Source organism: Burkholderia metallica (genome assembly GCF_001718555.1).
In the GTDB taxonomy this organism is placed as follows: Bacteria; Pseudomonadota; Gammaproteobacteria; order Burkholderiales; family Burkholderiaceae; genus Burkholderia; species Burkholderia metallica.
Genome location: NZ_CP013401.1, coordinates 3,013,865 through 3,127,306, shown reverse-complemented (window position 1 = coordinate 3,127,306; position 113,442 = coordinate 3,013,865). Strand labels below are relative to the sequence as shown.

Annotated in this window: 99 protein-coding genes, 1 tRNA gene and 1 riboswitch (2 of these 101 only partly in view); of the genes, 52 read left to right on the top strand and 48 right to left on the bottom strand. The window is 67.6% G+C overall.

Annotated elements, in window-relative coordinates; all coding sequences use genetic code 11:
• Positions 1–661, top strand: the 3' portion of a protein-coding gene (locus WJ16_RS14095) for an alpha/beta hydrolase (RefSeq protein ID WP_069257579.1). 302 nt of this gene lie to the left of the window's left edge; the window shows 661 of its 963 coding nt (coding positions 303–963); its start codon lies beyond the left edge, outside the window; the stop codon is at positions 659–661.
• Here WJ16_RS14095 and WJ16_RS14090 read toward each other — a convergent pair.
• Positions 631–1,473: an EcsC family protein gene (locus WJ16_RS14090; protein WP_069257578.1), complete on the bottom strand. Its 843-nt coding sequence runs from the start codon at positions 1,471–1,473 to the stop codon at positions 631–633. The two genes, WJ16_RS14095 and WJ16_RS14090, sit on opposite strands and share 31 nt — an antisense overlap.
• Positions 1,474–1,579: 106 nt before the next feature.
• Between WJ16_RS14090 and WJ16_RS14085 the strand changes: the two genes are divergently transcribed.
• Together WJ16_RS14085 and WJ16_RS14080 are read left to right on the top strand one after the other, a co-directional pair.
• Entirely contained in the window at positions 1,580–3,175 is a 1,596-nt protein-coding gene (locus WJ16_RS14085) for an MDR family MFS transporter (RefSeq protein ID WP_069257577.1), read from the top strand.
• A gap of 26 nt (positions 3,176–3,201) precedes the next feature.
• Complete coding sequence (locus WJ16_RS14080) at positions 3,202–3,648, top strand: MarR family winged helix-turn-helix transcriptional regulator (protein WP_069257576.1); 447 nt, start codon at positions 3,202–3,204, stop codon at positions 3,646–3,648.
• Between the two features lie 75 nt (positions 3,649–3,723).
• Here WJ16_RS14080 and WJ16_RS14075 read toward each other — a convergent pair whose 3' ends face one another.
• Together WJ16_RS14075 and WJ16_RS14070 are read right to left on the bottom strand one after the other, a co-directional pair.
• Positions 3,724–4,305, bottom strand: coding sequence for a DJ-1/PfpI family protein (locus tag WJ16_RS14075; protein ID WP_069257575.1), 582 nt, complete (start codon positions 4,303–4,305; stop codon positions 3,724–3,726).
• A 157-nt stretch (positions 4,306–4,462) separates the two neighbouring features.
• A complete protein-coding gene (locus tag WJ16_RS14070; RefSeq protein ID WP_069257574.1) occupies positions 4,463–5,743 on the bottom strand; it encodes an amino acid deaminase in 1,281 nt (426 codons plus the stop codon).
• Positions 5,744–5,865: 122 nt separating this feature from the next.
• Here WJ16_RS14070 and WJ16_RS14065 point away from each other — a divergent pair, with 122 nt between their 5' ends.
• From WJ16_RS14065 to WJ16_RS14055, 3 genes are all read left to right on the top strand, one after another.
• Positions 5,866–6,804: a MurR/RpiR family transcriptional regulator gene (locus WJ16_RS14065; RefSeq protein WP_069257573.1), complete on the top strand. Its 939-nt coding sequence runs from the start codon at positions 5,866–5,868 to the stop codon at positions 6,802–6,804.
• A 2-nt stretch (positions 6,805–6,806) separates the two neighbouring features.
• Positions 6,807–8,288, top strand: a complete 1,482-nt coding sequence (locus tag WJ16_RS14060; RefSeq protein ID WP_069257572.1) for an N-acyl-D-amino-acid deacylase family protein — start codon at positions 6,807–6,809, stop codon at positions 8,286–8,288.
• Positions 8,289–8,421: 133 nt separating this feature from the next.
• On the top strand, positions 8,422–8,808 hold the full coding sequence (locus tag WJ16_RS14055) for a RidA family protein (RefSeq protein WP_006751946.1): 387 nt from the start codon (positions 8,422–8,424) through the stop codon (positions 8,806–8,808).
• Positions 8,809–8,898: 90 nt separating this feature from the next.
• Here the strand turns inward: WJ16_RS14055 and queF are convergent, their stop codons facing one another.
• Entirely contained in the window at positions 8,899–9,723 is an 825-nt protein-coding gene (queF, locus tag WJ16_RS14050; protein ID WP_069257571.1) for an NADPH-dependent 7-cyano-7-deazaguanine reductase QueF, read from the bottom strand.
• 12 nt (positions 9,724–9,735) lie between these two features.
• Positions 9,736–11,259, bottom strand: a complete 1,524-nt coding sequence (ilvA, locus tag WJ16_RS14045; protein ID WP_069257570.1) for a threonine ammonia-lyase, biosynthetic — start codon at positions 11,257–11,259, stop codon at positions 9,736–9,738.
• A gap of 568 nt (positions 11,260–11,827) precedes the next feature.
• Here ilvA and WJ16_RS14040 point away from each other — a divergent pair.
• The 18 genes from WJ16_RS14040 (at position 11,828) to WJ16_RS13955 (ending at position 33,890) form a co-directional block, all read left to right on the top strand.
• Positions 11,828–15,847, top strand: coding sequence for a DUF3683 domain-containing protein (locus WJ16_RS14040; protein ID WP_069257569.1), 4,020 nt, complete (start codon positions 11,828–11,830; stop codon positions 15,845–15,847).
• An 84-nt stretch (positions 15,848–15,931) separates the two neighbouring features.
• Positions 15,932–16,375, top strand: a complete 444-nt coding sequence (locus WJ16_RS14035; RefSeq protein WP_069257568.1) for an HIT family protein — start codon at positions 15,932–15,934, stop codon at positions 16,373–16,375.
• The gene (locus WJ16_RS14030) at positions 16,372–16,785 is read left to right on the top strand and encodes a gamma-butyrobetaine hydroxylase family protein (protein WP_069257567.1); all 414 of its coding nucleotides are present in this window, start codon (positions 16,372–16,374) and stop codon (positions 16,783–16,785) included. Before WJ16_RS14035 ends, WJ16_RS14030 begins: the two co-directional genes overlap by 4 nt.
• A gap of 52 nt (positions 16,786–16,837) precedes the next feature.
• Entirely contained in the window at positions 16,838–17,569 is a 732-nt protein-coding gene (gene ubiE / locus WJ16_RS14025; protein WP_069257566.1) for a bifunctional demethylmenaquinone methyltransferase/2-methoxy-6-polyprenyl-1,4-benzoquinol methylase UbiE, read from the top strand.
• Positions 17,570–17,610: 41 nt separating this feature from the next.
• Positions 17,611–18,639, top strand: a complete 1,029-nt coding sequence (locus tag WJ16_RS14020) for a Tim44 domain-containing protein (protein WP_069257565.1) — start codon at positions 17,611–17,613, stop codon at positions 18,637–18,639.
• Between the two features lie 164 nt (positions 18,640–18,803).
• Positions 18,804–19,430 (top strand): ubiquinone biosynthesis accessory factor UbiJ, encoded by a 627-nt coding sequence (locus WJ16_RS14015; protein WP_069257564.1) that lies wholly within the window; start codon positions 18,804–18,806, stop codon positions 19,428–19,430.
• Between the two features lie 12 nt (positions 19,431–19,442).
• Positions 19,443–21,020, top strand: coding sequence for a ubiquinone biosynthesis regulatory protein kinase UbiB (gene ubiB, locus WJ16_RS14010; protein WP_069257563.1), 1,578 nt, complete (start codon positions 19,443–19,445; stop codon positions 21,018–21,020).
• Positions 21,021–21,037: 17 nt separating this feature from the next.
• Positions 21,038–21,664, top strand: coding sequence for a class I SAM-dependent methyltransferase (locus WJ16_RS14005; RefSeq protein ID WP_069258070.1), 627 nt, complete (start codon positions 21,038–21,040; stop codon positions 21,662–21,664).
• A 95-nt stretch (positions 21,665–21,759) separates the two neighbouring features.
• On the top strand, positions 21,760–22,101 hold the full coding sequence (locus tag WJ16_RS14000; RefSeq protein ID WP_069257562.1) for an FmdB family zinc ribbon protein: 342 nt from the start codon (positions 21,760–21,762) through the stop codon (positions 22,099–22,101).
• A 61-nt stretch (positions 22,102–22,162) separates the two neighbouring features.
• A complete protein-coding gene (locus tag WJ16_RS13995) occupies positions 22,163–22,813 on the top strand; it encodes a DUF502 domain-containing protein (RefSeq protein WP_069257561.1) in 651 nt (216 codons plus the stop codon).
• Between the two features lie 67 nt (positions 22,814–22,880).
• Positions 22,881–24,683 carry an aspartate--tRNA ligase gene (gene aspS, locus WJ16_RS13990; RefSeq protein WP_069257560.1) on the top strand — a complete coding sequence of 601 codons (1,803 nt, stop codon included), beginning with the start codon at positions 22,881–22,883 and terminating at the stop codon, positions 24,681–24,683.
• A 159-nt stretch (positions 24,684–24,842) separates the two neighbouring features.
• Complete coding sequence (gene nudB / locus WJ16_RS13985) at positions 24,843–25,337, top strand: dihydroneopterin triphosphate diphosphatase (protein WP_069258069.1); 495 nt, start codon at positions 24,843–24,845, stop codon at positions 25,335–25,337.
• Entirely contained in the window at positions 25,334–26,608 is a 1,275-nt protein-coding gene (gene clsB / locus WJ16_RS13980; protein ID WP_069257559.1) for a cardiolipin synthase ClsB, read from the top strand. The genes nudB and clsB overlap by 4 nt, the downstream gene beginning before the upstream one ends.
• Positions 26,609–26,808: 200 nt before the next feature.
• Positions 26,809–27,408 carry a TetR/AcrR family transcriptional regulator gene (locus WJ16_RS13975; RefSeq protein ID WP_069257558.1) on the top strand — a complete coding sequence of 200 codons (600 nt, stop codon included), beginning with the start codon at positions 26,809–26,811 and terminating at the stop codon, positions 27,406–27,408.
• A gap of 58 nt (positions 27,409–27,466) precedes the next feature.
• The gene (locus WJ16_RS13970) at positions 27,467–29,254 is read left to right on the top strand and encodes an acyl-CoA dehydrogenase C-terminal domain-containing protein (RefSeq protein WP_069257557.1); all 1,788 of its coding nucleotides are present in this window, start codon (positions 27,467–27,469) and stop codon (positions 29,252–29,254) included.
• A gap of 113 nt (positions 29,255–29,367) precedes the next feature.
• Positions 29,368–31,803: a 3-hydroxyacyl-CoA dehydrogenase/enoyl-CoA hydratase family protein gene (locus WJ16_RS13965; RefSeq protein ID WP_069257556.1), complete on the top strand. Its 2,436-nt coding sequence runs from the start codon at positions 29,368–29,370 to the stop codon at positions 31,801–31,803.
• A gap of 27 nt (positions 31,804–31,830) precedes the next feature.
• Positions 31,831–33,030, top strand: a complete 1,200-nt coding sequence (locus WJ16_RS13960) for an acetyl-CoA C-acyltransferase (RefSeq protein ID WP_069257555.1) — start codon at positions 31,831–31,833, stop codon at positions 33,028–33,030.
• Between the two features lie 92 nt (positions 33,031–33,122).
• Positions 33,123–33,890 carry an enoyl-CoA hydratase gene (locus tag WJ16_RS13955; protein ID WP_069257554.1) on the top strand — a complete coding sequence of 256 codons (768 nt, stop codon included), beginning with the start codon at positions 33,123–33,125 and terminating at the stop codon, positions 33,888–33,890.
• Between the two features lie 51 nt (positions 33,891–33,941).
• Here the strand turns inward: WJ16_RS13955 and fdhD are convergent, their stop codons facing one another.
• Positions 33,942–34,757 carry a formate dehydrogenase accessory sulfurtransferase FdhD gene (fdhD, locus tag WJ16_RS13950; RefSeq protein WP_069258068.1) on the bottom strand — a complete coding sequence of 272 codons (816 nt, stop codon included), beginning with the start codon at positions 34,755–34,757 and terminating at the stop codon, positions 33,942–33,944.
• Positions 34,758–34,902: 145 nt separating this feature from the next.
• On the opposite strand from fdhD, the gene WJ16_RS13945 reads away from it, so the two are divergent.
• The gene (locus WJ16_RS13945) at positions 34,903–35,385 is read left to right on the top strand and encodes a nitrate reductase associated protein (RefSeq protein WP_069257553.1); all 483 of its coding nucleotides are present in this window, start codon (positions 34,903–34,905) and stop codon (positions 35,383–35,385) included.
• A 46-nt stretch (positions 35,386–35,431) separates the two neighbouring features.
• Here WJ16_RS13945 and WJ16_RS13940 read toward each other — a convergent pair whose 3' ends face one another.
• Positions 35,432–35,827: an acyl-CoA thioesterase gene (locus tag WJ16_RS13940; RefSeq protein ID WP_059533053.1), complete on the bottom strand. Its 396-nt coding sequence runs from the start codon at positions 35,825–35,827 to the stop codon at positions 35,432–35,434.
• A gap of 174 nt (positions 35,828–36,001) precedes the next feature.
• Here WJ16_RS13940 and WJ16_RS13935 point away from each other — a divergent pair, with 174 nt between their 5' ends.
• Positions 36,002–37,885 (top strand): ABCB family ABC transporter ATP-binding protein/permease, encoded by a 1,884-nt coding sequence (locus WJ16_RS13935; protein WP_069257552.1) that lies wholly within the window; start codon positions 36,002–36,004, stop codon positions 37,883–37,885.
• A gap of 12 nt (positions 37,886–37,897) precedes the next feature.
• On the opposite strand, the gene WJ16_RS34815 is transcribed toward WJ16_RS13935, so the two are convergent.
• From WJ16_RS34815 to WJ16_RS13925, 4 genes are all read right to left on the bottom strand, one after another.
• Positions 37,898–38,482, bottom strand: a complete 585-nt coding sequence (locus tag WJ16_RS34815) for a DUF4276 family protein (protein WP_076605926.1) — start codon at positions 38,480–38,482, stop codon at positions 37,898–37,900.
• Entirely contained in the window at positions 38,479–39,639 is a 1,161-nt protein-coding gene (locus WJ16_RS33245) for an AAA family ATPase (protein ID WP_076605925.1), read from the bottom strand. The genes WJ16_RS34815 and WJ16_RS33245 overlap by 4 nt, the downstream gene beginning before the upstream one ends.
• Positions 39,640–39,718: 79 nt before the next feature.
• Entirely contained in the window at positions 39,719–40,447 is a 729-nt protein-coding gene (murU, locus tag WJ16_RS13930) for an N-acetylmuramate alpha-1-phosphate uridylyltransferase MurU (RefSeq protein WP_069257551.1), read from the bottom strand.
• A 31-nt stretch (positions 40,448–40,478) separates the two neighbouring features.
• On the bottom strand, positions 40,479–41,528 hold the full coding sequence (locus tag WJ16_RS13925; RefSeq protein WP_069257550.1) for an aminoglycoside phosphotransferase family protein: 1,050 nt from the start codon (positions 41,526–41,528) through the stop codon (positions 40,479–40,481).
• 223 nt (positions 41,529–41,751) lie between these two features.
• Between WJ16_RS13925 and WJ16_RS13920 the strand changes: the two genes are divergently transcribed.
• The 4 genes from WJ16_RS13920 to rsmA are packed head-to-tail and all read left to right on the top strand — an operon-like array spanning position 41,752 to position 47,400.
• Positions 41,752–44,112, top strand: a complete 2,361-nt coding sequence (locus WJ16_RS13920; RefSeq protein WP_069257549.1) for an LPS-assembly protein LptD — start codon at positions 41,752–41,754, stop codon at positions 44,110–44,112.
• Positions 44,113–44,163: 51 nt separating this feature from the next.
• Positions 44,164–45,522 (top strand): peptidylprolyl isomerase, encoded by a 1,359-nt coding sequence (locus WJ16_RS13915; RefSeq protein ID WP_069257548.1) that lies wholly within the window; start codon positions 44,164–44,166, stop codon positions 45,520–45,522.
• 11 nt (positions 45,523–45,533) lie between these two features.
• Positions 45,534–46,523 carry a 4-hydroxythreonine-4-phosphate dehydrogenase PdxA gene (gene pdxA, locus WJ16_RS13910; protein ID WP_069257547.1) on the top strand — a complete coding sequence of 330 codons (990 nt, stop codon included), beginning with the start codon at positions 45,534–45,536 and terminating at the stop codon, positions 46,521–46,523.
• Positions 46,524–46,572: 49 nt separating this feature from the next.
• A complete protein-coding gene (gene rsmA, locus WJ16_RS13905; protein WP_069257546.1) occupies positions 46,573–47,400 on the top strand; it encodes a 16S rRNA (adenine(1518)-N(6)/adenine(1519)-N(6))-dimethyltransferase RsmA in 828 nt (275 codons plus the stop codon).
• Between the two features lie 98 nt (positions 47,401–47,498).
• Here the strand turns inward: rsmA and WJ16_RS13900 are convergent, their stop codons facing one another.
• Positions 47,499–48,434 (bottom strand): DMT family transporter, encoded by a 936-nt coding sequence (locus tag WJ16_RS13900; protein WP_069257545.1) that lies wholly within the window; start codon positions 48,432–48,434, stop codon positions 47,499–47,501.
• A gap of 410 nt (positions 48,435–48,844) precedes the next feature.
• Between WJ16_RS13900 and gloA the strand changes: the two genes are divergently transcribed.
• Positions 48,845–49,234, top strand: a complete 390-nt coding sequence (gene gloA / locus WJ16_RS13895; protein WP_069257544.1) for a lactoylglutathione lyase — start codon at positions 48,845–48,847, stop codon at positions 49,232–49,234.
• 107 nt (positions 49,235–49,341) lie between these two features.
• Here the strand turns inward: gloA and WJ16_RS13890 are convergent, their stop codons facing one another.
• From WJ16_RS13890 to glyQ, 5 genes are read right to left on the bottom strand one after another with little or no spacing between them, the layout of a single operon-like run.
• The gene (locus WJ16_RS13890) at positions 49,342–50,229 is read right to left on the bottom strand and encodes a M48 family metallopeptidase (RefSeq protein ID WP_069258067.1); all 888 of its coding nucleotides are present in this window, start codon (positions 50,227–50,229) and stop codon (positions 49,342–49,344) included.
• Positions 50,230–50,275: 46 nt separating this feature from the next.
• Positions 50,276–51,040 carry a lysophospholipid acyltransferase family protein gene (locus tag WJ16_RS13885; protein WP_069257543.1) on the bottom strand — a complete coding sequence of 255 codons (765 nt, stop codon included), beginning with the start codon at positions 51,038–51,040 and terminating at the stop codon, positions 50,276–50,278.
• A 43-nt stretch (positions 51,041–51,083) separates the two neighbouring features.
• Complete coding sequence (gene gmhB, locus WJ16_RS13880) at positions 51,084–51,647, bottom strand: D-glycero-beta-D-manno-heptose 1,7-bisphosphate 7-phosphatase (protein WP_069257542.1); 564 nt, start codon at positions 51,645–51,647, stop codon at positions 51,084–51,086.
• A gap of 10 nt (positions 51,648–51,657) precedes the next feature.
• Entirely contained in the window at positions 51,658–53,757 is a 2,100-nt protein-coding gene (gene glyS / locus WJ16_RS13875; protein ID WP_069257541.1) for a glycine--tRNA ligase subunit beta, read from the bottom strand.
• Positions 53,758–53,779: 22 nt separating this feature from the next.
• Entirely contained in the window at positions 53,780–54,784 is a 1,005-nt protein-coding gene (gene glyQ / locus WJ16_RS13870) for a glycine--tRNA ligase subunit alpha (protein WP_076605924.1), read from the bottom strand.
• A gap of 332 nt (positions 54,785–55,116) precedes the next feature.
• Between glyQ and WJ16_RS13865 the strand changes: the two genes are divergently transcribed.
• Positions 55,117–56,790 carry a hypothetical protein gene (locus tag WJ16_RS13865; RefSeq protein WP_069258066.1) on the top strand — a complete coding sequence of 558 codons (1,674 nt, stop codon included), beginning with the start codon at positions 55,117–55,119 and terminating at the stop codon, positions 56,788–56,790.
• Between the two features lie 76 nt (positions 56,791–56,866).
• On the opposite strand, the gene lnt is transcribed toward WJ16_RS13865, so the two are convergent.
• The 8 genes from lnt to WJ16_RS13830 all read right to left on the bottom strand — a co-directional run bounded on the left by lnt (position 56,867) and on the right by WJ16_RS13830 (position 65,195).
• Positions 56,867–58,555, bottom strand: coding sequence for an apolipoprotein N-acyltransferase (gene lnt, locus WJ16_RS13860; RefSeq protein WP_069257540.1), 1,689 nt, complete (start codon positions 58,553–58,555; stop codon positions 56,867–56,869).
• Between the two features lie 52 nt (positions 58,556–58,607).
• The gene (locus WJ16_RS13855) at positions 58,608–59,495 is read right to left on the bottom strand and encodes an HlyC/CorC family transporter (RefSeq protein WP_069257539.1); all 888 of its coding nucleotides are present in this window, start codon (positions 59,493–59,495) and stop codon (positions 58,608–58,610) included.
• Between the two features lie 308 nt (positions 59,496–59,803).
• On the bottom strand, positions 59,804–59,953 hold the full coding sequence (locus tag WJ16_RS35285; RefSeq protein WP_167375372.1) for a hypothetical protein: 150 nt from the start codon (positions 59,951–59,953) through the stop codon (positions 59,804–59,806).
• A gap of 71 nt (positions 59,954–60,024) precedes the next feature.
• The gene (locus tag WJ16_RS13850) at positions 60,025–60,657 is read right to left on the bottom strand and encodes a gamma-glutamylcyclotransferase (protein ID WP_069257538.1); all 633 of its coding nucleotides are present in this window, start codon (positions 60,655–60,657) and stop codon (positions 60,025–60,027) included.
• Between the two features lie 12 nt (positions 60,658–60,669).
• Positions 60,670–61,452 carry an rRNA maturation RNase YbeY gene (gene ybeY, locus WJ16_RS13845; RefSeq protein WP_069257537.1) on the bottom strand — a complete coding sequence of 261 codons (783 nt, stop codon included), beginning with the start codon at positions 61,450–61,452 and terminating at the stop codon, positions 60,670–60,672.
• Between the two features lie 144 nt (positions 61,453–61,596).
• Positions 61,597–62,643 carry a PhoH family protein gene (locus WJ16_RS13840; RefSeq protein ID WP_069257536.1) on the bottom strand — a complete coding sequence of 349 codons (1,047 nt, stop codon included), beginning with the start codon at positions 62,641–62,643 and terminating at the stop codon, positions 61,597–61,599.
• A 29-nt stretch (positions 62,644–62,672) separates the two neighbouring features.
• A complete protein-coding gene (miaB, locus tag WJ16_RS13835; RefSeq protein WP_069257535.1) occupies positions 62,673–64,046 on the bottom strand; it encodes a tRNA (N6-isopentenyl adenosine(37)-C2)-methylthiotransferase MiaB in 1,374 nt (457 codons plus the stop codon).
• A gap of 216 nt (positions 64,047–64,262) precedes the next feature.
• Complete coding sequence (locus tag WJ16_RS13830; RefSeq protein WP_069257534.1) at positions 64,263–65,195, bottom strand: LysR family transcriptional regulator; 933 nt, start codon at positions 65,193–65,195, stop codon at positions 64,263–64,265.
• 147 nt (positions 65,196–65,342) lie between these two features.
• Here WJ16_RS13830 and WJ16_RS13825 point away from each other — a divergent pair, with 147 nt between their 5' ends.
• The 3 genes from WJ16_RS13825 to ribB all read left to right on the top strand — a co-directional run bounded on the left by WJ16_RS13825 (position 65,343) and on the right by ribB (position 68,642).
• Positions 65,343–66,518 (top strand): MFS transporter, encoded by a 1,176-nt coding sequence (locus WJ16_RS13825; RefSeq protein WP_069258065.1) that lies wholly within the window; start codon positions 65,343–65,345, stop codon positions 66,516–66,518.
• A 254-nt stretch (positions 66,519–66,772) separates the two neighbouring features.
• A complete protein-coding gene (locus WJ16_RS13820; RefSeq protein ID WP_069257533.1) occupies positions 66,773–67,474 on the top strand; it encodes a helix-turn-helix domain-containing protein in 702 nt (233 codons plus the stop codon).
• 189 nt (positions 67,475–67,663) lie between these two features.
• Positions 67,664–67,813, top strand: a riboswitch (FMN riboswitch).
• A 118-nt stretch (positions 67,814–67,931) separates the two neighbouring features.
• Positions 67,932–68,642 carry a 3,4-dihydroxy-2-butanone-4-phosphate synthase gene (gene ribB, locus WJ16_RS13815; RefSeq protein WP_006489272.1) on the top strand — a complete coding sequence of 237 codons (711 nt, stop codon included), beginning with the start codon at positions 67,932–67,934 and terminating at the stop codon, positions 68,640–68,642.
• Positions 68,643–68,769: 127 nt separating this feature from the next.
• Here the strand turns inward: ribB and WJ16_RS13810 are convergent, their stop codons facing one another.
• From WJ16_RS13810 to WJ16_RS13790, 5 genes are all read right to left on the bottom strand, one after another.
• Positions 68,770–69,456 (bottom strand): HAD family hydrolase, encoded by a 687-nt coding sequence (locus WJ16_RS13810; RefSeq protein WP_069257532.1) that lies wholly within the window; start codon positions 69,454–69,456, stop codon positions 68,770–68,772.
• A 182-nt stretch (positions 69,457–69,638) separates the two neighbouring features.
• A complete protein-coding gene (gene iolG / locus WJ16_RS13805) occupies positions 69,639–70,625 on the bottom strand; it encodes an inositol 2-dehydrogenase (RefSeq protein ID WP_069257531.1) in 987 nt (328 codons plus the stop codon).
• A gap of 70 nt (positions 70,626–70,695) precedes the next feature.
• Positions 70,696–71,523 carry a TIM barrel protein gene (locus tag WJ16_RS13800; protein WP_069257530.1) on the bottom strand — a complete coding sequence of 276 codons (828 nt, stop codon included), beginning with the start codon at positions 71,521–71,523 and terminating at the stop codon, positions 70,696–70,698.
• Between the two features lie 38 nt (positions 71,524–71,561).
• Positions 71,562–72,596, bottom strand: coding sequence for a xylose isomerase (locus tag WJ16_RS13795; RefSeq protein WP_069257529.1), 1,035 nt, complete (start codon positions 72,594–72,596; stop codon positions 71,562–71,564).
• Between the two features lie 168 nt (positions 72,597–72,764).
• Entirely contained in the window at positions 72,765–73,829 is a 1,065-nt protein-coding gene (locus WJ16_RS13790; protein ID WP_069257528.1) for a LacI family DNA-binding transcriptional regulator, read from the bottom strand.
• Positions 73,830–74,001: 172 nt separating this feature from the next.
• Between WJ16_RS13790 and WJ16_RS13785 the strand changes: the two genes are divergently transcribed.
• The 3 genes from WJ16_RS13785 to WJ16_RS13775 are packed head-to-tail and all read left to right on the top strand — an operon-like array spanning position 74,002 to position 76,684.
• A complete protein-coding gene (locus tag WJ16_RS13785) occupies positions 74,002–75,084 on the top strand; it encodes a fatty acid desaturase family protein (RefSeq protein WP_069257527.1) in 1,083 nt (360 codons plus the stop codon).
• Between the two features lie 36 nt (positions 75,085–75,120).
• Positions 75,121–75,429, top strand: a complete 309-nt coding sequence (locus tag WJ16_RS13780; RefSeq protein ID WP_069257526.1) for a non-heme iron oxygenase ferredoxin subunit — start codon at positions 75,121–75,123, stop codon at positions 75,427–75,429.
• Positions 75,430–75,433: 4 nt separating this feature from the next.
• Complete coding sequence (locus WJ16_RS13775) at positions 75,434–76,684, top strand: NAD(P)/FAD-dependent oxidoreductase (protein ID WP_069257525.1); 1,251 nt, start codon at positions 75,434–75,436, stop codon at positions 76,682–76,684.
• A gap of 81 nt (positions 76,685–76,765) precedes the next feature.
• Here WJ16_RS13775 and WJ16_RS13770 read toward each other — a convergent pair whose 3' ends face one another.
• The 3 genes from WJ16_RS13770 to glpD form a co-directional block, all read right to left on the bottom strand.
• On the bottom strand, positions 76,766–77,482 hold the full coding sequence (locus WJ16_RS13770) for an MIP/aquaporin family protein (RefSeq protein WP_027785355.1): 717 nt from the start codon (positions 77,480–77,482) through the stop codon (positions 76,766–76,768).
• 81 nt (positions 77,483–77,563) lie between these two features.
• Positions 77,564–79,066 carry a glycerol kinase GlpK gene (glpK, locus tag WJ16_RS13765; protein WP_069257524.1) on the bottom strand — a complete coding sequence of 501 codons (1,503 nt, stop codon included), beginning with the start codon at positions 79,064–79,066 and terminating at the stop codon, positions 77,564–77,566.
• Positions 79,067–79,171: 105 nt separating this feature from the next.
• Positions 79,172–80,695, bottom strand: a complete 1,524-nt coding sequence (gene glpD, locus WJ16_RS13760; protein WP_069257523.1) for a glycerol-3-phosphate dehydrogenase — start codon at positions 80,693–80,695, stop codon at positions 79,172–79,174.
• Between the two features lie 162 nt (positions 80,696–80,857).
• On the opposite strand from glpD, the gene WJ16_RS13755 reads away from it, so the two are divergent.
• A complete protein-coding gene (locus WJ16_RS13755; protein ID WP_069257522.1) occupies positions 80,858–81,226 on the top strand; it encodes a hypothetical protein in 369 nt (122 codons plus the stop codon).
• Between the two features lie 85 nt (positions 81,227–81,311).
• On the opposite strand, the gene WJ16_RS13750 is transcribed toward WJ16_RS13755, so the two are convergent.
• Both WJ16_RS13750 and WJ16_RS13745 read right to left on the bottom strand, forming a co-directional pair.
• Positions 81,312–81,509, bottom strand: coding sequence for a hypothetical protein (locus tag WJ16_RS13750; protein WP_034179421.1), 198 nt, complete (start codon positions 81,507–81,509; stop codon positions 81,312–81,314).
• A gap of 301 nt (positions 81,510–81,810) precedes the next feature.
• Positions 81,811–82,590 carry a DeoR/GlpR family DNA-binding transcription regulator gene (locus WJ16_RS13745; RefSeq protein WP_040141834.1) on the bottom strand — a complete coding sequence of 260 codons (780 nt, stop codon included), beginning with the start codon at positions 82,588–82,590 and terminating at the stop codon, positions 81,811–81,813.
• A 221-nt stretch (positions 82,591–82,811) separates the two neighbouring features.
• On the opposite strand from WJ16_RS13745, the gene WJ16_RS13740 reads away from it, so the two are divergent.
• The 3 genes from WJ16_RS13740 (at position 82,812) to WJ16_RS13730 (ending at position 86,208) form a co-directional block, all read left to right on the top strand.
• Positions 82,812–84,452 (top strand): gamma-glutamyltransferase family protein, encoded by a 1,641-nt coding sequence (locus tag WJ16_RS13740; RefSeq protein ID WP_069257521.1) that lies wholly within the window; start codon positions 82,812–82,814, stop codon positions 84,450–84,452.
• A 351-nt stretch (positions 84,453–84,803) separates the two neighbouring features.
• Positions 84,804–85,631 (top strand): ferritin-like domain-containing protein, encoded by an 828-nt coding sequence (locus WJ16_RS13735; RefSeq protein WP_069258064.1) that lies wholly within the window; start codon positions 84,804–84,806, stop codon positions 85,629–85,631.
• Between the two features lie 70 nt (positions 85,632–85,701).
• Complete coding sequence (locus WJ16_RS13730; RefSeq protein WP_069257520.1) at positions 85,702–86,208, top strand: hypothetical protein; 507 nt, start codon at positions 85,702–85,704, stop codon at positions 86,206–86,208.
• Here WJ16_RS13730 and WJ16_RS13725 read toward each other — a convergent pair.
• From WJ16_RS13725 to WJ16_RS13715, 3 genes are all read right to left on the bottom strand, one after another.
• A complete protein-coding gene (locus WJ16_RS13725; RefSeq protein WP_069257519.1) occupies positions 86,202–87,644 on the bottom strand; it encodes a DEAD/DEAH box helicase in 1,443 nt (480 codons plus the stop codon). The two genes, WJ16_RS13730 and WJ16_RS13725, sit on opposite strands and share 7 nt — an antisense overlap.
• Before the next feature lie 136 nt (positions 87,645–87,780).
• On the bottom strand, positions 87,781–89,079 hold the full coding sequence (locus WJ16_RS13720) for a c-type cytochrome (protein ID WP_069257518.1): 1,299 nt from the start codon (positions 89,077–89,079) through the stop codon (positions 87,781–87,783).
• A 19-nt stretch (positions 89,080–89,098) separates the two neighbouring features.
• Positions 89,099–89,863 (bottom strand): c-type cytochrome, encoded by a 765-nt coding sequence (locus WJ16_RS13715; protein ID WP_069257517.1) that lies wholly within the window; start codon positions 89,861–89,863, stop codon positions 89,099–89,101.
• Between the two features lie 377 nt (positions 89,864–90,240).
• Here WJ16_RS13715 and WJ16_RS13710 point away from each other — a divergent pair, with 377 nt between their 5' ends.
• A complete protein-coding gene (locus WJ16_RS13710) occupies positions 90,241–91,173 on the top strand; it encodes a CopD family protein (RefSeq protein ID WP_069258063.1) in 933 nt (310 codons plus the stop codon).
• 146 nt (positions 91,174–91,319) lie between these two features.
• Here WJ16_RS13710 and dgoD read toward each other — a convergent pair whose 3' ends face one another.
• The gene (gene dgoD, locus WJ16_RS13705) at positions 91,320–92,468 is read right to left on the bottom strand and encodes a galactonate dehydratase (protein WP_021160175.1); all 1,149 of its coding nucleotides are present in this window, start codon (positions 92,466–92,468) and stop codon (positions 91,320–91,322) included.
• Positions 92,469–92,682: 214 nt separating this feature from the next.
• Here dgoD and WJ16_RS13700 point away from each other — a divergent pair, with 214 nt between their 5' ends.
• A complete protein-coding gene (locus tag WJ16_RS13700; RefSeq protein ID WP_236858217.1) occupies positions 92,683–93,315 on the top strand; it encodes a FadR/GntR family transcriptional regulator in 633 nt (210 codons plus the stop codon).
• Between the two features lie 146 nt (positions 93,316–93,461).
• Positions 93,462–93,809 carry a GFA family protein gene (locus WJ16_RS13695; RefSeq protein WP_069257515.1) on the top strand — a complete coding sequence of 116 codons (348 nt, stop codon included), beginning with the start codon at positions 93,462–93,464 and terminating at the stop codon, positions 93,807–93,809.
• 34 nt (positions 93,810–93,843) lie between these two features.
• Here the strand turns inward: WJ16_RS13695 and WJ16_RS13690 are convergent, their stop codons facing one another.
• Positions 93,844–96,945 (bottom strand): transglycosylase domain-containing protein, encoded by a 3,102-nt coding sequence (locus tag WJ16_RS13690; protein ID WP_069257514.1) that lies wholly within the window; start codon positions 96,943–96,945, stop codon positions 93,844–93,846.
• Positions 96,946–97,366: 421 nt separating this feature from the next.
• Between WJ16_RS13690 and WJ16_RS13685 the strand changes: the two genes are divergently transcribed.
• Positions 97,367–97,759, top strand: a complete 393-nt coding sequence (locus WJ16_RS13685) for an MAPEG family protein (protein ID WP_069257513.1) — start codon at positions 97,367–97,369, stop codon at positions 97,757–97,759.
• Positions 97,760–97,798: 39 nt separating this feature from the next.
• Here WJ16_RS13685 and WJ16_RS13680 read toward each other — a convergent pair whose 3' ends face one another.
• Complete coding sequence (locus WJ16_RS13680; RefSeq protein ID WP_069257512.1) at positions 97,799–98,716, bottom strand: LysR substrate-binding domain-containing protein; 918 nt, start codon at positions 98,714–98,716, stop codon at positions 97,799–97,801.
• Positions 98,717–98,916: 200 nt separating this feature from the next.
• Between WJ16_RS13680 and WJ16_RS13675 the strand changes: the two genes are divergently transcribed.
• From WJ16_RS13675 to WJ16_RS13660, 4 genes are all read left to right on the top strand, one after another.
• Entirely contained in the window at positions 98,917–100,233 is a 1,317-nt protein-coding gene (locus WJ16_RS13675) for an MFS transporter (protein WP_069257511.1), read from the top strand.
• A gap of 52 nt (positions 100,234–100,285) precedes the next feature.
• Positions 100,286–101,758 (top strand): amidase, encoded by a 1,473-nt coding sequence (locus tag WJ16_RS13670; protein ID WP_084636027.1) that lies wholly within the window; start codon positions 100,286–100,288, stop codon positions 101,756–101,758.
• Positions 101,759–101,874: 116 nt separating this feature from the next.
• On the top strand, positions 101,875–103,077 hold the full coding sequence (locus WJ16_RS13665; protein WP_069257510.1) for a porin: 1,203 nt from the start codon (positions 101,875–101,877) through the stop codon (positions 103,075–103,077).
• 124 nt (positions 103,078–103,201) lie between these two features.
• Positions 103,202–103,486 (top strand): PAAR domain-containing protein, encoded by a 285-nt coding sequence (locus WJ16_RS13660; protein WP_069257509.1) that lies wholly within the window; start codon positions 103,202–103,204, stop codon positions 103,484–103,486.
• Positions 103,487–103,544: 58 nt separating this feature from the next.
• Here the strand turns inward: WJ16_RS13660 and WJ16_RS13655 are convergent, their stop codons facing one another.
• Both WJ16_RS13655 and WJ16_RS13650 read right to left on the bottom strand, forming a co-directional pair.
• Positions 103,545–103,856 carry a cupin gene (locus WJ16_RS13655; protein WP_069257508.1) on the bottom strand — a complete coding sequence of 104 codons (312 nt, stop codon included), beginning with the start codon at positions 103,854–103,856 and terminating at the stop codon, positions 103,545–103,547.
• A 59-nt stretch (positions 103,857–103,915) separates the two neighbouring features.
• The gene (locus WJ16_RS13650) at positions 103,916–104,599 is read right to left on the bottom strand and encodes a DJ-1/PfpI family protein (RefSeq protein ID WP_069257507.1); all 684 of its coding nucleotides are present in this window, start codon (positions 104,597–104,599) and stop codon (positions 103,916–103,918) included.
• A gap of 116 nt (positions 104,600–104,715) precedes the next feature.
• Between WJ16_RS13650 and WJ16_RS13645 the strand changes: the two genes are divergently transcribed.
• Positions 104,716–105,687, top strand: coding sequence for a GlxA family transcriptional regulator (locus tag WJ16_RS13645; protein ID WP_069257506.1), 972 nt, complete (start codon positions 104,716–104,718; stop codon positions 105,685–105,687).
• Between the two features lie 181 nt (positions 105,688–105,868).
• A complete protein-coding gene (locus WJ16_RS13640; RefSeq protein ID WP_069257505.1) occupies positions 105,869–106,843 on the top strand; it encodes a LysR family transcriptional regulator in 975 nt (324 codons plus the stop codon).
• Between the two features lie 84 nt (positions 106,844–106,927).
• Here the strand turns inward: WJ16_RS13640 and WJ16_RS13635 are convergent, their stop codons facing one another.
• The 5 genes from WJ16_RS13635 to WJ16_RS13615 form a co-directional block, all read right to left on the bottom strand.
• Positions 106,928–109,120: a WD40 repeat domain-containing protein gene (locus WJ16_RS13635; protein WP_069257504.1), complete on the bottom strand. Its 2,193-nt coding sequence runs from the start codon at positions 109,118–109,120 to the stop codon at positions 106,928–106,930.
• 562 nt (positions 109,121–109,682) lie between these two features.
• A tRNA-Met gene (locus WJ16_RS13630) sits at positions 109,683–109,759 on the bottom strand.
• A 136-nt stretch (positions 109,760–109,895) separates the two neighbouring features.
• Complete coding sequence (locus WJ16_RS13625; protein ID WP_069257503.1) at positions 109,896–111,554, bottom strand: MFS transporter; 1,659 nt, start codon at positions 111,552–111,554, stop codon at positions 109,896–109,898.
• 226 nt (positions 111,555–111,780) lie between these two features.
• Positions 111,781–113,328 carry a sensor histidine kinase gene (locus WJ16_RS13620; protein WP_069257502.1) on the bottom strand — a complete coding sequence of 516 codons (1,548 nt, stop codon included), beginning with the start codon at positions 113,326–113,328 and terminating at the stop codon, positions 111,781–111,783.
• A gap of 17 nt (positions 113,329–113,345) precedes the next feature.
• A protein-coding gene (locus tag WJ16_RS13615; protein ID WP_069257501.1) for a response regulator transcription factor crosses the window boundary here: on the bottom strand, positions 113,346–113,442 show its end. 632 nt of this gene lie beyond the right edge of the window; the window shows 97 of its 729 coding nt (coding positions 633–729); its start codon lies off the right edge, out of view — the gene reads right to left on this strand; it ends in the stop codon at positions 113,346–113,348.

Below are 113,442 nucleotides of genomic sequence, written 5' to 3'. Positions count from 1 at the left end.
GTTCGGCCTGACGAAGCGCGCGGGCGTGCGCGCGTTCTCGCTCGACTATCGGCTGGCGCCCGAAAACCGCTTTCCGGCCGCGCTCGACGACGCGCTGGCCGCGTACCGGCAACTGCTGGCGCTCGGCACGCCGCCCGAGTCGATCGTGCTCGGCGGCGATTCGGCGGGCGGCGGCCTCGCGCTCGCGACGCTCGTCGCTCTGCGCGACCGCGGCGAGCCGCTGCCGGCCGGCGCGATCCTGTTCTCGCCGTGGACCGACCTGGCCGCCACCGGCGCCACGCTGCGCACGAACGACGGCGCCGATCCGATGTTCGCGGGCGCGGCATTGCCGAAGGCCGCGAAGCTGTACCTGGGCGACGAACCGGGGACGAATCCGTACGCATCGCCGCTTTACGCGGATTTCGCGGGCCTGCCGCCGCTGTATATCCAGGTCGGCAGCACCGAGGTGCTGCTCGACGATTCGCGCCGCGTCGCGGAGAAGGCGAAGGCGGCCGGCGTGGCGGTGGAGATCGAGGTGTGGCCGGACATGCCGCACGTGTGGCAGCTGTACGCGCCGATGGTGCCGGAAGCACGCGACGCGCTCGACCGCGCGGCCGCGTTCCTGCGCCGGGTTGCGGTCGAGCGCGCGGTTCAGCGCGCCGGCGAGGCGTCGATCGCCTGATAGGCGGCCTTGACGGCCACCGAGCCGTACTTGCGCTCCAGCCGGCGCACGGTGAAGTGGCCGTGCGCCATCTGCTGGAAGTGATCGATGAACAGCGTATTGACCGTCGCGCCGAGCACCGCGCCGATCGCCGGAATCGACTTCGCGGCCATCTGTTCGGTCACTTGCACCGAGAAGCGCGATGCGACCGTCTGCACGAGCTTGAACACGGCCGCCGAGCTGTGCGCGGCGATCCCCTTCGTCGTGATGTCGGACGATGCCTTCGAAATCGCCTGCGCGAGCGCGCCGCGCAGCACGAAATAGCCGAGGTCGGCGTCCTCTTCCTGCTTGTCCGGGTTGCCGCCCATGCCGAGCACGGCCAGGCATTGCAGCTGCGTATCGACCGAGCCCAGGTCTTCGCCCTCGCTGCGCGCGATGTCGCACACCGAGCGGAAGATCAGCGTCGTCGTCACCGGCAGCTCGACCGGCAGCGCGAGAAAGCCGAATGCGCCGCCCGCCGCGCCGGTCGTCGCGACCGCGAGCTTGTGCAGCAGGTTGCTCGGCTTCTCGGGCTCGGCATCCGGCGTCTGCGGCTTGCCGAGCGTGCGCAGCGCGATGTTCAGGCACTTGCGCAGCGCGAGCTGCGTCGCATCGTTGATCTTGCCGGTCGCGAAGTCGGGCAGCCGCGCGATCATTTTCTCGACCGGCGCGCCGAGCACGCCCGTCAGCTTCATCGTCAGCGACGGGCTTTCCAGCACCTGCTTCGCGCGCCGCAGCGCGTCCCGGTCCTCCTGCGAAAGCGTCGTCGCAGGGGTGATTGAAATCGGTTCCATCATTCTCCTTGGCTCGAACAGGCTTTAGACCGTCGCCAGCCTAGATTACTCCGGCATGCTAGAATTTTAAGATTGTTTGACTCGTCAAAAGTTGCGCCAACAAAAAATGGCTGTCCATACTGCCGCCCACCATTCGAGCGGGCAAGTCCTGCCGTTCCGCGAATCGCTGATGGCGATGATCGGGATTTCGTTCGTCACCATGCTCGTCGCGCTCGACCAGACCGTCGTCGGCACCGCGCTGCCGACCATCGTCGCCGAGCTTCGCGGGTTCGACCTGTACGCGTGGGTCGCGACCTCGTACCTGCTCAGTTCCGTGATCACGGTGCCGATCTTCGGCCGGCTCGGCGACTATTACGGCCGCAAGCCGTTCGTCATCGCGTCGATCGTCGTGTTCACCGGCGCGTCCGTTCTGTGCGGGATGGCCAACGACATGCTGATGCTCGTGCTCGCGCGCGGGCTGCAGGGGATTGGCGGCGGGATGCTGGTCGGCACCGCGTTCGCATGCATTCCCGACCTGTTCCCCGATTCCGTCGTGCGGCTGCGCTGGCAGGTGCTGATGAGTTCCGCGTTCGGCATCGCGAACGCGGTCGGCCCGTCGCTGGGCGGCGTGCTGACCCAGTCGTTCGGCTGGCGCTCGGTGTTCTACGTGAACCTGCCGGTCGGGCTGCTGTCGCTGCTGTTCGTGTGGCGCTACCTGCCGCACCTGCGCCACGTCGAGCACGATCGCAAGATGCGGCTCGACTGGCCGGGCGCGCTGCTGATCGCGCTGTCGCTCGGCGCGCTGCAGCTGTTCGTCGAATGGCTGCCGAAGTACGGTGTCGCGAGCTGGGCGTCGTTGCTGCTCGTCGTCGCGGTCGCGGCCGGTTTCGGCCTGTGGCATTGGGAGAAGCGTTGCGCGCAGCCGATTCTGCCGTTCGACATGTTCGGCAACCGTGCGCTGTCCGCGCTCTTCGTGCTCGCGATCCTCGCCGGCTTCTCGATGTTCTCGCTGCTGTTCTACGCGCCGCTGCTGTTCCAGGGCGGGTTCGGGATGTCGCCGAAGGAGGCGGGGCTCGTGATCACGCCGCTCGTCGTGTTCATCACGATCGGCAGCATCATGAACGGCCGCGTCGTCACGCGCATCCGCAATCCGAACGCGATGCTGCACGTCGGCTTCGTGCTGTTCGCGATCGCATGCGCGGGCATCGTCGTGTCGACCCACACGACGCCGACCTGGGTGCTGATGGCGCTGATGGTCGCGGGCGGCATCGGGCTCGGCTTCGTGCTGCCGAACCTCACCGTATTCGCGCAGCAGACGGCCGGCCGCGAGCACCTCGGCATCGCAACGGCGCTGTTGCAGTCGCTGCGGATGGTCGGCGGGATGATCGGTACCGCGCTCACGGGCACGCTGGTCAACCAGATGTATTCGGGCGGCGTGCGCAACGCGCTGTCGGCCGACCATGCGATGCAGTTGCATGCGCAGCTCGCCGATCCGCAGATCCTGATCGATCGTGCCGCGCAGGGCGGCCTTGTCGCGGCGCTCACGCGCGCCGGGCATAATGGCGCGCTGCTGATGGAAGCGGCCCGCGAGTCGCTCGTCAGCGCGATTCACCTGGGCGTCGCGATGGCGGCCGTGGTCGCCGTGGTGTCGGTGTGGCAATGCCGCCGCGTGCCGCCGATCGCGCTGCGGCACAAGATCGAACCGCATGTCGCGGCCGACTGAACGATTGAACGGGTAGAACTGAGCGCATGGAAGAACAGGACCGCGTCGCGATCTTGCAGCAATTCGGACGCACGTATCGTGCGTTCATGATCGCGTTCGAGGCGCACGTCGGGCAACCGATGCCGCGCTGGCGCATCATGGTCGCATTGCACACGATGGGCGGGCATTCGTCGCAGAAGAGGCTCGTCGAAGTGCTGCGCGTCGATCCGGGCGCGCTCACGCGCCAGTTGAAGTCGCTCGACGCGCTCGGCTGGATCGAGCGTGAATCCGACGCCCGCGACAATCGCGTGACCAACGTGACGCTGACGGACGAAGGCCGCGCCGCGTTCGACGCATGCCTGCCGCGCCGCAAGGCGTTTCTGGATCGGACGATGGCGCAATTGCCGGACGACGTGCTGAATGCGCTGTCGGGCGCGCTGGCGATGCTGGAGTCGCGGATCGCCGACGTCGGTTCGACGCCGGCCGCGCACTGACGCGCGGAGCAGGGCGCGGCGTCGCGATGCGCCGCGCCGGCCCTTCATTTCGTTTCGACGCGATTCAACCCGGCTTCAAAGCTCGATGCGCGTGCCCAGCAGCGCGAGGAACTGCGCGAGCCAGGCCGGATGCGCGGGCCACGCGGGGGCGGTGACGAACGGCGCGTCGGTCACGGCCGCATCGACCGGAATATCCGCATATTCGCCACCCGCGAGCTTCACTTCGGGCGCGCAGGCCGGATAGGCCGAGATGCGCTTGCCGCGGATCACGTCGGCGGCCGCGAGCAGTTGCGCCGCGTGGCAGATCGCGGCGATCGGCTTGCCGGTCGCGGCGAACTCGCGCACGAGCGAGATCACCTTCGGGTCGAGTCGCAGGTATTCCGGGGCACGGCCGCCGGCGATCGCGAGCGCGTCGTAGCGCGATGCGTCGACGTCGTCGAAGGCCGCATTCAGCGTGAACTGGTGACCGGGCTTCTCGGTATAGGTCTGGTCGCCCTCGAAATCGTGGATCGCGGTCTTGATCTTGTCGCCCGCGCGCTTGCCCGGGCAGACTGCATCGACGTGGTGGCCGACGGCCTGCAGCGCCTGGAACGGCACCATCGTTTCGTAGTCTTCGGCGAAATCGCCGGTCAGGAACAGGATCTTCTTCGCGGCCATGGCTTTCTCCAGTGGAGCTGCGTTGAGGGCCCGCTGCGGCAGGCGAGTGCAACGCCCGCCTGGGGCCCCGAGGACGAAAGCGCAGTGTACTCCGGCCGCTTGAAGCGCGCGTGACGGCCGCCCCGCGCGAGCGGCGGGGCGGGGCGCGCGAGTTGCGTCAGAAGAAGGTTTCGACGACTTCCGTCACGCGGAACTGCGGATCGAGCACGAGCACCTGGCGCCACTTGTCGAACGTCAGGCACGGATGCGAGATGTCGAACGCGACCATGTCGCCGACCTTCACGTCCGCGCCCGGCGGGATCTGCAGGTACGCGTGCTGGTCCATCATCCCGGTGACGGCCCAGCCTTCGGCGGCGGCGACGTCGCGCGGCGCGGTGTCGCGGCCCGGGCGGAAATGGCGCGCCGGCTCCGGCAGCCCCGCGTCGAACGCCGCGTCGCGCTTGCCGAGCGCGACGATCGCGCGGTCGGCTTCCGGCACCGACTGCACGTACGCCCACAGCTGCAGCGCGGGCAGCAGCCCTTCGCCCATCGTGCGCGCGATCGGGTTGCGCGCGAACACGTCGGTCTGCGCCTTCTTGTAGATGCCGACGTCGTGCGTCAGGTAGCAGCCCGGACGCAGCACGACTTCCGCGAAGCCCGCGTCGGACGCCTTCGCGAATTCTTCCGCGACCACGTCGTACCACGCCGAACCGGCGCCGGACAGGATCGCCGGCGTGCGCGCGAAGCGGCCGGCTTCGGCCAGTTCGCGCGTGAGCGCGACCGCTTCCTGCAGGAACGTGCGGATCTCGCCTTCCTCCTTCAGCACGCCTTCGTAGAGTTCGATGCCGGCCAGCTTCAGCGTGTCCGGATAGCGCGCGATCGCGGCCAGCACGGCCTCGCGCTGCGCGGCATCGCGCACGCCCGCGCGGCCGCCCGGCACGCCGAGCTCGATCAGCACGTTCAGCGACTTCTTCGCGTCGCCGAAGAAGCGGCCGAGCTGGTCGACGCTCTCCGCGGAATCGACGAGACAGAAGAATTCGAAATCGGGATCGGACAGCAGCCCGGCGATGATCGTCATGTTCTGGCGACCCACCAGCTGGTTCGCGAGCAGCACGCGCCGCACGCCGCCGTGATACGCGGCCTGCGTCTGGTGCGCGGTCGCGAGGGTGATGCCCCACGCGCCGGCGTCGAGCTGACGGCGGAACAGTTGCGGCGCCATCGTCGTCTTGCCGTGCGGCGCGAACTTGACGCCGTATTTCCGGACGAATGCCTGCATCCAGTTCAGGTTGTGTTCGACGCGGTCCTCGTACAGCACGGCGGCCGGCAAGCTGACGTCTTCCGAGAGCAGGTTCCATTCGAGCCGGCCGGCGTCGCCGAGCGGCACGCTCGCGCTCGGCAGATTGCCCAGACCCTTGCCGAACGGATCGATCGTCGCTTCCTGATAGTTTGTAACTTTCATGTCATCCCGCTCCATCATCACTATGCATTGCACTGAAGTTGACACGCAGATGGTACCGAAAGTAGCATCGGCGCGGTGATGTTATTTAATAACATCAATCCAGCTTCATCCCTTATCCGCAGATGAATACGCCCGCTTCCCCGTCCGCTCCGCTCGCGGCCGAACCCCATCCGGTTCCGGCTGCCCCGCCGGTCCTCGACATCGTCGCGCGGATCGCCGAATGCGCGCCCGAGCTGCGCGAAGCCGAGCGCAAGGTCGCCGCGTTCATTCTCGCCGACCTGGCGCGCGCCGCCCACGCGAGCATCGGCGCGCTTGCGCGCGACGCGGAAGTCAGCGTCGCGACGGTCACGCGCTTCGCGAAGGCCGTCGGCTGCCGCGACGTGCGCGAGCTGAAGGTGCTCGTCGCGCAGGCGGTGGCCGTCGGCCAGCGCTTTCTGGTGCCGTCCGACGACGCGCTGGACGACGACGCGGGCCCCGCGTCGGTGGTCTACGACGAGATCCGCGTGGCGCTCGCGCATAACCATCAGCTGCTGCGCAATACGTCGTTCGACGAAGCGGCCGACCTGCTCGCCGGCGCGAAGATGACCTACGTGTACGGGCAGGGCGGCGGCTCGACCGCGCTCGCCGACGAGCTGCGCTTCCGGCTCGTGCGCTTCGGCCGGCCGGTCGCGAGCTACCAGGACAGCTTGCTGCAGCGGATGGTGGCGGCCACGCTGTCGCGCGACACCGTCGTCGTCGCGCTGTCGGTGAGCGGACGCGTGCCCGAGCTGCTCGAAAGCTGCCGGCTCGCGAAGCGCTACGGCGCGAAGCTGATCGCGATCACCGCGCCGGCGTCGCCGCTCGCGAAGCTCGCCGACCACCTGATCCCGGTCGTCGCGTTCGAAACCGATTTCATCTACAAACCCTCGACATCGCGCTACGCGATGATGATGGCGATCGACGTGCTCGTCACCGGAGTCGCGTTGCGGCTCGGCGATGCGGGCCGGGAATCGCTGCGCCGTATCAAGCACGCGCTCGATGCGCACCGCGGCGGCGGAGACCGTCAACCGGTAGGAGACTGACCATGCATTCGCATCCCGAAGCCGCCGATACGCTGATCGTCGGCGCGCAGCTGTATGACGGCACCGGTGCGCCGCCCGTCACGCGCGACGTCGCGATTCGCAACGGCCTGATCGCGGCGATCGGCAACCTGTCGAACTGGCTGGCCGAGAACGTCGTCGACGCGAACGGGCGCGCGCTCGCGCCGGGTTTCGTCGACGTGCACACGCACGACGACACGCACGTGATCCGCGCGCCTGAGATGATTCCGAAGATCTCGCAGGGCGTGACGACCGTGATCGTCGGCAACTGCGGGATCAGCGCGTCGCCGGTGACGCTCGCGGGCGATCCGCCCGACCCGATGAACCTGCTCGGCGAGCGGAGCGCATTCCGATACCCGAGCTTCGCCGACTACGTTGCGGCCGTGAACGACGCGCGCCCGGCCGTGAACGTCGCGGCGCTCGTCGGCCATACGGCGCTACGCAACAACCAGATGGATCGCCTCGACCGCGCGGCGACCGGCGGCGAAATCGCCGGCATGCGCGCGCAGCTCGAGGAGGCGCTCGCGAACGGCGCGCTCGGTCTGTCGTCGGGCCTCGCGTACGGTTCCGCGTTCGCCGCGCCGACCGAGGAAGTGATGGCGCTCGCCGAGCCGCTCGCGAATGCGGGCGCGCTGTACACGACACACATGCGCACCGAGTTCGACGCGATCCTCGATGCGATGGAGGAGGCGTACCAGGTCGGCCGGCATGCGCGCGTGCCGGTCGTGATCTCGCATCTGAAGTGCGCGGGCCCGTCTAACTGGGGGCGCAGCACCGAAGTGCTCGCATCGCTCGACGGCGCGCGCCGCTACCAGCCGGTCGGCTGCGACTGCTATCCGTACAGCCGCAGCTCGTCGACGCTCGACCTGAAGCAGGTGACGGGCGACATCGACATCACGATCACGTGGTCGGAGCCGCACCCGGAAGTGGCGGGCAAGCTGCTGAAGGCGATCGCGGCCGACTGGGGCGTGACCGAGCAGGAAGCCGCGCAGCGTATCCGCCCGGCGGGCGCCGTGTACCACAACATGTCCGAGGACGACGTGCGCCGGATCCTGTCGCACCCGGCGACGATGGTCGGCTCCGACGGCCTGCCGAACGATCCGCTGCCGCATCCGCGGCTGTGGGGCGCGTTCCCGCGCGTGCTCGGCCACTACGTGCGCGACACGAACCTGCTGCCGCTCGAGGAGGCGATCCGCAAGATGACGTCGCTGTCCGCGCGCCGCTACGGGATCGCGCGGCGCGGCGAGGTGCATGTCGGCTACCACGCGGATCTCGTGCTGTTCGATCCGGCGCGCGTGATCGACGCCGCGACGTTCGAGAAGCCGCAGCAGCCCGCGCACGGGATCGATGCCGTGTGGGTGAACGGCGTGCTGACTTACGAGAACGGCCAGCCGACCGGCGAGCGCGCCGGCGGTTTCGTCGCGCGCGGCGAGCGCGTGGCAGTGAGTGCCGAGGCTGCGTTCTGAGTCCGGACGCGGCTGTTGTTCCGATCTTCCCGTGCGCGCCGCTGCAGGCGCGCGCATCCGCAACCGTGCGTTGCATGGGCCTCGGGTCAGCGCTGAAGCGCGTGCCCGGGTCGACAAAACAAGGAGTGAAACGATGAAGCGATATGGCGTAGGCGAAGCGAAGGGCACGGGCGGCCAGGTGATGCCGTTCGCACGCGCGGTCGAGGCCGACGGCTGGCTGTACGTGTCGGGCCAGACGCCGATGGTGAACGGCGAGGTCGTCGAAGGCGGGATCGTCACGCAGTCGAAGCAGACGATCGAGAACGTGATCGCGATCCTGAAGGAAGCCGGCTACGGCCTCGAGCACGTCGTGCGCTGCGGCGTGTGGCTCGACGATGCGCGCGATTTCGCGTCGTTCAACAAGGTGTTCGTGTCGTACTTCGGCGAGCACCCGCCGGCACGCGCGTGCGTGCAGTCGAGCATGGTCATCGATTGCAAGGTCGAGGTCGATTGTATTGCGTACAAGGCGCCGGCGAAGTAACGCGGCCGCGCTTCCCCGCGTACAGTAAAGCGGCCCGGTCGGTTGAACCCGACCGGGCTGTTTCGTTTGGGCCTTACCCGCCCGCCGCCCTCACTGCCGCGCCGTCCGCGCGTTGTCCGGCATCGGCTGGTTGTAGTTCGTGCGGAACGGGTTGATGTCGAGCCCGCCGCGGCGCGTATAGCGCGCATACACCGCGAGCTTCACCGGTTTGCACGCATGCAGGATGTCGAGGAAGATCCGCTCGACGCATTGCTCGTGAAAGCCCGTGTGATTGCGGAACGAGATGATGTAGCGCAGCAGGCCCGCGTGATCGATCTGCGGCCCGACGTAGTGGATCTGCACGCTGCCCCAGTCGGGCTGGCCGGTGACCGGACAGTTCGAGCGCAGCAGGTCCGACACGAGCGTCTCTTCGACCGGCGCTTCGTCCTCGGCGGCCGACAGCAGCGACGGATCGGGTTCGTACACGTCGGTGTCGAGGTCGAGCCGGTCGAGCGACAGCCCGTCGAGTTCGTCCATCTCGAGCTTGCCGAAATCGTGCGGCGATACCAGCTGCACGGAAACGGTCGCGCCGCACGCGGCCGACACGTCGCGCTTGAGCGTGTCGCGCACCGCGTCGATCGAGTCGAACTTCGATTGCGCGAACGAGCCGAGATACAGCTTGAACGACTTCGATTCGACGATGTTCGGCGATTCGGCCGGCACGTAGAACGTCGCCACCGCGAGCTGCGGCTTGCCGCGCGTATTGAGCCACGACAGCTCGTACGCGTTCCAGATGTCGGTGCCGAAGAACGGCAGCGCCGATGTGATGCCGAGCTGTTCGCGCGCGCCGGCGCGCGGGATCGGGAACAGCAGCGACGCATCGTACTGGGCGGCGTAGACGGTGGCCTTGCCGAGCGGGGAATGTTCGGGGTTCATTGCACGAAGCCTTTACGACAGGAAGAGGCGGTAAGCCGGATTGGCGCTCTCTTCGACATACGGATAGCCGAGCGCCGAGAGGAAGCGTTCGAACTCGGCATGATCGGCCTGCGGCACCTGCAACCCGACGAGGATCGAGCTGTAGTCCGCGCCCTGGTTGCGGTAATGGAACAGGCTGATGTTCCAGTCGGGCGCCATCGACGACAGGAACTTCATCAGCGCGCCCGGCCGTTCCGGGAATTCGAAGCGGAACAGGCGCTCGTCGAGCGCGAGCGGCGAACGGCCGCCCACCATGTAGCGGATGTGTTCCTTCGACAGCTCGTCGTGCGTCAGGTCGACGCTGTTGAAGCCGTGCGACTCGAAGTTCGCGGCGATCTCCGCCGATTCGCCGCGGCGGCGGATCTGCACGCCGACGAAGATATGCGCGGATTGCGCATCGGCGATCCGGTAGTTGAACTCGGTGACGTTGCGGTCGCCGACGAGCGAGCAGAAGCGCTTGAAGCTGCCGCGCTCCTCGGGGATCGTGACCGCGAACACGGCTTCCCGCGCTTCACCCACTTCCGCGCGCTCTGCGACGAAGCGCATCCGGTCGAAGTTCATGTTCGCGCCGGACGTGACCGCGACGAGCGTCTGGTTTTCGATGCCTTCGCGCTCCGCATACAGCTTCGCGCCCGCGACCGCGAGCGCGCCCGACGGTTCGAGCACGCTGCGCGTGTCCTGGAACACGTCCTTGATCGCCGCGCACAGCGCGTCGGTATTGACCGTCACGACGCCATCGAGGAATTCGCGGCACAGCCGGAAGGTTTCCTCGCCGACGAGCTTCACCGCGGTGCCGTCCGCGAACAGGCCGACTTCGCTCAGCTCGATGCGCTCGCCCGCGTCCAGCGACTGCGCCATCGCGCACGAATCCTCGGCCTGCACGCCGATCACCTTGATCTCCGGGCGCACGGCCTTCACGTACGCGGCGACGCCGGACGCGAGACCGCCGCCGCCGATCGGCACGAAGATCGCGTGAATCGGGCCCTGGTGCTGGCGCAGGATCTCCATCGCGATCGTGCCCTGGCCGGCGATCACGTACGGATCGTCGAACGGGTGCACGAACGTCAGATCGCGCTCGGCCTGCACCTTGAGTGCATGCGCATAAGCATCGCTGTACGATTCGCCCGCCTGGATCACCTCGACGCTCGGGCCGCCGTGCGCGCGCACCGCGTCGACCTTCACCTGCGGCGTCGTGACCGGCACGACGATCACGGCCTTGATGCCCATCCGGGACGCCGAGAACGCGACGCCCTGCGCGTGGTTGCCGGCCGACGCCGTAATCACGCCGCGTGCGAGCGCTTCGGGCGGAATGTGCGCCATCTTGTTGTACGCGCCGCGCAGCTTGAACGAGAACACCGGCTGGTTGTCCTCGCGCTTCAGGTAAACGGCATTGCGCAGCCGGGCCGACAGGTTGCGGGCGGGTTCGAGTTCCGTCTCGATCGCGACGTCGTAGACGCGTGCGGTGAGGATTTTCTTCAGGTAATCGTGGGATGCCATGGGCGCTCGCGTGCAGTGCGGATGCAGACCGTAAAGGGTCAATGATAGCGCCAAGGGTCCGCCCGCATGCAAGCGGCATGCCGAGCGCACGCTCGCGCGGCCGGGCGTCGGCGAGCTCGCGCGGCGCTTTTTGCCGGTTTAACCGCGCGGTTACCGACCGGCCGGACGGCGAATGGTCGCGCGAAATCGCGCCGAGCCAGGCCTGGAGCGGCTCGCGGCGATAGCCCCACGACCTGTCCGACGTGTCACGCATGGCCCGATCATGGGTTAGAATTCCGTTTTGAATCAAGGATCGGAAGATGCAGAGGCACCCTCGGATCGCCCCGTTGAAGCCGACGCCGCGCGCAGCCACCCCCGCGGCGGAGCGGCATGCGCGCCGCGCGCGATCGTGCTGATGGTTCCGAGTGCCGCCAGGCCCTGTCGCTGGCCACGAGGGGCGAGTCAACGCCCGCTCCGGCCCCATGAAGGACAGTCGCGCGCCTGGTAACAGAACAGATTTCCCCAAGATTGCGCCCACGCGCTTGCCGACGCCCGTGCACGGGGTATCGGCCCTCCGAGTCGTCCGAACATGAACGCACCACAAGTTTTCGATCCGAATGGCGCGGCCGCTGCCGTCGCCGCCGACCCCGCGCCCCGGTTGCGCGAGATTCCCTACAACTACACGTCTTTCTCGGATCGCGAGATCGTGATCCGCCTGCTCGGCGAAGAGGCGTGGTCGGTGCTCGACGAACTGCGCGCCGAACGCCGGACGGGTCGCTCGGCGCGGATGCTGTATGAAGTGCTCGGCGACATCTGGGTCGTGCGCCGCAATCCGTACCTGCAGGACGACCTGCTCGACAACCCGAAGCGCCGCGCGCTGCTGATCGAGGCGCTGAACCACCGCCTGACCGAGATCGGCAAGCGCCGCAGCGCGGATCTCACCGAGCACCGCGACGACGCTGGCCGCGAACGCGCGTCGCGCGTCGAGATGCTCGAAACCGCCGCGCAGCGCGCGGTCAACGAGTTCGCGGACGAATTCGAGAAGATGGCCGACCTGCGCCGCCGCGCCACCAAGGCGCTCGGCCGCTGCACGCAGAAGGACAACATCCGTTTCGACGGGCTGTCGCGCGTGTCGCACGTGACCGACGCGACCGACTGGCGCGTCGAATACCCGTTCGTCGTGCTGACCCCCGATAGCGAAGCCGAGATCGCCGGCCTCATCAAGGCCTGCTTCGAACTCGGCCTGACCGTGATTCCGCGTGGCGGCGGCACCGGCTACACGGGTGGCGCGGTGCCGCTCACGCCATTCTCCGCGGTGATCAACACCGAGAAGCTCGAGCAACTCGGCGCGGTCGAGCTGACCGAACTGCCGGGCGTCGCGCACAAGGTGCCGACGATCTTCTCCGGCGCGGGCGTCGTCACACGCCGCGTGACCGAGGCGGCGGAAGCGGCCGGCTACGTGTTCGCGGTCGATCCGACCTCGCTCGACGCGTCGTGCATCGGCGGCAACGTCGCGATGAACGCGGGCGGCAAGAAAGCCGTGCTGTGGGGCACCGCGCTCGACAACCTGGCCTGGTGGCGGATGGTCGACCCGGACGGCAACTGGCTCGAAGTCACGCGCCACGAGCACAACCAGGGCAAGATCCACGACATCGCGGTCGCGCGTTTCGAGCTGAAGTGGTTCGACGGTGCGTATGCGCCGGGCGAGAAGCTGCTGAAGAGCGAGATGCTCGAGATCGAGGGGCGCCGGTTCCGCAAGGAAGGGCTCGGCAAGGACGTGACCGACAAATTCCTCGCCGGCCTGCCGGGCGTGCAGAAGGAAGGCTGCGACGGGCTCATCACGTCCGCGCGCTGGGTGCTGCACAAGATGCCCGCGCACACGCGCACCGTCTGCCTCGAATTCTTCGGCCAGGCGCGCGAGGCGATCCCGAGCATCGTCGAAATCAAGGACTACCTGTTCGAAACGTCGAAGCAGGGCGGCGCGATCCTCGCGGGCCTCGAGCACCTCGACGAGCGCTACCTGCGCGCGGTCGGCTACGCGACCAAGAGCAAGCGCAACGCATTTCCCAAGATGGTGCTGATCGGCGACATCGTCGGCGACGATGCCGACGCGGTCGCGCACGCCACTTCCGAAGTGATCCGGATGGCGAACGGCAAGAGCGGCGAAGGCTTCGTCGCGGTCAGCGCGGAGGCGCGCAAGCGCTTCTGGCTCGACCGCAGCCGCACGGCCGCGATCGCGAAGCACACGAACGCGTTCAAGATCAACGAAGACGTCGTGATCCCGCTGAACCGGATGGGCGAGTACACCGACGGCATCGAGCGCATCAACATCGAGCTGTCGCTGAAGAACAAGCTGCAACTGGTGGACGCGCTCGAAACGTTCTTCCGCGGCGGCAACCTGCCGCTCGGCAAGACCGACGACGCGAACGAGATCCCGAGCGCGGAACTGCTGGAAGACCGTGTCCAGCAGGCGCTGGAACTGCTCAAGCGCGTGCGTGCGCGCTGGGAATTCGTGCGCGACCGGCTCGACCAGCCGCTGCGCGAGGCGCAGCACTACCTCGTGCAGCTCGGCTACGAGGCGCTCGCCGAGAAATTCGCGGATCGCGCGGACGAGCAGCCGGGCGCGACCGTGTTCCACATCACACAGGACCGCACGGTCCGCATCTCGTGGAAGCAGGAGATCCGCGCGGAGCTGCGCGCGATCTTCAACGGCGGCGCGTTCAAGCAGATCCTCGACGAAGCGCAGGCGATCCACAAGCGCGTGCTGCGCGGCCGCGTGTTCGTCGCGCTGCACATGCATGCGGGCGACGGCAACGTCCACACCAACCTGCCGGTCAACTCCGACAACTACGAGATGCTGCAGGACGCCCACGCGGCGGTCGCACGCATCATGACGCTCGCGCGTTCGCTCGACGGCGTGATTTCCGGCGAGCACGGCATCGGCATCACGAAGCTCGAGTTCCTGACCGACGACGAGATTGCCGAATTCCGCGCGTACAAGCAGCGCGTCGATCCGAACGGCCGTTTCAACAAGGGCAAGCTGCTCGAAGGCGCCGACCTGCGCAACGCGTACACGCCGAGCTTCGGGCTGATGGGCTACGAGTCGCTGATCATGAAGCAGTCCGACATCGGCGCGATCGCCGATTCGGTGAAGGACTGCCTGCGCTGCGGCAAGTGCAAGCCGGTGTGCGCGACCCACGTGCCGCGCGCGAACCTGCTGTACAGCCCGCGCAACAAGATCCTCGCGACCTCGCTGCTGGTCGAGGCGTTCCTGTACGAAGAGCAGACGCGCCGCGGCGTGTCGATCAAGCACTGGGACGAGTTCAACGACGTGGCCGACCACTGCACGGTGTGCCACAAGTGCGCGACGCCGTGCCCGGTGAAGATCGACTTCGGCGACGTCACGATGAACATGCGCAACCTGCTGCGCAAGATGGGCAAGAAGAAATTCAATGCCGGCAATGCGGCGGGCATGTTCTTCCTGAACGCGACCAACCCGCAGACGATCAACATCGCGCGCAGCGTGATGATGGGCGCCGGCTACAAGGTCCAGCGCTTCGCGAACGACATGCTGAAGAAGGTCGTGACGAAGCAGACGCAGCACCCGCCCGCCACCACCGGCAAGCCGCCCGTGGTCGAGCAGGTGATCCACTTCGTCAACAAGAAGATGCCGGGCAACCTGCCGAAAAAGACGGCGCGCGCGCTGCTCGACATCGAGGACAACAAGATCGTGCCGATCATCCGCAACCCGAAATCGACGACCGTCGATTCGGAAGCGGTGTTCTACTTCCCGGGCTGCGGCTCAGAGCGCCTGTTCTCGCAGGTCGGCCTCGCGACGCAGGCGATGCTGTGGGAAGCCGGCGTGCAGACCGTGCTGCCGCCGGGCTACCTGTGTTGCGGCTATCCGCAGCGCGGCTCGGGCCAGTACGACAAGGCCGAGAAGATCGTCACCGACAACCGCGTGCTGTTCCACCGGGTCGCGAACACGCTGAACTACCTCGACATCAAGACGGTGGTCGTGTCGTGCGGCACCTGCTACGACCAGCTCGCCGGCTACGAATTCGACAAGATCTTCCCGGGCTGCCGGATCATCGACATCCACGAGTTCCTGCTCGAGAAGGGGATGAAGCTCGACGGCGTGTCGGGCACGCGCTACATGTATCACGACCCGTGCCACACGCCGATCAAGACAATGGACCCGGTGAAGCTCGTCAACGAGCTGATGGGCACGGAAAAGGACGGCTACCGGATCGAGAAGAACGACCGCTGCTGCGGCGAATCGGGCACGCTCGCGGTCACGCGCCCGGACGTGTCGACGCAGGTCCGCTTCCGCAAGGAAGAGGAAATCCGCAAGGGTGCCGCGAAGCTGCGCAGCATCCCGGTCGTGGCCGGCCGCGCGCCGGCGCCGGCGGCCGCGAACGGCCCGGACGTGAAGATCCTGACGAGCTGCCCGTCGTGCCTGCAGGGCCTGTCGCGCTACAGCGAGGATGCGAACCTCGAAGCCGACTACATCGTGGTCGAAATCGCGCGCCAGGTGCTCGGCGAGAACTGGATGGCCGATTATGTCGCACGTGCGAACAATGGCGGGATCGAGCGCGTACTGGTCTAATGCGGACATGACGACCGCCCGACCGGGCCGGGACGAGCGGGCGCCGGCGCGGCAATGCCGGCGCCCGTCCACATGGGAGCGACGATGGAATGCGTGTTTTGCCGTGAAGACGGCGGCGATGTGCTCTGGCGGGACGATGCGCTGCGTGTCGTCCTCGCGACGGGCGAGCACGAGTACCCGGGTTTCTGCCGGGTGATCTGGGGCGCGCACGTGGCCGAATTCTCCGATCTCGGCGAGCCCGAGCGGGCGCATCTGATGCGCGTGGTCTACGCGGTCGAGCGGGCCGTGCGCCGCGTGATGCAGCCGAACAAGGTGAATCTCGCGAGCCTCGGCAACATGGTGCCGCACGTGCACTGGCACGTGATTCCGCGCTTCTCGAACGACGCCCATTTCCCGCAGCCGGTGTGGGCGCCGCGCCAGCGCGGCGTGTCCGAGGCGCTCTTGCGCACGCGCGCCGCGCAGGCCTCGCTGCTGCACAATGCGGTTCGCGAGGAAATTCAACGCATGAACGATTCGAGGCAGCCATGAGCGGTTTGACTTCCACGACGCCGATTCCGTCCGGCGTCGTCGTGCACGCGGTATCGCGCGTGCTCGAATTGCAGTACCCGAACGGCGACAGCTACCGGATTCCGTTCGAGCTGATGCGCGTCTATTCGCCGTCGGCCGAGGTGCGCGGCCACGGGCCCGGCCAGGAGACGCTGCAGACGGGCAAGCGCGACGTGACGATCACCGCGCTCGAGGGCGTCGGCAACTACGCGCTGCAGCCGACGTTTTCCGACGGCCATTCGACCGGCATCTACTCGTGGGACCTGCTGTACGAGATGGCCACGCAGCAGGATGCGCTGTGGCGCGACTATTTCGACAAACTGAAGGCGGCGGGCGTCGAGCGCGACGCGCCGATGCCGGCGGCGAACGCGTCGCACGGCCACTGCCACTGAAATCGACGGCGCCCGCTCGGCGCCGTCTTGCCATTTACTGAGGATCAACGCGATGAGCAAAACCCACTTCGGCTTCGAAAGCGTCGAGGAAAACGAAAAAGCGAAGAAAGTGGCGGGTGTGTTCCATTCGGTCGCGAGCAACTACGATCTGATGAACGACCTGATGTCGGCGGGCATGCACCGCGCGTGGAAGGCGTTCACGATCGCGCAGGCGAACGTGCGCCCCGGCTTCAAGGTGCTCGATCTCGCGGCCGGCACCGGCGACCTGACGAAGTCGTTCGCGAAGGCGGCCGGGCCGACGGGCGAGGTCTGGCACACGGACATCAACGAATCGATGCTGCGCGTCGGCCGCGACCGGCTGCTCGACAAGGGCATCGTGACGCCGTCGCTGCTGTGCGACGCGGAGAAAATTCCCTTTCCGGACAACTACTTCGACGTGGTCACCGTCGCATTCGGGTTGCGCAACATGACGCACAAGGACGCCGCGCTGGCCGAGATGCGCCGCGTGACGAAGCCCGGCGGCCGCGTGATGGTGCTGGAATTCTCGAAAGTCTGGGATCCGCTGAAAAAAGCGTACGACCTGTATTCTTTCAAAGTATTACCGTGGCTTGGCAGCAAGTTCGCGAAAGATGCCGAAAGTTACCGGTATCTTGCGGAATCTATCCGGATGCATCCCGATCAGGACACGCTGAAGACGATGATGGAACAAGCGGGTCTCGATGCGGTGAAATATTACAATTTGTCAGGTGGCGTGGTAGCTTTACACATGGGAGCCAAGTATTGAGGGGCTCCTCCCCTACATTTGTCTTACATCCGGAGAAGCTGATGTCCGAATCGCGTTCGTTGTTCAACCGTAGCAAGCCGTCGAAGCCGTGGGCTCGACGGGTCGGCACGCTGCTGATGGTCGGCCTGCTCACGGCCGGCACGTTCGCATCGCTCGACGCCGAAGCCAAGCGCATGGGCGGCGGGCGCAGCATCGGCCGCCAGAATTCCAGCGTCACGCAGCGCCAGGCCACGCCGCCCGCGCAGCAGCCGATGCAGCAGGCCGCACCGTCGCAGGCGCAGCGTGCGAATCCGGCCGCGCCCGCACCGGCCGCGCAGCCCAACCGCTCGCGCTGGCTCGGGCCGATCGCCGGCCTGGCCGCCGGTCTCGGCATCGCGGCGCTGCTGTCGCATTTCGGCCTGGGCGGTGCATTCGCGAGCATGATGGCGAACGTCATCGTGATCGCGCTGCTCGCGATGGTCGGCATCTGGCTGATCCGCAAGTTCATGAACCGCCGTCGTCCGCAGGAGCCGGCATATTCGGTTGGCGGCTCCGCGTCGTCGTCGGGCGGCTACTCGCAAAGCCCGTCGTTCCAGCAGGGCAACACCGGCAGCAACTATGCGGGTAGCGGCAGCAGCTACGCGAACGAAGCGCAACGCGTATTCGACGGCGGCGCAACGGGCGCGGCAGCGACTGCGGCGGCAGCGCCGCTCCAGGTGCCGGCCGGTTTCGACACCGAAGCGTTCCTGCGCAGCTCGAAGGTCTATTTCGTGCGGCTGCAGGCCGCGTGGGACCAGGGCAACCTGGCCGACATCCGCGAGTTCACGACGCCTGAAATGTTCGCCGAGATCAAGATCGACCTCGATTCGCGCGGCAACGAGGCGAACCAGACCGACGTCGTGCAGCTCGACGCGGAGCTGGTCGCGATCGAGGATCGCGGCATCGAGCAGTCGGCGAGCGTGCGCTTCCACGGCCTGATCCGCGAATCGGCGAGCGCGTCGGCCGCGCCGTTCGACGAGGTGTGGAACCTGTCGAAGTCGGGCGGTCAGGGCTGGCTGCTCGCGGGCATCCAGCAGATCAACACGCACTGAGCGTGACCGGCGGCCCGCGCCGCCGGGCACCCGGGCGACGGCCGCCGCACTGCGACCGCTTGCCGCCCGGGTGTGCGGTGAGGCACGGTCTGCCGACGATCCGACGTTACAATAGAAACCCGCGTGGGCGCCCGGCCTGCGCGGGTTTTTTCTTTCCCAGCCCGATGACCTTTGCCGCCAAGCCTTTTGCTGCTGCCGTCAATCACTTGCTCGCCCGCGAATCGTGGGCGCGCGACCGCCTGATTCCGTATGCGGGCAAGACCGCCCGGATCGACGTGCCTCCCGTTTCGCTCACGCTGCTCGTGCAGCCCGACGGCTATCTGTCGGCCGTCGACGCGCACGACGCGCAACAGGTCGACGTGTCGATCGCGCTGGCTGGCGACACGGTCGCCGCGTTCCTGCAGGGCGGCCAGGCGGCCGTGATGAAGCACGTGAAGATCGAGGGCGACGCGGAGTTCGCGACGCAGATCGCGAAGCTGGCCGAGCACCTGCGCTGGGAGCCGGAGGAAGATCTCGCGAAGCTGGTCGGCGACGCGGCCGCATACCGGATCGCGACGGTCGTGCGCGACGCCGGCGCGCGCGCGCGCCGCACCGGCCGCAACGTGCTCGATGCCGTCGCCGAATACTGGCTCGACGAGAATCCGCAGGTCGTCCGGCGCGCGTCGCTCGGCGGCTTCGACGCCGAACTGGCGCGCGCACGCGATGCGCTCGCGCGGGTCGAAAAGCGGGTCGAGCGACTCGAACAAAAAATCGGCGCGCGCACGGGCTCCGGCCCGCGCGGCGCGCACTGAGGGCCGCAGGGCATGCGCATTTTCCGTTTCATCAAGATTGTCTACACCGTCATCCGCTTTGGTCTCGACGAAGTGATGCTGTCCCGGATCGACGACCGGCGCGTGAAGCTGTTGCTGCGGATCACGACGATCGGCCGCCGCTATTCCGATCCGCCCGCCGTCCGGCTGCGCCACGCGCTCGAAAGCCTCGGCCCGATCTTCGTGAAGTTCGGCCAGGTGCTGTCGACGCGCCGCGACCTGCTGTCGGTCGATTTCGCGAACGAGCTCGCGAAGCTGCAGGACCAGGTGCCGCCGTTCGATTCGGCGGTCGCGATCGGGATCATCGAGAAGTCGCTCGGTGCGCCGGTGGACGAGCTGTTCGACGAATTCGAGCGCGAGCCGGTCGCGAGCGCGTCGATCGCCCAGGTGCATTTCGCGAAGCTGAAGCAGGGCCAGCACGCGGGCAAGGCCGTCGCCGTCAAGGTGCTGCGCCCGAACATGCTGTCCGTGATCGATTCCGACCTCGCGCTGATGCGCGACATCGCGATCTGGACCGAGCGCATGTGGGCCGACGGCCGGCGCCTGAAGCCGCGCGAGGTCGTCGCCGAATTCGACAAGTACCTGCACGACGAGCTCGACCTGATGCGCGAGGCCGCGAACGGCAGCCAGCTGCGCCGTAATTTCGCGGGCCTCGACCTGCTGCTCGTGCCCGAGATGTTCTGGGATTTCTCGACGTCTCAGGTGCTGGTGATGGAGCGCATGACCGGCGTGCCGATCAGCCAGGTCGAGACGCTGCGTTCGGCCGGCGTCGACATCAAGAAGCTCGCACGCGAAGGGGTCGAGATCTTCTTCACGCAGGTGTTCCGCGACGGGTTCTTCCACGCGGACATGCACCCGGGCAACATTCAGGTGAGCCTCGACCCGAACACGTTCGGTCGCTACGTCGCGCTCGATTTCGGGATCGTCGGCGCGCTGTCTGATTTCGACAAGAACTACCTCGCGCAGAACTTCCTCGCGTTCTTCAAGCGCGACTACCACCGCGTTGCGACGCTCCATCTCGAATCGGGCTGGGTGCCGCCTGAAACGCGCGTCGAGGAGCTCGAAAGCGCGATCCGCGCGGTATGCGAGCCTTACTTCGACCGTGCGCTGAAAGACATCTCGCTCGGCCAGGTACTGATGCGCCTGTTTTCGACGTCGCGCCGCTTCAACGTCGAGATCCAGCCGCAGCTCGTGCTGCTGCAGAAGACGATGCTGAACGTCGAGGGGCTCGGCCGCTCGCTCGACCCCGAACTCGACCTGTGGAAGACCGCGAAGCCGTACCTCGAGCGCTGGATGACCGAACAGATCGGCCTGCGCGGCTGGTACGAGCGCTTCAAGGTCGAGGCGCCGCAGTGGAGCAAGACGCTGCCGCAACTGCCGCGCCTGATCCATCACGCGATGGCCGCGCGGCATGACGCGCCGCGCGCCGCGAGCGAGGAGCTGATGCGCCAGATTCTCGTCGAGCAGAAGCGGACGAACCGGCTGATGCAGGCGCTGCTGATCTTCGGCCTCGCGGTCGGCGTCGGGGCGCTCGTCGCGCGCGTGCTGCTCGCGCTCGCGTACGGCGCATGACCGAAAGGAGCAGCGCGATGTCCGATCCGAAGCAACCCGCCACGCCGGCCGCTGCCGATTTCGCGACACGCGATCCCGGCAACGCGTCGTTCTGGGACGAGCGTTTCGAGCGCGGCGTGACGCCGTGGGAATTCGGCGGCGTGCCCGACGGTTTTCGCGGGTTCGCGCATCGGCTCGAGCCGTGCGCGGCGCTGATTCCCGGCTGCGGCAGCGCCCGGGAGGCCGGGTGGCTGGCCGAAGCCGGCTGGCCCGTGCGCGCGATCGATTTCGCCGCGCAGGCGGTGGCTGCCGCGAAGGCGCAGCTCGGCGTGCATGCGGGCGTCGTCGAGCAGGCCGATTTCTTTACGTACCGGCCGCCGTTCGACGTGCGGTGGGTGTACGAACGCGCGTTTCTGTGCGCGCTGCCGCCTGCGATGCGTGCCGGCTACGCGGCCCGCATGGCCGAGCTGCTGCCCACGGACGGATTGCTCGCCGGCTATTTCTTCCTGACGTCGAAACCGAAGGGGCCGCCGTTCGGAATCGAGCGCGCCGAACTCGACGCGCTGCTCGCGCCGCACTTCGAGCTGATCGAGGATATGCCCGTGACCGATTCGCTGCCCGTTTTCGACGGACACGAGCGCTGGCTCACGTGGCGCCGCCGCTGATGCGCGGGCGTCTCGGCCATTGCCTGAGCGCGGCGGGGTTTCGGCTATAATTCAAGGTTTTGCAAGCCGTTTCCAGTTTTCGTGGGAAAAATATCATGCCGATCTACGCCTATCGATGCGAAGCGTGTGGCTTCGCGAAGGATGTGCTCCAGAAGATGAGCGACGCGCCGCTGTCGCAGTGTCCGGAATGCGGGAAGGATGCATTTCGCAAGCAGGTCACGGCCGCGGGCTTCCAGCTGAAGGGTTCGGGGTGGTATGTCACCGATTTCCGCGGCGGCTCGGGCGGCACCAGCGCGCCGGCGACGGGCGACGCAGCGCCGGCCGCACCGGCGGAAGCCGCGCCTGCCGCGGCCGCGCCGGCCGCAGAGAGCAGTTCCGCAAGCACGACGACGAGCGCCGCGCCGGCCCCGGCTGCCACGCCCGCGTCGAGCAGTTGACCGTCGCGGCCCGGCCGGGCTGCGACCAACCCGCGCCGCCGGCGCGGTTCATGGACGGCAGATGATGAAAAAGACGACCCTGAAATCGGTGTTTCTGACCGGCCTGCTGGTTCTCGTCCCGCTCGCGATCACGCTGTGGGTGCTCGGCCTCATCATCGGCACGATGGATCAGACGCTGCTGCTGCTGCCCGAATCGTGGCAGCCCGAGCGGATGCTCGGTTTCCATCTGCCCGGGATCGGCGCGGTGCTGACGCTCGCGTTCATCTTCGTCGTCGGGCTGGCCACGCAGAACTTCATCGGCCAGAAGCTCGTCACGTGGTGGAACGCCGTGGTGCGTCACATCCCGGTGGTCGGGCCGATCTACACGAGCGTCAAGCAGGTGTCGGACACGCTGCTGTCGAGCAGCGGCAACGCATTCCGCAAGGCGCTGCTGATCGAATACCCGCGCCGTGGCTCGTATACGATCGCGTTTCTGACCGGCACGCCGGGCGGCGACGTGCTCAATCATCTGACGGAAGAATACGTGAGCGTCTATATCCCGACGACGCCGAACCCGACGTCGGGCTTCTTCCTGATGCTGCCCAAGAGCGAAGTCATCGAACTCGACATGTCGGTCGATGCGGCGCTCAAGTACATCGTCTCGATGGGCGTGGTGGCGCCCCCGGCGCCGGTTCCGGCGCCCGCACGCCACCCCGTCGAGCCGCCGCTGTAAGTAAAGAATCATCGCCCGGGCCGCGCGTTGCGGCGCCCGTTGATCAAACCGAACGAAAGCAAACATCATGTCGATGCGTACTGAATACTGCGGTCTCGTGACCGAACACCTGCTGGGCCAAACCGTGTCGCTGTGCGGCTGGGTGCAGCGCCGCCGCGATCACGGCGGTGTGATCTTCATCGACCTGCGCGATCGTGAAGGCCTCGTGCAAGTGGTGTGCGACCCGGATCGCGCGGAAATGTTCGCGACCGCCGAAGGCGTGCGCAACGAGTTCTGCGTGCAGATCAAGGGCCTCGTGCGCAACCGTCCGGAAGGCACGGTCAACGCCGGCCTGAAGAGCGGCAAGATCGAAGTGCTGTGCCACGAACTGAACGTGCTGAACGCGTCGGTCACGCCGCCGTTCCAGCTCGACGACGACAACCTGTCGGAAACGACGCGCCTCACGCACCGCGTGCTCGACCTGCGCCGCCCGCAGATGCAGCACAATCTGCGCCTGCGCTACCGCGTCGCGATCGAAGCGCGCAAGTATCTCGACGAGCAGGGCTTCATCGACATCGAAACGCCGATGCTGACGAAGAGCACGCCGGAAGGCGCGCGCGACTACCTCGTGCCGTCGCGCGTGAACGCGGGCCAGTTCTTCGCGCTGCCGCAGTCGCCGCAGCTGTTCAAGCAGTTGCTGATGGTCGCGAACTTCGACCGTTACTACCAGATCACCAAGTGCTTCCGCGACGAAGACCTCCGCGCCGACCGTCAGCCGGAATTCACGCAGATCGACTGCGAAACGTCGTTCCTCGGCGAGCAGGAAATCCGTGACCTGTTCGAAGACATGATCCGTCACATCTTCAAGACGACGATCGACGTCGAACTCGACGCGAAATTCCCGGTGATGCCGTACTCGGAAGCGATGGCGCGTTTCGGTTCGGACAAGCCGGACCTGCGCGTGCAGCTCGAATTCACCGAGCTGACCGACGCGATGAAGGACGTCGACTTCAAGGTGTTCAGCACGCCGGCCAACGCGAAGGACGGCCGTGTCGCGGCGCTGCGCGTGCCGAAGGGCGGCGAGCTGTCGCGCGGCGACATCGACGGCTATACCGAATTCGTGCGCATCTACGGTGCGAAGGGCCTCGCATGGATCAAGGTCAACGAGAAGGCGAAGGGCCGTGACGGCCTGCAAAGCCCGATCGTCAAGAACCTGCACGACGCATCGATCGCGGCGATCCTCGAGCGCACCGGCGCCGAAGACGGCGACATCATCTTCTTCGCGGCCGATCGCGCGAAGGTCGTCAACGACAGCCTCGGCGCGCTGCGCCTCAAGATCGGTCATTCGGAATTCGGCAAGGCGAACGGTCTCGTCCAGGCCGGCTGGAAGCCGCTGTGGGTCGTCGACTTCCCGATGTTCGAATACGACGACGAAGATGCGCGCTACGTCGCGGCGCACCACCCGTTCACGAGCCCGAAGGACGAGCACCTCGAGTACCTCGAGACCGATCCGGGCCGCTGTCTCGCGAAGGCGTACGACATGGTGCTGAACGGCTGGGAAATCGGCGGCGGCTCGGTGCGTATCCACCGCGAGGACGTACAGAGCAAGGTGTTCCGCGCGCTGAAGATCGGTGCGGAAGAAGCGCAGCTGAAGTTCGGCTTCCTGCTGGACGCGCTGCAGTACGGCGCGCCGCCGCACGGCGGTATCGCATTCGGTCTCGACCGCATCGTCACGATGATGGCCGGCGCCGATTCGATCCGCGACGTGATCGCGTTCCCGAAGACCCAGCGCGCGCAGGACCTGCTCACGCAGGCGCCGAGCCCGGTCGACGAGCGCCAACTGCGCGAACTGCACATCCGTCTGCGTCAGCCGGAACAGCCGAAGGCGTAACGCGTTTCGTACCCGGTCGTGTGTGCGTTCATGCGCACACGACGCACTTGAAAAAGGCGCAGCGATGCGCCTTTTTCGTTTTTTGCGGTACAGTCGCAGCACTTGCCGCCCGTTCGGAGCATTTGCCCGGCGCGCGGCCCCGTGCTGCATGAAATGAAGATGACGAAGCCGCCGAAAATCCCCGAATCCGTTCTCGTCGTGATCTACACGCCGGACCTCGATGTGCTCGTGATCAAGCGTGCCGACCAGCCCGATTTCTGGCAATCGGTGACCGGCTCGAAGGACGCGCTCGACGAGCCGCTCGCGCTCACCGCCGCGCGCGAAGTGGTCGAGGAAACCGGCATCGCCGTCGGCACGCCGGACGTACCGGCCAGCGCGCTCGTCGACTGGCGCCACCGGATCGAATACACGATCTATCCGCAATACCTGCATCGCTATGCACCGGGCGTCACGCGCAACGTCGAGCACTGGTTCGGCCTGTGCGTGCCGCATCGCGTCGACGTGACGCTGTCGCCGCGCGAACACGTCGACTACGCATGGCTGCCGTTCCGCGAGGCGGCCGCGCGCTGCTTCTCGCCGTCGAACGCCGAGGCGATCCTGCAGCTGCCCGCGCGCGTCGCCCTGTCGCGCACGCCGCACGGCTCGTCCGCATGACGGCGGAAGCCCGCAAGCGTTTCGCGCAATTGCGGCAGATGTTCCTGCAGGAACGCGGTTCCGCGTCGCGGCTCGCGTTCACGTCGGGCAACACCGTGCGGCTGTGCGAGACCGGCGGCGAATTCTTCCAGGCGCTGATCGAGCGGATCGACGCAGCTAGCGAGCAGGTGATGCTCGAAACCTACATCTTCTGCGACGACGCGGCCGGCCGCCCGGTGTCGGACGCGCTGATCCGCGCGGCGCAGCGCGGTGTGCGCGTGCGCGTGATCACCGACGGCATCGGCACCGCGCGCCTGCCGCTGTTCGACACGTGGGCCGACGCCGGCGTCGAGCACTGCATCTACAACCGCTTCCTGTTCGGCCGCTTCGGCTTCTCGCGCACGCATCGCAAGCTCGCGGTGATCGATCGCGCGGTCGCGTTCTGCGGCGGCATCAACATCGTCGACGACTACGCGCAGAACGGCGCGACGCTGCCGTTTCCGCGCTGGGATTTCGCGGTCGAGATGGCGGGGCCCGCGGTGTCCGACGTGCGCGCCGCGTTCGAGCTGCAGTGGCACCGGATCATGTTCGGCCACAAGCCGTACGCGCAATACGCGGCCGGGCTGCAAGGCGGCGAAGCGTTTCCCGAGATGTTCCGGCGCTGGATGCGCAGCCACCGGTGGATCAAGGCCGGCGCGCTCAGGGTCGTGACGGAGCCGAGCGTCGCGTTCGTCGCGCGCGACAACGTCGTGAACCGTCGCGCGATCGAGAAGGCGTATCTCGCGGCGATCGGCCAGGCGCGCCAGCAGATCCTGCTCGCGAACCCCTACTTCATGCCGGGGCGCAAGCTGCGCCGCGCGTTGACGGGCGCCGCGCGGCGCGGCGTCGACGTGCGGATCCTGATCGGCCGCAACGAGTTCGCGTCGCTCGATACGGCCGTGCCGTTCCTCTATCACGCGCTGCTGCGCGCGGGCGTGCGCGTCGCCGAATACGACAAGACGATGCTGCACGGCAAGGTGGCCGTGATCGACGACAACTGGGCGACGGTCGGCTCGTCGAACCTGGACGCGCTGAGCCTGATGCTGAACAATGAGGCGAATGTCGTGCTGGTGCGCTACGATGCCGTAACGAACGAACTGCGCGATGCGATCACGGCCGCGTTCGCCGACGGTCGGGAAATCGATCCCGCACGATTCGCCGCGCGCCCGCGCATCGAGCGCATGCTGAACTGGCTCGCGTATACGGCGTATCGTGTCGTGATGAAGGCGCTGACGGTCGGCGGTTACGACTGACGAATACTTAAGCGCTCGCTTCAAAAATCTGCCCGCACGTTCGTGCGGAAAAGCCGCTCCGGTCCCGCCGGAATCGCGCAAAATAGCGGCTCGGTTAGACACCGGTTTCTAATAATTTCCTTGTTTCGCGAGCGGCCGCACTCAATAATAGTACGGCCGTTCGATTTTATTCGAACCCCCGAACGGTTACAGAAATTGCTATGCGAAAAGGCGAACAGACGCGTGCCGCGATACTTGAAGCTGCTTTGGACCTCGCCAGCCGTGACGGGCTGGAGGGGCTGACGATCGGCCTGCTGGCCGAGCGCATGCAGATGAGCAAGAGCGGTGTGTTCGCGCACTTCGGATCGCGTGAAGACCTGCAGGTGGAGGTCGTGCGCGAGTATCACCATCGTTTCGAAAACGAGGTGTTCTTTCCGAGCCTGCGCGAGCCGCGAGGCTTGCCGCGCCTTCGGGCGATGCTGGCCCGCTGGACGGAGAAGCGCATCCAGGAGGTGACGACCGGATGCATCTACATCAGCGGTGCCGTCGAGTACGACGACCGGCCCGACAGCCCGGTGCGCGAGCAGTTGATCGCGAGCGTGACAGCCTGGCGTGCCGCGATGCTGCGTGCCATTTCGCAGGCGAAGGAAGAAGGCCATCTGCGTGCGGATACCGATCCGGAGCTGATGCTCTTCGAGTTGTACAGCTTCACGCTCGGCCTGCATCACGACGCCCGCTTCCTGCATTCGCCGGACGCCGTGCGCCTCACGTGGGCCGCGCTGGAAAAGACGATTGTTTCGTATCAGAGCGAGAGCCGTTAGCGGCGCGTGACCCGCCCGCCAGGAGCTCGAGCCGTTTTGCCCACCTTTGGAGAGAGTCATGGGACAGTACGCCGCGCCGCTGCGCGACATGCAATTCGTGTTGCACGAGCTTCTGAACGTCGAAGCCGAAGTCAAGCAAATGCCCAAGCATGCGGACCTCGACGCCGACACGATCAACCAGGTCCTCGAGGAAGCGGGCAAGTTCTGCTCCGAGGTACTGTTCCCGCTGAACCAGGTCGGCGACCGCGAAGGCTGCACGTATGAAGGCGACGGCGTCGTGAAGACCCCGACCGGCTTCAAGGAAGCCTACCAGCAGTACGTCGAGGCCGGCTGGCCGGCGCTCGGCTGCGATCCGGAGTACGGCGGCCAGGGGCTGCCCGCGTTCGTGAACAACGCGCTCTACGAAATGCTGAACTCGGCGAACCAGGCGTGGACGATGTATCCGGGCCTGTCGCACGGCGCGTACGAATGCCTGCACGCGCACGGCGCGCCGGAACTGCAGCAGCGCTACCTGCCGAAGCTCGTGACGGGCGAATGGACGGGCACGATGTGCCTGACCGAGCCGCACTGCGGCACGGACCTCGGCATCCTGCGCACCAAGGCCGAACCCAACGGCGACGGCTCGTACTCGATCAGCGGCACGAAGATCTTCATCTCGAGCGGCGAGCACGACATGTCGAAGAACATCATCCACCTCGTGCTCGCGCGCCTGCCGGACGCGCCGCAAGGCACGAAGGGGATCTCGCTGTTCATCGTGCCGAAGTTCATCCCCGACGCGGCAGGCGAGCCGGGCGAGCGCAACGGCATCAAGTGCGGCTCGATCGAACACAAGATGGGCATCCACGGCAACTCGACGTGCGTGATGAACCTCGACGGCGCGAAGGGCTGGATGGTCGGCGAGCCGAACAAGGGCTTGAACGCGATGTTCGTGATGATGAATGCCGCGCGCCTCGGCGTCGGCATGCAGGGCCTCGGCCTCACGGAAGTCGCGTACCAGAACTCGCTCACGTATGCGAAGGAGCGCCTGCAGATGCGCTCGCTGACGGGCCCGAAGGCACCGGACAAGCCGGCCGACCCGATCATCGTGCACCCGGACGTGCGCCGCATGCTGCTCACGCAGAAGGCCTACGCGGAAGGCGCGCGCGCCTTCACGTACTGGTCGGCACTGCAGATCGACAAGGAACTGTCGCACGGCGATGAAGCGGTGCGCAAGGAAGCGGCCGACCTCGTCGCGCTGCTCACGCCGATCATCAAGGCGTTCCTGACCGACAACGCGTTCGAGTCGACCAACCACGCGATGCAGATCTACGGCGGCCACGGCTTCATCTCCGAGTGGGGCATGGAGCAGTACGTGCGCGACGCGCGGATCAACATGATCTACGAAGGCACGAACTCGATCCAGTCGCTCGACCTGCTGGGCCGCAAGGTGCTCGGCGACATGGGCGCGAAGCTGAAGAAGTTCGGCAAGCTCGTGACGGAATTCGCGGAAGCCGAAGGCGTGAAGCCGGAAATGGCCGAGTTCATCAACCCGCTCGCCGACATCGGCGACAAGGTGCAGAAGCTGACGATGGAAATCGGCATGAAGGCGATGCAGAACCCGGACGAAGTCGGCGCTGCCGCCGTGCCGTACCTGCGCACCGTCGGCCACCTGGTGTTCTCGTACTTCTGGGCGCGCATGGCGCGTCTCGCACTCGACAAGGAAGCGTCGGGCGATCCGTTCTACAAGTCGAAGCTCGCGACGGCCCGCTTCTACTTCGCGCGCCTGCTGCCCGAGACGGCGTCGACGATCCGCGCCGCGCGCGCCGGTTCGAAGACGCTGATGGAAGTCGACGAATCGCTGTTCTGACGCGAGTTCGGGCGGCGCGCCGCGCGCGCCGCCCGAACGCAACGGTTCCTGGTACTCACTTCGCCGTGCAGCCCTCACCCCCCGCGCTGCACGACACTATCCGGAGACATCCCGTGAGCAATTTCCTGATTCGCAAGGTCGCCGTGCTGGGCGCCGGCGTGATGGGCGCGCAGATCGCCGCGCACCTCATCAACGCGCGCGTGCCGGTGCTGCTGTTCGACCTGCCGGCCAAGGAAGGCCCGAAAAACGCGATCGCGCTGAAGGCGATCGAGAACCTGAAGAAGCTGTCGCCCGCGCCGTTCGGCGTGAAGGACGACGCGAAGTACCTCGAAGCAGCGAACTACGAGGACGACATCGCGAAGCTGGCCGAATGCGACGTCGTGATCGAGGCGATCGCCGAGCGCATGGACTGGAAGCACGACCTGTACAAGAAGGTCGCGCCGCACATCGCACCGAACGCGATCTTCGCGACCAACACGTCGGGCCTGTCGATCACGAAGCTGTCCGAAGGTTTCTCGGACGAGCTGAAGTCGCGCTTCTGCGGCGTGCACTTCTTCAACCCGCCGCGCTACATGCACCTCGTCGAACTGATCCCGACCGCGCATACGCGCCCGGAGATTCTCGACCAGCTCGAAACCTTCCTGACGAGCATCGTCGGCAAGGGCGTCGTGCGCGCGAAGGACACGCCGAACTTCATCGCGAACCGTGTCGGCATCTTCTCGATCCTCGCGGTGATCACCGAGGCCGCGAAGTTCGGCCTGCGCTTCGACGAAGTCGACGACCTGACGGGCAGCCGCCTCGGCCGCGCGAAGTCGGCGACGTTCCGCACCGCGGACGTGGTCGGCCTCGACACGATGGCGCACGTGATCAAGACGATGCAGGACAACCTCGCCGACGATCCGTTCTTCCCGGTCTACCATACGCCTGCCGTGCTCGCCGAACTGGTGAAGCAGGGCGCGCTCGGCCAGAAGACGGGTGGCGGCTTCTACAAGAAGGAAGGCAAGGCGATCAAGGTGCTCGACGCGAAGACGGGCACCTACGTCGATTCGGGCGCGAAGGCGGACGAAACTGTCGGCCGCATCCTGAAGCGCCCGCCGGCGGAACGCCTGAAGCTGCTGCGCGAGACGGACCATCCGCACGCGCAGTTCCTCTGGTCGATCTTCCGCGACGTGTTCCACTACATCGGCGTGCATCTCGAATCGATCGCCGACAACGCGCGCGACGTCGACCTCGCGATCCGCTGGGGCTTCGGCTGGAACGAAGGCCCGTTCGAAGGCTGGCAGGCCGCCGGCTGGAAGCAGGTCGCCGAGTGGGTGCAGGAAGACATCGCGGCCGGCAAGGCGCTCGCGAACGTGCCGCTGCCGACGTGGGTGCTCGAAGGCCCGGTCGCCGAAAAGGGCGGCGTGCACACGGCCGAAGGCTCGTGGGCGCCGGCAGCGAAGCGCTTCGTGCCGCGCTCGGACCTCGCGGTCTACGACAAGCAGGTGTTCCGCGCGCCGCTCCTCGGCGAAGCCGGTGCCGATCCGAAGACGTACGGCAAGACGCTGTTCGAGACCGATGCGGTGCGCGCATGGGTCGACGACCGTGCGGGCGAGGACGACGTCGTGATCGTGTCGTTCAAGTCGAAGATGAACACGATCGGACCGAGCGTGATCGACGGTCTCGTGCAGGCGATCGAGCTCGCGGAGAAAGACTACAAGGGCGTGGTGATCTGGCAGCCGACGTCGCTGAAGCTCGGCACGCCGGGCGGCCCGTTCTCGGCCGGTGCGAACCTCGAGGAAGCGATGCCCGCGTTCATGATGGGCGGCGCGAAGGGCATCGAGCCGTTCGTGAAGAAGTTCCAGGAAGGCATGCTGCGCGTGAAGTACGCGAACGTGCCGGTGGTGGCGGCCGTGTCGGGCATCGCGCTCGGCGGCGGGTGCGAGCTGATGCTGCACAGCGCGAAGCGCGTCGTGCACGTCGAGAGCTACATCGGTCTCGTCGAAGTGGGCGTCGGCCTCGTGCCGGCGGGCGGCGGCCTGAAGGAAGCGGCGCTGCGCGCAGCGGAGGCGGCAACGGCCGCGAACGCGACCACCGACATCCTGAAGTTCGTCACGAAGTCGTTCGAGAACGCGGCGATGGCGAAGGTATCGGCGTCCGCGCACGATGCCCGCGCGATGGGCTACGTGAAGCCGTCCGACACGATCGTCTTCAACGTGTTCGAACTGCTCGACACCGCGAAGAAGGAAGCGCGCGCGCTGGCCGCCACTGGCTACCGCGCACCGCTGCGCGCGAAGGACGTGCCGGTCGCAGGCCGCTCGGCCATCGCGACGATCAAGGCATCGCTCGTCAACATGCGTGACGGCCGCTTCATCAGCGACCACGACTACCTGATCGCGAGCCGCATCGCCGAAGCCGTGTGCGGCGGCGACGTCGAAGCCGGCAGCCTCGTCGACGAGCAGTGGCTGCTCGCGCTGGAGCGCCGTGCATTCGTCGAGCTGCTCGGTACGCAGAAGACGCAGGAACGGATCATGGGCATGTTGCAGACCGGCAAGCCGGTGCGTAACTGAGCGAGCGGATAAGGCAAGGAGTCTCAAATGAGCAAACAATTGCAAGACGCATACATCGTCGCCGCCAGCCGCACGCCGATCGGCAAGGCCCCGCGCGGTGTCTTCAAGAACACGCGCCCGGACGAGCTGCTGGTCCACGCGCTCAAGTCGGCGGTCGCGCAGGTGCCCGGCTTTGACACGAAGCTGATCGAGGACGCGATCATCGGCTGCGCGATTCCGGAAGCCGAACAGGGCCTGAACGTCGCGCGCATGGGCGCGCTGCTCGCCGGCCTGCCGCAGACGGTCGGCGGCGTGACGGTCAACCGCTTCTGCGCGTCGGGCATCACCGCGCTCGCGATGGCGGCCGACCGCATCCGCGTCGGCGAATCGGACGCGATCTTCGCGGGCGGTTGCGAATCGATGAGCATGGTGCCGATGATGGGCAACAAGCCGTCGATGTCGCCGCACATCTTCGATCGCAATGAAGACTTCGGCATCGCGTACGGGATGGGCCTGACCGCCGAACGCGTCGCCGAGCAGTGGAAGGTGAGCCGCGAAGACCAGGACGCGTTCTCGGTCGAGTCGCACCGCAAGGCGCTCGCCGCGCAGCAGGCCGGCGAATTCAACGACGAGATCGCCGCGTACACGATCACCGAGCGTTTCCCGAATCTCGCGACCGGCGAAGTCGACGTGAAGACGCGCGAGATCAAGCTCGACGAAGGCCCGCGCGCGGATACGTCGCTCGAAGGCCTCGCGAAGCTGCGCACGGTGTTCGCGAACAAGGGCTCGGTCACGGCCGGCAACAGCTCGCAGACGTCGGACGGCGCGGGCGCGCTGCTCGTCGTGTCGGAGAAGGTACTGAAGGAATTCAACCTGACGCCGCTCGCACGCTTCGTGAGCTTCGCGGTGCGCGGCGTGCCGCCGGAAATCATGGGCATCGGCCCGAAGGAAGCGATTCCGGCCGCGTTGAAGGCCGCCGGTCTCAAGCAGGACGATCTCGACTGGATCGAGCTGAACGAAGCGTTCGCCGCGCAATCGCTGGCGGTGATGCGCGACCTCGGCCTCGACCCGTCGAAGGTCAACCCGCTGGGCGGCGCGATCGCACTGGGCCACCCGCTCGGCGCGACCGGCGCGATCCGCGCGGCGACCGTCGTGCACGGCCTGCGCCGCCGCAACCTGAAGTACGGGATGGTCACGATGTGCGTCGGCACCGGCATGGGCGCCGCGGGCATCATCGAACGCCTGTAAGCGGAGCGGCACGAAAAGCGACGACGGTGCGCGGGCCACGAGCTCGCGCACCGTTTTTTCATTCCGATAGAGGAAAGTCAAAGGAGACGGTTGTGGCCGAAATTCAAGTGGAACGCGCCGACGGCGTGATGACGATCACGATCGCGCGCCCGGCGAAGAAGAACGCGCTGACGGCGGCGATGTACCAGACGATGGCGGACGCCCTCGCCGAAGCCCAGGAAGACAATGCGATTCGCGCGATCCTGCTGCGCGGTGGCGAAGGCAACTTCACGTCGGGGAACGATCTCGAGGATTTCCTGAAGTCGCCGCCGAAGGACGACACGGCGCCGGTGTTCCAGTTTCTGGCGCGGATCAGCAGCGCGAGCAAGCCGATCGTGGCCGCGGTGCCGGGCCTGGCGGTCGGCGTCGGCGTGACGATGCTGCTGCATTGCGATCTGGTCTACGCGGCCGATACCGCGTCGTTCTCGCTGCCGTTCACGCAGCTCGGGCTGTGCCCGGAAGCCGCATCGAGCGTGCTGCTGCCGCGCCTGGCCGGCCATCAGATCGCGGCCGAGAAGCTGTTGCTCGGCGAGGCGTTCGATGCGCTGGAAGCGCACCGGATCGGCATCGTCAACCGCGTGCTGCCGGCGGCCGAGCTCGATGCGTTCGCGGCGAAGCAGGCGGCGAAGCTCGCGGCGCTGCCGGCGGCATCGCTGCGCGTGACGAAGGCGCTGCTGAAGGATACCGGCGGCGTGGCTACCGCCGCGCGGATGGCCGAGGAGGCGGCGCACTTCTCGGCGATGCTGCGCGCGCCGGAAGCGCGCGAGGCGATGACGGCGTTCTTCGAGAAGCGCAAGCCGGATTTCCGTCAGTTCGACTGACGAAGTCGTGCGCGCGGGCAGCGCACCGCCGGCGCGCATCCGCGCGCGCGGTCAGGCCGTGCCGTAGTCGACGTGGCCGGTGGCGCGGCAGAAACTGACGAGCCGCAGGCCGGCCGCTTTCGCGATCTCGATCGCGAGCGACGACGGCGCGGAGATCGTCGCGACCAGCGGGATGCCGACCCGTGCCGCCTTGCGCACGAGCTCGTAGCTCGCGCGGCTCGACAGGAACACGAAGCCGTCGGTGGTATCGGCGCGCGACAGCACGAGCGAGCCGATCAGCTTGTCGAGTGCGTTGTGGCGGCCGACGTCCTCGAATGCCATCCGGATCGCCCCTGTTGCGTCGCACCACGCGGCGGCATGCAGGCCGCCGGTCAGTTGCGTGAGCGCCTGATGCGCGGGCAGCTCGTGCGCGGCGCGCGCGAGCGCGTCGGGCGCGAGGCGCGCGAGAAAGCCCGTATCGGGCACGCGTTCGGGCGCGAGGTCGAGCAGGTCGATGCTTTCGATCCCGCAGACGCCGCAGCCGGTGCGTCCGGCGAGCGCGCGGCGCCGCTCCTTCAGCGCGGCGAACGCCTGCTGGACGACCTCCAGGTGCACCTCGGCGTGCGGCAGCGGCGCGTCGGCGTGCAGGATCACGTCGATGTCCTTGATGTCGCTGCCGCGCGCGACGATCCCTTCCGAGATCGCGAAACCGACCGCGAACGCTTCGAGGTCGCACGGCGTACACATCATCACCGCATGCGAGATGCCGTTGAAGACGAGCGCGACGGGCCATTCCTGGCCCACGTAGTCGTGGGCGTTTTCGACGGCGCCTCCGCGCGTGCGGCGCACGGACAGTTCGATCGCGCCGCGCGGTTCGTCGTCGCGCATGGCGCCGGATTCGGTCGGATTCACGAGCACTCCCGTTGATTCGGCGCGCGGGCGGCGGCAATCGTATCCGCCGCCCGCGCGCAGAGGTTCTAAAATACCCCAGGCAAGCCGGCCGCGCCGGCACCCGCCACGTCAGGTAACGATCATGGGACTCAGCGACGCTCCACTGCTATTCGCCTTCGAACACGATTCGTCGGAAAACTTCACGTACATCCCGATGATCGTGCGCTTCAATCTGGACCGTTTCGGCCTGCGGATCTCGCTCGAGCAATGGCAGTTGCTGCCGCTCGAGGACCGCAAGCTGCTCGCGCGCTTTCCGGCCGACGACGACACCGCGATCGAACCCAACTTCGATCACGCGCTGTTCGAAATGCTGCGCACGCACGCGGATCTGGAACCCACGTGGTTCCAGCCGGACGACCAGCCGACCTGGCGCGCGACCGACGTCGTGCCGGAGTCGCTCGTGCAGCAGAGCGCGCTGGCCGGGCTGACGGCGCCCGCACTCGCGCAGTGGCAGCGGCTCGCGCCGTTCCAGCGCTACGTGCTGGTGAAGCTGTCGCGCAAGCCGACGCTGAACCACGATTTCGTGCCCGCGATGCGGGAGTTCGGGCTGACGGCCACGCACTGACGTGGTCGCGGGCAGGTAGCGGGCGCCGCTGCGCGGCGCGCGCCCGTTAGAGCGGCGGCAGTTGCCGCGGCTTGCGGTCCGGGCCGGTCGCGACGTAGGTGAGCGTCGCTTCGGTGACCTTCACGACTTCGCCCATCAGGCGCATGCGCTGTGCGTATACCTCGACGTCGACCGTGATCGACGTGTTGCCGGTGCGCGTGATGGTCGCATAGAAGCTCAGCAGATCGCCGACGAACACCGGCTGCTTGAACACGAACGAGTTGACCGCGACCGTCGCGACGCGGCCGTTCGCGCGCTGGCTCGCGGGGATCGAGCCGGCGATGTCGACCTGCGACATGATCCAGCCGCCGAACACGTCGCCGTGGACGTTCGCGTCGTGCGGTTGCGGGACGACGCGCAGCGCGGGCTGCTTTTGCGGAAGTTCGAGGGTCGAATCGGTCATGGCGGGGGCTTTCATCCTGTAATAAATGCGCCGCCGCGCGCAGGCGGCCGGCGAGGGCGCCGGCAGCGGCGCGAGGCGGCTTCTGCGACAATACAACGTTCGCAAATTGTACGAGAAAGTGAGCGAGCCGGCCGCCGATGCACGCGCCCGGCACCGCCGTCGATCCTTCCCCCCATGCGCCGATTTCCTGCTTCCGGCGAGCCCGCGCCGGCTCCCACCGGGCCCCGCAACGACTGGCAGACCATCCGGTCGCTGCTGCCGTACCTGACCACCTACAAATGGCGCGTCGGGCTCGCGCTCGCCTGCCTGATCGGCGCGAAGGTCGCGAACCTGGGCGTGCCGGTCGTGATGAAGCGCATCGTCGACCACCTGTCCTACGTCCAGCAGATCACCGCGCTGGGCCGCGCCGAACAGTCGGCCGGCATCGTGCTCGCGGGCGGCGTGGGGCTGCTGGTCGTCGCGTATGCGCTCGTGCGGCTGTCCACTTCCCTGTTCACCGAGCTGCGCGAGATCCTGTTTTCGAAGGTCACCGAGAGCGCGGTGCGCCAACTCGCGCTGCAGGTGTTCCGCCATCTGCACGGGCTGTCGCTGCGGTTCCATCTCGAACGCCAGACGGGCGGCATGTCGCGCGATATCGAGCGCGGCACGCGCGGCATCCAGCAGCTGATTTCGTATTCGCTGTACAGCATCCTGCCGACGCTCGTCGAGGTCGGGCTCGTGCTCGGCTTCTTCGTGGTCAAGTACGAGGCCTATTACGCGTACGTGACGTTCGCGGCGCTGGTCACGTACATCGTGTTCACGGTGAAGGTCACCAACTGGCGCACGCATTTCCGCCGCACGATGAACGAACTTGATTCGCGCGCCAATTCGCGGGCGATCGATTCGCTGATCAACTACGAGACGGTCAAGTATTTCGGCAACGAGGAGTGGGAGGCGCAGCGCTACGACGAGAACCTGAAGCGCTACCGGAAGGCCGCGATCCGTTCGCAGAATTCGCTGTCGGTGCTGAACTTCGGCCAGCAGGCGATCATCGGCACCGGGCTCGTGTTCATCCTGTGGCGCGCGACGCAGGGCGTGCTCGCGGGCAAGCTGACGCTCGGCGATCTGGTGCTGATCAACACGTTCATGCTGCAGCTGTACATTCCGCTGAACTTCCTCGGCGTGGTGTACCGCGAGCTGAAGCAGAGCCTCACCGACATGGACCGGATGTTCGGGCTGCTGTCGGCCGCGAAGGAAGTGGCCGACCTGCCCGATGCGCGGCCGCTCGCGGTCGCCGGTGCGCAGGTGCGTTTCGAGCACGTGAATTTCGCTTACGAACCGGCGCGGCCGATCCTGCACGACGTGTCGTTTACGATCGAAGCCGGCACGACGACCGCGGTGGTCGGCCACAGCGGCTCCGGGAAGTCGACGCTGTCGCGGCTGCTGTTCCGCTTCTACGACCTCGACCGGCCGGCGGGCGGCGCGATCCGGATCGACGGCCAGGACATCCGCGACGTCACGCAGGATTCACTGCGCGCATCGATCGGGATCGTGCCGCAGGACACCGTGCTGTTCAACGACTCGATCTACTACAACATCGCGTACGGCCGGCCGAGCGCGACCCGCGACGAGGTGATCGCGGCCGCGCGCGCCGCGCACATCCACGATTTCATCGAGAGCTTGCCGAAGGGGTACGACACGCCGGTCGGCGAGCGCGGGCTGAAGCTGTCGGGCGGCGAGAAGCAGCGCGTCGCGATCGCGCGCACGCTGCTGAAGGATCCGCCGGTGCTGCTGTTCGACGAGGCGACGTCGGCGCTCGATTCGCGCTCGGAGCGCGCGATCCAGCACGAACTCGACCAGATCGCGCGGCATCGCACGACGCTCGTGATCGCGCACCGGCTGTCGACGGTCGTGCACGCGCAGCAGATCCTGGTGATGGACCACGGGCGGATCGTCGAGCGCGGCACCCACGATGAACTCGTGCGCGCGGACGGCCTGTATGCGCAGATGTGGGCGCTGCAGCAACAGCGACAGGAACAAATTGAGCACCCGGCTGCCGAGTCGGACGTCGACTTTTAGCGCTATACCTGCTTAGGAGAGATTGCGCAAACTGGCACGAGCACGTGATAGGCTTGGTGAACGCCCTGCAGCCCTTTCAGGGCACCAGACTGTGCCAATTAGTTGACTTAAGCGAGCGTTGTAGCCAAATCCTTGCGAGGAGACGCTCCCTTGAGAAACAACCATATCCTCTCGCACATCGCGATTTGCTTTCTGTGCTAATGCTAAAAGCGTTTGCTTGGGATCAGCTAATTCGTCGGGCGATGGGGGGAGTTTCGACACCTTTGCGCCTAACAACGTTTGCATCGCTACATGATCAGCAAGTATCCATGATTCGATTTCACGTACGGCGACTCGGAAAATTAAATTTCTAGGCGGCTTCTTCGAGCCGAGCCATTCGGCTATCAGGGTTTTGGGGTGTGCAATTTGATCAAGGTCGGTGATTAATAATACCGGTTGCTGGTCGGCCATCTGGCAGAAATTCGGGATTCTTTTTCTGAGGTAGCCATTCCCTTGTTTCCCAACACAAAGACCGACCTCAAGGCCGGCCTCTTGTGCTAAGCGCTTTCCGATTTGCTCGCTTACTTCATCTTCGGTTGCTATAACAAGCCACGTCATTGCCAAAGTCCCAATTGTTCTGCTGCTTTGGGATGAGTTTTGGGTAGTACGACTTCTGCCACTGATAGGCCATTTTTAAGCGCAAATTCTTCCTTTGCATTGATAGGGCGGACTCGGGTTCCCTCCTGTGCAGGTTCAAGTAGGAGAACTCCGCGACCATCAATAGCTGGGTTGCTCAATAGCGCTTCGCTGTGTGTGCTGATTAATACCTGTCGAGGGCGCCGTTTTCTATCCCGTTGGATACGATGGAGTAGACGAGGAATTTCTCGGACGATCGCATCATTTAGAGATAGTTCCGGCTCTTCTAGCAGCAATAGCGAGTCACCTTCCAACAGCACCCAAAGAAGTGCTAGTAATCGGAGGGTCCCATCTGAAAATTGCTCTTCCCTTTGCCATCCTGCATTGGGGCGATAGTGTGAGTATTTTGCTTCTAGGTGAGGTCGGCCATTTACCTTGTCAGGTGCGAAGCGAAGTTCCTTGAATTGAGGGACTGCCAATTCAAGGGCGGCGCCAATTTTTTTTAAACGCGAATCACGTGTTTTTTCTGGGGTTTTCGCAATGCGTTCGAGAAACCCTTGGCCGAAGGGGTCTTCTTCAAGACGCTGGCCGCCGATTTTGTCGCCATATTTCAATAATTGAGGAACGAGATGGAGATACGTCGTCTCTGCAAAAAATGCTGCAAGATCGCGAAATTTCGCATTTCCCTGAATTTGCTCGAGAGCGGTCTGTGTTAGCCGAACTGCGTCCTTCTTGTCATTTTCATCCGGACGATTCAAAACACACTTTTCGCCTTGCCATACTTGCTCTACTGAAATCAGAGTGCGTTGTGCACCTTTCCCTTCCGGCTTGAATCCGAGTATATATCGCCACATCGGCTTTACATCGTCGACGTTTTCGGCGACGTGGACCTCAATGCTTACTTCGGGATCTCTACGCGCATGTAAGCAGCGGAGTTTTTGAATGCCTTCGCGATCGTGAATGGCTTTTTGTAGGCCTCCACCTTGTGGTTTGCTCACGTCTCGAAGGAATCGAAACGCATCGAGTAGATTCGATTTCCCCGATGCATTTGCTCCGAGAAGATAGGTCCGGTCGCGTAGGGGAACGTCAACCTCGCGAAAATTGCGCCAATTTTTTAATTTGAGATGGGTGACAATCATGAAGGCTTCCTCGGTGGAAGTGGCTAGTATACGCGCACTGTCATTTCTCCGTTGTCTGACTGTCTCAAATTGGCATGTATTAGGCTGAATGCCGAGAGCTCTTGAGTCTTCGATCCAGCTCGCCGAGCTGCGCGGGCGTACCGACGTTCTCCCAGATACCTTCGTACAGTTCCCCGCTCGCGCGGCCGGCTTCGATCGCCGTGCGATAGTACGGCGTCAGCGCGCGGCGCGTGCCGGGCGCAAGATCGCGGAACATCCGCGTGTCGTACAGGCCGATGTTGCCGAACGTGAAGCGCGCGGCGCCGTCGAGCGCGAGGCGACCGTCGTCGCCGAGCGCGAAGTCGCCGGCCGGGTGGAACGGCGGGTTCGGCACCATCACGAGGTGCATCGCCGGTGCTTCGAGCGCGGCCATCCGGCCGGCACGAGGTGCGAGCGTCCGGTAGTCGAACGCGCAGTACACGTCGCCGCTGACGGCCGCGAACACGGCCGGCTGCCCGTCGCGTTCGATGAGCGGCAACGCCTGCGCGATGCCGCCGGCCGTTTCCAGCGCGTCGCCCTCGGCCGAATACGCGAGCCGCACGCCCCAGCGCGAACCGTTGCCGAGCGCGGCCTCGATCTGCTCGCCGAGCCATGCATGGTTGATCACGATCGTCTCGATGCCCGCGCGCGCGAGCGCCTCGATCTGCCACACGATCAGCGGCTTGCCGCCCGCTTCGAGCAGCGGCTTTGGGCGGGTGTCGGTGAGCGGGCGCATCCGTTCGCCGCGCCCGGCGGCGAAGATCATCGCCGTGGTCAGGGTATTGCTCATGTTCGGCCGGGTGTCAGGAGAGTCGCAACGATCAGAACGTATAGCCGACGTCGGCCGGTGCGTTGCCCTCGAGTTCGTCGAGCAGCTTCGCGAACGGCACGAGCGGGCGGTAGCGCAGCGCGACCTTGCGTGCGTACGCAATGAAGCGCGGCAGGTCGTTCAGGTAATGCGGCTTGCCGTCGCGGTAGTTGATGCGCGGGAACAGGCCGAGCACCTTGATGTGGCGCTGCAGCCCCATCCATTCGAGCTGGCGGTAGAACTCGCCGAAATCCGGGTCGACCGGCAGGCCGGCCTTTTTCGCCTTTTCCCAGTAGTACGCGAAGCAGTCGAGCTCGAATTCTTCGTCCCAGCTGATGAACGCGTCGCGCAGCAGCGACACGACGTCGTACGTCAGCGGCCCGTAGACGGCGTCCTGGAAGTCGAGGATGCCCGGGTTCGGCTCGCACACCATCAGGTTGCGCGGCATGAAATCGCGCAGCATGAAACCCTGCGGCTGCGCGTGCGCGCTGGCGACCAGCAGCGCGAACGTGCGGTCGAGCGTGCCGCGCATCGCGTCGGTGACGGGTTTGCCGAGGTGGCGGCCGACGAACCATTCGGGCATCAGCTCCATCTCGCGGCGCAGGAATGCCTCGTCGAACGGCGGCAGCACGTCGGGCTTCGACGCGAGCTGAAAGCGGATCAGCGCGTCGAGCGCGGCGCGCATCAGCGGCCGCGCGGCGGCCGGGTCGGCCGGATCGAGCACCGAGATGTACGACGTGCGGCCCAGATCGGTCACGAGCATGAAGCCCGCGTCGAAATCGTGGGCCAGCACGTCCGGCACGTGGTCGCCGGCCGCGGCGAGCAACTGCGCGACCTGTACGAATTCACGGCACTTCTCGGGCGGCGGCGCGTCGACGGCGATCAGCGTGCCGCCGGCGCTCGTGGCCGATACGACTCGGAAGTAGCGGCGGAAGCTGGCGTCCGACGACGCGGGCGCGAGGGTCGACAGATCGAGCGCGAAGCGCTCGGCGAGCGGGTGCAGCCACGCGGTGAGCGCGTCGAGGCGGGCGTCGGGCTGGGATGCGGCGGATGGGAGCGTCATGAAACTCGGAGGAGGGGGGAACGTCTTGCCATATAATACCCCACGACTTTTTTGACGCGCCCCGCGTCAGCTTTGCGCCGAGCAGGCCCGCCGCCTGTCGCGCCGTCGCCCGATCGCCTCCCCGGTTTGCGCTCAGCCGCAGTCGCGGTGCGACGGCGCGGCCCGCCGCGCGCGAATGTGCCGCGACGGCGCGGTTGACAAGGGGCGATTCGCCAAACGATAGATGCCGCCCAAACCGCTATTCCCGAATGTTATCCCCGGTGACGGGGCGCCGCGCAAACGGCGACTCGCGCTCGCGCTCCTGGCCGTGCCCGGCCTCGTGCCGGCCGTGTCGTACGCGCAGCTGTCGGGCGCGGCCGCGCAACCGCAGCCGCTCGACTCGCCGTGGGATCTGCGCCTCGCGCCCCAGCTCGAGGATCATCCGCTGAAGGACGGCGCGAAGCCGGCCGCCTTCGTGATCGCCGACCACACGAGCGGGACGGCCGAGCAGGATCTCGCCGCGAAGGGTTCGGCCGAGCTGCGGCGCGGTGACGCCGTCGTGAAGGCCGACGCGATCCACTACGATCAGGATACCGACATGGCCGATGCGTACGGCCAGGTCCGGGTGATCAATTCCGGCACGTCGTTCGCGGGCCCCGAGGCGCACCTGAAGATCGAGGCGAACCAGGGCTTCATGACCGCGCCGAAGTATCACTTCAACGTGACGGGCGGCTCGGGCAGCGCGGAGCGCGTCGACATGGTCGACAACGAGCGCTCGGTGTTCATCAACGGCACCTACACCGCGTGCCAGTGCTCGACGAACCCCGCGTGGTACATCAAGGGCAGCCGCTTCGACTTCGATACGGGCGCCGACGAAGGCACCGCGCGCAACGGCGTGCTGTTCTTCCAGGGCGTGCCGATCTTCGCGAGCCCGTGGATGACGTTCCCGCTGTCGGGCGAACGGCGCAGCGGCCTGCTGCCGCCGACGTTCTCGATGAACTCGAGCAACGGCTTCGAGCTGACGCTGCCGTACTACTTCAACATCGCACCGAACCGCGACCTGACGCTCACGCCGCGCATCATCTCGCGGCGCGGCGTGATGGCCGAGGCGACGTTCCGCTACCTGTCGCCGTCGTATTCGGGCACGTTTACGGCCAATTACCTGCCGGATGACCGGCTCGCGCACCGCAATCGCTACGCGATCTACTGGCAGCACCAGCAGAACTTCGGCGGCGGCTTCGGCGGCTACGTCTACTTCAACAAGGTCTCGGACAACACCTATCCCGAGGATCTCGGTTCGTCGAACCAGTTCATCAACGGGACGCAGACGCTGTACCAGCAGGAAGCGGGCCTCACGTACAACAACGGCCCGTGGTCGGTGCTCGCGCGCTACCAGCACTGGCAGACGCTGCCGCCGTCGATCGCGCCGTACAGCCGCGAGCCGCAGTTGAACGTGAAGTACACGAAGTACAACGTCGGCGGCTTCGACTTCGGCGCGGAAGCCGACTATTCGCGGTTCCGCATCACGACCGCCGATGCGACCCAGGGTGACCGGATCGTCTTCAACCCGTACATCTCGTACGGCGTGTACGGCCCCGGCTACTTCGCCGTGCCGAAGGTCCAGTATCACTTCGCGTCGTACGACCTGAACTACCTGTCGTCGACCACGCCGAACAGCCCGAAGCGCTTCACCGAGTCGATCCCGACCGTGAGCTTCGACTCGGGGCTGATCTTCGACCGCTCGGTGCGCCTGTTCGGCCAGGACTTCATCCAGACCCTCGAGCCGCGCCTGTACTACGTGTACACGCCGTATCGCAACCAGTCGAACGCGCCGCTGTTCGACACCGCGGAATCGGACTTCGGCCTCGCGGAGATCTACCAGCCGAACACGTTCGTCGGCAACGACCGGATCGCCGATGCGAACCGGATCACGGCCGGCCTCACGTCGCGCTTCATCGATCCGCGCACCGGCGACGAGCGTGCGCGCTTCGTGGTCGCGCAGCAGTATTACTTCGCCGATCAGCGCGTCACGCTGAATTCCGGGCAGAGCGCCGTACTGGCGCGCCACTCGGACCTGATCGTCGGCGCCGCGCTGAAGCTCGGCTCGGGCTTCATGTCGGAGACGGCGTTCCAGTACAACCAGAACAACAACCAGCTCGTGAAGTCGAGCGTCGGTTTCGGCTACAGCCCGGGCGAGCGCCGCGTGATCAACGTCGGCTACCGCTATACGCGATCGAACACCACGCTCGACAACCAGCCGATCAACCAGTTCCTGGTGTCCGCGCAATGGCCGCTCACGCGCCGCCTGTATGCGATCGGCCGCTTCAACTACGACCTCGCCGGCGATCGCGTGGTCGACGGTCTCGTCGGCTTACAATACGACGCGGACTGCTGGGCGCTCGGGGTCGGGGTGCAACGGGCTGCGAACGGCATCAATTCGTCGGGACAGCAGAACTCGTCGACGCGATTCATGATGCAGCTGACGCTCAAGGGCCTGTCGACCGTCGACAACGGCCTCGTGTCCGCGTTCCGTGCCGGGGTGCCGGGCTATACGCCGCTGCCGCCGCCGGCGCCGCCGATGTCCCGCTTCAGCAACTACGAGTAACGCCGGCTTGTCTGCACCGGTCAGCACGATTTCAATGGAGTTCCAGTGGCAATGAAGAAAACCCTTCGTTTCGCGGCAGTCGTGTCCAGCCTCGCTGCGGCCGCCGCGCTGCTCGCCGCCGCGCCGGCCGCGGCACAGGCGCTCGGTTCGCAAGGTGCGCGGCTCGCCGACGAAGTCGTCGCCGTCGTCAACAACGACGTGATCACGGGCCGCGAACTCGACCAGCGTGCGGGCCTGATCGCGCGCCGGCTGCAGCAGCAGAACGCGCCCGTGCCGCCGACCGACCAGTTGCGCGCGCAGGTGCTGAACCAGATGGTGCTCGAGCGCATCCAGGTGCAGAAGGCCAAGGACGACGGGATCCGCATCGACGACGCGACCGTGCAGGCCACGCTGCAGCGTCTCGCGCAGGCGAACGGCATGACGCTCGACCAGTACCGCGCGCGTCTCGAAGCGCAAGGCGTGCCCTGGAGTGTGTTCACGGGCGACGCGCGTACCGAGCTGATGCTGTCGAAGCTGCGCGAGCGCGAGGTCGACGGCAAGATCACCGTGTCGGACGCCGAGGTCGCGAACTACATCGCGAGCCAGCGCGGGCCGAACGCGTCGCAGCAGCAGGACCTGCGCTTCCAGCACATCTTCATCAAGGCGCCGACCAACGCGCCGCAGGCCGACATCGAAGCCGCGCAGAAGAAGGCGGACGCGTTGCTGCAGCAGGCGAAGTCGGGTGCCGATTTCGAAAAGCTCGCGAAGAACAATTCGGAAGCGAACGACGCGAAGAAGGGCGGCGACCTCGGCTTCAAGGCGCCGAGCGCGCTGCCGGCCGACGTCGTCGAGGCCGCATCGAAGCTGCGTCCGGGCGAGGTCAACCCGACGCTGATCCGCGTGCCGGACGGCTTCGAGATCGTGCGTCTCGTCGATCGCCGCCAGAGCCAGGGCGCGAGCGCCGCCGCACCGAAGATCGTCCAGACGCACGTGCGCCACATCCTGCTGCGCGTGGGCGAAGGCAAGTCGGAAGGCCAGGCGCGCCAGCAACTGGCCGACATCCGCAACCAGGTCGAGGCCGGCGGCGATTTCGCGAAGTTCGCGCGTACTTACTCGCAGGACGGGTCGGCGTCGCAGGGCGGCGATCTCGGCTGGATCAGCCCGGGCGAGACCGTGCCGGAATTCGAGCGTGCGATGAACAACCTGCAGGATGGCCAGATCAGCCAGCCGATCCGTACCGAATACGGCTATCACCTGATCCAGGTGCTGAGCCGCCGCGAGGCGGAAGGTTCGGTGCAGCAGCAGATGGATATCGCGCGTCAGGCGATCGGCCAGCGCAAGGCCGAGCAGGCGTATGCCGACTGGCTGCGCGAACTGCGCGACTCGTCGTACGTGCAGTACAAGATCGGCGGCGTCGGCCCGGCGAACTGAGCGAGCGTTCGATGACCACGCCCGCGCTGCAGATCGCGATCACGACCGGCGAACCCGCGGGGGTCGGCCCCGAGCTGACCGTGCAGGCGCTGCGTGAAGCCGCGCAGCGCTGGCCCGACGCGCATTTCACCGTGCTCGGCGATGCGGCGCTGCTCGATGCGCGTGCGGCGGCCGTCGGCGCCGAGTGGGGCACGCCGGCCGGCGGCGGGCCGGTGTCGGTCGCGCATCATCCGCTCGCGGTGCCCGCGCGGGCGGGCACGCTGGACGCGGCGAACGGCCCTTATGTCCTCGGGCTGCTCGACGCGGCGATCGACGGTGCGCTAGCCGGCCAGTACGATGCGATCGTCACCGCGCCGTTGCAGAAGAGCACGATCAACGATGCGGGCGTGCCGTTTACCGGCCATACCGAATATCTGGCGGAGCGCACGCATACGCCGCGTGTCGTGATGATGCTGGCCGGAACCGGCCCGCAGCCGCTGCGCGTCGCGCTCGCAACCACCCATCTGCCGCTGAAGGACGTATCGGCCGCACTGTCGATCGACGGGCTCGTCGAGACGCTCGCGATCATCGATCGCGACCTGCGGCGCGACTTCGGCCTGGCCGCGCCGCGCATCCTCGTGACGGGCCTGAACCCGCACGCGGGCGAGAACGGTTATCTCGGCCGCGAAGAGATCGACGTGATCTCGCCGGCGCTGGCCCGCGCGAACGCGCAGGGCATCGATGCGCGCGGCCCGTATCCGGCCGACACGTTGTTCCAGCCGCGCCATCTCGCCAGCGCAGATTGCGTGCTCGCGATGTTCCATGACCAGGGTCTGCCCGTGCTGAAGTACGCGACGTTCGGCGAGGGCATCAACGTGACGCTCGGGCTGCCGATCATCCGCACGTCGGTCGATCACGGCACGGCACTCGATCTGGCCGGCACGGGCCGCGCGGACCCGGGCAGCATGATCGCCGCGCTCGACACGGCTGTCACGATGGCGCGCCATCGCCGCACGGCCTGACGCGGCGCGGCTTCACCTCATTCGTCGTATTTTTCGTTTTACTGAGTCGATGTCGAACAGCAGACAGCACCAAGGCCATTTCGCGCGCAAGCGCTTCGGGCAGAACTTCCTCGTCGATCACGGCGTGATCGATTCGATCGTTTCGACGATCGGCCCCGCGCGCGGCCAGCGCATGGTCGAGATCGGCCCCGGGCTCGGCGCGCTGACCGAGCCGCTGATCGCGCGCCTCGCGACGCCCGAGTCGCCGCTGCATGCGGTCGAGCTCGACCGCGACCTGATCGGGCGGCTGCAGCAACGTTTCGGCGCGCTGCTCGAACTGCATGCGGGCGATGCGCTCGCGTTCGACTTCCGTTCGCTCGCGGCGCCCGGCGACAAGCCGTCGCTGCGGATCGTCGGCAACCTGCCGTACAACATTTCCAGCCCGCTGCTGTTTCACCTGATGACGTTCGCCGATGCGGTCATCGACCAGCACTTCATGCTGCAAAACGAGGTCGTCGAACGGATGGTCGCGGAGCCGGGCACGAAGGCGTTTTCGCGGCTGTCGGTGATGCTGCAGTACCGCTACGTGATGGAGAAGATGCTCGACGTGCCGCCGGAGTCGTTCCAGCCGCCGCCGAAGGTCGATTCGGCGATCGTCCGGATGATTCCGTACGAACCGCACGAACTGCCGGACGTCGATCCCGTGCTGCTCGGCGAAATCGTCACCGCCGCGTTCTCGCAGCGCCGCAAGATGCTGCGCAATACGCTCGGCGACTATCGCGAGACGATCGATTTCGACGCGCTCGGCTTCGATCTCGCACGCCGCGCGGAAGACGTGAGCGTGGCCGAATATGTGGGCGTCGCGCAGGCGCTCGCGGCGGTGCGCAAGGCTGGCTGACGCCGGTTACGCGAGCTGGACCGGATGTGTGCCGAAACGGCTGCCCTGCGAGGCAGCCGTTTTTTATTGCGTGGGCCCGCGCGGATTGCGCGTGGGCGTCATGCGCGCCGCCGCGGCGGCGCGTTGACGAGCGCGATGCCGGCCAGCACGAGCGCGGCCGCGGACATGAAGCGCCAGCCGACCGATTCGCCGAGCAGCAGCACGCCGAACGCGACGCCGAACAGCGGCGACAGGAACGTGAAGACGGACAGCCGCGACGCGCTGTAGCGCGTGAGCAGCCAGAACCACGACAGGTAGCTGACGAACGCGACGATCACCGACTGGTACGCGAGGCTCGCCACCGCGACCGGCGTGACGTGCGCGAACGACACCTGGCCGAACAGCGCGGCAAGCGCGACCAGCACGAGCGCCGATACCGCGAGCTGATAGAACAGCGTCTTGCTCGCGCTCGCCCGTGCGAGCGCTGTTGAGCGCACGACGACGGTCGTCGCGGCCCACATCGCGCCGCCGAGGATCCCGAGCGCGTCGCCGGCAAGCCCCGCCAGCACGGAGGCGCCGGGCGCGCGCGGCTTCAGGAAGCCGTCCGCGAAGGCGAGCGCGATGCCGGCGAAAGCGAGGCCGACACCGGCCCACTGCGTGCGCTGCAGGCGCTCGCCGGGCGCGAACAGGTGCAGGCCGAGCGCGGTGAAGCACGGCGCCGTGTACAGGAAGATCGCCATGTGCGACGCGCTCGTCAGCGTCAGCCCGAAGAACACGCAGACGAATTCACCGGCGAACAGCGCACCGGCCGCGAGGCCCGCGCCGAACGTGCCGTCCGCCTGGAACAGCGGCGTCCCGCGCGAACGGGCCCAGCCCCACAGCAGCAGCGCCGCGATCACCGAGCGCAGCCCGGCCTGGAACATCGGCGCGATCGCGGCGTTCGTGCTCTTGATCGCGACCTGCTGGAAGCCCCAGATCGCGCACAGCAGCAGCATCAGGCCGACGGCGCGGGTGTCGAGCGCGCGGCGCGCGGGGGCGGCGGCGCGTGCGGTCATTGGCGAACCTCACCGGTTCGGTACGGCGGCTGCGGGATCGGGAGGGCGGCGCATCCGGCGCGCTCGAATCGGCGGTTTCGCACGGTAGTGTGGCGGTAGGGAAGGGTAAGGGGTCGCGTTCGGGCGATGGGCCGCATGCCCGTTTTTGGTGCGAGGTGGACGGATGTTACCCGATCGGCGCGGTAGCCGGGCGAGTCCGATCGGGCGGTTTCCCGGTGTGGTGCGCGGAGCGGCCGGCGAGGATGGGGCGTATCGAGTGCGCACCGGCTTTGCGCGTCGGGCCGGACGCGCCGCCAGCGCCCGCAACTCGGCGCCCCCGGCTGGGCGCCCCCGGCTGGGCGCCCCCGGCGAATTTCACCCGACTCTGGTAGAGTTCCCGGTTCTGGAAAGTCCCCACAGGAGTACAACACATGCGATTGCTGCATACGATGCTGCGAGTCGGCGATCTCGACCGCTCGATCAAGTTCTACACCGAATTGCTCGGCATGAAGGTGCTGCGCCGCGACGACTATCCGGAAGGCAGGTTCACGCTCGCATTCGTCGGCTACGAGGACGAAAGCACGGGCACCGTGATCGAGTTGACCCACAACTGGGATACGCCGGCTTACGATCTCGGCAACGGCTTCGGCCACCTCGCAGTGGAAGTCGACGACGCGTACGCGGCCTGCGACAGGATCAAGGCGCAAGGCGGCAAGGTCACGCGCGAAGCGGGCCCGATGAAGCACGGCACGACCGTGATCGCGTTCGTCGAGGATCCGGACGGCTACAAGATCGAATTCATCCAGAAGAAGGCGCACTGAGCGCCGGGTGAACCGGGCCGCGGCGTGCGACGTACGCCGCGGCCGCAAAAAAGGGCGCTGCGGGGGTAACCCGCGGCGCCCTTTTTCGTGGGCGGCGAAGCCGCGCGTCAAAGCGACGGCAGCAGCTCGGGCGGATGATGCTTGAGCGTGTGCCGCGCCTCGCGGAACTCGGGGAAGATCGATTCGACGGTCTGCCAGAAGGCCGGGCTGTGGTTCATCTCGCGCAGGTGCGACAGCTCGTGCGCGACGACGTAGTCGATGATCGACATCGGGAAATGGATCAGCCGCCAGTTCAGGCGAATCTTGCCGTCGCTCGAGCAGCTGCCCCAGCGCGTCGCAGCCGACGACAGCGCGTACATCGAATACGTGACGCCGAGCTTCTCCGCATAGACCGCGAGGCGTTCGCCGAAGATCCGCTTCGCTTCGCCCTGCAGCCAGCCCTGCACACGATCCTTGATCTGCTGCATGTCGGCCTGCACGGACAGCGGCAGCGACAGCCGCAGCGCATCGGCATCGAACGCGACGGCGCCCGCGCCGAGCGCGATCGTCACCGTCTTGCCGAGATACGGAAGCTGCGCGCCGTCGCGCCAGTCGATCTGCGGCAGCGCGCGCTGCTCGGTGCGCGTCTTCCACTCCGCGAGTTTCGCGAAGATCCAGCGTTGTTTCTCGGAAATCGCGGCTTCGATGTCGGCGAGCGTGACCCAGCGCGGTGCGGTGATCGACAGCCCGCTGCCGTCGATCGTGAAGCCGATCGTGCGGCGCGCGGAGCGCTTCAGCCGGTATTCGAGCACGCGGCTGTCGAGTGCGAACGTACGCACGCGTGAGCGATCGGGCGCCGGGCGCGGATCGAGCGGCGCGGCGGGAGCAGCGTCGGGCGGCGCCGGCGGCGTGGCGGGCGCCGACGGTGCGGCGGCCGGCCCGTCGAAGAGCGGCAGATCCATCTGGCGATGATCGAGGGCCACGACGGCAGGCCGTGGCCGCGGACGCTGTTTCATCAGTTCGCTTCTTTTTGTCGTACGCAACGGCTGCAACCCGGGAACGTCAGGCACGCGCGGCATCGCGCGTGCCGGCATTGCCCGCCTGGCGATACGAATCCGGATCGATCCGGCGCATCTCCGCTTCGATCCATGCTTCGACCTGCGAGTTCAACGCATCGGGCGTCAGCCCTTCGCTCGGAATCGGCTTGCCGATCGACACGGTGACGACGCCCGGGAATTTCGTGAACGAGTTGCGCGGCCACACCCGACCTGCATTGTGCGCGATCGGCACGACGGGCGCACCGGTTTCGATCGCGAAGCGCGCGCCGCCCGTCTTGTACTTGCCCTGCTTGCCGACCGGCGTGCGCGTGCCTTCCGGGAACATGATCATCCATGCGCCTTCCGACAGGCGCTTCTTGCCCTGGCGGATCACCGACGTGAACGCGTTCTTGCCTTCCTTGCGGTTGATGTTGACCATGTGCAGCATCCCGAGCGCCCAGCCGAAGAACGGCACGTACAGCAGCTCGCGCTTGAACACGTAGCAGAGCGGCTTCGGCATCAGCGCCGGAAACGCGAGCGTTTCCCACGCGGACTGGTGCTTCGACAGCAGCACGGCCGGGCCGTCGGGCAGGTTCTCCATCCCTTCGATGCGGTAGCGGATGCCGTTCAGCCAGCGCACGACCCACAGCGTCGACTTGCACCAGCCGGCCGCCATCCAGTAGCGCGCATCGGGGCGCATGAACGGAAAGGCGATGAAGCACGCGGTGGCGTACGGCACCGTGTACACGATGAAGTAGATCAGCAGCAGCAGGGAGCGGATGAAGCGCATCGGCGGAAGTCTGGCGTTGGGGAGAATGCGCGCGGCGGCTGCATCACTCGTGTTCGTGTGAAAGGAAATCGAGCGCAAATGCGCGCAGGTCGTCGTGGACCTTCGTGCCCGGCGGCAGGTTGCCGCCGGCGAGCGTCTTCTTGCCCTTGCCGGTGAGCACGAGGTGCGGCTGGAAGCCGACCGCGACGCCGGCCTGCAGGTCGCGCAGCGAATCGCCGACGACCGGCGTGTGATCGGGATCGAGCTCGAAGCGCTCGGCGATCATCTGCATCATGCCGGGTTTCGGCTTGCGGCAGTCGCAGTGATCCTCGGCCGTGTGCGGGCAGAAGAACACCGCGTCGATGCGCGCGCCGACCGCGGCCGCCGCGCGATGCATCTTCAGATGCATCGCGTTGAGCGCGGCCATGTCGAACAGCCCGCGACCGATGCCGGACTGGTTGGTCGCGACGACCACGCGATAACCGGCGTGGTTGAGCCGGGCGATCGCCTCGAGGGCGCCGGGCAGCGCGATCCATTCGTCGGGCGTCTTGATGAACGCATCCGAATCGACGTTGATCACGCCGTCCCGGTCGAGGACGACGAGCTTTCGGTTGGGGCTGGTCGGCATCGTTCGGCCCTTACGCAGCGAGCTTCGAGATGTCGGCGACGCAGTTCATCTGCTGATGCAGCGCGGACAGCAGCGCGAGACGGTTCGCGCGCAGCGCCGGATCGTCCGCGTTGACCATCACGTCGTTGAAGAACGTGTCGACCGGCGCGCGCAGCGCGGCGAGCGCCGACAGCGCGCCCGTGTACGCACGCGCCTCGAGCTGCGACTGCACGTGCGGCGTCACGGCCGCGAGCTGTTCGTGCAGCGCCTTCTCGGCGGCCTCGACGAGCAGGGCCGGCTGCACCGCGCCGTTCGCGCCGCCTTCCGACTTCTTCAGGATGTTCGAGATCCGCTTGTTCGCGGCCGCGAGCGCTTCCGCTTCCACGAGATGCGTGAATTCGCGCACCGCGTCGAGGCGTGCGACGAGATCGTCGATGCGCGTCGGGTTCAGGCTCAGCACCGCGTCGACTTCGCCGGCCGAGTAGCCGCGCTCGCGCAGCAGGCCGCGCAGGCGGTCCATGAAGAACGCGAGAATCGCATCGGTCGATTCGGCGACGCCCGGCACGCCCTCGAAGCGCGCGTGGGCCGTGCGCAGCAGCGACACGAGGTCGAGCGGCAACTGCTTCTCGAGCAGCAGGCGCAGCACGCCGAGTGCGTGGCGGCGCAGCGCGAACGGGTCCTTCTCGCCGGTCGGCGCGAGGCCGATGCCCCAGATGCCGACGATCGTCTCGAGCTTGTCGGCGAGCGCGACGGCGGTCGACACGGGCGTGGTCGGCAGTGCGTCGCCGGAGAAGCGCGGCTGGTAGTGCTCGGCGCATGCGAGCGCGACGTCGTCGGCTTCGCCGTCGTGGCGCGCGTAGTACGTGCCCATCGTGCCCTGCAGTTCCGGGAATTCGCCGACCATGTCGGTCAGCAGGTCGGCCTTCGCAAGGCGCGCGGCGCGCTTCGCGTGCGCGGCGTCGGCGCCGATCGCGGGCGCGATCTCGCCGGCCAGCGCCTCGAGGCGCTCGACGCGCGCGAGCGCCGAACCGAGCTTGTTGTGATACACGACGTTCGCGAGCAGCGGCACGCGCTCGGCGAGCGGCTTCTTCTTGTCCTGCTCGAAGAAGAACTTCGCATCGGCGAGGCGCGGGCGCACGACGCGCTCGTTGCCTTCGATGATCTCGCCCGGCGTCTTCGTGTCGATGTTCGACACGATCAGGAAGCGCGAGCGCAGCTTGCCGCCGACGTCGGTCAGCGCGAAATACTTCTGGTTCGTCTGCATCGTGAGGATCAGGCATTCCTGCGGCACCTGCAGGAATTCGTCCTCGAAGCGGCACGGATAGACGACCGGCCATTCGACCAGCGACGTCACTTCGTCGAGCAGTGCTTCGGGCATCACGACCGTGTCGCCGTCCGCATGCTCGTTCAGCTGCGTGCGGATCGTTTCGCGGCGGTCGGCGAAGTGCGCGATCACGCGGCCCTTGTCGCGCAGCGTGTCGGCGTACGCGTGCGCATGCTGGATCGCGACGAGGCCGTCGGACAGGAAGCGGTGGCCGAGCGTCGTATCGCCGGCGTCGATGCCGAACGCGGTCACGGGCACGATGCGATCGTCGTGCAGCACGGTCAGGCGATGCACGGGGCGCACGAACTTCACGTCGGAGCCGTCCGGGCGCTGGTAGGTCATGAACTTCGGGATCGGCAGCTTCGCGAGCGTTTCGTCGAGCGCGGCCTGCAGGCCGTCGGCGAGCGTCGCGCCGGCCGCCGAATAATTGACGAAGAACGCTTCGGCCTTGCCGTCCTGCGCGCGCTCGAGATCGGCGATCGACAGGTTCGGGTGGCCGAGCGCCGCGAGCTTCTTCGCGAGCGGCGCGGTGGGCTTGCCTTCGGCGTCGAGCGCCACCGATACGGGCAGGACCTTTTCGCGGACCTGCTTTTCCGGTGCGACGGCGCGCACGTTCTGCACGACGACGGCGAGGCGGCGCGGCGTCGCGTAGCGTTCGAACACGAGTTCGCCGTCGACGAGGTCGCGCGCGGCGAGGCGTTGCGCGAGGCCTTCGGCGAATGCGTCGCCGAGGCGCGCGAGGGCCTTCGGCGGCAGCTCTTCGGTCAGCAGTTCGACGAGCAGGGGGGCGGGATGATTGTGCGTCATGTTTGGATGAAATCTCGTCTCGTCAGACCTGATCGATGTTGCGTTCGACCTTGAGCGGCGGCACCCATGCCGGCTGCGCGGCGTCCTGGGCGTCGGTGGTGAGGCCCGGCACGCCCGGCGGGTTGCCGAGCATCGGGAAGCCGAGCTTCTCGCGCGAGTCGTAGTAAGCCTGGGCGACGAGACGCGACAGCGCGCGGATGCGGCCGATGTATGCCGCGCGCTCGGTGACCGAGATCGCGCCGCGCGCATCGAGCAGGTTGAACGTGTGGCCGGCCTTCAGCACGAGTTCGTACGCGGGCAGCGCGAGCTGCGCGTCGATCATCTTCTTCGCTTCCGCCTCGTAGCTGTTGAAGAACGTGAACAGCAGGTCGACGTTCGCGTGCTCGAAGTTGTAGGTCGACTGCTCGACCTCGTTCTGGTGGTAGACGTCGCCGTACGACAGGCGGCGCAGCTCGGGGCCGTTCGGGCCGTGCTCTTCCCACTCGGTCCACACGAGGTCGTACACGTTCTCGACCTTCTGCAGGTACATCGCGAGGCGCTCGAGGCCGTACGTGATTTCGCCGAGCACGGGCTTGCATTCGAGGCCGCCGACTTCCTGGAAGTACGTGAACTGCGTGACTTCCATTCCGTTCAGCCACACTTCCCAGCCGAGGCCCCACGCGCCGAGCGTCGGGTTTTCCCAGTCGTCCTCGACGAAGCGCACGTCGTTCTGCTTCAGGTCGAAGCCGAGTGCCTCGAGCGAGCCGAGGTACAGGTCGAGGATGTTTTCCGGCGCCGGCTTGAGCACGACCTGGTACTGGTAGTAGTGCTGCAGGCGGTTCGGGTTCTCGCCGTAGCGGCCGTCCTTCGGGCGGCGCGACGGCTGCACGTACGCGGCGCGCCACGGCTCGGGGCCGACCGCGCGCAGGAACGTGTGGACGTGCGACGTGCCCGCGCCGACTTCCATGTCGATGGGCTGGAGCAGGGCGCAACCCTGCTTGTCCCAGTAGGACTGCAGCGTCAGGATGATTTGCTGAAACGTAAGCATGAAGAGCCTTCGTGGCGCGGGCGCTCCGTTGCGGGCGGCGCTCCGGGCGGGGCCCGGAGGGTCGGCTCGCGCGGCGGCGCGGCTTGTTAGTGTGCTGAAACGCGTAATTTTACCGGATCGGCGGGCGGATGCGGCCGGAACGCGGGCGGGTGCACCGCCCGCCTCGTTCGAGCGGCGTGCGCGGGCGCGGCCGACGCACGCCGGGCAGCCCGCGCGCGGCACGTCGCGACGTGGCGGCCGCACGGTGTCGCACGGTTTCGCGCGGGCGTTAAGATGCGCGTATTGCGGTGCGCGCGACGCGTGCCGCGCCACCGCTTGCCGAACCCGACCGCATGGACGATCCGACCGACATCCTCATTCCGCTGCTTCCGCCTTTCCTCGCGCTGCTCGGGCAGGCCGCCGACGCGCAGGCGCGCGGCGAGCACGCCACGCACGACGTGTGGCTCGCCGCCGCCGCGCACCTGCATGCGGTCGATGACGATGCGCTCGCGCAGCTCACCGGCGTGCTCGTCGCGCGGCAGCGCACGGCCGACGCGGTTGCGCTCGCCGAATGCGCGGCGCGCGTGCGGCCTGGCGCGCCCGCGTATTTCAATCTCGGCTACGCGCTGCAGATGGCCGGCCGTCACGCGGATGCCGTGGCGCCCTATCGCGCGGCGCTGGCGCTCGATGCCGGGCGGCCGTCGCTGCGCAACAACCTCGCGATTGCGCTGCGGCTGTCGGGCGGTGATCGTGCCGAAGAGGTCGCGCTGCTCGACGCGGCGGTACAGGCCGATCCGCGCGACGTGCAGGCGTGGATCAACCTCGTCGTCGCGCGGATCGCGATGCACGACCTGGACGGCGCGCTCGCGTGCGCGGCGCGGCTCGTCGAGCTCGCGCCCGACAACGCGCTCGCGATGAACAACGTCGCGATGGCGATGAAGGAGGCGCAGCGGTGGGACGATGCCGAGCGTTATGCGGCGCGCGCGTGCGAGCTGGCGCCCGACGACGCGTCGTACCGTTTCAACCTGGCGATCATCCAGCTCGTGCGCGGCAATTTCGCGGCCGGCTGGCAGGGCCACGAGGCGCGCTGGGACGGCGCGGGCGAGTTGCGCGGCCGCCGGCCGGCGCTGCCGGGCCCGCGCTGGCAGGGCGAGCCGCTCGCCGGCAAGACGCTGCTGGTGTGGGGCGAGCAGGGGCTCGGCGACGTGCTGCAGTTCTGCCGCTACGTCGTGCCGCTCGCCGAACGCGTGCATCGCGAAGGCGGCCGGCTCGCGTGGAATACGTTTCCGGCGGTCGGCACGTTGATGCAGCGCAGCCTCGGCGCGCATGCGGACGTGTTCGGCGCGGGGGGCGGCGTCGACGTGCTGCCCGCCTTCGATTACGAAGTCCCGCTGATCGGCCTGCCGCTGATGCTCGGCATGGAGGCGTCGACGCTCGCGTCGTCGGTGCCGTATCTGCGGGCCGATCCGCACGCGCGCGACGCGTGGCGCGCGCGGCTCGCGGGCGAGCGCCGGCTGAAGGTCGGGCTCGTGTGGACGGGCAGCGCGGGGCACCAGCGCAATCCGTTCCGGCGCGTCGGGCTCGAGCGCTATGCCGACGCGTTCCGCGGAATCGACGGCGCCGCGTTCTATTCGCTGCAGCCGGGCGCGGAAGCCGATGTCGAGGCCGCGCGTGCGGCCGGCTTCGCGATTGAGGATTTCACGGCGGAACTGACGAGCTTCGACGAAACGGCCGCGTTCATCGGTGCGCTGGATCTCGTGATCACCGTGTGCACGTCGGTCGCGCACCTGGCGGGCGCGCTCGGCGCGCGCACGTGGGTGCTGCTCGACGTGAATCCGCACTGGCCGTGGCAGCTCGAACGCACGGACAGCCCGTGGTATCCGAGCGCGACGCTGTACCGGCAGGCGGCGTTCGGCGCGTGGGCGCCGGTGATGGAGGCGGTGAGTCGCGACCTGCGGCGTCTGGCCGCGCAGCCGCTTCAGTCGGCAGTGTCGGGCGAGTCGGCCGACTTGTCCCCGCGGGCCTGAGCGCCCGGCCGGCTCGCGACGGCCGTGCCGCTGCATGCAACAGCGGCCGCGCATTGCGCGGCGGCCTCGCGTTGCGTCATTCCGGCTGGTCGTCGCCGTTCTTGCGGCCGTTGCGGCGGCGCAGCCCGGGGCCGAACGTGAAGCCGAACGCGAGCAGCACGAACGACACCGCGAGCACGACGACGTTGCCGCTCGTCACGTAAGGCGTGAACCCGCTCGTGCCTTCGATCCGCACGTCGAGCGAGCCGATCGTGAACGGCTTCAACTGGCCGAGCACGCGGCCGCGCGCATCGATCGCGGCGGTCATCCCCGTGTTGGTCGAGCGCAGCATCGGCCGGCCCGTTTCGAGCGAGCGCATCCGCGCGATCTGCAGATGCTGGTCGAGCGCGATCGTGTCGCCGAACCACGCGAGGTTCGTCACGTTGACGAGCACACCCGGCGGCTGCGGATTGTCGCGGATCGTCGCGGCGATTTCCTCGCCGAACAGGTCCTCGTAGCAGATGTCGGCCATCACCGGCTGGTTGTGCACGAGGAACGGCTTCTGCACGGGCGCGCCGCGCGCGAAGTCGCCGAGCGGCATCTTCATCAGGTTGACGAACCACCGGAATCCCCACGGGATGAATTCGCCGAAGGGCACGAGGTGGTGCTTGTCGTAGTGATAGATGTCGCGCGAATTCGGCGTCACGCCGTACAGGCTGTTCGTGTAGTCGACGTAGTGGCCGTCCTCGGTCACCGATGCGCCGACCGCGCCGAACAGCACGGCCGAGCCCGTCGTGTCGCTGAACTTGCGGATCGCGACGGCGAACGGTTCGGGCAGCTCCTGGATCATCACCGCGATCGCGGTTTCCGGCGTGACGATCAGGTCGGCCGGCTTCTCGATGATCATCTGCGTGTACATCTTGATCGCCGCGTCGATGCCCGCTTCCTCGAACTTGATGTCCTGCTTCACGTTGCCCTGCAGCAGCCGCACGGTGAGCGGCGCGTTCGCGGGCACGGTCCACGTGACCTGCGACAGCCCGAGACCGGCCGCGATCAGCGCGAGCGCGATGCCGGCCGGCGCGGCGATGCGCACGCGTGCAGGCGCGCTGCGGGGTTCGGCAAGCGGCGACGGCCGCGCGGCGGCGAGCGCCTGCACGACGAGCGCGGCGAACAGCGCGAGCACCCACGCAATCCCGTACACGCCGGCGACCGGCGCGAAGCCCGCGAACGGGCCGTCGACCTGTGGATAGCCGCTGGCGAGCCACGGAAAGCCGGTGAACACGGTGCCGCGCAGCCATTCGCCGAGCGCCCATGCGCTCGCGAACGCGAATGCGCCATGCCAGGTCGGCGAGAACGGCCGCGGGTCGGGCGTGCGGCGATGCCACGCATGGCCCGCGCAGAACGACCACAGCCCGGCGGAGAACGCCGGGTACAGCGACAGGTACAGCGCGAACAGCACGAGCGCGCCGCCCGCGAGCGGCGCGGCCATCTCGCCGTACACGTGCATGCTGATGTAGAGCCACCAGATGCCGGTGATGAAGTTGCCGAAGCCGAACGCGCCGCCGGTGAGCGCTGCGCTGCGCCAGCTCGCGGTGCGCGTGAGCTGCGCGAAAAACCAGACGAATACGACGAGTTGCAGCCAGCCGCCATGCGGCGTCGGTGCGAAGCTGAGCGTATTGGCGGCGCCGGCGAGCAGCGCGGCCGGGTAGTGCCAGCGCGGCAGCGCGCGGCCGGGTGTCGGCGCGAGAAGACCGCCAGCCGGGCGGGACAGGATCGGATCGTCCATGTGAAGCGAAAGTGGGCGAGCGGTTGTGGAACGCGCGGCTGGCGCGCGGGGGTCAGTCTTCGTGCGAGGTTTCGGCGCGACGGCTGGCGAGCGGGTTGCGGCGCACCAGCAGCACGTGGACCTGGCGCGCATCGCCGCGCTGGATCTCGAACACGAGGTTGCCGAGTTGCAGCTTCTCGCCGCGATGCGGGACGCGGCCGAAGTGATGCGTGATCAGCCCGCCGATCGTGTCGACTTCGTCGTCGGGGAAATCGGTGCCGAACGTCTCGTTGAACTGTTCGATCTCGGTGAGCGCGCGCACGCGGTAGCGGCCGTCGGGCCCCGAGATGATGTTGCCGGCTTCCTCGTCGAAATCGTATTCGTCCTCGATGTCGCCGACGATCTGCTCGAGCACGTCCTCGATCGTGATCAGGCCCGCGACGCCGCCGTATTCGTCGACGACGATCGCGAGGTGGTTGCGGTTCACGCGGAAGTCGTGCAGCAGCACGTTCAGGCGCTTCGATTCGGGGATGAACACGGCCGGGCGCAGCATCCCGCGCACGTCGAATTCCTCTTCGGCATAGAAACGCAGCAGATCCTTCGCGAGCAGCACGCCGATCACGTTGTCGCGGTTCTCCTCGAACACGGGGTAGCGCGAGTGCGCTTTTTCGAGGACGAACGGGATGAAATCCTCGGGCTTGTCGGCGATGTTGATCGCGTCCATCTGGGCCCGCGGCACCATGATGTCGCGCGCGCACAGATCGGATACCTGGAACACGCCTTCGATCATCGACAGCGAATCGGCGTCGATCAGGTTGCGTTCGTGGGCGTCCTGGAGGATTTCCAGCAGCTCGCCGCGGGATTCGGGCTCGGGCGAGATGAAGTCGGTCAGGCGCTCGAGCAGCGAGCGCTTTTCTTGCGGTTTGTCGGTTGGCTTACGACTGGGATACGAATCGTTCATGGTGGTGCGCCCGGGTCATGCCGGGGCGCGCGGTCACGGAGTAGGCAAGGATACACCAAGGGCACGACGCGACCGTGTCACGCCGGCCGCTCGGCCAGGGTGGGCAGCTCGCGCGGGCCTGCTCGCGGACGGCCGCGCCGGGCACGACGTCGTCCTCGTGCCCATCCTATCCCAGAAAGGGCCGGCGGGGCAGCGGCGGAAAAAAACGGGCGCGCGAGGGGCGGGAAAGGGTGACGCGGGAAAACGCCCGGCCGACGCGGGCGGCGGCGGCATTCTGCCGCACGCGGGTTGCGCAGCCTGGCCGCGGTTCAGAACCGCATGCCGGCCGAGCAGCCGCCGGCGGCCGCGCCGTTGGTCGCGGCGCCGCCGCAGCCGAGGATCCCGCAGCCGGACAGTGCGACGCTCGCGGCGACGAGCAGCGCGGCAACCCTGCAACGCGACCAGCGTGACGGTTTCATCGGCGATGCTCCTCGTTCGAATGCGCGCATGGCGCGACAGTGCATGGCGGCAAGCCGGGCGCCGTGACGCGTCACCGGCATCGCGCGAGCAGCCCTTCGAGTGCGCGATCGGGGATGCCGCTCGCACGCAGCGCGTCGACCGTGCGGCTCACGTAGTCGAGCGTCGTGCCGTAGCGGCCGGCCGCGCAGTCGAATACGGCCTTCACGACGGCATCGGACAGCTTGCCCGTATAGGTCGGCGCGTCGCGGCGCATCACGAACGCGAGCGCGTTCACCCGCTCGCCGTTTTCCAGCGAGCACGGCAGCCACGCGGGCCGGTACGAACCCATCGGCATCTCGCGTTTCCACAACGTTTCGAGGTGCGGCTGCGCGGTCGGGCCGGCGAGCCGGAACGCGATGCCCGAGCACGAGCCGCCGCGATCGAGCGCGAGCACGAGGCCCGGCTGTTCGGGCGTGCCGCGGTTCACGCGCGACCACAGGTAGAGCCCGCGATGATAGCCGTGCACCTTGCCGCGCACGGCGGCGACGGTCGGCAACCCCGGGTTCCAGATCAGCGAGCCATAGCCGAACAGCCAGAGATCCTGCCGGCCGTCCCAGTCGCGCATCGTGTGCGCGAGCGACGCCGCGAGCTCGTCTTCGGTCAGCAGGCGCCCGGCGCCGATCGACGGCGGGTAGGCGGGCGGGAGCGTCGCGGCGTTGCGCATCGTGCGGACGGCTTACTGGTACGGGTTCGGGAAGCCCAGCTTCGCGAGGATGTCGACTTCGAGCGCTTCCATTTCGGCCGCGTCCTCGTCGCTCGTCTCGTGGTCGTAGCCCTGCGCGTGCAGCACGCCGTGCACCAGCAGGTGCGCGTAGTGGGCCGCGAGCGGCTTGCCCTGGTCGTGCGCTTCCTTCTCGACGACCGGGCAGCACAGCACGAGGTCGCCGATCACGGTGCCGTCGGGCGCCGCGTCGTACGCGAAGGTCAGCACGTTGGTCGGGTAGTCCTTGTGGCGGTAGCCGCCGTTCAGCGCGCGGCCTTCGTCCTCGCCGACGAAGCGCACGGTGAGCTGCGCGCTCGCGAACAGCGCCGGCTCGATCCATTCGGCGATCAGCTTGCGCTTGGGCAGCGTCTTGCGCACGTCGCTCGTGATTTCGTCGCCGTACTGCACGGACAGGTCGAGCACCGGTTCGCGCCGCGCGTCTTCGGTGTCGTCCTCGTCCTCGCGCGGGGCCGGCTCGGCGCCCACGTGCAGCGTCACGCTGTCGTAGTGCTCGGGCTGCAGCGCGAGCTTCGCGCGCATCGCCGGATCGTTGTGCTGCGCGACGATCGCAACGGCGGCTTCCCCCGAACTGCCCGACAGGTCGAACATCAGGCTGCGGCCGTCCGGGAAGTCGATTCGCAGCCCTTGCGCGTCGACGGTCCGGGCCTTGCCCTTCGCATCGAACAGCGACAGGCGGGGGGAGGCGGGCGCGGCGGACTGGGCGCGCCCGGACTTGCGAGAACGGGAGGATTTCATGACGCGTGCGGCGATTGGAACGCGTTGAGGATACACCAAACGGCCGATCGCACCCGAATTCAAGCAGGCGAAAAAAAGCCCGGCGCGCCGTCTGGCGGGCCGGGTCGGGCTGTCTGGCCGGGGCGGCGTGCGGCCGCCTGCCGGTCAGCCGTCCTGGTGCTGCGCGTGGAATTCGTCGTACGCCTCGACGATGCGCGCGACGAGCGGATGGCGCACGACGTCCGCGCTCGTGAAGCGCGTGAGCGCGATGCCGCGCACGCCGCCGAGCACCTGCTGCGCTTCGACGAGGCCGCTCTTGTGGCCGCGCGGCAGGTCGACCTGGCTCGTATCGCCGGTCACGACCGCCTTCGAGCCGAAGCCGATCCGCGTGAGGAACATCTTCATCTGCTCGGGCGTCGTGTTCTGCGCTTCGTCGAGGATGATGAACGCGTGGTTCAGCGTGCGGCCGCGCATGTACGCGAGCGGCGCGATCTCGATCATCTGTCGCTCGAACATCTTCGCCGTCTTGTCGAAGCCGAGCAGGTCGTACAGCGCGTCGTACAGCGGACGCAGGTACGGGTCGACCTTCTGCGCGAGATCGCCCGGCAGGAAGCCGAGCCGCTCGCCGGCCTCGACGGCCGGGCGCGTCAGCACGATCCGCTTGACCTGGTCGCGCTCGAGCGCGTCGACCGCGCACGCGACTGCGAGGTAGGTCTTGCCGGTGCCGGCCGGCCCGATGCCGAACGTCACGTCGTGCGACAGGATCTGCTTCAGGTATTCGCGCTGCGCGGGCGTGCGGCCGCGCAGGTCGGCGCGCCGCGTGTACAGCTTCGGCGCGGGCTCCTCGTCCGGCTCGCCGGCGTCGAGCTGCACGACGGGCTCGTCGAACGGGTGGTCGGGATCGCCGCGAAAGCGCACGTCGAGCGTGTCCTGGCGGCCGTTGCCGGACGTGTGGCGTACTTCGACCAGCGCGAGCTGGATGTCGTCGACCGACAGCGCATCGCGCGCGCGGTTGTAGAAGTTCTCGAGCGCGGCGAGCGCGAGCTTGGCGCCGCGCCCGCGGATCGCGATCCGGTGGCCGCGGCGCGACAGCGTGACGTCGAGCGCCTGTTCGATCTGCCGCAGGTTCTCGTCGAGCGGGCCGCAGAGGTTGGCAAGGCGCGCGTTGTCGTCGCGCGGCGCGACGAATTCCAGTGCTTGGGTCGGCTTCAAAGTGGCGTCGGGCTCCTGTTGAGCATCGGTCAGTGGGTGGCCGCGCTCGCGTCGTCGCTCACGAGCACGAGCTCGCCGCGCAGCGAATGCGGGTACGCATGGTTGATCTTCACGTCGATCATCTGGCCGATCAGGCGCGGGTGCGATGCGAGCGGCGCCGGGAAATTCACGACCCGGTTGTTCTCGGTGCGGCCGGCGAGTTCGTTCGGGTCCTTGCGCGACGGGCCTTCGACGAGAATCCGCTCGACCTTGCCGACCATCGACTGGCTGATGCGTGCGACGTTTTCCTCGATGGTCGCCTGCAGATGTTGCAGGCGTTTGAGCTTCACCTCGCGCGGCGTGTCGTCGTGCAGGTTCGCGGCCGGCGTGCCGGGACGCGGGCTGTAGATGAACGAGAAGCTCGTGTCGTAGCCCATCTCGTGCACCAGTGCCATCATCTTGTCGAAGTCGTCCTCGGTCTCGCCGGGGAAGCCGACGATCATGTCGGTCGACAGCGACAGGTCCGGGCGGATCGCGCGCAGCTTGCGGATCACCGATTTGTATTCGAGTACCGTGTAGCCGCGCTTCATCGCCATCAGGATGCGGTCGGAGCCGTGCTGGACCGGCAGGTGCAGGTGGCTCACGAGCTTCGGCACCTTCGCGTAGGTGTCGATCAGGCGCTGCGTGAATTCCTTCGGATGCGACGTCGTGTAGCGGATCCGCTCGATGCCGGGGATGTCGGCCACGTATTCGATCAGCGTCGCGAAATCGGCGATGTCCGGCGAGCCGGCCGTCAGCGCGCCGCGGTACGCGTTCACGTTCTGGCCGAGCAGCGTCACTTCGCGCACGCCCTGGTCGGCGAGGCCGGCCACTTCGGTCAGCACGTCGTCGAGCGGGCGCGACACTTCATCGCCGCGCGTGTACGGCACCACGCAGTAGCTGCAGTACTTCGAGCAGCCTTCCATGATCGACACGAACGCGCTCGGCCCCTCGACGCGCGCGGGCGGCAGGTGGTCGAACTTCTCGATTTCGGGGAACGTGATGTCGACCTGCGCGCGGCCGCTCGCGCGGCGCGCGTCGATCATCTGCGGCAGGCGGTGCAGGGTCTGCGGGCCGAACACGAGGTCGACGTACGGCGCGCGCGACACGATCGATGCGCCTTCCTGGCTCGCGACGCAGCCGCCGACGCCGATCAGCAGGCCGGGCTTCGCTTCCTTCAGCTCGCGCACGCGGCCGAGATCGGAGAACACCTTCTCCTGCGCCTTTTCACGCACCGAACACGTGTTGAACAGGATGATGTCCGCGTCTTCCGGCGTGTCGGTCTTTTCGAGGCCTTCGGCCGCATTCAGCACGTCCACCATCTTGTCCGAGTCGTACTCGTTCATCTGGCAGCCGAAGGTCTTTACGTAAACTTTCTTGGTCATGGGGGTTCGCCGTTCGCAGTGGTTGACCTGGGGGCGTCTCGTCAAGAGTGAATCGGGACGGCCGTGCGCGGCGCGCAAGTTGCGCGCGCGAAGCATGAAAAGCCGTCGGGAAAGCCTTCCATTATAGCTTTTCGCGCTGCACCGGGCGGCCGGCGGGTTGCGGCCGCGCGACGTCGGCTGCGAGGTTCGGACCCCCGAATGCCGGCGCGTCGGCCGTCAGCGGCATGCGTTGAGCAGGTCGTCGTGGGCGGCTTCCTCGCGCGCGAAGCGCTCGACGAGGAAGTCGAGCAGCACGCGCACGCGCGGCGCCATGTAGCGCTTGCCGGGATAGATCGCGTGCAGCGCCGGACCCTGGTGCCGCCAGTCGGGCAGCAGGACCTGGAGCCGCCCGGTGCGAATGTCGTCGGCGACGTCCCAGATCGAATTCAGCACGATGCCGCGCCCGCGCAGCGCCCATTCGCGGGCGAGCCCGCCGTCGTTGGTCTCGAACGCGGTGGCGAGCGGCACCGTGAACGTCTGCGTGTCGTCGCCGCGCGTAAAGCGCCACGTGTTCATCGGCCCGGATGCCACCGTGATCACGTTGCACGGAAAGCGGGCCAGATCGTGCGGATCGCGCGGCAGGCCGTGGCGTTCGACAAACGACGGCGACGCGCACGGCACGCGCCGGTCCGCGGCGAGCCGGCGGGCGATCAGCGCGCCGTCGGGCGGGGCGGCGAAGCGGATCGCGAGGTCGATCTCGTCTTGCCACAGGTTGACCGTCGAATCGGACGCCGTCAGCGAGAACGTCACGTCCGGGTAGCGCGCGGTGAATTCGTCGAGCCAGTCGAGCAGCCGGCGGCGGCCGAAATCGGACGTCGCCGACAGCCGCACCCGGCCGCCGACGACGTTGCGTCCGGCCTGCAGCAGCGCGTTTGCGTCGTCGAGCGCCTGCAACGCCTGCCGACAGCCGTTCAGGTACAGGCGGCCCTCGTCGGTGAGCCGCAACTGCCGGGTCGACCGGTCGAACAGCCGCGTGGCGACCGCCGCCTCGAGCTTCGCGAGGCGCGCGCTCGCGGCGGCCGGCGTGAGGTTCAGCTTGCGCCCGGCGGCGGACAGGCTGCCCAGTTCCGCCGCCTCGACGAACAGCCGGATGTCGCCCAGTCGATCCATGCGATTTTCCAGAATTATTTGAAAATGGTTCAAATGCCACGCCAATTATCAAATATAGGCGTCTTCGGGACAATGCGCGCACATCCCGCTTTCTTGTGCGGTGCGGCACCGACCGGGCGCCGCGTCCGCCGCCTTCCGGAGAACGTCATGCCCCTTCCGTTACTGGCGCTCGCGATCAGCGCCTTCGCCATCGGCACCACCGAATTCATCATCATGGGCCTGTTGCCCGAAGTCGCGCACGATCTCGCCGTGTCGCTGCCGTCGGCAGGTCTCCTTGTCACCGGCTACGCGCTCGGCGTCGCGGTCGGCGCGCCGCTGCTCGCGGTGCTGACGAGCCGCATGCCGCGCAAGGCCGCGCTGCTGTTGCTGATGGCGATCTTCATCGTCGGCAACGTGCTGTGCGCGAGCGCGTCCGGCTACACGATGCTGATGGTCGCGCGTGTCGTCACGTCGTTCGCGCACGGGTCGTTCTTCGGGATCGGCGCGGTGGTCGCCGCGTCGCTCGTGCCGGCCGACAAGCGCGCCAGCGCGATCGCGCTGATGTTCACGGGGCTCACGCTGTCGAACGTGCTCGGCGTGCCGTTCGGCACGTTCGTCGGGCAGATGCTCGGCTGGCGCGCGTCGTTCTGGATCGTCGCCGCGCTCGGCGCGCTGGCGCTCGGCGGCGTCGCCGCGCTGGTGCCGAACCGCCACGACAGCGGGCCGGTGGGCCTTGGCCACGAAGTGCGCGTGCTGAAGGAGCCGCAGGTGTGGCTCGCGCTGCTGATGACCGTGCTCGGCTTCGGCGGCGTGTTCGTCGTGTTCACGTACATCGCGCCGATTCTCGAGACGGTGTCGGGCTTCTCGCCGCGTTCGGTCGCGCTGATCCTCGTGCTGTTCGGCGCGGGCCTCACGATCGGCAACACGCTCGGCGGCAAGTTCGCCGACCGCGCGCTGATGCCGTCGCTGATCGCGATCCTCGTCGCGCTGATGGCCGTGATGGCCGTGTTCGCGAAGACGAGCCACCTGCCGGTCGCGGCGGCCGTCACCGTGTTCGTATGGGGCATCGCCGCGTTCGCGACGGTGCCGCCGCTGCAGGCGCGCGTGGTCGAGAAGGCCGCGAGCGCGCCGCATCTCGCGTCGACGCTGAACATCGGCGCGTTCAACGTCGGCAACGCGGGCGGCGCGTGGCTCGGCGGGCTCGCGCTGGAACACGGCCTCGCGCTCGATGCGCTGCCGTGGGTGGCCGTCGCGGTCACGTTCGCGGCGCTCGTCGTCACGGGGTTCGCGATGCGGCTCGACGCGCGCGGGCCGGCCCGCGGGGCAGCGCCGGCGGCGCAATGAGCGGCGACGCAGTCAGCGAAACCGGCAGCGAAACAAGGAGCGAAGCAAGCGACGCCCGCACGACGCGATAGCGGCAGGAAAGCGTTCGCGAGGAACGCATTCCTCCGCGATGCTGATAACGGTGTGAAGATAACTTCGTTTGCCCGCGCAATGCCGGGTGATAGCGTCTCGATACGCGCCGTGGCTGGCGCAACCCGATTCCGATCCCGGCTTACCCCATATGCAGGGCTGCGCAGCGGCCCGGAGGCAATGCTATGTCTTCATCCCTGGCGCTCGTGCGCGACGTGTCTTCCTTCGAGTCCGGCGACGCCGCCGATGCGCGGGCGTCCGCGTCGCTCGACGTTCTCGAGCAGGTCGTCGGCGTGAACCTCGCGCGCTTGCGCGCCGAGCGGCAACTGTCGCTCGATGCGCTCGCGCGGCTGTCCGGCGTGTCGCGCGCGATGCTCGCGCAGATCGAGTCGGCGCGCAGCGTGCCGTCGATCAAGGTGCTCTGCAAGATCGCGGCGGCACTGAAGGTGTCGGTCGCGGCGTTCCTGCGCCGCCATGCGGTGAACGGCTTCGAGCACCTGGCGGCCGAGCGCGCGTCGCGCGTCGTCAGCTCGAACGGCCGCTTCTCGGCACGCGCGCTGTACCCGGAAGGCGAGCCGGCCGCGGCCGAGTTCCACGAACTGCGGATCGCGCCGCTGCATACCGAGCCCGGCGTACGCCGCGCGCCCGGCACGACGGTCAATCTCGTGGTGAGCGAGGGCACGCTGGAAGTCAGCGTGCACGACCGCCGCCAGTTGCTCGCGACCGGCGACGCGATCGTGTTCGATGCCGACCAGCCGTACAGCCTGCGCAACCCGGGCGACAGCGAGGCGCGCGCGTTCCGCGTGACGGTGAGCCCCGAGGTGCCGCCGCGCTGGCTCGTGCCCGATGCCGCGCACGCGGCTCATGCGGCACACGCGGCCGGCTGAGCGCGCAGGCCGCACGTACGCGCTTCGCGCACCCGCCGTCCGGACGGGATCGCGCGGCGTGCGTCGGCCGTTCGGACGATGCCGTTAGACAGGGTCGTCAGTAAGGTTTTAGAGGCTGTTCGCTGCGCCGCGCGCGCAGCTGTTGTATGCTTGGCCCGCCGCTGACGGGGGTGTCCCGTCCGGCAATCAGTGCGTCTTCAGGGCGGGGCGAAATTCCCCACCGGCGGTAGGCTGGCGTTGAGCCGGCGAGCCCGCGAGCGCCCGCGCATCCGCGCGGGGTCAGCAGATCTGGTCGAATGCCAGAGCCGACGGTCACAGTCCGGATGAGAGAAGATGTGCAGATAGTCATGTCCGCCAGGGCCGCTTCGCGATGCGTGCGAAGCGGGTTGTCGTTCTGTCTGTTTGCAATGCCCTGAAACGTTTTTCGCCCAAATCGTATTTGCGAGGAGCGTTTCACATGTCCTTGATGTCCGTTTCGTCGGCGCCCGCCGACGCCTTTGCCGATCTCCCGTTGCTGGATTCCGAACCGGTGCCGCCGCGCATCGCCGCCGCGCTCGACGCGATGCGCGCAGGCCGCGCGGTCGTGCTGCAGGACGACCACGACCGCGAGAACGAAGCCGACCTGATCGTGGCCGCCGAGCGCATCACGCCCGAGACGATGGCGCTGCTGATCCGCGAATGCAGCGGCATCGTGTGCCTGTGCCTGACCGACGATACCGTGCGCGCGCTCGAGCTGCCGCCGATGGTGCAGACCAACGAGAGCCGCAACGGCACCGCGTTCACCGTGTCGATCGAGGCGCGCGAAGGCGTGCATACCGGCGTGTCGGCGGCCGATCGCGTGACGACGATCCGCGCGGCGATCGCCGACGGCGCGAAGCCGCACGACATCGTGCGCCCCGGCCACGTCTTTCCGCTGCGCGCGCAACCGGGCGGCGTGCTGGCGCGCCGCGGTCATACCGAAGGCACGGTCGACCTGTCGATCCTCGCGGGCCTGAAGCCGGCCGGCGTGCTGTGCGAACTGATGAATCCGGACGGGACGATGACGCGCGGCGACGATGTCGAGCGTTTCGCGCAGCGACACGGGCTGCCGATGCTGACGATCGCGGAACTCGTCGAGTTTCGCGAGGCGCTGGCCGCCGCGCGCGAGCGCTGCTGCGAACCGGCCTGAGAAAACGGAGGGCGGGCCGGAACGCGGGCCCGCGCAAGGCGGGCGCGTTCGCGCGCCCGTGGCGCGGCGTGCGTGAACCGGCGCACGCCGGATCGGCCCGATCGGCCTGACCGGGCCGGCGTGCCCGTCAGGACTGTACGTCGCCGAACTCGCCGCGCATGCCGGCTTCGACGAGTGCCGGCAGTTCGTCCATCCCGCGCATGATCCGCGTGATGCCCATCGCGCGCAGCGCGTCCGCGTAGTTGTCGGGGATGTGGCTCGCACCGACGAACGCGATCGTCTTCATGCCCGCCGCGCGCGCCGCATTCAGGCCGGACACGCTGTCCTCGACGACGATGCAGCGCTCCGGCGCGACGCCGAGCGTGCGCGCCGCATGCAGGTAGACGTCGGGGTAGGGCTTCGGCCGCGCCACCTGCTCGGAGCTGAACACGCGATCGCCGAAGATTTCGGTGAGCGACGCGCGCTTCAGCGAGCTGCGCACGCGCGCGAGCCGGCTGTTCGACACGACGGCCGCCGGCAGCGTGACCTTCAGCAGTGCGTCGCGCACGCCGGTGATCGGCGCGAGCGATTGCGCGAGCGCGCTCTCGATGTTGTGCTCGATGGTCTCGATGAAGTTGGCCGGCATCTCGATCCCGAAGCGGGACTCGATGCCCGCCAGGAAGCGCGACGTCTGCTGGCCGAACGCCGACTTCGCGGCGGCTTCGAAATCGAGATTCGGGAACGTGGCGGACAACGTGTCGAGCAGCACGCGGTCGGCGATGACTTCGCTGTCGACGAGCACGCCGTCGCAGTCGCAGATGAGGTGATCGAGCATGGTGGTGAAAAAGCGGAATGTCGGCGATGCAGATCAATTCGCCATCATACGTGCTTTCACGTGGATGCCGTGCGACGCTTCGGCAAATTTTCCCGATGCGGCGGCGTGCTTGCTGCGTGTCGCCCGGGCGTGCCGCCGATCGGCCGGCGGCGGCCCGCTTGCGGGGTTCGCCGCCGCTCCCGCTACAGCTCGATCACGCGCCCCGTTTGCCACGACGTCGTCGCGGCCTCGGCCAGTTCGAGCGCGGCGAGCCCGTCGTCGATCGTCGTGCGCACTCGCGTGCCGTCGCGCAGCGCGTCGACGAAGTGCGCGATCTCGGCCGCATACGCATGCCGGTAGCGCTCGAGGAAGAACGGCTCCGGCACGTCCGTCGCGATGCCGCCCGCGAGCCATGCGCTCACCTCGGTCGGCCGCACGTTGCCGGCCTGCAGCATGCCGTTGCTGCCGAGCAGCTCGAAGCGCTGGTCGTAGCCGTAGGCGGCGCGTCGCGACGTGTTGATCTGGCACAGCAAGCCGCGCCGCGTGCGGATGGTCACTGCGGTCGAGTCGATGTCGCCCGCGGCCAGCACGGCCGGATCGGTCAGGCAGCTGCCGGTCGCGTGCAGCGTCTGCGCTTCGTCGCCGAGGATCCAGCGGAACACGTCGAAGTCGTGGATCAGCATGTCCTTGAAGATGCCGCCCGAGCTGCGGAGGTAGTCGACGGGCGGCGCGCCCGGGTCGCGGCTCGTGACGACCAGCATTTCCGGCGCGCCGATCTCGCCGCGCTCGACACGCGCCTTCAGCGCCGCGAACGTCGGGTCGAAGCGGCGCTGGAAGCCGATCATGCACGTCACGCCGCTGCGCCGGACGACCTCCGCGCACGCACGCGCGCGCTCGACGCTCAGGTCGACGGGCTTCTCGCAGAACACGGCCTTGCCCGCATTCGCCGCCGCGACGATCAGGTCCGCATGCGTGTCGGTGCTCGAGGCGATCACCACGGCCTGCACCGACGGGTCGCCGAGCGCGCGCTCGACATCGGCCACCTGCGCGCCGTGCGCGTGCGCCAGCGCGTCGGCCGACGGCGCATGCCGGTCGACCACATACTTCAGCTTCGCGCCCGGATGGCGCGCGAGATTCGCCGCGTGGATCTTGCCGATCCGGCCCGCGCCGAACAACGCGAATTCGATCATTCCGTTCTCCTGTTGATTGTGTGATGTTGCGCCGGCACGCGGCGCGGGTGGCCGCGCACCGTGGCGGCGATCATCGATCCGCCAGTTCGTCGCGTACGTAGTCGATGCTCGCGCGCAGCCGGTCTTCGATGTCGTCGGCTTCGGCGATTTCGTTCGCGAACGGCTCGAACGAGAGCGCGCCCCGGTAGCCGCGCGCGAGCAGTTCGCGCAGTTGCCGGATATTGCCGAGCCGGTCGGCGCCGCCGACCAGCACGCGATGGCCGTCGCGCATCCGGTCGACCGGCAGGTCGCCTTCTTCGACGCCCGAGATGTGCACGAGGCCCGTCAGGTTCGGGAAGAAGATGTCCTCGCCCGACAGGTGATGGTGGAACGTGTCGTGCACGAGCCGGAACACCTGTTCGCCCACCGCGTCGTAGATGCCCTTCACCGCATCGGACTTGCGGCGCAGCGCGCATTCCTCGAAGCCGAGCGGCTCGATGAAGCCGAGCAGGTTGCGTGCTTCGAGGATCGGCTTCAGCGCCTTCAATGCGCGTACGAGATCGGCATGACGGGCGTCGGCGCTGTGCGTGTCGCCGCGGCTGTTGGTCGGGCACAGCACGAGCGCACGTGCGCCGCATTGCGCCGCGTAGTCGGCCAGCGCGGTTGCCTCGTCCGCGCGCTCGGCACTCCATTGCTCGAAGCGCTGCAGCGCGTTGATCGTCAGGATCGTCACGCCGCCGGCTTCGGCCGTCGCGCGCACGGCGGCGGCCGGCGTGCCGTCGGTGATCTCGACGCCGTCGAGATCGTTGCGGATCTCGATCGTGTCGACACCGAGGCGCCGGCACAGCGCGACGTAACGGTCGAGCGGCAAGCGCGGTGCGCTCATCCGGTTCAGCGAAAAATGAAAGGCCTGCGTCATCGTTCTGTCCTCGGGTTTCGAGTGGGGCGGGGGGCGAATCAGGTGCCGGTGTGCGCGACGTCCGCCGCCGGCCCGTTCGCCGGCGGCGTGGCGAGCGCGTGCCACGTGTCGCGCAGCCAGCGGGCGCACGCGACGTTGTTGTCGAAGATCGAATAGCGTGCGCCGCCGCCGTAGTCGGGAAACGGAATGAACTCGCAACTGATCTGTTCGAGCCGTGCGGGCCGGGTATGGACCTGCGATTGCAGCAACCGGTGCAGCGCGGCTTTCCACGTGTCGAGTTCCGCCGCATCCCATGCGCGGTGATAGGTGCCCGGCGCGGGGGCGACGAACGGATACTGGATGCCGCGCCCGAGCCGGCCGTCGGCGCGTCGCATCCACGGATTGGCCGGATTGTTCGGCGTCACGCTGCGCGCATGCGCATGCGCGACCCAGCCGCGCGCGATCCAGTCGGCGTAGACGGCGTCGGGAGACGCCGGGTCGAGCATCCGGCGGCCGCCGTCGGTCGCGTCGTGCAGGCCCGATGCGGCGAGTTCGGCGCGATTGCCGAGCTTGAACAGCAGATGCGAATGATCGAGCGTGATCCGGAACGGCACGCCGGCCTGCTCGACATGCCGCGCGACGCATGCGACGCGCGCGAAATCCTCGCTCCACATGTCGACGTGCACTTCCAGGCTCGGCAGGCAGCCGGCCGGCTCGCCGCGCTCGTAGGCACGCAGGTAGAAATCGGCGACCTCGCGGTCGGACAGCGGATGGCCGTCGGCATGATGCGCGTCGAGCTGGCAGTTGAGCACCGTGCTGCCGAAGCGCGCGCCCGCGGCGACGATCTCGGCGACGTGCGCTTCGTCGCGGCCCGCGCGCCAGATGCCGCCGATTACGCGAATCGGCAGCGCATGGCGCTCGACCAGCGCGAAATACGGCGACAGGTCCTCGCCGCGCACCGGGTTCTTTTCGACGTAGTCGAACACGCCGGCGCCGGCGACCATGCGGAAGCGTTCGGCAGGCGCGGGCAACGGCAGGCCGTCGTGTTCGAGCACGCCGTCGAGGTTCACGCCGATGAGGATCGGTTCAGCCATCGTCTCCTGTCCGCCGTTGTCATGGGAATGGCTGCCCAATGTACGGATGCGCGGCGCGCGCCGCATGACAAACGTTGACGAAAAATCGCCAATGCGGCGATCGATTTCTTCGCGATGCGCATGCGGCGCGGCGGACGGTGCTCCGGACGGCGCGCCGGGCGGCGGGACTCAGGCCGGCAGGTAGGCGCTCGTCCTCACGTTGGCCGGACAGAACACGCGGAATTCGACCGGGTCGGCCGGCGGCGGCTGCTCCACGATCCCGCACGCATGCAGCACGTGCTGCAGCGCGGAAATTGCCTGGCCGTCCGGGTCCTGGTCGATCGCGAGATCCATCGCGCCGGCTTCGATGAACGCGCGGTGCTCGTCGAGCATCTCGTGGCCGATCCACACGACGCGGCCGGTCGCGCCGGCCTTGCGCAGCGCTGCTTCGATGCCGGCCGAGCCGGCGCCGCTGTTGTAGATCGCGACCACGTCGTCGTGCGCCTGCAGCGCCTTCGTCACCGCGCGGTAGCAGCGGTCGTCCTGGTCGAGCGTCTCGACCGGCGCGTCGTCGCAGCGGACGGCGGCGAACGCGTCGGCGAGCTGGTCGCGGCAGCCGGCCATCCGGTCCGCGTGCGCACGGTAGCCCATGCGTCCGCCGAGCAGCAGCACGCGCCCCGGGCGTGCCGCGAGGCGGCCGATGTAGTAGCCGGCCGTGCGGCCGGCGCGATAGTTGTCGATGCCCGCGAAGTGCGCGCGGTCGATGCCGCCGATGTCGGTGACCATCGTGACGACGGTCTCGCCGCGCGCGATCGCGCCGGCCAGCGCGTCGCGCACGCGGGCCGTGTCGCGCGCGGTGACGATCAGCGCCGCGCGCCGGTACGCGGGCCGTTCGATCAGCGCGGCGGCCCGCTCGTCGTCCGCGGCGGGCAGGATCGTCCGGTGCACGACCACGCGCCGGTCGAGCATCTGCAGCGAGCGCTGCAGCGCCTGCTGCAGCCGCCGGAAGAACGGTGCGTCGGTGTCCGGCAGCAGCACGTCGACGTGGATCAGCCCGTGCCGCGTGTCGGGCAACTGGCGCGGCACGCCGAGCTGCCGCGCGGCCGCGACCACGCGCTCGCGGGCCTGCGCCGATACGCTGCCGCGCTCGTTCAGCACGCGGTCGACGGTGGTCGTGCTGACCCCGGCGAGCGCCGCGATCTCGTCGAAGCGCGCGGTGCGCTTGCGCCAGCGCGGCCCGGATTCGCCTGCCATGGTCGTCTCCTGGAGGATGTCGCCCTCTGCACGGGGCGATGCGACGAACGCTAAAGCGATGGCGAAATTTCGTCAACGTTTCGATTGAGCGGGGGAGGCCGCGGGCCTAATTTCGAGTCCATGCCGGAGCGCGTGCCGCGCTTCTCACGCAGCCAGAACCAGGGAGACACGAGTGGCCTTTACCGACGACCAGGCGCACGACCGCACGGCGGCGCGCCGTCACGAATACCGGATGATCGGCGGCGCCGGCGAGCGCGCGCACGCGGCCGGGCTCGTCAACGCCGCGTGGTACCGGTGCGCGGTGCCGCGGCCGCTGATGAAGCAGTTGATGCAGCGCGGCGATGCGCGCGCGATCCGCGACACGCTGATCTGGTACGCGGCGATCGCGGCGAGCGGTGTGCTCGCATGGCTGGCGTGGCATGCGCATTCGGCGTGGGCGATTCCCGCGTTCTTCGTGTACGGCACCCTCTACTGCAGCCCGGCCGATTCGCGCTGGCACGAATGCGGGCACGGCACCGCGTTCCGCACGCGCTGGATGAACGACGTGCTGTATCAGGTCGCGTCGTTTCAGGTGTTCCGCCGCGCGACCGCATGGCGCTGGAGCCATGCGCGCCATCACACCGATACGCTGGTCGTCGGGCGCGATCCTGAAATTGCCGCGCCGAAGCCGACCGACTGGCTCTCGCTCGCGCTGAACGTCGTCGCGCTGAAGCATGTGGCCGGCGAGCTGCGCAAGATGCTCGCGATCGCGTTCACCGGCCGGCTCGACGACGAGGAGCGTACCTACGTGCCCGAATCGGAACGGCCGAAGGTCGTGCGCGAAGCGCGCATCCATCTCGCGGTGTATGCGGTCGTGGCCGGTGCGTCGCTCTACTGGCGCACGATCCTGCCACTGCTCTACATCGGGCTGCCGAGCCTCTACGGCGCGTGGCTGTACCTGTATTTCGGCCTGACCCAGCATGCGGGCATGCCCGAGAACGTGCTCGACCACCGGCGCAACTGCCGGACCGTGATGATGAATCCCGTGTTCCGCTTCCTGTACTGGAACATGAACTACCACGTCGAGCACCACATGTTCCCGATGGTGCCGTTCCACGCGCTGCCGAAGCTGCACGAGGCCGTGAAGGCCGACATGCCGCCGCCGTACCGCAGCACGCTGGCCGCGTATGCGGAGATCGTGCCGGCGCTGATCCGGCAGACGCGCGACCCGTCCGACTACGTCGTGCGGCCCGTGCCGGATGCCGTGCGCGCCTGACCGACACCGAACCTTCCCACCCAGGAGACACCCAACATGACGCAATGGATCGACACCGGCGCGCTCGACGACATCGACGACGAAGACGTCGCGCGCTTCGACCATGCCGGCCGCACGTACGCGATCTACCGCATCGACGGCGAAGTCTTCGCGAGCGACGGCCTGTGCACGCACGAGCACGTGCATCTCGCGGACGGGCTCGTGATCGACCACGTGATCGAATGTCCGAAGCACAACGGGCGCTTCGACGTGCGCGACGGCCGGCCGCTGTCCGCGCCCGCCTGCGAGAAGCTGCGCACGTACCGCGCGAAGATCGAGGGCGGCCGCATTCTGATCGAGGTGTGACGCGATGACGAACGACCGGGTGATGGCGATCGTCGGCGCGGGCCATGCGGGCGGCCGCGCGGCGCAGGTGCTGCGCGAATCCGGCTGGGGCGGGCGGATCGTGCTGATCGGCGCGGAGGCCCACCTGCCGTACGAGCGGCCGCCGTTGTCGAAAGGAGTGCTGACCGGCGAACGCAGCGCCGCGCAGTGCCGGTTGCGCGAGCCGCACGCGTGGACGGCCGATCGCATCGAGCCGGTCGTCGCGACGGTCGAGCGTATCGATCCGTTCGCACGCGAAGTGCGCGTGTCGGGTGGGCGCGTGTTCGGCTACGACGCGCTGCTGCTCGCCACCGGTGGCCGCGCGCGTCGCCTCGCGATTCCGGGCGCGACGCTCGACGGCGTCTTTGCGTTGCGCACGCTCGACGATGCGGCGGTGCTCGGCACGCGGCTCGTGCCCGATACGCGGGTCGTGCTGATCGGCGGCGGCTTCATCGGCCTCGAAGTCGCCGCATCGGCGCGCCAACGCGGCTGCCGCGTGACGGTGCTCGACGCGGCCCCGCGCCTGCTCGGGCGCGCGGTGCCGGAAGCGATCGCGGCGCGCGTGCACGCGCTGCACGAACGGCGGGGCGTGGCCGTTCGCGTGAACCGCAAGCCGGTGGCGATCGAGCGCACGGCGGGCGGCGCGCTGGCCGTCGTGCTCGACGACGGCGACACGCTGATCGCCGACACGGTCGTGGCCGGCATCGGCATCGACCCGGCCGACGAACTGGCGCGCGAGGCCGGCCTCGCGGTCGGGCGCGGCATCGTCGTGAATGCGCGGCTCGAGACGTCGGCGCGCGGCATCTATGCGGCCGGCGACGTCGCGGTGTTCCCGAGCGCGTTGTCGGGGCGACCGGTGCGGCAGGAGACGTGGCACGGCGCCGAGACCCAGGCGCGCGTCGCCGCGCGCAACATGCTCGGCGCCGACGAGCCGTATTGCGAGATGCCGTGGTTCTGGTCGGATCAATACGACGCGCAGTTGCAGGTGGCCGGAGAGCCGGCGCTCGGCGAGCGGTCGGTCGCGCGCGTGTTCGGCGACGATGCGGAAATCCATTTCCATTTCGACGCCGGTGCGCGGCTCGTCGCCGCGAGCGGCTTCGGCCGCACGTCGGCGTTCGTCAAGGACATGCGCGTGGCGAGAATGCTGGTCGAGCGCGGGATCGACGTGAACCCGGCGGCCGTGGCGGATACGGACGTGAAGCTGAAGTCGCTGGTCTCGGTCGCGAGCGACCGGTAGCGAAAACGAAGCGGCGGGGGAGCGAAGGAAGGAAAGCGAAACGCGCGGCGATGCGTGCCGCGCGTTTCGGTCAGGCCGCGATCAGATCGTCGCGTGCAGGTGCAGGTACAGGCCGGCTGCCGCGGCGCCGCCGAGCAGCGGGCCGACGACGGGCACCCATGCATAGCGCCAGTCGCTGTCGCGCTTGCCCGGGATCGGCAGCAGCGCGTGCATGATGCGCGGCGACAGGTCGCGCGCGGGGCTCATCGCATAGCCGGTCGGGCCGCCGAGCGAGATGCCGATGCCGAGCACGAGCAGGCCGACGGGCAGTGCGTCGAGCGCGCCGAGGCCGACTTGCGGCGACGCGAGGTACAGCACGCCGAGGATCAGCACGAACGTGCAGATCGCTTCGGTCAGCACGTTGTGCGTGACGCTGCGGATCGCGGGCGCGGTGCAGAACACCGCGAGCTTCAGGTCCGCGTCGGCTTCCTTCGCGAAGTGCTGGCGATACGCGAGCCACACGAGCAGTGCGCCCGCCATCCCGCCGAGCATTTGCGCGAGGACGTAGCCGCCGACTTTCGACCACGCGAACTTGCCCGCGAGCGCGAGACTGATGGTGACGATCGGGTTCAGGTGCGCGCCGCTGAACGACGCGGTCACGTAGACGGCGACGAAGACGGCCATCGCCCAGCCCATCACGATCACGATCAGGTCCGCGCCTTTGCCCTTGGTCTTTGCAAGCAGCACGTTTGCGACCGCGCCGTTGCCGAGCAGCACGAGGATCGCGGTGCCGATGAACTCTGCAATATAAGGTGACATGGTTGTCTCTCGTATGTCATCGCGGACTCGCGCGTTGCGCGGTCCGCCGGTGTTGTTGTATTTCGTATGGATTGCTTGGGATTACTGGGCGTCGTCGGCCCATGCCTTCGCCGCGCGTACCGCACGCTGCCAGCCCGACATGCAGCGCTCGACCTGTTCCTTCGCCATCGACGGCGCGAAGCGGCGATCGAGCTGCCACTGGCTGCGCACTTCGTCGAGGTTCTTCCAGTAGCCGATCGCGAGGCCCGCGAGGTAGGCCGCGCCGAGCGCGGTCGTCTCGGTGATCTGCGGACGCACCGCGTCGACGCCGAGCAGGTCCGCCTGGAACTGCATCAGCAGGTCGTTCGCGCTCGCGCCGCCGTCCACCCGCAGCTCGCCGATGCTGATGCCCGAATCGGCTTCCATCGCGGCCAGCACGTCGAGCGACTGGTATGCGATCGAATCGAGCGCCGCGCGCGCGAGGTGCGCGGAGGTCGTGCCGCGGGTGACGCCGAACACCGAGCCGCGCGCCCGCGCGTTCCAGTGCGGTGCGCCGAGGCCGGCGAAGGCCGGGACGAGATAGACGCCGTCGGTGTGCGGCACGCTCGCGGCGAGCGCTTCGATTTCGGCGGCCGACTTGATGATGCCGACGCCGTCGCGCAGCCACTGCACGACCGCGCCCGCGATGAAGATGCTGCCTTCCAGCGCGTACTGCACGTTGTCGCCGATCTGCCACGCGATCGTCGTGACGAGGTTGTTCTTCGATTCGATCGGCTTGTCGCCGGTGTTCATCATCAGGAAGCAGCCGGTGCCGTAGGTGTTCTTCACCATGCCGGACTGCGTGCACATCTGGCCGAACAGCGCCGCCTGCTGGTCGCCGGCGATGCCCGCGAGCGGGATCTTCGACGCGAACACGGTGGTCTTCGTGTGGCCGTAGATCTCCGACGACGCCTTTACTTCCGGCAGCATGCTGCGCGGAATGTCGAGCATCTCGAGCAGCTCGCTGTCCCACTCGCGCGTGTGGATGTTGAACAGCATCGTGCGCGATGCGTTCGTCACGTCGGTCACGTGCAGTTCGTGCTTCGTGAAATTCCATACGAGCCAGCTGTCGACGGTGCCGAACGCGAGCTTGCCTTGTTTGGCCTTCTCGCGGGCGCCCGGCACGTTGTCGAGAATCCAGCGGATCTTGGTTCCCGAGAAGTACGAATCGATCGGCAGGCCGGTCTTCGCGCGCACCTTCGCCTCGAAGCCCTGCGCTTTCAGCGAATCGCAGAAGTCGGCCGTGCGGCGATCCTGCCAGACGATCGCGTTGTAGACGGGCTGGCCCGTCTCGCGATCCCACACGATCGTGGTTTCACGCTGGTTGGTGATGCCGATCGCGGCGATCGACGTGCCGTTCAGGCCCGTGCGCGTGACGGCCTCGGCGGCGACGCCGGCTTGCGTCGACCAGATTTCCTGCGGGTCGTGCTCGACCCAGCCGGGTTGCGGGTAGATCTGTTCGAATTCCTTCTGGGCGATCGATACGATATTGCCCTGGCGATCGAACAGCATCGCGCGGGAACTCGTGGTGCCCTGGTCAAGCGCGAGGATGTACTGGTCCTGCATGTCTCTCATCTCCATCCGTGGATCTGGCTTAGTTGTGATGCGCGCCGCATGTGGGCGGCGCGTCGGTGAATCAACGTCGGTCAAGCAACTTCAACTGCATTCGGTTCAGGCGTGCGGCGCGTGCGCGGCGGCGAACCACGCGTCGACCGCGGCCGTCACGGCGTCGAGCGTGCCCGGCGCGACGTGCAGGCCGAGCTTCGAGCGGCGCCACAGCACGTCCTGTGCGCAGGTCGCCCATTCGGCGTCGCGCAGGTAGCGCAGTTCGGCGTCGTGGATGCCCGGCGCGACTTCGGCGCCGAGGTCGGCGAGCGACGTCGCGCCGTCGATGACGCGCTCCGCGCGCGTGCCGTACGCCCGTGCATAGCGGCGGGCGAGCGCGGCGGGCAGCCACGGGTGGCGTTTGGCGAACGTGCCGGCGAACGCGTCGAACTTCGCGTTCGCGATGTCGCCGCCCGGCAGCGCGACGCCGGCCGTCCAGGTCTTCGCGTCGCGGCCGAGCGCGCGGCACAGCATGTCGCCGGCTTCTTCCGCGAGCTTGCGGAAGGTCGTGATCTTGCCGCCGAACACCGACAGCAGCGGCGCGCCCGCGCCGTCGTCCAGCTCGAGGCGGTAGTCGCGCGTGACGGCCGACGCATTCGCGGCGTTCTCGTCTTCCAGCAGCGGGCGCACGCCCGAGTAGGTCCAGTGCACGTCGGCCGGCGAGATCTTGCGCTTGAAGTAGCGGTTGATCGAATCGCACAGATACTGCGTCTCGTCGCGATCGATCGCGACCTTCGCGGGATCGTTCGTGTATTCGACGTCGGTCGTGCCGATCAGCGTGAAATCGTGTTCGTACGGAATCGCGAAGATGATCCGCTTGTCCGGGTTCTGGAAGATGTACGCGTGATCGTGATCGAACAGGCGGCGCGTGATGATGTGGCTGCCCTTCACGAGCCGCACGCTGTGCTGCGCGCCGCGCCCGAGCGCGCCGTGCAGCACTTCGCCGACCCACGGGCCGGCCGCGTTCGCGATCGCGCGTGCATGCACGACGCGGATCGAACCGTCGGCGTGCTGCAGTCGCGCTTCCCATTCGTCGCCGCGGCGTTCGGCACTGACGAGCTTCGTGCGCGTCAGGATCTCGGCGCCGCGCTCCTTCGCATCCATCGCGTTCAGCACGACGAGGCGCGCATCGTCGACCCAGCCGTCGGAGTACACGAAGCCGCGCTTGATCGAATCGATCAGCGGCGCGCCGGCCGCATGGCGGCGCATGTCGATGCCGCGCGAGCCGGGCAGCAGCTCGCGTTTCGCGAGGTGATCGTAGAGGAACAGGCCGATGCGGATCAGCCAGGCCGGACGCAGGTTCGGCATGTGCGGCATCACGAAGCGCAGCGGCCACATGATGTGCGGCGCCGCGCGCAGCAGCGTCTCGCGCTCCTGCAGCGCCTTGCGCACGAGCCCGAACTCGTTGTACTCGAGGTAGCGCAGCCCGCCGTGAATCAGCTTCGTGCTGGACGACGACGTATGCGACGCGAGATCGTCCTGCTCGCAGAGCATGACCGACAGGCCGCGGCCGGCCGCATCGCGCGCGATGCCCGCGCCGTTGATGCCGCCGCCGACGACGAGCAGATCGTAGCGATTCGGTTGGGTCACCTGCTGTCCTTATCGTCTGGTGGAAATGGGTGAACAGAAAATGTTCGAATTCGAAATTTAACGAACGAAATCGAAAAAGTAAAGTTCGAAAAAGCGGGGCCAGTAGCGCGTCGCACGATCCCGGACGATACTGACGGAATCGACCGTTTCGCGAGGTGAATCATGCGTATTGGGATGTGGGCCGGCGTGTGCGCCGTCCTTCTGGCGGGGTGCAGCGCGGGCATGCCGCCGCTGGCCGGAAACTGGCGGGCGCCGTCGTTCGTCGACCTGCAGACGTCGTGCGGCGGCACCGCGCGCGACTGGGGCGCGGACGCGCAGCCGGTCTATTCGGCGCTGTACGACGCGTACGTGGCAAAACGGTATCGCGGGCTGACCGAAGCGAACTATTGTGCGTTCGTAAACGAACTTTCGACGCACTACGCGGCACCCGACGCGGCGACGCGGGCCGGCTGGATCCAGTATTTCAATGGCGCGCGGGCGCAGGCCATCAGCTGGCGGGCGGCGGTCGATCCGACGCTGCGCGGCGGTTGACGCCGGCCGCGGTGAACGGGCGGGAAAGCGGAAACGACCGCGCGGCCGGAAGCGGCCGCGCGGTCAGGTCAGGAACAGCGGAATTTCACGAATAGCGGTATTTGATGGATCGCAGCGCGGCGTCGCCGGTCTCGGTCACACAGTATTTGCGCCCGGAGCCGAGCCCTTCCAGGCGTACGAGCTGCTGTTCGAGCAGGGTGTCCAGTTCATCCCTGTCCATATCGCGCTGATCAGGCGCGTCCTTCACAAGCAATAGCGTGGCGAATTCATGCGGACTCAGCATCGTTCTCTCCATGGCAATCGGGCTGCCCGCGCGGCCGGCGCAACCGCCGACGCGCGATACCCCACGGGGTATGGCTTGGGGGGAAAAGCTGTATTCGCCGGCCTGCGGTTCGCTCCGCCCTGGCACAGGCGGATCAGGCGAACGGGCCGGGGAACTGGAGTCTAGTCGAGCGCGCGGGCAACGACAAATCGTGCCCCGTTAATTTTCCGTTTGACAGCCGGGCCGCGCGCAAGCGGTTTGCTCGCGCCGCCAACTTCTTGATTTCACTTGAAGTTCGGGTTGCGATGCAGCATCGCAACCGTCATTCCGCAACGTACACCTGAGTGCCGGCGGCCGCCACGGTATCGGCCATCTCGGGCGGCAGGGGCTTGTCGGTGAAGAGCGCGTGCACCTGGCTCAGATGACCCTGGCGTACCAGCGCGGGGCGGCCGACCTTCGAGTGGTCGGCTACGAGATAGACCGTGCGCGCATGCTGCATGATGGCCTCGGCCACGCGCACCTCGCGCGTGTCGAAGTCGCGCAGCGTGCCGTCGGCCTCGATCGCCGACGTGCCGATGATCGCGTAGTCGACCTTGAACTGGCGGATGAAGTCGATCGCGAGTTCACCGACGATCCCCTTGTCCCACGGCCGCACGATGCCGCCCGTGATCAGCACTTCGCAGTCGGGGTAGCCGCTCATCATCGACGCGACGTTCAGGTTGTTGGTGATCACGTGCAGCCCGTGATGGCGGTTCAGCGCGCGCGCGACTTCCTCGGTGGTCGTGCCGAGGTTGATGAACAGCGACGCCTGGTCCGGGATGTGCGACGCCGCGAGCGCCGCGATGCGCCGCTTCTCGTCGTGGAACATCCGCTGGCGCGCGGTGTACGACACGTTCTCCGAGCTGGTCGGCAGGCTCGCGCCGCCATGGTAGCGGCGCAGCAGGTTCAGGTCGGCGAGCCAGTTCACGTCGCGGCGGATCGTCTGCGGCGTCACCGCGAAGTGCGCGGCGAGATCGTCGACGGTCACGAAGCCGTCGCGCTGCACCCATTCGAGCAGTTCCTGCTGGCGCGCGTTGAGGGTGAGGCGGGGATCTCGGGTCATGGCTCGGTGGTCGTGTCGTGAGACGGAGCGGGTATTGTAAGGGCGCAAACCGCGTTCGGCCGGCCTGACCGGCAGCCTCGCGCGCCATTCATGCGGAATTCGCATGGATTCATGTAACAAATGAACTTGTACGATCTCTCCGATCGCGCTGCAATGGCGGATTGCCCGCGCACGCGGTGCGCGCCCGGCACGTTCATTCAGCTTTCGACGAGGTGGAACCGATGACTGGCTTCAACTGGCACAACCCGTATCCGACGACCCGCATTCCGGTATTCGCGCGCAACGTCGTGTCGACGTCGCACCCGCTTGCCGCGCAGGCCGGGCTGCGGATGCTGTGGAAGGGCGGCAACGCGGTCGACGCGGCGCTGGCCGCCGCGGCCGCGATCACGGTCGTCGAGCCCGTGTCGTGCGGGCTCGGCGGCGACGCCTTCGCGCTCGTGTGGGACGGCGAGCGGCTGTCGGGGCTGAACGCGTCGGGCGTGGCGCCGGCCGCATGGAACGTCGACTACTTCCGCAAGCGCCACGGCGACGCGGGCAACGGCATCGCGAACAAGCCGACGCGCGGCTGGGATACCGTCACCGTGCCGGGCGTGATCGCGGGCTGGGAGGCGCTGCATGCGAAGTTCGGTTCGCTGCCGTTCGCGGACCTGCTCGAGCCGGCGATCGAGATCGCGGAACGCGGCTATGCGGTGTCGCCGATCGTCGCGCACAAGTGGGCGGCGGCGGTGCCCGAACTGCAGGGGCTGCCCGGCTTCGCCGACACCTTCATGCCGCGCGGGCGCGCGCCGCAGGTCGGCGAGCGCATGTGCCTGCCGGGCCATGCGCAGACGCTGCGCACGCTCGCGAAGGAGGGCGCGCGCGCGTTTTACGAAGGCGCGCTCGCCGCGCAGATCGCGGCATTCGCGCGCGAAGGCGGCGGCGCGCTGACCGAAGCCGACCTGCGCGCGTACCGGCCGGAATGGGTCGAGCCGATCGGCAGGCGCTTCGGCCGCCATACGATTCACGAGATTCCGCCGAACGGGCAGGGCATCGCCGCACTGATCGCGCTCGGGATCGCCGAGCACGCGGGCGTGACCGACTGGCCCGTCGATTCGGTCGACTCGCAGCATCTGCAGATCGAGGCGATGAAGCTCGCGTTCGCGGACGTCTATCGCTACGTCGCCGATCCGCGCGCGATGGAAGTGACGCCCGGACAGATGCTCGACGATGCGTATCTCGCCGAACGCGCGAAGCTGATCGATCCCGCGCGCGCGACGCACTTCGCGGCCGGCCGGCCGCCTGCGGGCGGCACGATCTATCTGTCGGCCGCCGACGAGCGCGGGATGATGGTGAGCTTCATCCAGTCGAACTACATGGGTTTCGGTTCGGGGCTCGTCGTGCCCGGCACGGGCATTGCGCTGCAGAATCGCGGGTACGGCTTCTCGATGGACCCGGCTTCGCCGAACGTCGTCGCGGGCGGCAAGCGGCCGTTCCACACGATCATCCCGTCGTTCGTCACCGAACAGGTGAACGGGCGCACCGAGGCCGTGATGAGCTTCGGCGTGATGGGCGGCGACATGCAGCCGCAGGGCCATCTGCAGACCATCGTGCGGATGCTCGGCTATGGCCAGCAGCCGCAGGCCGCCTGCTGCGCGCCGCGCTGGAAGGTGAATCGCGATTTCACGCTCGACGTCGAGGCGACGATGAATCGTGCGACGGTCGACGCGCTGGCCGCGCGCGGCCATACGATCAAGTCGGTTGACGATTCTTACATGGATTTCGGCTCGGGGCAGTTCGTCTGGCGGCTCGACCACGACGATCCCGAGCGCGGCTACGTGGCCGCGAGCGACAGTCGGCGCGACGGTCTGGCGGCCGGTTTCTGACGGGTTTCCGACCGGTTTTCGATCGGTTGCCGCCGGCTTTCGCCGGCCTGCATTGCACGCTTCGCGGGCGGCCGAACGGCCGCCCGTTTCGTTTGCCGCGGGCCGCGTCGTCGTACGGGCGCAAGCGGTTTGAAGGACTCGTCTAACGAGCGGCAACGGACGTCGCGGAACTGCGCCTGTCGGGTATGGTCAGTGCTTGGGAGCACGAACGGCAAAGTCCGGCTAAGATGCCAGCATGGTTCGGCCGGACCAATCCACTATAAACGCAAGTAAAACGCCGCCAGCGGGTCGGTCGGCGCCTGTGCCGAAGGCATGGGCCGGCCCCCGCGCGACGACTGGGAGCGCACCACCATGGACACGAATACGACGCATGTGATGCCGTGGCGAATCGAGGACATCGACCTGAACCGGATCGATCGTCAGCGTGCCGCCGCGAACGAGGATCTGTTGTTGCTGCTGTGCGCATCGTCGTTCATCGAAAGCGGCTCGGATCTCTACACGAGCAATCTGAGCCAGTTCTTCAACGACGATCCGGAAGTCTCCGCATGGCTGAACAATGCATGGGAGCACGAAGAATTGCAGCACGGGCGCGCGCTGAAGGCGTACATCGCGCACGTGTGGCCGGAGTTCGACTGGGATACGGCCTTCGCGAATTTCTTCGCCGAATATTCGCAGACCTGCAAGGTCGAGGCGTTCGAGAAGACCCGTGCGCTCGAGATGGTCGCCCGCTGCGTCGTCGAGACGGGCACGGCCACGCTCTATCGCGCGATCAACGAATGCTCGGACGAGCCCGTGCTGAAGGAAATCACCGACAACATCCGCACGGACGAAGTGCGTCACTACAAGCACTTCTTCAAGTTCTTCAAGAAGTACAACCAGCTCGAAGGCAACGGCCGGCTCGCGGTGCTCGGCGCGCTCGCACGCCGCGTGATGGAAATCAAGAACGAGGATTCCGAGATCGCGCTGCGCCACGTGTTCGCGATTCGCTATCCGGACCGTATCGGCGACAGCCAGTACAACCGCGAGCGCGCCGCGCGCATCAGCAAGCTCGTGCGGCGCAACCTGTCGGCCGACATGTGCGTGAAGATGCTGCTCAAGCCGCTCGATCTGCCCGCGAAGATCCAGCCGGGCGTCCACTATCCGCTCACGAAGATCACGCGGCACGTGTTCCTGCGCTGAGCGCCGCGGCGCGGCCCGTCGCGCGTATGCTGCGGCATCTTCGTCCGCTTTTCATCGGGGCCACGCCATCATGACCGATACCCATCGCCACGCGCTCGAACAATGGACGTTCGACGCGTGGCCCCCTGCCGTCGTCGCGCTGTTCGACGGCACCGCACTCGAGCGCCATGCCGATATCGCCGCGTCGCTGATCGTCGCGACCGACGACGGCCAGTTGCGTACCACGCTGCTCGGCGTCGGCGAGATCTACGCACACGATGCGCATACGCTGCTGCTGGCGCTCTGGCCGCAGTCGCGCGCGGCGCGCGCAATCGCGCAGCGCCGCACGGCCGCGTTGACGCTCGTCGCCGACGGGGCGTTCTTTCAGGCGCAATTGAAGATGACGCCGCTCGAAGGCGATTTCGGCGGCCTGGCCGGATTCGCTGCGACGGTCGCGCACGGCGATGCGCAGCGGGTCGGCTATGCGCGTCTCGCGACGGGCGTCACGTTCACGCTGGAAGGGGACCGCGCCGCGGTGCTCGCGCGCTGGCAACGCCAGGTCGAGCACCTGCGGCGCGCGGCCGCGCGGCTTCAGTGACCGCGCTGGCCGCTGCGCGACGAACGGTTGCGGTTCGGGTGCGCGGCATTGCCGTTCGCCGGGCGCGCGCCGTTGCCGCCGCCGGCCGGGCGTGCACCGCCGCCGCCGGCGTTACCTTGCGTGCGCGGCTTCGCGGCCTTCTGCGACGCCTTCGGTTGTGCGTTGCCGTCGCGCTTCGCGGCCGGCTGGCCTGAGCCGCCGGCACGCGGCTGGCGGTTGCCACCGCCGCCGCCACCATTGCCACCGCGCGGCTGCTGCCCGCGGCGCTGCTGGATCGGCTCCGGCTTCGCGTTCGGATCGGGTTCGAAGCCCGCGATCACTTCCTGCGGAATTTCGCGCTTGATCAGCCGCTCGATGTCGCGCAGCAGCTGCTTCTCGTCGACGCACACGAGCGACACGGCTTCGCCGGTCGCGCCCGCGCGGCCCGTGCGGCCGATCCGGTGCACGTAGTCTTCCGGCACGTTCGGCAGGTCGAAGTTGACGACGTGCGGCAACTGGTCGATGTCGATCCCGCGTGCGGCGATGTCGGTTGCGACGAGCACCTGCAGCGTGCTGTTCTTGAATTCCGCCAGCGCGCGCGTGCGGGCCGACTGGCTCTTGTTGCCGTGGATCGCCATCGCGCTGATGCCGTCCTTCGTCAGCTGTTCGGCAAGCCGGTTCGCGCCGTGCTTGGTGCGCGTGAACACGAGCACCTGGAACCAGTTGTGCTCGCGGATCAGGTGCGTGAGCAGTTCGCGCTTGCGGTCGCGGTCGACCGGGTGGATCTTCTGCGCGACGCTTTCGGCGGTCGTGTTGCGGCGTGCGACTTCGATCAGCGCGGGCGAGTCGAGCAGGCTGTCGGCGAGCGCCTTGATCTCGTCGGAGAACGTGGCCGAGAACAGCAGGTTCTGGCGCTGCGGCGGCAGCTTCGCGAGCACGCGCTTGATGTCGTGAATGAAGCCCATGTCGAGCATCCGGTCGGCTTCGTCGAGCACGAGGATGTCGAGATCCGACAGGTCGATGGTCTTCTGCTGCATGTGGTCGAGCAGGCGGCCCGGCGTCGCGACGACGATGTCGACGCCGCGCTTGAGCGCATCGATCTGCGGATTGATGCTGACGCCGCCGAACATCACGGTCGAGCGCAGCTTCAGGTACTTGCTGTACGCACGCACGCTTTCCTCGACCTGCGCGGCGAGCTCGCGCGTCGGCGTGAGGATCAGTGCACGCACCGCGCGCTTCGCGCCGCGATGCTCGGCGTAGAACGTGTGCAGGCGCTGCAGGATCGGCAGCGTGAAGCCGGCGGTCTTGCCGGTGCCGGTTTGCGCGCCGGCGAGCAGGTCGCCGCCGCCGAGGACGGCCGGGATCGCCTGCTGCTGGATCGGAGTCGGCGACGTGTAGCCGAGCTCGTTGACCGCCTTGACCAGCGGTTCGGCCAGGCCGAGAGATTCGAAAGACATAGATACCACTCTTGAGTTTTATGATCGGCGACGTCTCGCGCGGCCCGCGCGGGATGCGACATCGCAAAACAGCCAAAAAGCAAAAGGGCGCGGCCGCGGTTTCCCGCAGCCGCGCCCCGTTTGTGTGAGCCGCTTCTTAGTCGAGCGGCGCGGAACGCAGGTCGCTCACCTGTTGCGGCGAGATCGGCGTACCGTTGTTGCCCCACGACATACGGATATACGTGACGACCGCCGCAACCTCCTGGTTCGACAACGACTGTGCGAACGGCGGCATCCCGTACGGACGCGGATTCTTGAACGTGCTCGGCGGATAGCCACCGTTCAGCACCATGCGGATCGGGTTGACTGCCGATTCCATCAGGATCGAATGGTTGCCCGCGAGCGGCGGATAGGCCGGCGGCTTGCCTGCGCCGGTTTCGGCGTGGCAGGTCGCGCAGTTGTCCGCGTAGATCTTCTTGCCCTGGTCGAACAGCGCGTTGCCGAACTGCTTCGACGGCTCGTACTGCATGTTCTTCGGCGCTTCAGCCTTCTGCGGGATCGACTTCAGGTACGTCGACATCGCGCGCGTATCTTCGTCGGTCATGTACTGCAGGCTGTTGTGCACGACGTCCGCCATCGGGCCGAACACCGCGCCCTTGTTCGACACGCCGGCTTGCAGCAGGTCGGACAGCTCCTGCACGTGCCAGTCGCCGAGGCCGAGTTCCTTGTCGTTCGTCAGCGACGGCGCATACCAGTTCTGCAGCGGGATCAGGCCGCCCGCGAAGGCCGCCGAGCTCACCGGGCCGCCCATCATGTTGATCGACGTGTGGCACATCGAGCAGTGGCCGAGACCTTCGACGAGGTACGCGCCGCGGTTCCATTCGACCGACTTGGTCGGATCCGGCTTGTATTCGCCTTCCTTGAAGAACAGCGTACGCCAGCCGATCAGCAGGTTGCGGTTGTTGAACGGGAACTTCAGTTCGTGCGGACGGCTCGGCACCGACACCGGCGCGACCGAGCGCAGGTACGCGTAGATCGCGTCCGAATCCGCGCGCGTGACCTTCGTGTAGCTCGCGAACGGGAAGCCCGGGTACAGCAGGCTGCCGTCCTTCGAACGGCCGGTGTGCATCGCGCGGTAGAAGTCGTCCGACGTCCACTTGCCGATGCCGTCCTTGTCGTCCGGCGTGATGTTCGGCGTGTACATCGTGCCGAACGGCGTCGCCATCGGCAGGCCGCCCGCGAACGACTTGCCGCCGCGCACGGTGTGGCACGCGATACAGTCGCCGACGCGCGCGAGGTATTCGCCCTTCTTGATCAGCGCGGCCTGGTCGGCCGGCGTGGCCGCGACGGCGGAAGCGCCGTGCAGCGTGTCGTTGCCCGGCCACAGGACCGGCACGAGGGCGGCTGCCGCGACGATCGCGACGGCCGAGAGTGCAAACAGGGACTTGCGTTTCATTGTGTCTGTCTCCCTTGCCTTATTGCGGTTCGCTGCCGCAGGCGAGCGGAGTCTTCATCGAACGCGCCGGAGCCGGCACGGGGTTGGCGGGCGCCGGTTGCGCGGCGAGCCATGCGGTCACGGCCGTCACGTCTTCGTCGGACAGCTTCGACGCGATGTCGTGCATGCAATCGGGTGCCTTCGCATGGCGGTTGCCCGAGCGCCACGCGCCGAGCTGCGCGCTCAGGTAATCGGCGTGCAGGCCGACTAGGCCCGGGATCGCCGGCTGCATGCCGGTCAGCCCTGCGCCGTGGCAGGCCACGCAGGCCGGCAGCTTGCGGGACGGGTCGCCCTGCGTGACGAGCTGCTTGCCGCGTGCGAGCGTCGCGGCCGGCAGCGACGGCTTCGCCGGCGTCGGGTACGGCGGACGTTCGGCCGAGAAGTGCTCGGCGATTTCGCGCAGGTAGTCGTCGTTCAGGTACGTCAGCAGGTAGTTCATCGGCGGGTACTTGCGCCGGCCGTCACGGAAGTTGACGAGCTGGTTGTACAGGTACTCGGCCGGCTTGCCGGCCAGACGCGGGAAGTAGTCGTTGTCCGTGCCCTGGCCGTGGACGCCGTGGCATGCGGTACAGCCGCGCACGCGCTCGGCCATGGTATCGGGTGCCTTGAGCGGCGCCTGCTGGGCGTGCGCTTGCTCCGTGGGCTTGGTCTGCGCTTGGGCAGCGCTCATAAGGCCCGCGCCGCCGATCATCAGAACGGCGAGCAGCGGACGGAAGAGGCGTCTTGAAGACACACGAGACTCCATGTTTATTCGTCGGGGACCTTGTCCGGGCTACGATCGGCTCGGCGCATGGACGGCAGGACAGCCGGGCTGCTGCGACGCGGCATTCTATCATCGATGGGTAATGACGGCTATTTGACGAAAGGTCACCGGTTCCTGTCTGTTTGCGACTTGCGACAATTTGACGCGCATTGCGACGGCCCCGTGTGAACCGGCGTGCGTTTACACCATCGAAGACCTACACTCGCGGGTCGCGCGGCGCCGCCTCCGCCGCAGATCCAGTCATTTCTCCCGTTTCCGGATTCATCGATGACGTTTTCTACCGTGCCGTTGCCTGCCTCATGCCGTCCGTCCCGTTGCCGCCGCACTGCCGGCCTGCCGCTTGCGGGAGGATGCGCGCGATGAAGTTCGACAGCTTGTGGATCGGTCAGGTCGCGCTCGCGGCGCTGATGGACGCCGCGTTCGCGATGGCGGTCGGCTCGGTGCTGCTCAAGGCGTGGCTCGGCAAGGACGGCGCGCGGCCGGTCGTCGCGCCGTCGCACCCCGCATGGCTGCGCGCGCAACATTCGCTGGTCGCGGCGGCGCTGGCGCTGGTGCTCGCCGATCTCGGCTGGCTCGTCTACGAGGCCGCGACGATGAGCGGGGCAGGGCTCGGCGGCGCGTTCGCCGCGATTCCCGTCATGCTGACGCAGACGCATGCGGGCTTCGCATGGAGCGTCGCGTTCGCCGGCGCCGTGGTGCTCGCGATCGTCGCGCTCGCGAAGCCGGAGGGTCCGGTGGCACACGCGGTGCTGTGGCTCGCGGTGATCGTGGTCGCCGCCGGCAAGGCGTCGCTCGGCCATGCGGCCGACACCGGCGCGCTGTCCGCGGCAGTCGGCGTGCAGACGCTGCACCTGCTCGCCACCGCAGTGTGGGGCGGCCTCGTGCTCGCGGGCGGGCTCGCGGTGCTGCCGGCGCTCGGATCGTCGGTCGCGCGCGGCGCGCTGATCCGCATCGGCCAGCAACTGTCGCGCACGTCGATCGTCGCGGTCGTCTTCATGCTCGGCACCGGCGCGCTCAATGCGATCCGCGGGCTCGGCGGGTCGCTCGCGCCGCTCGACGGCAGCACGTGGGGGCGCGTGTTGCTGCTGAAGCTGCTGCTCGTCGCGCTCGCGCTCGTGCTCGGCGGCCTGAACCGCTTCGCGGCGCTGCCGCGCCTGCGCCGCACCGCGTCGACCGAGGATGCGTATACGTTCCGCAACATCCTGCATCTCGAAGCGCTGACGATGATCGGCGTGTTCGTCGCGGCGGCCGTGCTGTCGTTCAGCGTGCCGGGGTTCGCGGCCCTCGGCTGACGGCCGGTCGCGCCGCGACGTCGGCGTTGCGCCGCGTCGCATCACGTCGCGCGCCCGGCGTGGGCCGGGTACCGCAGCGCATGCAAAAACGGCTGCCCGTCGGGCAGCCGTGGTCGATTCGATTCCTGGCGCGACGCGCGTCGCGCTCACCACTCGGCGACGCTGCCGTCCGCGTGGCGCCATACCGGGTTGCGCCAGCGGTGCCCCGTCTTCGCCATCTCGCGCACCTTCTCCTCGTTCACGTCGATGCCGAGCCCCGGGCCCTGCGGGATCGCGACGAAGCCGTCCTCGTAGCGGAACACCTCGGGGTTGCGCAGGTAGTCGAGCAGGTCGTTGCCCTGGTTGTAGTGGATGCCGAGGCTCTGCTCCTGGATGAACGCGTTGTAGCTGACCGCATCGAGCTGCAGGCACGCGGCGAGCGCGATCGGCCCGAGCGGGCAGTGCAGCGCGAGCGCGACGTCGTAGCTTTCCGCGAGCGTCGCGATCTTGCGGCATTCGGTGATGCCGCCCGCGTGCGACGCATCGGGCTGGATGATGTCGACGTAGCCGCCCGCGAGGATGTGCTTGAAGTCCCAGCGCGAGTACAGCCGCTCGCCGAGGGCGATCGGCGTGTTCGTCTGGTTGACGATGTCGCGCAGCGCTTCGGCGTTCTCCGACAGCACCGGCTCCTCGATGAACATCAGCTTGTACGGGTCGAGCTCTTTCGCGAGCACCTTCGCCATCGGCTTGTGCACGCGGCCGTGGAAGTCGACGCCGATCCCGACGTGCGGGCCGACCGCGTCGCGCACGGCCGCGACGTTCGCGATCACCTGCTCGACCTTGTCGTAGGTGTCGACGATCTGCAGCTCCTCGGAGCCGTTCATCTTCACGGCCTTGAAGCCGCGCTCGACCACCGCGCGCGCGTTGTTCGCGACGTCGCTCGGCCGGTCGCCGCCGATCCACGAATACACCTTGATGCGATCGCGCACCTGGCCGCCGAGCAGCGCGTGCACGGGCACGCCGTGATGCTTGCCCTTGATGTCCCACAGCGCCTGGTCGACGCCCGCGATCGCGCTCATCATGATCGGGCCGCCGCGGTAGAAGCCCGCGCGGTACATGACCTGCCAGTGATCCTCGATCAGCAGCGGATCGCGGCCGACGAGGTAGTCGGCCAGCTCCTGCACGGCGGCCTCGACCGTGTGCGCGCGGCCTTCGACGACCGGCTCGCCCCAGCCGACGATGCCTTCGTCGGTTTCGATCTTGAGGAACAGCCAGCGCGGCGGGACGACGAAGGTTTCGAGGCGGGTGATTTTCACGATGCGGGTCTCCAGGGTTGACCGGCGCGGGCAATCGGGCGCGCCGCGCGGTCGCGTGCTTTCACGGTTATCCTAGCGCAGCCCGAAGAAAAATAGTATTAATAGCATTATTGTGCAGATAGTGGGCAGCCGGCCCGCCCGGGCACCGGCATAACGGAGAACGATCATTCGACGCGACCTGCATGGACAGACGGCCTTCCGGCTCGCCACGGCGATCCTGCGCGGCGACTACCCGCCCGAGTCGCTGCTGCCGAGGGAGCCCGACCTGATGGAGATGTACGGCGTGAGCCGCACGGTGATGCGCGAGGCGCTGCGTACGCTCACGTCGAAGGGGCTCGTCGAATCGCGGCCGAAGATCGGCACGCGCGTGCGGCCGCGCGGCGTGTGGAACCTGCTCGACGCCGACCTGCTCGACTGGTACGCGCGCGTCGCGCCGCCGCTCGCGTTCGCGCTGAAGCTGCAGGAGATGCGCGAGATGGTCGAGCCGTATGCGGCCGCGCTGGCCGCGCGCATGCATACGCCGGAAATGTTCGACGCGATCGAAGGCGCGGCGCGCGCGATGGCCGCCGCACGCAACGTCGACGAATGGGTGCGCGCCGACCTGCGCTTTCACCTGAGCGTGCTCGAGGCCGGCGGCAACGAGCTGCTGGTGCCGCTCGGCGCGCTGATCGATCGCACGCTCGAGGCGCAACTGCACCTGAACGCGCGCCGCGCGGACGTGTACAACGCATCGCTCGCCGAGCACACGGCCGTCAGCGATGCGATCCGCATGCGTGACGAGGACGGTGCGCGCCGCGCGATGGCGGCGCTGCTCGCGGTGACGCGCGCGCGGATCGAGATGTCCTGACGCGCGCCGGCGCGTGTGGGTGGGCGGCGCGGCGCCGGACATTGCGTGCGGTGCACGTGCGCGCTACTGTACCCGCATGGATCGGCCCGGCCAACGGTATCCCGCCGGGGTGCCGTCGACGCGCACGGGCCGCACGGGAGACGACCATGCTTTATCGCGGAAGCTGCCATTGCGGCGACGTGAAGTTCGAGGCGGAAGGCGACCTGCAGCGCGTGATGGCGTGCAACTGCTCGATCTGCCAGCGCAAGGGCGCGCTGATGTGGTTCGTGCCGCGCGACCACATGACGCTCCTCACGCCCGACGACAATCTCGCCACCTACATGTTCAACAAGCACGTGATCAAGCACCGCTTCTGCAAGCGCTGCGGGATTCATGCGTTCGGCGAAGGCGTCGATCAGCACGGCAACGCGATGGCCGCGATCAATGCGCGCTGCCTGGAAGGTGTCGATCTCGACGCGCTGCCGGTCACGCACTACGACGGTCGCTCGCACTGAGCGGCGCGTTCGCGCATGACCGCTCGCGCGGCCGTCAGGACGGTTGCGCGGCAGCGGCACCCGTCGCGGGCATTTCCGCCTGCGGGGCGGGGCCCGCGGTGCGCGCGCCGGCCGGGCGTTCGACCAGCGGCGCGAGCGCCGGCGCCATCGATTTCAGCAACTGCACGGCCATCGCGCTCGTGAAGTCGTAGCGCGCCGCGTACGGCTCGTGCGCAGTGGCCGTCAGGACCCCGAAGAACCGGTCGCCGAGCACGAACACGAACGTGCCGCTGCGGTTCACCTTGCGCGACTCGATCAGCCGCGCGCCGCGCGCATAGACGTTGAAGCGCTGGTCGCCCGTCCCCGTCTTGCCGTACACGTCGAGCGTCTTGCCGTCGGGCAGCGTGAAGCCGCCCGCGAGGCGGCGTGCGGTGCCGTTGAGCACGACGTCGCGCAGCAGCGTGTGCGCGACGTTGACGATTTCGGGCGACAGCATCGGCTGCGGCTGCGCGGCCGCGCGCACGAAGTGCGTCTCGTACGGCGTGCCCGTCGCGAAGTCGAGCCGCGTGATCGTCTCGGTCGGCGCTTTCCGGCCGCCGTTCGCGATCAGGCCGATCAGTTTCGCGAGCGCGTCGGGCTGGTCGCCCGATGCGCCGATCGCGGCCGCGTACGACGGTGTGACTTCCGCGAACGGGTAGCCGAGCGCGCGCCACGATTTCGTGATTTCCGCGTACGCGCGCAGCTCGACCATGCGGCGGATGCGGCGGTCCTGGGTCGCGTGGTAGCGCGTCTTGTACAGCCACGAGTACGTGTAGAAACGCGCATCGCGGCTGTCGCGCTGGACGTCCGCGAGCGATGCCGCCGGGTGCGCGCGCAGGTAGTTGAGCGTCCACAGCGCGAGTGGATGCACGCTCGCGATATAGCCGCGGTCGTTGAGGTTGAAGCGATCGATCGCGTACTTCGCGTAGAGCTTCGCGAGATCGTCGTCGGACAGCGTCGCGGCCGGCGTGCCCTTCAGCTGCGCGCGCATCTGCGCGTCGAACCACGCGAGCGATGCGTTCGGCGCGACGCTGCGCAGCACGGTCGCGATCTTCGGCGGCGACTTGCGCACGTCCTTCAGCATCAGCGCGAGCGCGTCGTCGGGCGCCTTGCCCGCATAGCGCGTGTAGTAGCGCTTCACGTAGACCTGGCTTTCGCCGTCGACGAACTGCTGCAGGTAATGCTGGCGCTGCGCGGGATCGCCGAGCCACGACGACGACGGGCCGGCCGCCTGCAGCGTCTCGTAGTGGACGATGTCGCGCATCAGCCGCACGAACACGAGGTTGACCGAATGCTCGAACGCCGTATGCAGCGTCATGATGCGGCCGTTGTCCGACTTCTCGAAATTCGAGAACACCTGCGCGCCGCCGCCCGTGTAGAACACGTCGGGGCTCGCCGAATACTTGCGTTCGACGGCCGCGTCGAGCATCGCCTGCAGCGAGCGGTCGCGCGTGTGCACGAGGTAGTCGAGCGCCCAGCGCGACAGCCCGTCGATCGGGTCGGGCTTCACACGGGCCAGCTCCGCGTTCGACAGGTTTGCATAGCGCGCATGCAGGTCGGACACGATCTGCAGGTAGGTGATCAGCGTGCGCAGTTTCGCGGTCGAGCCGAGGTTGATGCGGCCGCCGCGATTCACGTCGAACGGCTGGTTCACGCTGTCGGTCTGCACGCGCAGCAGGTTCGCGCCGTTGCGGCGTTCGTACAGCGTGAAGCTGTACGTGAGGTGCGACGGATCGTCCTTCGGTGCGAGCATTTCGAATCCGTACAGGCCGGCTGCCTGTGCGCCGTCGCGCGTCGACGCCCGCGCGAGCCGTTCGGCGACCGCTTGCTGCACGCCGTTGTCGAGCGTGCTGGTCGCCTGCAGGTCCAGCTGGTCGAGCTGATACAGGTCGCTGATCCCGAGCGCCGACAGCAGCGACGCGCGCGCGGACGTCACGGCCTTGCGCGACACGAACGACTGCACGTGCGCGGCGGCCGGCGGCGCGCTGCGTTCGATCTGCGCGGCGAGCGCGGCGTCGCGCAGCGCGGGCGAGATCACGCCGCCGTTGGACAGCAACCGCAGATAGCTGTCGGTCAGCTTCTGCAGCGCCGGATAGCCGCGGTTGAGGAAGTACGACGGCGCGCGCTGCGCAATGATCAGCGACAGCACCTCGCGGAACGTCTTGCCCTGTTCGTCGACGTTGTCGCCGGTCGTCGGCGCGGACAGGATCCGGTTCACGTCGTCGAAGTCGCGGCCGTACCACGCGGCGAGGCCGTCGCCGATGCCGGTGATTTCACCCACGTGCGGCCGCGCGGCGAGCGGCACCGAGTTCAGGTAGTGCATGACGATGGTGCGGCGCGCGGGCATCGTCTGCGGGCCGTTCAGGTACGCGCGCACCGACGCGGACGCGATCTGCCGCAGCTTCTCGGGCGGCGTCGCGGTGCGGCCCTCGGGCGAATGGCGGAATTTCTCGATTTGCGTGGCGAGCGTGCTGCCGCCCGGGCGCGCCTGATGGCGGTTGACGACGTGCAGCGCCTGGTCGGCGACCGCGCGGCTGAAGCGCCCCCAGTCGATCGCCGGGTTGCGGTTCGGCTCGTTCGCGTCGAGCAGGTAGCGATCCTCGATGAACAGCAGCGAATCGACGATCACGCGCGGCACCCGGTCGAAGTCCGCGTAGACGCGCTGCGGGAATACGGTCGAGAAGAGCGGCGCGCCGGTCGAGTCGAACAGCCTCAGCCCCGCCTGGTCCTTCTCGTCGTATGGCAGGAACAGGCCGCGATCGCCGAGCGACAGCATCCGCTGCGAATCGCGCGCCTGCTTGCCGACGACGAAGCCGCGCGCGAGCAGCCGCTCCTGGAACGCCGGCATCATCGCGTAGCCGAGGCGCTCGTCGTACGGGCCGTTCGCGGGGAAGCGGATGTGATCGCTCGGGCCCGTCTCGACCGTGTAGCCGACGTCGCGGGTGAGCTCGGACAGGTAGTGCGCCTGCAGCCGGGATGTTTCGATCTCGGTCTGCACGAGCCGCGCGACGATCGCCACCGCGATCAGCAGCGCGGCAAGCAAAGACCACTTGACCCACGTCCAGACCGATGCGAGCCCGGTCACGCGCGGCAGGATACGATTCAGCGGCCGATTCATGGCGGCGTCTCCCTGAAGGCGCGGGCTCCGGCCGCACCCCATTAAGGATTAGTGTAGTCCTCCGCAGCCGGCTGCCAAGGGCGGTCGACTACCGAGATGCGCCGATGCAACGGGTGTGCCCGCGGCGTGCTGTAACCCGCTCGGCGTTGCGGTGGTGCATGCCGTCGCAGCGTAACGTTTGCGCGTGTCGTGCCGGGGCACCCGTATGGCAGGTGTGTCGGCGGGCAGGCCCGAACGGTCGGGCAGGCGGGCAATGCACCGGTTTCGTGCGGGGCGACGCAGCGACAATTAGGATCGAAACCCGACCGTAAAATTGTGTCCGGCGCGCGATGCTGCTGCGGGTTTCCGTGATAGCCGTGCGTGTCGGCCGCGGGTACGATCGCCGGATGTGCGGCGCATTTCCGCTTTCGCCGGGAGTCCCATGCCGATCCATCCTGTCGCACTCGTCTGCACGGCCGTGCTCGGACTGCTGCTGTTCGGGCTCGGGCTCGTCGTCTCCGTCACGCGTTTCCGGTGCACCACCGGTTCCGGGTGCGCGGCCGACCCGACGAACGGGTTGCACAAGATCGTGCGCGCACACGGCAACACGGCCGAATACGCGCCGTTTCTCGCGGTGCTGTTTCTTTATTTCGGTGCGCACGATCCGTCGCGCACGGTTCTCGCGCTGATCGTCGCGGCGACCGCATGCCGTTGCCTGCTCGTGGTCGGATTGCTCGCGTGGCCGACGATGGCCGATCCGAATCCGGTGCGTTTCGTCGGCGCGCTCGGCACGTATCTGTGCGGTGCAGCGCTGTGTATCGCGTTGTTCGTCTGAACGACCGCACGCGGCGGCGGCATCTCGCGCGCCGCGCCGCTATCGCCACAGCAGCTTCGCGCGATCGAGCCGGCGCACGGCCTCGACGAAGCAGTGAATCAGGTAGTCGCACGCGATCGTATTCAGCGCATCGCGGCGCGTGAGCACGCCGACCGACACGGCCGGAATCGTTTCCTCCACGTCGATCGCGACCATCCGCTCGCGAATCCAGTCGATCTCCATGAACCCCTTCGGCACGCACGACACGGTGTCGGTGTGCACCGACAGCGAAAACGCCGCGCTGAACGACGTGCATTCGATGATCGGCTGCGGCGCCGGATAGCCGTGCGCGACGAACACGTCCTGCAGCAACCGGCCGATGCTTTCCGGCGACGTGTTGAGGATCCATTGCGCATCCTGCAGCTGCGCGAGCGACGTGCAGTGGCGTAGCGGATTGCTCGCGCGTGTCATCAGGATCAGTTCCGATTCGAGCAGCGGCCGGAACGTGAATTCGGGCGACAGCCGTGTCGCGTCGATGATCGCGATCACGAAGTCGAGCGAGCCGTCGCGCAGGCGCGGCAGCGCCGTGTCGAGAAAACCTTCGCGCACGTCGAGGCGGATCGTCGGCATCCGCTGGCGGAACGCGTCGAGTGCGGCGGGCAGGAAGCCGAGCGACATCAGCGGCGTCAGCGCGCACGCGAGCGCGCCTTCCTTGCCGCCCGACAACTGGATCACGTCGTCGCGCGCGTGCTGCATTTCCGCGAGGATCAGCCGCGCGCGCGCATAGATGGCCTGCCCGAAGCGTGTGAGCTGCGCGCCGCGCGCATTGCGTGTGACGAGCGGCACGCCGAGATCGAGTTCGAGTTCGCGGATCGCCTTCGTCAACGCGGGTTGCGACAGGTGGATCGCGCGCGCGGCCGCGCGCAGGCTGCCGTGTTCGGCGATGGCGGCAAGCGCCCGGAGCTGGTGGTGTTTCACGGCGTGGCGGGGGCGCGGCGGCAGTGGGGACGCTCGTATCCTACACCTCGCCGCCGCATTGAAAGCACGTGATAACCGTGCGTTATCACGATCGAAAAATGTCGCTCCGGGCTGCGTATTTTGGATGCCTAGACTGCATGCGCAGGCCGTCGAACGGGCCGCGCACACGACACGCACAACCAGTACGGAGACACACCTTCATGAAGGCGCCTCAAGCGGACAGCATGGTCGGCGGGCATGTCGGCGACGCTGCCGCATCCCCGTCCAATCGCCAGTTGATCGTTGCCGTCACGATCGGCAACGGCCTCGAATTCTTCGATCTCACCGTGTTCAGCTTCTTCGCGGTGCTGCTCGGCAAACTGTTCTTTCCGGCGGTGTCCGCGCAGCAGCAATTGCTGATGTCGGTCGCGACGTTCGGCGTCGGCTTCATCGCGCGGCCGATCGGCGGTGTCGTGATCGGGCTCGTCGCCGACCGCTTCGGCCGCTTGCCCGCGATGAACCTCACGCTCGTCACGATGGCGGTCGGCACCGGGGTGATCGGCGTGCTGCCGACCTACGCGCAGATCGGCGTCGCGGCGCCCGTGCTGGTCGTGCTCGCGCGGCTGCTGCAGGGCTTTTCGGCCGGCGGTGAAGTCGGCGTATCGACGTCGTTGCTCGCCGAGCGCGCGCCGGCGGGCGAGCGTGGCTACTACACGAGCTGGCAGTTCGCGAGCCAGGGCGCCGCGGCGCTGGCCGGCTCGCTCGTCGGCTTCCTGCTGTCGCATTTCCTCGACACGGCGTCGCTCGAATCGTGGGGCTGGCGCGTGCCGTTCGTCGCGGGCGTGCTGATCGCGCCGGTCGGCCTCTACCTGCGCGCGCGCTTCAATGCGTTCGAGCAGCACGCGCCGGCCGCGGCCGCGCGGCGTTCGTCGACGCTGCTCCGCACCGTGCTGCGGCGTGACGGCGGCGCCGTGCTGACCGCGCTCGGCCTCGTGGTCGGCGGCACGGCCGCGCATTTCATCGTGCTGTATTACATGTCGACGTACGCGATCAAGGTGCTGCACCTGCCGATGGATACCGCGCTGTGGTGCGGGATCCTGTCCGGCGCCGTGATGTTCGTTGCCGCGCCGATCGGCGGGCGGCTGTCGGACGCAACCGGCAGCAGGCGCGTCGCGCTGTGGTCGCGCATCGCGCTGACCGTGCTGATCCTGCCGGGCTTCTGGCTGATCCGCGCGGTGCCGTCGATCGCGACGCTGTATGCGGTCGTGATGCTGCTCGCCGCGCTGCACTCGATCAATGCGGGCGCGAACGGCGTGATCCTCGCCGAGCTGTTCCCGAAGAGCACGCGTGCGACCGCGCTGTCGATCGCGTATGCGGGCGGCGTATCGATCTTCGGCGGCTTCGCGCAGTTCATCGTCACGTGGCTGATCGGCGCGACCGGCAACCCGGCCGCGCCTGCATGGTACGTGATCGTCTGTGGCCTGCTGTCGCTCGTCGCGCTCGCGTTCGCGTCGGATCGCAGCGATCGCGATGCGTGACCGACTGCGCTCGCTGCTGCCGCTTCCTTCTTCCCCCTTCGCCCCGAATCGTATGAACGCCACCGTTTCGTTCTCGTCCCCGCCTGCCGACGTCGCGGCCGGCGACCTGTGCGACCTGCCCGCGCGCACGATGCTCGACCTGCTGAAGACGCGGCAGATCGGCGCGTGCGACCTGCTCGACGCGCATCTCGCGCGGATCGCGGCGGTCAACCCGCGCGTGAACGCGCTCGTGACCGTCGCCGATCCCGATACGCTGCGTGCCCGTGCGCGCGACATCGACGCCCGCTGGATGCGCGGCGAATGGCAGGGGCCGCTGCACGGGCTGCCGGTGTCGCAGAAGGATCTCACCGCGACGCGCGGCGTGCGCACGACGTACGGCTCGCGCTTGTTCGCCGATCACGTGCCGCGGCATGACGCGCTCGTCGTGCGCCGCTGCGCGAGCGCCGGCGCGCTGATGATCGGCAAGTCGAACACGCCCGAATTCGGCGCCGGGTCGCATACGTTCAACGAAGTGTTCGGCGCGACGCGCAACCCGTGGGACCTGACGCGCTCCGCGGGCGGCAGCAGCGGCGGTGCGGCCGCCGCGCTCGCATGCGGGATGAACCCGCTTGCCTGCGGCAGCGACATGGGCGGTTCGCTGCGCAATCCGGCCGCATGGAACAACGTCGTCGGCTTGCGGCCGTCGCCGGGCCGCGTGCCGCGCGCGCCGGACCTGAACGGCTGGACGACGCTCGGCGTCGACGGGCCGATGGCGCGCGATGTGGCCGATACCGCGTTGCTGCTCTCCGCGATCGCCGGGCCGAGCGGCGAGACCGCGACCGAACTCACGGAACCGGGTGCGCGCTTCGCGCTGCCGCTTGAACGCGACTTCCGCGGCAAGCGCATCGCGATGTCGCGCGGCCTGCCCGGCGTGCCGGTCGATCCGGAGATCGGGCGTGTGGTCGACGCGCAGGCGCGCGTGTTCGCGGCGCTCGGTTGCGAAGTCGAATTCGACGATCCCGATCTGTCGGATGCCGAGGACGTGTTCCGTATCGAGCGCGCGTGGATGATCGGTACGCTGGTCGACGGGCTCGACGACGCGCAGCGCGCGGTGCTGAAGCCCGAGATTCACGATGAATACCAGCTGCACCGCTCGCTCACGGCTGCCGATCTCGGCCGCATGTTCGTGCGCAAGACGCAGCTGTTCGAGCGGATGCGCGCGTTCATGCAGCGCTACGCGTTCTACGTGCTGCCGACGACGCAGGTGATGCCGTTCGACGTCGACCTGCGCTCGCCCGTGCATGGGATGAGCGCCGCAAGCGCGTCTTACATCGACTGGATGCGCGTGTGCTGGTACCTGTCGTCGACCGAGGCGCCGATCCTGTCGGTGCCGTGCGGCTTTGGCGCGGCCGGTCTGCCGATCGGCATGCAGATCGTCGGCCGATACCGCGACGACTGGGGCGTGCTGCAGTTCGGCCACGCGTACGAAGTTGCAGCCGGCCGCCGCTGGGCGCCGCCGCCGGTCGTCGCCGACGCGATGCGCTGACCTTCTTTCCCGATTCACGGCTGACCGTTCCGGTTCGCACCGGAGCAGGCCGCGCGCCTGCGGGGGACGCGCACGCCTGCGTTTTGCCATTCGACCCGCGCAATGGAGACCTTTCGATGAACAAACGGCTGTTGGCTGGCGCGGGTGTCGCGCTGATCGCGGGTGCGGCGCACGCACAGAGCAGCGTGACGCTGTACGGCATTATCGACGAAGGGCTGACCTACACGAGCAACCTCGCGGTGGCCGGCCCGAACGGTACGGTGAGCGGCAAGCCCGCGCTGCGGATGCTGGGCGGCGTGCAGCAGGCGAGCCGCTGGGGGCTGCGCGGCGTCGAGGATCTCGGCGGCGGGCTGACGGCGATCTTCACGCTCGAGAACGGCTTCGATCCGAGCACCGGCAAGCTCGGGCAGGGTGGGCTGATCTTCGGCAAGAAGGCGTTCGTCGGGCTGGCGGGGCCGTTCGGCGCCGTCACGCTCGGGCGGCAGTACGACACCAACGTCGACTTCCTCGGGCCGCTCGAGGCCGCCGCGCTGTTCGGCGGCTACATGGTTGCGCACCCCGGCGATCTCGACAACGTGAACAACGCGAACTCGACCAACAACGCGATCAAGTTCACGAGCAACGATTACGGCGGGTTCCGCTTCGCGGCGATGTACGGGGTCGGCGGCATCGCGGGCGCGGCGACCCGCAACCAGGTGTGGTCGATGACGGCAGGCTACACGCGCGGGCCGCTCGTGGTCGCGGCCGGCTACCTGAATGCACGCAACCCGAACGTGTCGTTCTTCGGCACGACCGGCAGCCCGGCCCCGACCGTGGGCGGCGTGCCCGGCAACAACATGCTGTCGCCGGTGTATTCAGGCTATGCGTCGGCGCGCACGCTGCAGGTCGCGGCGGCCGGCGGCACCTACGCGATCGGCGCGGTAACGCTCGGCGCGATGTATACGAATACGTCGTTCCGCCAGCTCGGCGACCCGTCGTCCGGCCTGAACCCCGGTGGCGTGTCCGGCAACGCGGTGTTCAACAATGTCGAGGCGAGCGTGCGCTACCAGTTCACCCCCTTTTTGTTCGGCGGCGTCGCGTACGACTACACGCGCGGCGGCGGCGTGAACGGCCGCGACGGCGCGAAGTATCACCAGGTCGCGGCGGGGCTCGACTACTTCCTGTCGAAGCGCACCGATGTCTATCTGACTGCCGTCTATCAGCGCGCATCGGGCACCGACTCGACGGGGCGGCCGGCGGTGGCCGCGATCAACGGCCCCGGCGCGTCCGCGAACGACCGCCAGTTCGAGGCGCGCATCGGCATACGGCACAAGTTCTGACGGGTGGGGTCGCGGCGAGCGGTGATATGCTCGCGGGACGCCCGCGACCGACGGGTGGATTCCGACTGCCCGCGCGCGGCTCGCTGCCGCGCGGCGCGGCGTTTCCGAGGGAAGAGCCGACAACATGAGCCGCAAATTCATTCTGAAGGGCGACACCACCGACCACGGCGGCGTGGTGCTCGAAGGGATCGCCAATTCGTCGTTCGACGGACGCGAACTCGCGTATCTCGGCGCAGCCGTGTTCTGCGCGGCGTGCAAGTCGCCGGGCGTGATCGTGTCGGATGGCGGCGAGCGGACGATGACCGTGATGGGCAAGGTCGTCGCGCTCGAACACGACCTGTGCCAGTGTCTGTGCACGCCGCAGCCGAAGCTGATCGCGTCGCAGGCCACCGGCACGATCTCGGGTTAATGCTTGCCGCACGCGGGCGCTCGTCATCCGCGCGGCATCGACACCCAGCCGCCCGCCGTCAGTCGCTGCCTTCGGTCTCGATCACGAGGATGCGTGCTGCGCCGAGCGGATGCGCGACGTGCTCGGTGCCGACCGTCGCGTGGAAGACGTCGCCCGTTTCGAGCACCGTCGCGTGCTCGACACCCGCCACGCGATAGCGCATCTCGACGCGGCCATTGAGCACCGCGAACACTTCCTCGCCATCGTTCACGTGCCAGCGATACGGCTGGTCGGTCCAGTGCAGCCGGACCGTGATGCCGTTCAGGTTCGCGATGTCGAGCGCGCCCCACGCGCGATCCGCCGTGAATGCGGCGCTCCGGATGATGTTCATCGAGGTGTTCTCCGGCGCGTATGCACGTCGCTTCCCAGTGATTTTTCCGACATTCGCATTCAGCGCGACATCGCACGCAGTGCCTGTTCGATCGTCTCCTTGCGCTTCGCGAAGCCGGCCGCCGAGCGTTCGGTGACGCGCTTCACGACCGCTGCCGGCGCCGTGTCGGGCGAACCGGCGTCGAACGGCGGCGCGGGCGCGTATTCGAGCTGCAGCTGGATCGCCTGCGCCTCTTCGTCGCCGGCCAGTTCCGCGGCGATCGTCAACGCGAAGTCGATGCCGGCCGTGACGCCGCCGCCCGTGATCAGGTTGCCGTCGCGCACCACGCGCTCGCGCACCGGCACCGCGCCGAGCGGTTCGAGCAGCGAGTGGAACGCCCAGTGCGTCGTCGCGCGTCGCCCGCGCAGCAGGCCGGCTACGCCGAGCAGCAGCGCGCCCGTGCAGACCGACGTCACGTAGCGCGCGGCCGCCGCGCGCTGCTGCACGAACGCGATCGTCTCGGCGTCGAGCAGCAGCGCGTTGATGCCGACCCCGCCCGGAATGCAGATCACGTCGAGCGGCGGGCAGTCGTCGAACGTGCAGGTCGGCGCGAGCGCGAGCCCGCTGCTCGACGCGACGGTATCGCGCGACTTCCAGACCAGATGGACGGCTGCGTCGGGCAGCGACGCGAGCACGTCGTGCGGGCCGGTGAGATCGAGCTGCTGGACGCCGGGAAACACGAGAAAACCGATATGCAGGGTCATGCGAAGACTCCGGGTGGAAGAGGGCGAACCGTTGCCGGCACGGGATGGACAGATCGATTCTAGGCGCGTAGTGTTTGGCGAAATTGCCATATCACCCACGTTTTCAGCCAATCGTCATGCCAGCCGCTCCGCGTTCGATCCTGGTCCTCGCGTTTCCCCGTGCACAGCTGCTCGACGTGTCGGGGCCGTTGCAGGTGTTTGCGTCCGTCAACGAGCTCGCGCTGGAGCGCGGCCGGCCGGCGCCGTATGCGCCGCGTGTCATCGCCGCCGATGCGGGGCCCGTCGAAACGTCGTCGGGCCTCGTCGTGATGGCGGAATCGCTGCGCGCGGCCGCGCGCCATCCCGATACGCTGATCGTCGCCGGCGGCAAGGGCGTGCACGCGGCATCGAAGGATGCGCGGCTGGTGCGCTGGGTGCGCCGGCAGGCGGCGCGCACGCGGCGCGTGGCGTCGGTCTGCACCGGCGCATTCCTGCTCGCCGAGGCCGGCCTGCTCGACGGGCGGCGCGCGGTCACGCACTGGGCGCGCTGCGACGAATTCGCGGCGCGCTATCCGAACGTGCGCGTCGAATCCGATCCGATCTTCATCCGCGAAGGTGCGCTGTGGACCTCGGCCGGCGTGACGGCCGGCATCGACCTCGCGCTCGCGCTGGTCGAGGAGGATCTCGGGCGCGCGACCGCACTCGACGTCGCGCGCGAACTCGTCGTGTTCCTGAAGCGTCCGGGCGGACAGGCGCAGTTCAGCGCGATGCTGTCGATGCAGCGCACCGACGACCGCTTCGGCGACCTGCATGCGTGGATGGCCGAGCACCTGACGGCCGACCTGTCGGTGCCCGCGCTGGCCGAGCGCGTGCGCATGAGCGAGCGCAGCTTCGTGCGCCACTATCGCGCGGCAACCGGCCGCACGCCCGCGCGCGCGGTCGAGCAGATTCGCGTCGAGGCCGCGCAGCGCCTGCTCGGCGAAACGGCCTGGCCCGTCAAGCGGATCGCCGCGCGTTGCGGCTTCGGCTCGGAGGAAACGCTGCGACGCTGCTTTGTGCGCGTGCTGGGCGTGTCGCCGCAGGGATACCGCGAGCGCTTCGTGCGGTGACGCGCCGCGTGCGGCGGTGCTCGGGGCCGGAACGCGCGTCGCACGGGACTGAACGTAAACCGGACGCTTTCCAGTCCGAAATGCCGAAACTATTCAGGATCTGAGAACAATGGATGGGGGCTTGTGCCGCGACCGTCGCGCGCTCTATTCTGTTCCGTTGGCGATTCGAAGGGGGGGCAGCATGGACCGAATCCAGGCAATGGAAGTTTTTACCCGCGTGGTCGACGCGAACAGCTTCACGCGTGCGGCCGACACGCTCGCGATGCCGCGCGCGTCGGTGACGACCATCATCCAGAATCTCGAGGCGCTGCTCGGCGTGCGCCTGATGCACCGGACGACGCGCCGGCTGTCGCTGACGCCGGAAGGTGCTGCGTACTACGAGCATTGCATGAAGATCATCTCGGAGATCGCGGAGGCCGACGCGAGTTTCCAGACCGGCAACCGCAAGCCGAGCGGCGTGCTGCGCGTCCACATGCCGAGTTCGCTCGGGCGGCGCATCGTGCTGCCGTCGTTGTCGATTTTCCGGCAGCGCTACCCGGACATCACGCTCGAACTGGGGCTTTCCGATCGCTACGTGGACCCGGTCGAGGAGGGCATCGATTGCATGATCCGGGTCGGGCCGCTCGAGGATTCGTCGATGGTCGCGCGGCGGATCGGGATGCTCAAGCGCGTGACCTGCGCGTCGCCCGATTATCTCGCGCGTCACGGCGAGCCGCACGAGATTGCCGATCTCGCCGAACATCATGCGGTGAACTTTCGTTCGAGCCACGGCGCGCGGCCGATTCCGTGGGTGTTCATGATCGACGGCAAGCCGTTCGAGGTGCGAATGAACGGGAGCGTCACGGTCAACGATTCGGATGCCTACGTGACGTGCGGGCTCGAAGGGTTCGGGATGATCCAGCCGACGTTGTTCATGGTGCTGCCGAACCTGCTCGACGGATCGCTGGTCGAGGTGCTTCCGGACTGCAATCCGAAGCCGAAGCCGATTTCGATCGTCTATCCGCACAACCGGCATCTGTCGCAGAAGGTTCGTGTGTTCGCCGACTGGATCGCGGAGGTGTTCGAGTCGACGCCGTCGCTGGAGGGTGGGGAGAACTGGCGGGGGCGGGTGGAGGCGCAGGCGGCGAAGCTGCAGAGAGGGGCGGTGGCGGCGTGAAGTGCCGGGGCGCGGCCGGGGGCTCTGTGTCGCCGGCCCCGCAGTTTTGGCGTCCAGGAGAAGCGCAGCGTCGATGCCGCGGCTTCAATTGTGGGATTGATCCGGAGCAGCGCCTCGCGTCGCACGATCGCGCAGCGCGGCGGGCAATTTCCACAGCATCAGTTCACGCGTGCCGATTGCCCACAGCGCCGAACCGTCCCACGAAAAGGCCAGCGCCTTGATCTCGCTGTCTTTGGGTAGCGACGATGCGTCTAGCTGCACGGGCGTGCGGCCCTGTGCGACGTCCCAGAGTGTCACGCGATGCTTCCAGCCGCCTGTGCGGTAGGTCGTGCCCATCGCAAGGAAGCGTCCGTTCGCAGAACGGGCGGCAGCCTTGAGGTCGTTGGCAGTGCCCAGCAGGGCCGACAGCACGTGCCCGCTCTTGAGATCCACCACGTGCATGCCGACGAAGCGCGCCCGTTTCGTGCCGGTGTACTTCATGGCAGGAGGCATGCTGCCGTCGTCGTCGAGCAGCAGCACAAAGCCTGTCGCGATCCATTGACCCTGCGGTGAGCCGAGCGGCTTGGGCACCCATTGCGCGATGCCGGCGGCGCTCACGGAATCCGGCGTGCCGAAGCGCTGGGGTAAGGCAATCGTACGCAGCGCTCGGCCGGTGCGGGCGTCCAGTTCGGCGAGCCCTTGCGAGTCCTCCGTCCAGTAGCTTCCGGAAGGCCGCCAGCGTACGGGCCAGATCAGCGCATTGCTGCCGTTGCTGATCTCGTCCATCAGCGACTGGCGTACCGACGACAGCGTGGTGACGAACGGCCATGGATTGTCGGTGCCCGGCGGCGCTGACGCCGGGCGCTGTACGGTCAGAAACTGGGAGCCGACCGGATTCGCGTCCTTCTTGCTATCCCGGAGGTCATGCCAGAAATTGGCCGGCAGATCGTCGTCGAGAATCCAGTACATATCGCTCATCTGATGAGCTCGCCAATCGGTGTCGCTCGGCCAGACGACTTCATGACGATCGACCTTGCGGCTCGCGATGTCATATCGGTACAGGCACGGCTTGCTCTTGGTGTCCGGCTGGCCGTCGAACCAGACGGCGCTGCCGTCGCCGTTGATCATCATCCGTCGGGGGCCATCCTGGCCGTGCCAGACTTCGTCCGCCTGCAACGCGCCGTTGACCGCGTGCAGCCGCCACACATACTCGTTCCAGCCGCGGTTGTCGGCGACCTGGGCGCTAAACAGCAGGCTGCCATCCGGTAGGCCGAGGATGTCGTGCGGGTACGGCAACGTGCGTTGGGACGGATCGGTCACGAACTTGTCCCAGCGGATGATTGAGGGCTTGATTGCGGGGGCGCTCTGGTCCGGCACAACCAGCTTGATCGCGGGCGGCGGCATCGACGGTGTCGACGGTAACTGCCATGCAGCAGGCGACGTGGCGATTTCCAGCTTGGCCGGCAGTGCGGACAACGCGTCGGTCAATGCCGTGAACACGTCGCCCGGGACGACGGAGATGCCGGTCCTGCTGGATTGAGTCCGGTTGCCGCTGAACACGTCCAGGTCCTGAAGTGTCAGTGCTTTCCACAGGCTGTAGTCGGGGTTGGGCCGGGAGTCGATGCGACCGAACTGAACGACCGTGGCCGGATGCCCGAATATGGCGCTGGCGTCCTGCACCCTGAGGAACAGCGCACTCCGGTACTGACCGGTGATGCCATCGCGGTGGTCCTGGCGGGCCTCCCAGAAGGCATAGGTGGTCTGCAACGCTGGCAGGTCGGAACCTAGGAACAGCCGGTCGACGCGTGCCCGTGCCTGATCCATGCGCCAGTCCAGTTCCTGTCGGGTGATCGCGCCTTGTTGCAGCGCTTGCTGCAGTTTTGGCAGCGTAGAGTGGTCGGCGATGGCCGCGCGCAGGTCCGGCCGGCGCGACAACAGCACATGGCTCCAGGGGTCCGGCAAATTCTGCAACTGCCAGCTATTGGCACTGGCTTGTACCGGGCTCGTCCGTTGCAGCACGCGCTGCACCAGCGGCTGCACCTGATCGTAGGAGGAGGAGACCAGCAGGAACACGGCTTCCGCATAAGCTTGCCGGTTCTTGCCGTTGTCCCAGATCAGGACCTGTTCGCCTCGGCGGGCGGCGACTTCGTAATCGTCGTCGTGCCCGGTATCGTGCAACTGCTCGAATCTCCAATGCAGGCCGTCGACGGTGGTGTCGGGCAGAGGGTCGGCCTGGCTCGTGAGCGGGAGTGCCAGGCCGGTCAGACACAGCAGGAAGCATGCGAGGCGTTTTTTCATCGACGTTATGCCCGGATGCAGCGGAAATTTGGACGTACCGATTCTAAGCGCGGCGTGGCGCTCATGCTGCTGTGTGCCGGGCGTCGTTGCAAGGGGTATCAACTTTTGCGCCGTTCGGTATCACTGCATACAGGCATCGGCGAGTGGATCGACTTTTTACGGAGGGATGCCGGCATCGGTTGCGTATCCCCTCGGATCTCGAAATCAATGGCTCGATCATTGTTGCCACGAGAGCGCGGGCCGGTACTTTAGTGCTGAACTGAAAGCGCGTGTCACGGATGGCTGCTGTGTTCAACCGTTCTTGCTGGCGCCGGTCATGTGCAGACACTGGTGTCGGGACGCGTGACGAGCCCGAAAGAAGGAACCGCGGCCATTCAACGCGACCGCTCGCGTTGGCGAACTCAAGTCGCGGATCGATTTCAACCGGAAGTGTGCGATTGACGATGGCCGATTGGTCGTCGCATTCGACCAGGGAGGTCCACACGGTCAATGCGATGTGACGTTTTCCGGGTGGAGCAAATGAAAAAGCCGCTGTTCCTTTCGAAACAGCGGCTCTCGCATTTGGTGGCGAATCAGGGATTCGAACCCCGGACCTGCGGATTATGATTCCGTCGCTCTAACCGACTGAGCTAATTCGCCGAAGACTTGAATTATGCAGATCGCCCGCCGGGCTGTCAACACCTTTTCCCGTCTTCCGTGAAAAAAGTTGCCGGCGGCCCGTTCCAGCCTCGTCGCGGGCGCGTTGCCTCGGACCGGCAACCGCCCGCCATCCGCATCAATCCTGCGCGTAGATGTTCGAGTCCTTCGTCTCCTTGACGAACAGCAGACCGATCACGAAGGTGGCCAGCGCGATCACGATCGGATACCAGAGGCCCGAATAGATGTCGCCCTTCGCCGCGACGATCGCGAACGCGGTCGCCGGCAGGAAGCCGCCGAACCAGCCGTTGCCGATGTGATAGGGCAGCGACATCGACGTGTAGCGGATCCGCGTCGGGAACATCTCGACCAGCATCGCGGCGATCGGGCCGTACACCATCGTCACGTAGATCACGAGGATCGTCAGGATCACGATCGTCATCGGCCAGTTGAGCTGTGCCGGGTCCGCCTTCGGCGGGTAGCCGGCCGCCTTCAGCGTCGACGCGAGCGTCTTGTCGAACGCCGCCCCCTGAGCTTTCGCGTCGGCCGCCTTGCCGTCATACGCCGGGATCACCGTGTCGCCCACCTTGATTTCGGCCAGCGTGCCGGCCGGTGCCGCGACGTTCTCGTAGTTCAGGCCGGCTTTCGCGAGCGCGCTCTTCACGATGTCGCACGAGCTCGTGAACTTTGACGTCCCCACCGGGTTGAACTGGAACGAACAGGTGGCCGGATCGGCGACGACCGAGATCGGCGCCTTCTGCGTCGCGAGTTCGAGCTGCGGGTTCGCGTAGTGCGTGAGTGCCTTGAACAGCGGGAAGTAGGTCAGCGCCGCGATCAGGCAGCCCGCGAGGATGATCGGCTTGCGGCCGATCTTGTCCGACAGCGAACCGAAGAACAGGAAGAACGGCGTGCCGATCAAGAGTGCGATCGCGATCAGGATGTTCGCGCTCGCACCGTCGACCTTCAGCGTCTGCGTGAGGAAGAACAGCGCGTAGAACTGGCCCGTGTACCACACGACGGCCTGGCCGGCGGTCAGGCCGACGAGCGCGAGGATCACGATCTTCAGGTTCTTCCACTGGCCGAACGCTTCGGTCAGCGGCGCCTTCGACGTCTTGCCTTCGGCCTTGATGCGCAGGAATACCGGCGATTCGTTCAGCTGCATCCGGATCCACACCGACACCGCGAGCAGCAGGATCGACGCGACGAACGGCACGCGCCAGCCCCAGCTGCCGAACGCCTCCTCTCCGATGAGCGTGCGCACACCGAGGATCACGAGCAGCGACAGGAACAGGCCGAGCGTGGCGGTCGTCTGGATCCACGCGGTGTAGAAGCCGCGACGGTTGGCCGGCGCATGCTCGGCGACATAGGTCGCCGCGCCGCCGTACTCGCCGCCGAGCGCGAGGCCCTGCAACAGCCGCATCGCGATGAAGATCACGGGCGCGGCGATGCCGATCGACGCGTAGCCGGGCAGGAAGCCGACCACGAACGTCGAGACGCCCATGATCACGATCGTCACGAGGAACGTGTGCTTGCGGCCGACGAGATCGCCGAGGCGGCCGAACACGATCGCGCCGAACGGCCGCACCGCGAAGCCGGCGGCGAAGCCGAGCAGCGTGAAGATGAAGGCGGCGGTCGGGTTGACGCCGGAGAAGAAGCTCTTGCTGATGTAGGCCGCGAGCGAGCCGGCCAGGTAAAAGTCGTACCACTCGAACACGGTGCCGAGCGACGACGCGAAGATCACCTTCTTCTCTTCGCCCGTCATCGGCGAGTGCGAAATTTGCCCGCCTAGGGTTGCCATGAGTCGTCTCCAAGTCCCTTGATTTAGATGTGCGGCCGCCTCGGGTAAGCGGGCCTGTCGAGGATTATTGGTACGGAAACTTACGGCGGACTGACGCGCGCCGGCAAAACGGCTGCACGTTAACCCGCGCCGAATCGTCTGCTTCGTATAGCCATCGTGCCTTCAACGTCCGGCAAGTAGCCGGTTTCGACGTTGTTGCGGCGTGCTGCGGCGGTGCGCGTCAGGGTTAATCCGGGGGCGTATCGGTCAGCGGCAGGCTGACGCGTACGAGCGTGCCGGCGAGGCGCGGCGCGTGCTGGTACACGTGATCGTCGAGCGTCAGCGTGCCGCCGTGCTGCGTGGCGATCTCGCGCACGATCGCAAGGCCGAGGCCGCTGCCGTCGCCTTCGCGGCCGAGAATCCGGTAGAAGCGCTCGACGACGCGCTCGCGTTCGGCGGCCGGGATGCCGGGGCCGGTATCTTCGACTTCGAGATGCACGACCCGCGTCGCGGGCTCGGCGCGCACACGCACCGTGATGCGGCCGCCGTCCGGCGTGTAGCGGATCGCGTTGTCGATCAGGTTGCCGAGCATCTCGCGCAGCATCACCGGATGGCCGTCGACGTCGAGCGGCGTGTCGTCCGGCGGGCCTTCGTAGCCGAGATCCATCCGTTTCGCGAGCGCGGCCTGCACCCAGTCGCGCACCGCGCGCCGCGCGAGCGACGCGATCTCGACCGGCTCGAACGTCAGCCCGCTCGCACGGTTCTCGGCGCGCGCGAGCGCGAGCAACTGCGTGACGAGCCGCGCGGCCTGCTCGGAGCTGGTCGCGATCTGTTCGAGCGAGCGCTGCACGTCGGGCGGGACCGGATGGCGCAGCGCGAACTCGGCCTGCGTGCGCAGGCCCGCAAGCGGCGTCTTCATCTGATGGGCGGCGTCGGCGATGAAGCGCTTTTGCAGCGCCATGTTCTGTTCGAGGCGGGCGAGCAGGTCGTTGAACGACGTGACGAGCGGCTCGATCTCGGGCGGCGCGCGCTGCGCCTCGACGGGCGACAGGTCGTCGGGCCGCCGCGCGCGGATGTGCGCCTGCAGCGCGTTGAGCGGCGCGAGCCCGCGCGACAGCCCGAACCACACCAACAGGATCGCGAGCGGCAGGATCACGAACTGCGGCAGGATCACGCCCTTGATGATGTCGTTCGCGAGTGCGTTGCGCTTGTCGAGCGTTTCGCCGACCTGCACGAGCACGGGCTGCGTGCTGTCGGATCGCGGCAGCGCGACCGTCGTATAGGCGACGCGCACGTCGTTGCCGCGCAGCAGGTCGTCGCGAAACATGACGACGCCGGGCGGCGGCCGGTCCTCGTCGCGCGGCAGCGGCATGTCGGCTTCGCCCGCGACCAGCTCGCCGCGCGTGCCGAGCACCTGGAAGTAGACGCTGTCGACGTTGTCCGCGCGCAGGAAGTCGCGCGTCTGCTCCGGCAGCGTCAGCTCGGCGACGCCGTTGACCGGATGGATCTGCCGCGCGAGCACGTACGCGTTGGTCTCGAGCGCGCGATCGAACGGGCCGTTCGCGATCGTTTTCGCGACCAGATAGGTGACGGCGATGCTCATCGGCCACAGCAGCAGCAGCGGCGCGAGCATCCAGTCGAGGATCTCGCCGAACAGCGAGCGCGGGCGCGGCGCCTCGGGCTCATCGGTTTCGTCGGGCGGGGCGAACGGGTTTTCGTAGCGCGCGTCGCGCGCCTCGTCGGCGGCCGACGACGGCGCGCCGGTCGGTTGGCGGGGATGGGCCGGCGTGGCCATCGCGGCGACGCCCGGGTTCAGCGCAGCGGCGTGCCGGCCACCGCGGGCTGGGGCGCGGCCGTGTCGGTCGGCGCGGCGGGCGCGACTTTCTCGAGGCAATAGCCGAGGCCGCGC

What these genes read in the sequence shown, in the direction of transcription:
- WJ16_RS13690 (WP_069257514.1), bottom strand. Translation starts at nt 96,945, where the DNA reads ATGAATCGGCCGCTGAATCGTATCCTGCCGCGCGTGACCGGGCTCGCA.
- miaB (WP_069257535.1), bottom strand. Translation starts at nt 64,046, where the DNA reads ATGACCAAGAAAGTTTACGTAAAGACCTTCGGCTGCCAGATGAACGAG.
- ubiE (WP_069257566.1), top strand. Translation starts at nt 16,838, where the DNA reads ATGAGCAAAACCCACTTCGGCTTCGAAAGCGTCGAGGAAAACGAAAAA.
- WJ16_RS14005 (WP_069258070.1), top strand. Translation starts at nt 21,038, where the DNA reads ATGTCCGATCCGAAGCAACCCGCCACGCCGGCCGCTGCCGATTTCGCG.
- ybeY (WP_069257537.1), bottom strand. Translation starts at nt 61,452, where the DNA reads ATGAAATCCTCCCGTTCTCGCAAGTCCGGGCGCGCCCAGTCCGCCGCG.
- WJ16_RS13675 (WP_069257511.1), top strand. Translation starts at nt 98,917, where the DNA reads ATGAAGGCGCCTCAAGCGGACAGCATGGTCGGCGGGCATGTCGGCGAC.
- WJ16_RS13920 (WP_069257549.1), top strand. Translation starts at nt 41,752, where the DNA reads ATGCCGCCCAAACCGCTATTCCCGAATGTTATCCCCGGTGACGGGGCG.
- WJ16_RS13755 (WP_069257522.1), top strand. Translation starts at nt 80,858, where the DNA reads ATGCGTATTGGGATGTGGGCCGGCGTGTGCGCCGTCCTTCTGGCGGGG.
- WJ16_RS13945 (WP_069257553.1), top strand. Translation starts at nt 34,903, where the DNA reads ATGGGACTCAGCGACGCTCCACTGCTATTCGCCTTCGAACACGATTCG.
- glyQ (WP_076605924.1), bottom strand. Translation starts at nt 54,784, where the DNA reads ATGCTTACGTTTCAGCAAATCATCCTGACGCTGCAGTCCTACTGGGAC.
- WJ16_RS13710 (WP_069258063.1), top strand. Translation starts at nt 90,241, where the DNA reads ATGAAGTTCGACAGCTTGTGGATCGGTCAGGTCGCGCTCGCGGCGCTG.
- WJ16_RS13890 (WP_069258067.1), bottom strand. Translation starts at nt 50,229, where the DNA reads ATGAAACAGCGTCCGCGGCCACGGCCTGCCGTCGTGGCCCTCGATCAT.
- WJ16_RS13730 (WP_069257520.1), top strand. Translation starts at nt 85,702, where the DNA reads ATGACCGATACCCATCGCCACGCGCTCGAACAATGGACGTTCGACGCG.
- WJ16_RS13825 (WP_069258065.1), top strand. Translation starts at nt 65,343, where the DNA reads ATGCCCCTTCCGTTACTGGCGCTCGCGATCAGCGCCTTCGCCATCGGC.
- WJ16_RS34815 (WP_076605926.1), bottom strand. Translation starts at nt 38,482, where the DNA reads ATGACGTGGCTTGTTATAGCAACCGAAGATGAAGTAAGCGAGCAAATC.
- aspS (WP_069257560.1), top strand. Translation starts at nt 22,881, where the DNA reads ATGTCGATGCGTACTGAATACTGCGGTCTCGTGACCGAACACCTGCTG.
- glyS (WP_069257541.1), bottom strand. Translation starts at nt 53,757, where the DNA reads ATGACGCACAATCATCCCGCCCCCCTGCTCGTCGAACTGCTGACCGAA.
- gmhB (WP_069257542.1), bottom strand. Translation starts at nt 51,647, where the DNA reads ATGCCGACCAGCCCCAACCGAAAGCTCGTCGTCCTCGACCGGGACGGC.
- WJ16_RS13960 (WP_069257555.1), top strand. Translation starts at nt 31,831, where the DNA reads ATGAGCAAACAATTGCAAGACGCATACATCGTCGCCGCCAGCCGCACG.
- fdhD (WP_069258068.1), bottom strand. Translation starts at nt 34,757, where the DNA reads ATGCGCGACGACGAACCGCGCGGCGCGATCGAACTGTCCGTGCGCCGC.
- iolG (WP_069257531.1), bottom strand. Translation starts at nt 70,625, where the DNA reads ATGATCGAATTCGCGTTGTTCGGCGCGGGCCGGATCGGCAAGATCCAC.
- WJ16_RS13810 (WP_069257532.1), bottom strand. Translation starts at nt 69,456, where the DNA reads ATGCTCGATCACCTCATCTGCGACTGCGACGGCGTGCTCGTCGACAGC.
- WJ16_RS14000 (WP_069257562.1), top strand. Translation starts at nt 21,760, where the DNA reads ATGCCGATCTACGCCTATCGATGCGAAGCGTGTGGCTTCGCGAAGGAT.
- WJ16_RS13925 (WP_069257550.1), bottom strand. Translation starts at nt 41,528, where the DNA reads ATGACGCTCCCATCCGCCGCATCCCAGCCCGACGCCCGCCTCGACGCG.
- WJ16_RS13795 (WP_069257529.1), bottom strand. Translation starts at nt 72,596, where the DNA reads ATGGCTGAACCGATCCTCATCGGCGTGAACCTCGACGGCGTGCTCGAA.
- WJ16_RS14060 (WP_069257572.1), top strand. Translation starts at nt 6,807, where the DNA reads ATGCATTCGCATCCCGAAGCCGCCGATACGCTGATCGTCGGCGCGCAG.
- WJ16_RS14070 (WP_069257574.1), bottom strand. Translation starts at nt 5,743, where the DNA reads ATGAAAGTTACAAACTATCAGGAAGCGACGATCGATCCGTTCGGCAAG.
- WJ16_RS13720 (WP_069257518.1), bottom strand. Translation starts at nt 89,079, where the DNA reads ATGAAACGCAAGTCCCTGTTTGCACTCTCGGCCGTCGCGATCGTCGCG.
- WJ16_RS13790 (WP_069257528.1), bottom strand. Translation starts at nt 73,829, where the DNA reads ATGGCAGGCGAATCCGGGCCGCGCTGGCGCAAGCGCACCGCGCGCTTC.
- WJ16_RS13780 (WP_069257526.1), top strand. Translation starts at nt 75,121, where the DNA reads ATGACGCAATGGATCGACACCGGCGCGCTCGACGACATCGACGACGAA.
- WJ16_RS13885 (WP_069257543.1), bottom strand. Translation starts at nt 51,040, where the DNA reads ATGCGCTTCATCCGCTCCCTGCTGCTGCTGATCTACTTCATCGTGTAC.
- WJ16_RS13970 (WP_069257557.1), top strand. Translation starts at nt 27,467, where the DNA reads ATGGGACAGTACGCCGCGCCGCTGCGCGACATGCAATTCGTGTTGCAC.
- WJ16_RS13900 (WP_069257545.1), bottom strand. Translation starts at nt 48,434, where the DNA reads ATGACCGCACGCGCCGCCGCCCCCGCGCGCCGCGCGCTCGACACCCGC.
- WJ16_RS14085 (WP_069257577.1), top strand. Translation starts at nt 1,580, where the DNA reads ATGGCTGTCCATACTGCCGCCCACCATTCGAGCGGGCAAGTCCTGCCG.
- WJ16_RS14040 (WP_069257569.1), top strand. Translation starts at nt 11,828, where the DNA reads ATGAACGCACCACAAGTTTTCGATCCGAATGGCGCGGCCGCTGCCGTC.
- WJ16_RS13820 (WP_069257533.1), top strand. Translation starts at nt 66,773, where the DNA reads ATGTCTTCATCCCTGGCGCTCGTGCGCGACGTGTCTTCCTTCGAGTCC.
- WJ16_RS14080 (WP_069257576.1), top strand. Translation starts at nt 3,202, where the DNA reads ATGGAAGAACAGGACCGCGTCGCGATCTTGCAGCAATTCGGACGCACG.
- WJ16_RS14075 (WP_069257575.1), bottom strand. Translation starts at nt 4,305, where the DNA reads ATGGCCGCGAAGAAGATCCTGTTCCTGACCGGCGATTTCGCCGAAGAC.
- clsB (WP_069257559.1), top strand. Translation starts at nt 25,334, where the DNA reads ATGACGGCGGAAGCCCGCAAGCGTTTCGCGCAATTGCGGCAGATGTTC.
- WJ16_RS13975 (WP_069257558.1), top strand. Translation starts at nt 26,809, where the DNA reads ATGCGAAAAGGCGAACAGACGCGTGCCGCGATACTTGAAGCTGCTTTG.
- WJ16_RS13830 (WP_069257534.1), bottom strand. Translation starts at nt 65,195, where the DNA reads ATGGATCGACTGGGCGACATCCGGCTGTTCGTCGAGGCGGCGGAACTG.
- nudB (WP_069258069.1), top strand. Translation starts at nt 24,843, where the DNA reads ATGACGAAGCCGCCGAAAATCCCCGAATCCGTTCTCGTCGTGATCTAC.
- WJ16_RS13725 (WP_069257519.1), bottom strand. Translation starts at nt 87,644, where the DNA reads ATGTCTTTCGAATCTCTCGGCCTGGCCGAACCGCTGGTCAAGGCGGTC.
- rsmA (WP_069257546.1), top strand. Translation starts at nt 46,573, where the DNA reads ATGTCGAACAGCAGACAGCACCAAGGCCATTTCGCGCGCAAGCGCTTC.
- ilvA (WP_069257570.1), bottom strand. Translation starts at nt 11,259, where the DNA reads ATGGCATCCCACGATTACCTGAAGAAAATCCTCACCGCACGCGTCTAC.
- WJ16_RS13995 (WP_069257561.1), top strand. Translation starts at nt 22,163, where the DNA reads ATGATGAAAAAGACGACCCTGAAATCGGTGTTTCTGACCGGCCTGCTG.
- WJ16_RS13800 (WP_069257530.1), bottom strand. Translation starts at nt 71,523, where the DNA reads ATGACGCAGGCCTTTCATTTTTCGCTGAACCGGATGAGCGCACCGCGC.
- WJ16_RS13735 (WP_069258064.1), top strand. Translation starts at nt 84,804, where the DNA reads ATGGACACGAATACGACGCATGTGATGCCGTGGCGAATCGAGGACATC.
- WJ16_RS13770 (WP_027785355.1), bottom strand. Translation starts at nt 77,482, where the DNA reads ATGTCACCTTATATTGCAGAGTTCATCGGCACCGCGATCCTCGTGCTG.
- WJ16_RS14065 (WP_069257573.1), top strand. Translation starts at nt 5,866, where the DNA reads ATGAATACGCCCGCTTCCCCGTCCGCTCCGCTCGCGGCCGAACCCCAT.
- WJ16_RS14055 (WP_006751946.1), top strand. Translation starts at nt 8,422, where the DNA reads ATGAAGCGATATGGCGTAGGCGAAGCGAAGGGCACGGGCGGCCAGGTG.
- WJ16_RS13740 (WP_069257521.1), top strand. Translation starts at nt 82,812, where the DNA reads ATGACTGGCTTCAACTGGCACAACCCGTATCCGACGACCCGCATTCCG.
- WJ16_RS13655 (WP_069257508.1), bottom strand. Translation starts at nt 103,856, where the DNA reads ATGAACATCATCCGGAGCGCCGCATTCACGGCGGATCGCGCGTGGGGC.
- WJ16_RS35285 (WP_167375372.1), bottom strand. Translation starts at nt 59,953, where the DNA reads ATGAAACCGTCACGCTGGTCGCGTTGCAGGGTTGCCGCGCTGCTCGTC.
- WJ16_RS13640 (WP_069257505.1), top strand. Translation starts at nt 105,869, where the DNA reads ATGGACCGAATCCAGGCAATGGAAGTTTTTACCCGCGTGGTCGACGCG.
- WJ16_RS13650 (WP_069257507.1), bottom strand. Translation starts at nt 104,599, where the DNA reads ATGACCCTGCATATCGGTTTTCTCGTGTTTCCCGGCGTCCAGCAGCTC.
- WJ16_RS14015 (WP_069257564.1), top strand. Translation starts at nt 18,804, where the DNA reads ATGACCTTTGCCGCCAAGCCTTTTGCTGCTGCCGTCAATCACTTGCTC.
- queF (WP_069257571.1), bottom strand. Translation starts at nt 9,723, where the DNA reads ATGAACCCCGAACATTCCCCGCTCGGCAAGGCCACCGTCTACGCCGCC.
- WJ16_RS13625 (WP_069257503.1), bottom strand. Translation starts at nt 111,554, where the DNA reads ATGGCAACCCTAGGCGGGCAAATTTCGCACTCGCCGATGACGGGCGAA.
- WJ16_RS13620 (WP_069257502.1), bottom strand. Translation starts at nt 113,328, where the DNA reads ATGGCCACGCCGGCCCATCCCCGCCAACCGACCGGCGCGCCGTCGTCG.
- WJ16_RS13685 (WP_069257513.1), top strand. Translation starts at nt 97,367, where the DNA reads ATGCCGATCCATCCTGTCGCACTCGTCTGCACGGCCGTGCTCGGACTG.
- WJ16_RS13935 (WP_069257552.1), top strand. Translation starts at nt 36,002, where the DNA reads ATGCGCCGATTTCCTGCTTCCGGCGAGCCCGCGCCGGCTCCCACCGGG.
- WJ16_RS13665 (WP_069257510.1), top strand. Translation starts at nt 101,875, where the DNA reads ATGAACAAACGGCTGTTGGCTGGCGCGGGTGTCGCGCTGATCGCGGGT.
- WJ16_RS13715 (WP_069257517.1), bottom strand. Translation starts at nt 89,863, where the DNA reads ATGGAGTCTCGTGTGTCTTCAAGACGCCTCTTCCGTCCGCTGCTCGCC.
- WJ16_RS14020 (WP_069257565.1), top strand. Translation starts at nt 17,611, where the DNA reads ATGTCCGAATCGCGTTCGTTGTTCAACCGTAGCAAGCCGTCGAAGCCG.
- WJ16_RS13745 (WP_040141834.1), bottom strand. Translation starts at nt 82,590, where the DNA reads ATGACCCGAGATCCCCGCCTCACCCTCAACGCGCGCCAGCAGGAACTG.
- WJ16_RS13855 (WP_069257539.1), bottom strand. Translation starts at nt 59,495, where the DNA reads ATGAACGATTCGTATCCCAGTCGTAAGCCAACCGACAAACCGCAAGAA.
- WJ16_RS13635 (WP_069257504.1), bottom strand. Translation starts at nt 109,120, where the DNA reads ATGAAAAAACGCCTCGCATGCTTCCTGCTGTGTCTGACCGGCCTGGCA.
- WJ16_RS13775 (WP_069257525.1), top strand. Translation starts at nt 75,434, where the DNA reads ATGACGAACGACCGGGTGATGGCGATCGTCGGCGCGGGCCATGCGGGC.
- WJ16_RS13645 (WP_069257506.1), top strand. Translation starts at nt 104,716, where the DNA reads ATGCCAGCCGCTCCGCGTTCGATCCTGGTCCTCGCGTTTCCCCGTGCA.
- WJ16_RS13660 (WP_069257509.1), top strand. Translation starts at nt 103,202, where the DNA reads ATGAGCCGCAAATTCATTCTGAAGGGCGACACCACCGACCACGGCGGC.
- WJ16_RS13940 (WP_059533053.1), bottom strand. Translation starts at nt 35,827, where the DNA reads ATGACCGATTCGACCCTCGAACTTCCGCAAAAGCAGCCCGCGCTGCGC.
- glpK (WP_069257524.1), bottom strand. Translation starts at nt 79,066, where the DNA reads ATGCAGGACCAGTACATCCTCGCGCTTGACCAGGGCACCACGAGTTCC.
- WJ16_RS13865 (WP_069258066.1), top strand. Translation starts at nt 55,117, where the DNA reads ATGGACGATCCGACCGACATCCTCATTCCGCTGCTTCCGCCTTTCCTC.
- ribB (WP_006489272.1), top strand. Translation starts at nt 67,932, where the DNA reads ATGTCCTTGATGTCCGTTTCGTCGGCGCCCGCCGACGCCTTTGCCGAT.
- WJ16_RS13850 (WP_069257538.1), bottom strand. Translation starts at nt 60,657, where the DNA reads ATGCGCAACGCCGCGACGCTCCCGCCCGCCTACCCGCCGTCGATCGGC.
- ubiB (WP_069257563.1), top strand. Translation starts at nt 19,443, where the DNA reads ATGCGCATTTTCCGTTTCATCAAGATTGTCTACACCGTCATCCGCTTT.
- WJ16_RS33245 (WP_076605925.1), bottom strand. Translation starts at nt 39,639, where the DNA reads ATGATTGTCACCCATCTCAAATTAAAAAATTGGCGCAATTTTCGCGAG.
- WJ16_RS13915 (WP_069257548.1), top strand. Translation starts at nt 44,164, where the DNA reads ATGAAGAAAACCCTTCGTTTCGCGGCAGTCGTGTCCAGCCTCGCTGCG.
- WJ16_RS14035 (WP_069257568.1), top strand. Translation starts at nt 15,932, where the DNA reads ATGGAATGCGTGTTTTGCCGTGAAGACGGCGGCGATGTGCTCTGGCGG.
- pdxA (WP_069257547.1), top strand. Translation starts at nt 45,534, where the DNA reads ATGACCACGCCCGCGCTGCAGATCGCGATCACGACCGGCGAACCCGCG.
- WJ16_RS14090 (WP_069257578.1), bottom strand. Translation starts at nt 1,473, where the DNA reads ATGGAACCGATTTCAATCACCCCTGCGACGACGCTTTCGCAGGAGGAC.
- WJ16_RS14030 (WP_069257567.1), top strand. Translation starts at nt 16,372, where the DNA reads ATGAGCGGTTTGACTTCCACGACGCCGATTCCGTCCGGCGTCGTCGTG.
- lnt (WP_069257540.1), bottom strand. Translation starts at nt 58,555, where the DNA reads ATGGACGATCCGATCCTGTCCCGCCCGGCTGGCGGTCTTCTCGCGCCG.
- murU (WP_069257551.1), bottom strand. Translation starts at nt 40,447, where the DNA reads ATGAGCAATACCCTGACCACGGCGATGATCTTCGCCGCCGGGCGCGGC.
- WJ16_RS13670 (WP_084636027.1), top strand. Translation starts at nt 100,286, where the DNA reads ATGAACGCCACCGTTTCGTTCTCGTCCCCGCCTGCCGACGTCGCGGCC.
- gloA (WP_069257544.1), top strand. Translation starts at nt 48,845, where the DNA reads ATGCGATTGCTGCATACGATGCTGCGAGTCGGCGATCTCGACCGCTCG.
- WJ16_RS13750 (WP_034179421.1), bottom strand. Translation starts at nt 81,509, where the DNA reads ATGCTGAGTCCGCATGAATTCGCCACGCTATTGCTTGTGAAGGACGCG.
- WJ16_RS13695 (WP_069257515.1), top strand. Translation starts at nt 93,462, where the DNA reads ATGCTTTATCGCGGAAGCTGCCATTGCGGCGACGTGAAGTTCGAGGCG.